Origin of the sequence: Mycolicibacterium rutilum (assembly GCF_900108565.1) — a bacterium.
Lineage (GTDB): Bacteria > Actinomycetota > Actinomycetes > Mycobacteriales > Mycobacteriaceae > Mycobacterium > Mycobacterium rutilum.
Genome location: NZ_LT629971.1, coordinates 5,507,459 through 5,621,994 on the forward strand (window position 1 = coordinate 5,507,459; position 114,536 = coordinate 5,621,994).

Annotated in this window: 106 protein-coding genes, 1 tRNA gene, 3 pseudogenes and 1 other annotated feature (2 of these 111 running past the window's edge); of the genes and pseudogenes, 35 read left to right on the forward strand and 75 right to left on the reverse strand. The window is 69.2% G+C overall.

Translation table 11 applies throughout. From position 1 onward, the window contains the following. From BLW81_RS26840 to BLW81_RS26860, 5 genes are all read right to left on the reverse strand, one after another. Window positions 1-1,108, reverse strand: the 5' portion of a protein-coding gene (locus tag BLW81_RS26840) for an FAD-binding oxidoreductase (RefSeq protein ID WP_083409835.1). It extends 269 nt beyond the left edge of the window; only the first 1,108 of its 1,377 coding nucleotides appear in the window; its start codon is at window positions 1,106-1,108; the stop codon falls past the left edge of the window. An 89-nt stretch (window positions 1,109-1,197) separates the two neighbouring features. Continuing rightward, on the reverse strand, window positions 1,198-2,718 hold the full coding sequence (gene mbtM / locus BLW81_RS26845; RefSeq protein ID WP_083409836.1) for a long-chain-fatty acid--ACP ligase MbtM: 1,521 nt from the start codon (window positions 2,716-2,718) through the stop codon (window positions 1,198-1,200). A 120-nt stretch (window positions 2,719-2,838) separates the two neighbouring features. Next, the gene (putP, locus tag BLW81_RS26850) at window positions 2,839-4,368 is read right to left on the reverse strand and encodes a sodium/proline symporter PutP (RefSeq protein WP_083409837.1); all 1,530 of its coding nucleotides are present in this window, start codon (window positions 4,366-4,368) and stop codon (window positions 2,839-2,841) included. A gap of 280 nt (window positions 4,369-4,648) precedes the next feature. Then, window positions 4,649-5,050: a nitroreductase family deazaflavin-dependent oxidoreductase gene (locus BLW81_RS26855; RefSeq protein WP_083409838.1), complete on the reverse strand. Its 402-nt coding sequence runs from the start codon at window positions 5,048-5,050 to the stop codon at window positions 4,649-4,651. A gap of 34 nt (window positions 5,051-5,084) precedes the next feature. Then, the gene (locus BLW81_RS26860; RefSeq protein WP_083409839.1) at window positions 5,085-6,677 is read right to left on the reverse strand and encodes an MFS transporter; all 1,593 of its coding nucleotides are present in this window, start codon (window positions 6,675-6,677) and stop codon (window positions 5,085-5,087) included. Between the two features lie 296 nt (window positions 6,678-6,973). Here BLW81_RS26860 and BLW81_RS26865 point away from each other — a divergent pair, with 296 nt between their 5' ends. Beyond that, a complete protein-coding gene (locus BLW81_RS26865) occupies window positions 6,974-7,654 on the forward strand; it encodes a TetR/AcrR family transcriptional regulator (RefSeq protein ID WP_083409840.1) in 681 nt (226 codons plus the stop codon). A gap of 280 nt (window positions 7,655-7,934) precedes the next feature. Here the strand turns inward: BLW81_RS26865 and BLW81_RS26870 are convergent, their stop codons facing one another. Then, complete coding sequence (locus BLW81_RS26870) at window positions 7,935-8,252, reverse strand: type II toxin-antitoxin system RelE/ParE family toxin (protein WP_083409841.1); 318 nt, start codon at window positions 8,250-8,252, stop codon at window positions 7,935-7,937. Beyond that, window positions 8,249-8,500: a ribbon-helix-helix domain-containing protein gene (locus BLW81_RS26875; RefSeq protein ID WP_235632109.1), complete on the reverse strand. Its 252-nt coding sequence runs from the start codon at window positions 8,498-8,500 to the stop codon at window positions 8,249-8,251. Before BLW81_RS26875 ends, BLW81_RS26870 begins: the two co-directional genes overlap by 4 nt. A gap of 137 nt (window positions 8,501-8,637) precedes the next feature. On the opposite strand from BLW81_RS26875, the gene BLW81_RS30100 reads away from it, so the two are divergent. Beyond that, window positions 8,638-9,165, forward strand: coding sequence for a helix-turn-helix domain-containing protein (locus BLW81_RS30100; protein WP_083409843.1), 528 nt, complete (start codon window positions 8,638-8,640; stop codon window positions 9,163-9,165). An 82-nt stretch (window positions 9,166-9,247) separates the two neighbouring features. Here the strand turns inward: BLW81_RS30100 and BLW81_RS26885 are convergent, their stop codons facing one another. The 9 genes from BLW81_RS26885 to BLW81_RS26925 form a co-directional block, all read right to left on the reverse strand. Then, the gene (locus BLW81_RS26885) at window positions 9,248-10,414 is read right to left on the reverse strand and encodes a Wadjet anti-phage system protein JetD domain-containing protein (RefSeq protein WP_083409844.1); all 1,167 of its coding nucleotides are present in this window, start codon (window positions 10,412-10,414) and stop codon (window positions 9,248-9,250) included. Next, entirely contained in the window at window positions 10,411-13,809 is a 3,399-nt protein-coding gene (locus BLW81_RS26890; protein WP_083410844.1) for an ATP-binding protein, read from the reverse strand. The genes BLW81_RS26885 and BLW81_RS26890 overlap by 4 nt, the downstream gene beginning before the upstream one ends. Then, a complete protein-coding gene (locus BLW81_RS26895; RefSeq protein ID WP_083409845.1) occupies window positions 13,802-14,380 on the reverse strand; it encodes a DUF4194 domain-containing protein in 579 nt (192 codons plus the stop codon). The genes BLW81_RS26890 and BLW81_RS26895 overlap by 8 nt, the downstream gene beginning before the upstream one ends. Further along, the gene (locus BLW81_RS26900; protein WP_083409846.1) at window positions 14,377-15,819 is read right to left on the reverse strand and encodes a DUF3375 domain-containing protein; all 1,443 of its coding nucleotides are present in this window, start codon (window positions 15,817-15,819) and stop codon (window positions 14,377-14,379) included. Before BLW81_RS26900 ends, BLW81_RS26895 begins: the two co-directional genes overlap by 4 nt. A 206-nt stretch (window positions 15,820-16,025) precedes the next feature. Continuing rightward, a tRNA-Met gene (locus BLW81_RS26905) sits at window positions 16,026-16,099 on the reverse strand. A 155-nt stretch (window positions 16,100-16,254) separates the two neighbouring features. Beyond that, window positions 16,255-17,643: an FAD-binding oxidoreductase gene (locus tag BLW81_RS26910; protein ID WP_083409847.1), complete on the reverse strand. Its 1,389-nt coding sequence runs from the start codon at window positions 17,641-17,643 to the stop codon at window positions 16,255-16,257. Window positions 17,644-17,810: 167 nt separating this feature from the next. After that, complete coding sequence (locus BLW81_RS26915; protein WP_083409848.1) at window positions 17,811-21,248, reverse strand: ATP-binding protein; 3,438 nt, start codon at window positions 21,246-21,248, stop codon at window positions 17,811-17,813. A 10-nt stretch (window positions 21,249-21,258) separates the two neighbouring features. After that, complete coding sequence (locus BLW81_RS26920) at window positions 21,259-24,270, reverse strand: UPF0182 family protein (RefSeq protein ID WP_083409849.1); 3,012 nt, start codon at window positions 24,268-24,270, stop codon at window positions 21,259-21,261. Window positions 24,271-24,358: 88 nt separating this feature from the next. After that, window positions 24,359-25,381 (reverse strand): YlbL family protein, encoded by a 1,023-nt coding sequence (locus tag BLW81_RS26925; protein WP_083410845.1) that lies wholly within the window; start codon window positions 25,379-25,381, stop codon window positions 24,359-24,361. Between the two features lie 98 nt (window positions 25,382-25,479). On the opposite strand from BLW81_RS26925, the gene BLW81_RS26930 reads away from it, so the two are divergent. The 3 genes from BLW81_RS26930 to BLW81_RS26940 all read left to right on the forward strand — a co-directional run bounded on the left by BLW81_RS26930 (window position 25,480) and on the right by BLW81_RS26940 (window position 29,196). Then, on the forward strand, window positions 25,480-26,859 hold the full coding sequence (locus BLW81_RS26930; protein ID WP_083409850.1) for a zinc-dependent metalloprotease: 1,380 nt from the start codon (window positions 25,480-25,482) through the stop codon (window positions 26,857-26,859). A gap of 123 nt (window positions 26,860-26,982) precedes the next feature. After that, window positions 26,983-27,816: a bacteriocin biosynthesis cyclodehydratase domain-containing protein gene (locus BLW81_RS26935; RefSeq protein WP_083409851.1), complete on the forward strand. Its 834-nt coding sequence runs from the start codon at window positions 26,983-26,985 to the stop codon at window positions 27,814-27,816. Between the two features lie 42 nt (window positions 27,817-27,858). Then, window positions 27,859-29,196, forward strand: a complete 1,338-nt coding sequence (locus BLW81_RS26940) for a macrolide-binding ATPase MABP-1 (protein ID WP_083410846.1) — start codon at window positions 27,859-27,861, stop codon at window positions 29,194-29,196. A 51-nt stretch (window positions 29,197-29,247) separates the two neighbouring features. Here the strand turns inward: BLW81_RS26940 and BLW81_RS26945 are convergent, their stop codons facing one another. The 3 genes from BLW81_RS26945 to BLW81_RS26955 form a co-directional block, all read right to left on the reverse strand. Beyond that, the gene (locus BLW81_RS26945; RefSeq protein ID WP_083409852.1) at window positions 29,248-29,556 is read right to left on the reverse strand and encodes a WhiB family transcriptional regulator; all 309 of its coding nucleotides are present in this window, start codon (window positions 29,554-29,556) and stop codon (window positions 29,248-29,250) included. A 156-nt stretch (window positions 29,557-29,712) separates the two neighbouring features. Beyond that, the gene (locus tag BLW81_RS26950) at window positions 29,713-30,060 is read right to left on the reverse strand and encodes a hypothetical protein (protein WP_157897852.1); all 348 of its coding nucleotides are present in this window, start codon (window positions 30,058-30,060) and stop codon (window positions 29,713-29,715) included. Further along, entirely contained in the window at window positions 30,057-32,177 is a 2,121-nt protein-coding gene (locus BLW81_RS26955; protein WP_083410847.1) for an ATP-dependent DNA helicase UvrD2, read from the reverse strand. The genes BLW81_RS26950 and BLW81_RS26955 overlap by 4 nt, the downstream gene beginning before the upstream one ends. 82 nt (window positions 32,178-32,259) lie before the next feature. On the opposite strand from BLW81_RS26955, the gene BLW81_RS26960 reads away from it, so the two are divergent. Next, window positions 32,260-32,511 carry a mycoredoxin gene (locus tag BLW81_RS26960; RefSeq protein ID WP_083409854.1) on the forward strand — a complete coding sequence of 84 codons (252 nt, stop codon included), beginning with the start codon at window positions 32,260-32,262 and terminating at the stop codon, window positions 32,509-32,511. Between the two features lie 5 nt (window positions 32,512-32,516). Here BLW81_RS26960 and nudC read toward each other — a convergent pair whose 3' ends face one another. Then, window positions 32,517-33,443, reverse strand: a complete 927-nt coding sequence (nudC, locus tag BLW81_RS26965; RefSeq protein WP_083409855.1) for an NAD(+) diphosphatase — start codon at window positions 33,441-33,443, stop codon at window positions 32,517-32,519. Then, on the reverse strand, window positions 33,440-34,534 hold the full coding sequence (locus BLW81_RS26970) for a potassium channel family protein (RefSeq protein ID WP_083409856.1): 1,095 nt from the start codon (window positions 34,532-34,534) through the stop codon (window positions 33,440-33,442). Before BLW81_RS26970 ends, nudC begins: the two co-directional genes overlap by 4 nt. A 46-nt stretch (window positions 34,535-34,580) precedes the next feature. Between BLW81_RS26970 and BLW81_RS26975 the strand changes: the two genes are divergently transcribed. Then, window positions 34,581-34,985 (forward strand): DoxX family protein, encoded by a 405-nt coding sequence (locus BLW81_RS26975; protein WP_083409857.1) that lies wholly within the window; start codon window positions 34,581-34,583, stop codon window positions 34,983-34,985. Between the two features lie 12 nt (window positions 34,986-34,997). Here the strand turns inward: BLW81_RS26975 and BLW81_RS26980 are convergent, their stop codons facing one another. Both BLW81_RS26980 and BLW81_RS26985 read right to left on the reverse strand, forming a co-directional pair. Continuing rightward, window positions 34,998-38,273 (reverse strand): ATP-dependent helicase, encoded by a 3,276-nt coding sequence (locus BLW81_RS26980; protein ID WP_083409858.1) that lies wholly within the window; start codon window positions 38,271-38,273, stop codon window positions 34,998-35,000. Then, window positions 38,273-41,398 (reverse strand): ATP-dependent helicase, encoded by a 3,126-nt coding sequence (locus BLW81_RS26985; RefSeq protein WP_083409859.1) that lies wholly within the window; start codon window positions 41,396-41,398, stop codon window positions 38,273-38,275. The genes BLW81_RS26980 and BLW81_RS26985 overlap by 1 nt, the downstream gene beginning before the upstream one ends. Window positions 41,399-41,461: 63 nt before the next feature. Between BLW81_RS26985 and BLW81_RS26990 the strand changes: the two genes are divergently transcribed. After that, the gene (locus BLW81_RS26990) at window positions 41,462-42,235 is read left to right on the forward strand and encodes an alpha/beta fold hydrolase (protein WP_083409860.1); all 774 of its coding nucleotides are present in this window, start codon (window positions 41,462-41,464) and stop codon (window positions 42,233-42,235) included. Between the two features lie 2 nt (window positions 42,236-42,237). Beyond that, window positions 42,238-42,534, forward strand: coding sequence for an MGMT family protein (locus BLW81_RS26995; protein ID WP_083409861.1), 297 nt, complete (start codon window positions 42,238-42,240; stop codon window positions 42,532-42,534). Here BLW81_RS26995 and BLW81_RS27000 read toward each other — a convergent pair. The 3 genes from BLW81_RS27000 to BLW81_RS27010 form a co-directional block, all read right to left on the reverse strand. Continuing rightward, a complete protein-coding gene (locus BLW81_RS27000) occupies window positions 42,531-43,385 on the reverse strand; it encodes a TIGR02569 family protein (protein WP_083410848.1) in 855 nt (284 codons plus the stop codon). The genes BLW81_RS26995 and BLW81_RS27000 overlap by 4 nt on opposite strands. 36 nt (window positions 43,386-43,421) lie before the next feature. Then, on the reverse strand, window positions 43,422-44,600 hold the full coding sequence (gene moeZ, locus BLW81_RS27005) for an adenylyltransferase/sulfurtransferase MoeZ (protein ID WP_083409862.1): 1,179 nt from the start codon (window positions 44,598-44,600) through the stop codon (window positions 43,422-43,424). Between the two features lie 147 nt (window positions 44,601-44,747). Continuing rightward, window positions 44,748-45,788, reverse strand: a complete 1,041-nt coding sequence (locus BLW81_RS27010; RefSeq protein ID WP_083409863.1) for a DUF3152 domain-containing protein — start codon at window positions 45,786-45,788, stop codon at window positions 44,748-44,750. Window positions 45,789-45,960: 172 nt separating this feature from the next. On the opposite strand from BLW81_RS27010, the gene BLW81_RS27015 reads away from it, so the two are divergent. Beyond that, on the forward strand, window positions 45,961-46,623 hold the full coding sequence (locus tag BLW81_RS27015) for an HTH-type transcriptional activator FasR (protein ID WP_083410849.1): 663 nt from the start codon (window positions 45,961-45,963) through the stop codon (window positions 46,621-46,623). On the opposite strand, the gene BLW81_RS27020 is transcribed toward BLW81_RS27015, so the two are convergent. Next, the gene (locus BLW81_RS27020; protein ID WP_083409864.1) at window positions 46,620-46,865 is read right to left on the reverse strand and encodes a DUF3107 domain-containing protein; all 246 of its coding nucleotides are present in this window, start codon (window positions 46,863-46,865) and stop codon (window positions 46,620-46,622) included. The genes BLW81_RS27015 and BLW81_RS27020 overlap by 4 nt on opposite strands. Before the next feature lie 248 nt (window positions 46,866-47,113). On the opposite strand from BLW81_RS27020, the gene BLW81_RS27025 reads away from it, so the two are divergent. Beyond that, the gene (locus BLW81_RS27025; protein ID WP_083409865.1) at window positions 47,114-47,875 is read left to right on the forward strand and encodes a hypothetical protein; all 762 of its coding nucleotides are present in this window, start codon (window positions 47,114-47,116) and stop codon (window positions 47,873-47,875) included. Between the two features lie 4 nt (window positions 47,876-47,879). Here BLW81_RS27025 and BLW81_RS27030 read toward each other — a convergent pair whose 3' ends face one another. Next, on the reverse strand, window positions 47,880-48,575 hold the full coding sequence (locus BLW81_RS27030; RefSeq protein WP_083409866.1) for a ferritin-like fold-containing protein: 696 nt from the start codon (window positions 48,573-48,575) through the stop codon (window positions 47,880-47,882). Window positions 48,576-48,805: 230 nt separating this feature from the next. Between BLW81_RS27030 and BLW81_RS27035 the strand changes: the two genes are divergently transcribed. Together BLW81_RS27035 and BLW81_RS27040 are read left to right on the forward strand one after the other, a co-directional pair. Beyond that, complete coding sequence (locus BLW81_RS27035) at window positions 48,806-50,266, forward strand: DEAD/DEAH box helicase (RefSeq protein WP_083409867.1); 1,461 nt, start codon at window positions 48,806-48,808, stop codon at window positions 50,264-50,266. A 19-nt stretch (window positions 50,267-50,285) separates the two neighbouring features. Next, complete coding sequence (locus tag BLW81_RS27040; RefSeq protein ID WP_083409868.1) at window positions 50,286-51,497, forward strand: Rv3212 family protein; 1,212 nt, start codon at window positions 50,286-50,288, stop codon at window positions 51,495-51,497. On the opposite strand, the gene BLW81_RS27045 is transcribed toward BLW81_RS27040, so the two are convergent. Beyond that, window positions 51,494-52,297 (reverse strand): ParA family protein, encoded by an 804-nt coding sequence (locus BLW81_RS27045; protein WP_083409869.1) that lies wholly within the window; start codon window positions 52,295-52,297, stop codon window positions 51,494-51,496. The two genes, BLW81_RS27040 and BLW81_RS27045, sit on opposite strands and share 4 nt — an antisense overlap. A gap of 51 nt (window positions 52,298-52,348) precedes the next feature. On the opposite strand from BLW81_RS27045, the gene BLW81_RS27050 reads away from it, so the two are divergent. From BLW81_RS27050 to BLW81_RS27060, 3 genes are read left to right on the forward strand one after another with little or no spacing between them, the layout of a single operon-like run. Next, window positions 52,349-52,960 carry an acid phosphatase gene (locus BLW81_RS27050; protein ID WP_083409870.1) on the forward strand — a complete coding sequence of 204 codons (612 nt, stop codon included), beginning with the start codon at window positions 52,349-52,351 and terminating at the stop codon, window positions 52,958-52,960. Beyond that, window positions 52,957-54,051, forward strand: coding sequence for an isochorismate synthase (locus BLW81_RS27055; RefSeq protein WP_083409871.1), 1,095 nt, complete (start codon window positions 52,957-52,959; stop codon window positions 54,049-54,051). The genes BLW81_RS27050 and BLW81_RS27055 overlap by 4 nt, the downstream gene beginning before the upstream one ends. Beyond that, window positions 54,048-54,533 carry a GNAT family N-acetyltransferase gene (locus BLW81_RS27060; RefSeq protein ID WP_083409872.1) on the forward strand — a complete coding sequence of 162 codons (486 nt, stop codon included), beginning with the start codon at window positions 54,048-54,050 and terminating at the stop codon, window positions 54,531-54,533. The genes BLW81_RS27055 and BLW81_RS27060 overlap by 4 nt, the downstream gene beginning before the upstream one ends. On the opposite strand, the gene BLW81_RS27065 is transcribed toward BLW81_RS27060, so the two are convergent. Beyond that, complete coding sequence (locus BLW81_RS27065) at window positions 54,482-54,910, reverse strand: hypothetical protein (RefSeq protein WP_083409873.1); 429 nt, start codon at window positions 54,908-54,910, stop codon at window positions 54,482-54,484. The two genes, BLW81_RS27060 and BLW81_RS27065, sit on opposite strands and share 52 nt — an antisense overlap. 67 nt (window positions 54,911-54,977) lie before the next feature. On the opposite strand from BLW81_RS27065, the gene BLW81_RS27070 reads away from it, so the two are divergent. Together BLW81_RS27070 and whiB1 are read left to right on the forward strand one after the other, a co-directional pair. Beyond that, window positions 54,978-55,943 carry a diacylglycerol/lipid kinase family protein gene (locus BLW81_RS27070; RefSeq protein ID WP_083409874.1) on the forward strand — a complete coding sequence of 322 codons (966 nt, stop codon included), beginning with the start codon at window positions 54,978-54,980 and terminating at the stop codon, window positions 55,941-55,943. A gap of 239 nt (window positions 55,944-56,182) precedes the next feature. Continuing rightward, window positions 56,183-56,437 (forward strand): transcriptional regulator WhiB1, encoded by a 255-nt coding sequence (gene whiB1 / locus BLW81_RS27075; RefSeq protein ID WP_014208822.1) that lies wholly within the window; start codon window positions 56,183-56,185, stop codon window positions 56,435-56,437. Window positions 56,438-56,554: 117 nt separating this feature from the next. Here whiB1 and BLW81_RS27080 read toward each other — a convergent pair whose 3' ends face one another. Then, a complete protein-coding gene (locus tag BLW81_RS27080; RefSeq protein WP_083409875.1) occupies window positions 56,555-58,042 on the reverse strand; it encodes a two-component system sensor histidine kinase PdtaS in 1,488 nt (495 codons plus the stop codon). Between the two features lie 35 nt (window positions 58,043-58,077). Further along, entirely contained in the window at window positions 58,078-58,293 is a 216-nt protein-coding gene (locus tag BLW81_RS27085) for a biotin/lipoyl-binding carrier protein (RefSeq protein WP_083410850.1), read from the reverse strand. A gap of 167 nt (window positions 58,294-58,460) precedes the next feature. Between BLW81_RS27085 and BLW81_RS30320 the strand changes: the two genes are divergently transcribed. Beyond that, window positions 58,461-58,535, forward strand: a complete 75-nt coding sequence (locus BLW81_RS30320; RefSeq protein WP_011728008.1) for a 50S ribosomal protein bL37 — start codon at window positions 58,461-58,463, stop codon at window positions 58,533-58,535. 6 nt (window positions 58,536-58,541) lie between these two features. Here the strand turns inward: BLW81_RS30320 and rsrA are convergent, their stop codons facing one another. Further along, entirely contained in the window at window positions 58,542-58,850 is a 309-nt protein-coding gene (rsrA, locus tag BLW81_RS27090) for a mycothiol system anti-sigma-R factor (protein WP_083409876.1), read from the reverse strand. Further along, entirely contained in the window at window positions 58,847-59,509 is a 663-nt protein-coding gene (locus tag BLW81_RS27095; protein ID WP_407662363.1) for a sigma-70 family RNA polymerase sigma factor, read from the reverse strand. The genes rsrA and BLW81_RS27095 overlap by 4 nt, the downstream gene beginning before the upstream one ends. Window positions 59,510-59,762: 253 nt before the next feature. Here BLW81_RS27095 and BLW81_RS27100 point away from each other — a divergent pair, with 253 nt between their 5' ends. Continuing rightward, on the forward strand, window positions 59,763-60,251 hold the full coding sequence (locus BLW81_RS27100; RefSeq protein ID WP_083410851.1) for an aminoacyl-tRNA deacylase: 489 nt from the start codon (window positions 59,763-59,765) through the stop codon (window positions 60,249-60,251). Between the two features lie 156 nt (window positions 60,252-60,407). On the opposite strand, the pseudogene BLW81_RS27105 reads toward BLW81_RS27100, so the two are convergent. Both BLW81_RS27105 and BLW81_RS30330 read right to left on the reverse strand, forming a co-directional pair. Beyond that, a pseudogene (locus tag BLW81_RS27105) lies at window positions 60,408-61,649 on the reverse strand (IS3 family transposase). Further along, window positions 61,257-61,374, reverse strand: a sequence feature (AL1L pseudoknot). (Overlaps the previous pseudogene by 118 nt.) Window positions 61,650-61,696: 47 nt before the next feature. Then, window positions 61,697-62,471 (reverse strand): annotated as a pseudogene (locus tag BLW81_RS30330) (transposase); the annotation flags it as partial. Window positions 62,472-62,804: 333 nt separating this feature from the next. Here BLW81_RS30330 and BLW81_RS27115 point away from each other — a divergent pair. Next, on the forward strand, window positions 62,805-63,653 hold the full coding sequence (locus BLW81_RS27115) for an SDR family oxidoreductase (RefSeq protein WP_083409878.1): 849 nt from the start codon (window positions 62,805-62,807) through the stop codon (window positions 63,651-63,653). Here the strand turns inward: BLW81_RS27115 and BLW81_RS27120 are convergent. From BLW81_RS27120 to BLW81_RS27155, 8 genes and pseudogenes are all read right to left on the reverse strand, one after another. Further along, on the reverse strand, window positions 63,650-64,384 hold the full coding sequence (locus BLW81_RS27120) for a YqjF family protein (RefSeq protein WP_083409879.1): 735 nt from the start codon (window positions 64,382-64,384) through the stop codon (window positions 63,650-63,652). The genes BLW81_RS27115 and BLW81_RS27120 overlap by 4 nt on opposite strands. 18 nt (window positions 64,385-64,402) lie before the next feature. Next, a complete protein-coding gene (locus BLW81_RS27125) occupies window positions 64,403-64,603 on the reverse strand; it encodes a hypothetical protein (RefSeq protein WP_083410852.1) in 201 nt (66 codons plus the stop codon). 44 nt (window positions 64,604-64,647) lie between these two features. Next, window positions 64,648-65,511 carry an oxygenase MpaB family protein gene (locus BLW81_RS27130; RefSeq protein ID WP_083409880.1) on the reverse strand — a complete coding sequence of 288 codons (864 nt, stop codon included), beginning with the start codon at window positions 65,509-65,511 and terminating at the stop codon, window positions 64,648-64,650. Further along, window positions 65,508-65,717, reverse strand: a complete 210-nt coding sequence (locus BLW81_RS27135) for a hypothetical protein (protein ID WP_083410853.1) — start codon at window positions 65,715-65,717, stop codon at window positions 65,508-65,510. The genes BLW81_RS27130 and BLW81_RS27135 overlap by 4 nt, the downstream gene beginning before the upstream one ends. Before the next feature lie 93 nt (window positions 65,718-65,810). Beyond that, complete coding sequence (locus tag BLW81_RS27140; RefSeq protein ID WP_083409881.1) at window positions 65,811-66,644, reverse strand: enoyl-CoA hydratase/isomerase family protein; 834 nt, start codon at window positions 66,642-66,644, stop codon at window positions 65,811-65,813. After that, on the reverse strand, window positions 66,644-67,228 hold the full coding sequence (locus BLW81_RS27145; protein ID WP_083410854.1) for a TetR/AcrR family transcriptional regulator: 585 nt from the start codon (window positions 67,226-67,228) through the stop codon (window positions 66,644-66,646). The genes BLW81_RS27140 and BLW81_RS27145 overlap by 1 nt, the downstream gene beginning before the upstream one ends. A 40-nt stretch (window positions 67,229-67,268) precedes the next feature. Further along, window positions 67,269-68,779: pseudogene (locus tag BLW81_RS27150) on the reverse strand (DUF7782 domain-containing protein). Next, entirely contained in the window at window positions 68,776-69,522 is a 747-nt protein-coding gene (locus BLW81_RS27155; protein ID WP_083410855.1) for an SOS response-associated peptidase, read from the reverse strand. Before BLW81_RS27155 ends, BLW81_RS27150 begins: the two are co-directional and overlap by 4 nt. 51 nt (window positions 69,523-69,573) lie before the next feature. On the opposite strand from BLW81_RS27155, the gene aroA reads away from it, so the two are divergent. Genes aroA through BLW81_RS27170 form a run of 3 tightly spaced genes read left to right on the forward strand, consistent with a single transcriptional unit; the run spans window position 69,574 to window position 72,525 of the window. Further along, window positions 69,574-70,887, forward strand: a complete 1,314-nt coding sequence (gene aroA, locus BLW81_RS27160; protein WP_235632360.1) for a 3-phosphoshikimate 1-carboxyvinyltransferase — start codon at window positions 69,574-69,576, stop codon at window positions 70,885-70,887. Then, window positions 70,884-71,873, forward strand: a complete 990-nt coding sequence (gene rsgA / locus BLW81_RS27165) for a ribosome small subunit-dependent GTPase A (RefSeq protein ID WP_083409883.1) — start codon at window positions 70,884-70,886, stop codon at window positions 71,871-71,873. Before aroA ends, rsgA begins: the two co-directional genes overlap by 4 nt. Window positions 71,874-71,877: 4 nt before the next feature. Further along, window positions 71,878-72,525, forward strand: coding sequence for a class I SAM-dependent methyltransferase (locus tag BLW81_RS27170; protein WP_083409884.1), 648 nt, complete (start codon window positions 71,878-71,880; stop codon window positions 72,523-72,525). Here the strand turns inward: BLW81_RS27170 and BLW81_RS27175 are convergent. Further along, window positions 72,489-73,742 (reverse strand): multidrug effflux MFS transporter, encoded by a 1,254-nt coding sequence (locus tag BLW81_RS27175; protein WP_083409885.1) that lies wholly within the window; start codon window positions 73,740-73,742, stop codon window positions 72,489-72,491. The two genes, BLW81_RS27170 and BLW81_RS27175, sit on opposite strands and share 37 nt — an antisense overlap. Window positions 73,743-73,814: 72 nt before the next feature. Between BLW81_RS27175 and BLW81_RS27180 the strand changes: the two genes are divergently transcribed. Further along, window positions 73,815-74,351, forward strand: coding sequence for a MarR family winged helix-turn-helix transcriptional regulator (locus BLW81_RS27180; RefSeq protein WP_083409886.1), 537 nt, complete (start codon window positions 73,815-73,817; stop codon window positions 74,349-74,351). Here BLW81_RS27180 and BLW81_RS27185 read toward each other — a convergent pair. From BLW81_RS27185 to BLW81_RS27205, 5 genes are all read right to left on the reverse strand, one after another. Continuing rightward, the gene (locus tag BLW81_RS27185) at window positions 74,293-75,519 is read right to left on the reverse strand and encodes a fatty acid desaturase family protein (protein ID WP_083409887.1); all 1,227 of its coding nucleotides are present in this window, start codon (window positions 75,517-75,519) and stop codon (window positions 74,293-74,295) included. The genes BLW81_RS27180 and BLW81_RS27185 overlap by 59 nt on opposite strands. Before the next feature lie 68 nt (window positions 75,520-75,587). Then, the gene (locus BLW81_RS27190) at window positions 75,588-76,724 is read right to left on the reverse strand and encodes a ferredoxin reductase (RefSeq protein ID WP_083409888.1); all 1,137 of its coding nucleotides are present in this window, start codon (window positions 76,722-76,724) and stop codon (window positions 75,588-75,590) included. A 45-nt stretch (window positions 76,725-76,769) separates the two neighbouring features. Then, window positions 76,770-77,270 (reverse strand): DUF6912 family protein, encoded by a 501-nt coding sequence (locus tag BLW81_RS27195; protein ID WP_157898009.1) that lies wholly within the window; start codon window positions 77,268-77,270, stop codon window positions 76,770-76,772. A 6-nt stretch (window positions 77,271-77,276) separates the two neighbouring features. Continuing rightward, a complete protein-coding gene (locus tag BLW81_RS27200; protein ID WP_083409890.1) occupies window positions 77,277-79,025 on the reverse strand; it encodes a BCCT family transporter in 1,749 nt (582 codons plus the stop codon). Window positions 79,026-79,086: 61 nt separating this feature from the next. Then, window positions 79,087-80,496: a WS/DGAT/MGAT family O-acyltransferase gene (locus tag BLW81_RS27205; protein WP_083409891.1), complete on the reverse strand. Its 1,410-nt coding sequence runs from the start codon at window positions 80,494-80,496 to the stop codon at window positions 79,087-79,089. A 189-nt stretch (window positions 80,497-80,685) separates the two neighbouring features. Between BLW81_RS27205 and BLW81_RS27210 the strand changes: the two genes are divergently transcribed. After that, window positions 80,686-81,207 carry an Rv3235 family protein gene (locus BLW81_RS27210; protein WP_083409892.1) on the forward strand — a complete coding sequence of 174 codons (522 nt, stop codon included), beginning with the start codon at window positions 80,686-80,688 and terminating at the stop codon, window positions 81,205-81,207. 15 nt (window positions 81,208-81,222) lie between these two features. Further along, window positions 81,223-81,687 carry an SRPBCC family protein gene (locus BLW81_RS27215; protein ID WP_083409893.1) on the forward strand — a complete coding sequence of 155 codons (465 nt, stop codon included), beginning with the start codon at window positions 81,223-81,225 and terminating at the stop codon, window positions 81,685-81,687. 3 nt (window positions 81,688-81,690) lie between these two features. Here the strand turns inward: BLW81_RS27215 and secA are convergent, their stop codons facing one another. The 11 genes from secA to BLW81_RS27270 form a co-directional block, all read right to left on the reverse strand. Continuing rightward, a complete protein-coding gene (gene secA / locus BLW81_RS27220) occupies window positions 81,691-84,519 on the reverse strand; it encodes a preprotein translocase subunit SecA (protein ID WP_083409894.1) in 2,829 nt (942 codons plus the stop codon). A gap of 149 nt (window positions 84,520-84,668) precedes the next feature. Next, on the reverse strand, window positions 84,669-85,331 hold the full coding sequence (hpf, locus tag BLW81_RS27225) for a ribosome hibernation-promoting factor, HPF/YfiA family (protein ID WP_083409895.1): 663 nt from the start codon (window positions 85,329-85,331) through the stop codon (window positions 84,669-84,671). Window positions 85,332-85,626: 295 nt separating this feature from the next. Further along, complete coding sequence (locus tag BLW81_RS27230; RefSeq protein ID WP_083409896.1) at window positions 85,627-86,256, reverse strand: ComF family protein; 630 nt, start codon at window positions 86,254-86,256, stop codon at window positions 85,627-85,629. A gap of 45 nt (window positions 86,257-86,301) precedes the next feature. Continuing rightward, window positions 86,302-86,709, reverse strand: coding sequence for a QcrA and Rieske domain-containing protein (locus BLW81_RS27235; protein ID WP_083409897.1), 408 nt, complete (start codon window positions 86,707-86,709; stop codon window positions 86,302-86,304). 13 nt (window positions 86,710-86,722) lie between these two features. Continuing rightward, a complete protein-coding gene (locus BLW81_RS27240) occupies window positions 86,723-87,304 on the reverse strand; it encodes a DUF6529 family protein (RefSeq protein WP_083409898.1) in 582 nt (193 codons plus the stop codon). Continuing rightward, entirely contained in the window at window positions 87,297-87,956 is a 660-nt protein-coding gene (locus BLW81_RS27245) for a hypothetical protein (protein ID WP_083409899.1), read from the reverse strand. The genes BLW81_RS27240 and BLW81_RS27245 overlap by 8 nt, the downstream gene beginning before the upstream one ends. 88 nt (window positions 87,957-88,044) lie before the next feature. Continuing rightward, a complete protein-coding gene (lpqB, locus tag BLW81_RS27250) occupies window positions 88,045-89,805 on the reverse strand; it encodes an MtrAB system accessory lipoprotein LpqB (RefSeq protein ID WP_083409900.1) in 1,761 nt (586 codons plus the stop codon). Then, window positions 89,802-91,448, reverse strand: coding sequence for an MtrAB system histidine kinase MtrB (mtrB, locus tag BLW81_RS27255; protein WP_083409901.1), 1,647 nt, complete (start codon window positions 91,446-91,448; stop codon window positions 89,802-89,804). The genes lpqB and mtrB overlap by 4 nt, the downstream gene beginning before the upstream one ends. Window positions 91,449-91,506: 58 nt before the next feature. Further along, window positions 91,507-92,193: a two-component system response regulator MtrA gene (gene mtrA / locus BLW81_RS27260; RefSeq protein ID WP_069415918.1), complete on the reverse strand. Its 687-nt coding sequence runs from the start codon at window positions 92,191-92,193 to the stop codon at window positions 91,507-91,509. An 81-nt stretch (window positions 92,194-92,274) separates the two neighbouring features. Then, a complete protein-coding gene (locus tag BLW81_RS27265) occupies window positions 92,275-93,618 on the reverse strand; it encodes a DUF2254 domain-containing protein (RefSeq protein WP_083409902.1) in 1,344 nt (447 codons plus the stop codon). A 29-nt stretch (window positions 93,619-93,647) separates the two neighbouring features. Further along, complete coding sequence (locus tag BLW81_RS27270) at window positions 93,648-94,277, reverse strand: dTMP kinase (protein WP_083410856.1); 630 nt, start codon at window positions 94,275-94,277, stop codon at window positions 93,648-93,650. A gap of 92 nt (window positions 94,278-94,369) precedes the next feature. Here BLW81_RS27270 and BLW81_RS27275 point away from each other — a divergent pair, with 92 nt between their 5' ends. After that, window positions 94,370-95,056: a DUF899 domain-containing protein gene (locus BLW81_RS27275; protein WP_083409903.1), complete on the forward strand. Its 687-nt coding sequence runs from the start codon at window positions 94,370-94,372 to the stop codon at window positions 95,054-95,056. Window positions 95,057-95,205: 149 nt separating this feature from the next. After that, a complete protein-coding gene (locus BLW81_RS27280) occupies window positions 95,206-95,520 on the forward strand; it encodes a heme-binding protein (RefSeq protein WP_235632361.1) in 315 nt (104 codons plus the stop codon). A gap of 60 nt (window positions 95,521-95,580) precedes the next feature. On the opposite strand, the gene ahcY is transcribed toward BLW81_RS27280, so the two are convergent. The 6 genes from ahcY to BLW81_RS27310 all read right to left on the reverse strand — a co-directional run bounded on the left by ahcY (window position 95,581) and on the right by BLW81_RS27310 (window position 101,069). Beyond that, window positions 95,581-97,038: an adenosylhomocysteinase gene (ahcY, locus tag BLW81_RS27285; protein ID WP_083409905.1), complete on the reverse strand. Its 1,458-nt coding sequence runs from the start codon at window positions 97,036-97,038 to the stop codon at window positions 95,581-95,583. 117 nt (window positions 97,039-97,155) lie between these two features. Next, on the reverse strand, window positions 97,156-97,803 hold the full coding sequence (gene alkX / locus BLW81_RS27290; protein ID WP_083409906.1) for a TetR family transcriptional regulator AlkX: 648 nt from the start codon (window positions 97,801-97,803) through the stop codon (window positions 97,156-97,158). Beyond that, window positions 97,800-97,979: a rubredoxin gene (locus BLW81_RS27295; RefSeq protein ID WP_083409907.1), complete on the reverse strand. Its 180-nt coding sequence runs from the start codon at window positions 97,977-97,979 to the stop codon at window positions 97,800-97,802. Before BLW81_RS27295 ends, alkX begins: the two co-directional genes overlap by 4 nt. Window positions 97,980-98,023: 44 nt before the next feature. Next, window positions 98,024-98,185 carry a rubredoxin gene (locus BLW81_RS27300; RefSeq protein ID WP_083409908.1) on the reverse strand — a complete coding sequence of 54 codons (162 nt, stop codon included), beginning with the start codon at window positions 98,183-98,185 and terminating at the stop codon, window positions 98,024-98,026. Between the two features lie 3 nt (window positions 98,186-98,188). Beyond that, entirely contained in the window at window positions 98,189-99,430 is a 1,242-nt protein-coding gene (locus BLW81_RS27305) for an alkane 1-monooxygenase (RefSeq protein WP_083409909.1), read from the reverse strand. A gap of 175 nt (window positions 99,431-99,605) precedes the next feature. Then, window positions 99,606-101,069, reverse strand: coding sequence for an amino acid permease (locus tag BLW81_RS27310; protein ID WP_083409910.1), 1,464 nt, complete (start codon window positions 101,067-101,069; stop codon window positions 99,606-99,608). A 54-nt stretch (window positions 101,070-101,123) separates the two neighbouring features. On the opposite strand from BLW81_RS27310, the gene BLW81_RS27315 reads away from it, so the two are divergent. Together BLW81_RS27315 and BLW81_RS27320 are read left to right on the forward strand one after the other, a co-directional pair. Then, a complete protein-coding gene (locus BLW81_RS27315) occupies window positions 101,124-102,494 on the forward strand; it encodes an FAD-dependent oxidoreductase (protein ID WP_083409911.1) in 1,371 nt (456 codons plus the stop codon). Window positions 102,495-102,537: 43 nt separating this feature from the next. Continuing rightward, window positions 102,538-103,506: a DUF808 domain-containing protein gene (locus BLW81_RS27320; RefSeq protein WP_083409912.1), complete on the forward strand. Its 969-nt coding sequence runs from the start codon at window positions 102,538-102,540 to the stop codon at window positions 103,504-103,506. Here the strand turns inward: BLW81_RS27320 and manA are convergent. The 4 genes from manA to BLW81_RS27340 all read right to left on the reverse strand — a co-directional run bounded on the left by manA (window position 103,503) and on the right by BLW81_RS27340 (window position 107,731). Beyond that, a complete protein-coding gene (manA, locus tag BLW81_RS27325) occupies window positions 103,503-104,729 on the reverse strand; it encodes a mannose-6-phosphate isomerase, class I (RefSeq protein ID WP_083409913.1) in 1,227 nt (408 codons plus the stop codon). The two genes, BLW81_RS27320 and manA, sit on opposite strands and share 4 nt — an antisense overlap. A 4-nt stretch (window positions 104,730-104,733) precedes the next feature. Then, window positions 104,734-105,837: a TobH protein gene (locus BLW81_RS27330; protein ID WP_083409914.1), complete on the reverse strand. Its 1,104-nt coding sequence runs from the start codon at window positions 105,835-105,837 to the stop codon at window positions 104,734-104,736. Further along, entirely contained in the window at window positions 105,837-107,234 is a 1,398-nt protein-coding gene (locus BLW81_RS27335; protein WP_083409915.1) for a phosphomannomutase/phosphoglucomutase, read from the reverse strand. Before BLW81_RS27335 ends, BLW81_RS27330 begins: the two co-directional genes overlap by 1 nt. 77 nt (window positions 107,235-107,311) lie before the next feature. After that, window positions 107,312-107,731 (reverse strand): DUF3499 domain-containing protein, encoded by a 420-nt coding sequence (locus BLW81_RS27340; RefSeq protein ID WP_083410858.1) that lies wholly within the window; start codon window positions 107,729-107,731, stop codon window positions 107,312-107,314. Window positions 107,732-107,890: 159 nt separating this feature from the next. Between BLW81_RS27340 and BLW81_RS27345 the strand changes: the two genes are divergently transcribed. Then, window positions 107,891-108,313: a metallopeptidase family protein gene (locus BLW81_RS27345; RefSeq protein WP_083410857.1), complete on the forward strand. Its 423-nt coding sequence runs from the start codon at window positions 107,891-107,893 to the stop codon at window positions 108,311-108,313. Window positions 108,314-108,326: 13 nt separating this feature from the next. On the opposite strand, the gene BLW81_RS27350 is transcribed toward BLW81_RS27345, so the two are convergent. Further along, window positions 108,327-108,590, reverse strand: a complete 264-nt coding sequence (locus BLW81_RS27350) for a WhiB family transcriptional regulator (RefSeq protein ID WP_172799572.1) — start codon at window positions 108,588-108,590, stop codon at window positions 108,327-108,329. Between the two features lie 436 nt (window positions 108,591-109,026). Here BLW81_RS27350 and cofD point away from each other — a divergent pair, with 436 nt between their 5' ends. From cofD to BLW81_RS27365, 3 genes are read left to right on the forward strand one after another with little or no spacing between them, the layout of a single operon-like run. After that, on the forward strand, window positions 109,027-110,046 hold the full coding sequence (gene cofD / locus BLW81_RS27355; protein ID WP_083409916.1) for a 2-phospho-L-lactate transferase: 1,020 nt from the start codon (window positions 109,027-109,029) through the stop codon (window positions 110,044-110,046). Next, on the forward strand, window positions 110,043-111,386 hold the full coding sequence (locus BLW81_RS27360; protein WP_083409917.1) for a coenzyme F420-0:L-glutamate ligase: 1,344 nt from the start codon (window positions 110,043-110,045) through the stop codon (window positions 111,384-111,386). Before cofD ends, BLW81_RS27360 begins: the two co-directional genes overlap by 4 nt. Then, on the forward strand, window positions 111,383-111,919 hold the full coding sequence (locus tag BLW81_RS27365; RefSeq protein ID WP_083409918.1) for an NUDIX hydrolase: 537 nt from the start codon (window positions 111,383-111,385) through the stop codon (window positions 111,917-111,919). The genes BLW81_RS27360 and BLW81_RS27365 overlap by 4 nt, the downstream gene beginning before the upstream one ends. 51 nt (window positions 111,920-111,970) lie before the next feature. Here BLW81_RS27365 and manB read toward each other — a convergent pair whose 3' ends face one another. The 3 genes in view from manB to rfbD are tightly spaced (at most 1 nt apart) and all read right to left on the reverse strand, a layout consistent with a single transcriptional unit that may run on beyond the window. Continuing rightward, a complete protein-coding gene (gene manB / locus BLW81_RS27370) occupies window positions 111,971-113,047 on the reverse strand; it encodes a mannose-1-phosphate guanylyltransferase ManB (RefSeq protein ID WP_083409919.1) in 1,077 nt (358 codons plus the stop codon). Between the two features lies 1 nt (window position 113,048). Next, the gene (locus tag BLW81_RS27375) at window positions 113,049-113,933 is read right to left on the reverse strand and encodes a glycosyltransferase family 2 protein (RefSeq protein ID WP_083409920.1); all 885 of its coding nucleotides are present in this window, start codon (window positions 113,931-113,933) and stop codon (window positions 113,049-113,051) included. Then, window positions 113,930-114,536, reverse strand: partial view of a dTDP-4-dehydrorhamnose reductase gene (gene rfbD / locus BLW81_RS27380; RefSeq protein ID WP_235632362.1) — the 3' portion only. 236 nt of this gene lie beyond the right edge of the window; only the last 607 of its 843 coding nucleotides appear in the window; its start codon lies off the right edge, out of view; it ends in the stop codon at window positions 113,930-113,932. The genes BLW81_RS27375 and rfbD overlap by 4 nt, the downstream gene beginning before the upstream one ends.

A 114,536-nucleotide genomic window follows, 5' to 3' on the forward strand; every position in this document is an offset into this window, starting at 1 on the left:
GGCAGAACGCGTCGCGGTGCACCGGCGGGCGGGCGAACGCGCCGCCGAGGTGGCGTAACTCGACGATCGCCTGCAGCGAAGCCGACTGCGGGCCCGCCGCCGCCAGCAGGGCGTCGACGGCCTCGGCGGTCAGTTCGCGGAGCACCGCGTGATCCTCGTGCACCGGTAAGGGTTCCACCGGATCGGCGTGCACGGCCCCGATCGCGGCGTACGGCAACACCGACACCGCGTCGAGGACGGGGTCGGCGACCCGCCGCATCGGCTCCAGCAGTCGCTGCGCCTCGCCGTGGTCGCCGATGGCAGCCAGCCGCACGGAGACACTGAACCGGCCGGCCAGCGGCTCCGGCACGCCGGGTAGCGGCGGGAGTTGTTGCAACGCAATCGAGGTGGTGATGCTCTCCGGCAGATCAGCGCACCAGGTGCGCCAGCCGTGCAGCACGGCAGCGACGTCGTAATACAGTGCACCGCCGTAGAACTCGCGGATCGGCAGCAGTTCGATCTCCACGGCGGTCACGATGCCGACAGTGGACTTGCCGCCGCGCAGACCCCAGAACAGGTCGGGGCTGTCCTGCGGTGTCACGTGCAGAAGGGCGCCGGTGCCCGTCACCACCTCGAAACGGCGCACATAGTTCGACGACAGTCCGATGCTGCGCGCGAGCGGGCCGACGCCGCCGCCGGTGAGCAGGCCCACCACGCCGACCCCGGGTGCCGAACCGCACGGCGGAGCCAGTCCGTAAGGTGTCGTCGCGTCGAGCACCTGCTGCCAGCTCAGCCCGGCGCCGATGCACGCGGTGCGGCCCACGGTGTCCACGTCGAGGGTGGCCAACCCGGCGGTCAGCACCAGGATCGTGTCGCCATCCACTCCGGTGGCGCCGTGGCCGGTGCACTGCACCGCGACTGTCATCCCATGCGCCCCAGCGAATTTGACGGTGTGAACAACGTCCTGCGGGGTCGCCGCCAGCACGACCGCCGCCGGGTTCACCGGCACCCCGTTCCAGGGTGTGCAGCGTTCGTATCCGGGCTCACCGGGCAGCGCGACCGGGCAGCTGACCCGAAAGCGCAACCCGCGCAGCATGTCGGTGCGCGTCCGGTCGCTGGACAGCGTCATCTGCGAACCCTTTCTCGAAACCGTGGCAGTCGAGATCAGATCCAATGACATGGAGTGCCTGCGGAACAGGCACTGGTTGTGCTACCCCGCTACTGCTGGTGCAGCAGGTCGCGCTTGACCTCGAGTCGGCGCAGCTTGCCCGACGAGGTCCTCGGCAGCGCGCCCGGTCGCACGAAGACGACCTCGGCCGGCACGACACCGCATTCGGAGGCGACGCGCGCGATCAGGTCGGCACGCGAGTTGGCCTCGTCGGGGCCGCGGAACTCGGCGACGATCGCCACGCCGGGCCGGATCGACCGCTCCCCCACACCGACAGCGACGACCGCGCCGTCCCGCACGCCGGGAGCGCCGGCGGCGGCCCGCTCCACCTCGGCGGGAAAGATGTTGCGGCCGGCGACGGTGATCAGCTCCTTGGCGCGACCGCAGACCACCAGGCCGCCGTCGACGAGGTAGCCGAGGTCACCGGTGGGGAACCACTCGTCGCGGGTCAGCGGTGCGCCGTCGCGGTAACCCGCCATCATCGAGGTGCCACGGATGGAGATCTCGCCGATCCCGTCGTCGTCGGCGCCGTCGACGCGGACCTGCATCCCGGCGATCGGCTCGCCGAGCACCGCGTGCCCGGCGTCGTCGACGACCAGTCCCCGACCGGGCGCGGGAACGGTTACCGCGCAGGTGGATTCGGCCAAACCGTAGGACGGCGCCAGGGCGCCTGGCGCGAACCCGAACCGGGCCATCTCGTCGGCGAAGCGGGCGGTCAGTGCGACGTCGACGGGCTCGCCGCCGTTGAGCGCGAACCGCACGCTACCGAGGTCGACGTCGGTGACGCGCCGCGAGTACTTGCCGATGAGGCCGTAGGCCATGTTGGGCGCCGCGGTGATGGTCGCGTTGCTCTCGGTCAGCCAGGACAGCCACCGAAACGGCGACGCCTGGAACGCCGTCGTCGGCGCCTGCCACACGTCTGTGCCGCCGAGCGCACCGGCCAGCAGGAAGCTCAGGCCCATGTCGTGGTAGAGCGGCAGCCAGGAGCACCCGGTGTCGGCGGACGTCACACCGATGCGCTCGTTGAGCCCGTTCAGGTTGGCCAACACGGCGTTTGGGGACAGTTGCACCGCGCGCGGGACGCCCGTCGACCCTGCGGTGCCCTGGAGCAGCGCAATCTCGGGCTGCTGGTCGGGCGCTTCGAAAGTGGTGGAGCGGCCAAGTGGCGCAACGGAATCGAGTTCCTTGACCAGCGGGCCGGTCTCGACGAGCGACAGCTGCTCGAGGTAGCTTCCGGCGCTGAGGACGTGGCTGACGCCCATGCCGGTGAACCGGGCCACCGTCGTGGCGGCCCACTTGTCGGTGTCCGCGCCGCGGACGGGCCCGGCTGCGATGGTCACCGGGATCCCGGCCTGGAAGGCGCCAAGGATGGCGGCGATCAGTTCGACGGTCGGCTCGTGGGCCAGGCCCAGCGCAGTGACCTGCTCGTTGAGCAGCCAGTCGGCGACGTTCTCCGAGCGCGCGTGCACCTCCGGCCACGGGTGGCGGACCCATGAGCCGTCCCCGAAGACGTACAGGCAGTTGTCGGAGCTGGCCAGTCGTCGAGCAAAGGCCTGCGCCAACGCGTTCATCGAAACCTCGCAAGAGTCAACCCGCTCGAACGAGCGATTGTCGGTCAGGTCAATTGCAGACAAAGCTAACCGATGAAGATTGGCTGCGGTGAGGTACCCTCCCGCGATGGAGCGTGGGCGTCAGGCTGACGCCGCGGCTTCGCGAGTCTCCTCGGCTCTTTCCGCCATCTCGGAGAACTCACGCTGGATCTCGTCGTCCTCGCGGGCGGTCAGCAGCGAGACGACGACAGCGACGACCAGGCATGCGAGGAACCCAGGAACGATCTCGTACATCGCGCTCGACAACGCCTCCGTCTGGCCCCAGATGCCGACCACCACGGCGCCGGCGATCATGCCGGAGATGGTCCCGGCCGTGGTGAGCCTGCGCCAGAACAGCGACAGGATGATCAGCGGACCGAACGCGGCGCCGAAGCCGGCCCACGCGAAGCCCACCAGGTCGAGGACCGTGCCGTCCGGGTTGAGCGCCAGCAGACCGGCCACCACCGCAACCGCCAGCACCCCGAGCCGCCCGTAGGTGACCAATCTGGCCGGGCTGGTCTCTTTCCCGAACGCCCGGTAGATGTCTTCGACCAATGCCGACGAGCAGACGATGAGCTGCGACGAGATCGTCGACATGATGGCCGCCAGCACTGCGGCGAGCACGATCCCCGCGATCAGGGGATGGAACATCACCTGCGCCAGCTCGAGGAACACCGTCTCGGGGTTGTCGAGCGTCACGCCCTCGCGAAAGAAGTACGCCAGGCCCGCGAAGCCGGTGATGATCGCGCCTGCCGAGGTCAGGATCATCCAGCTGATGCCGATGCGACGGCCGGCCTTGGCATCGGCCGAGGAGCGCATCGCCATGAACCGGACGATGATGTGTGGCTGGCCGAAGTAGCCGAGTCCCCAGGCAGCGGCCGACACGATGGCGAGCAAGCTTCCACCGAAGAACAATGAGGTGCGGTGGATCTCCTCACCCGGATTGGCGGCGTTGTGGGCGGCGTCGGCGGCCTGGACCAGGTTGACCATCTCGCCCGGTCCGCCGGTGGCGATGATCGTGACGACGGGAATGGTGACGAGCGCGGCGAACATCAACACCGCCTGCGCCACGTCGGTGAGCGACGCGCCCAGAAAACCGCCGAACAGCGTGTAGCACAAGGTGACTCCGGCAACGAGAAGCATGCCGACTAGATACGACGAGCCGAACGACGACTCAAAGAACACGCCACCTGCGACCATGCCGGACGACACGTAGAACGTGAAGAAGACCAGGATGATCGTGCCGGCCGATATCCGCAGAACGTGCGACTTGTCCCGCAACCGATTCTCGAAGAAGCTCGGCACCGTGATCGAGTTGTTGGCGATCTCGGTGTAGGCCCGCAGTCGCGGTGCGACGAACTTCCAGTTGAGCCAGGCGCCGATCACCAAACCGATCACGATCCACGACTCGATCAGGCCAGAGGCGTAGATGGCGCCGGGAACGCCGAGGAGCAGCCAGCCCGACATGTCCGATGCACCCGCCGACAGCGCCGCCACCGTCGGGGTGAGCCGGCGGCCGCCGAGCATGTAGTCGTCGAGGTCGCTGGTCTTACGGAAGGCGTAGAAGCCGATCGCGAGCATCAGGGCGAAGTACAACCCGATCGCCAACATCTGAAACGCGGTGTCGGACATCAATATCTCGTTTCTCCAGAGGCTTCGGCGCAGAGCTCTGCGTTTTGATCATGCAAGCAGGACGGCCAGCTGAACTTCTTTGGCCAATCCTATGGGAATCGAGCTTTCTCTTTATCCGGTTCGCCAAAGCGCCCGGGATGATGCGCCCCGGGCGGGAAGGACCGCACACGTACTCAACGGACACGGGCCCCGAAGTGTTCACCGAGGACCGTTTCGGTCAGTAGCAGGATTCGCACAAGGTGCGACTCGTGGAAGCGACTTCCTCAGGTAATGGGATTGCTCATCGAGTACCGCTATGGCCGATCTTCTTCAGGACCAATGCGGCTTCGTCGTAGGGAAAGAGGCGATAGAACAACCGGGATGCCGGTGCGATGAGCGAAGCGGCATCGGCTTTGTCCGTCAGCCGTGGATTCCCCAGCGCGACGACCGTACCCCGCTTGCGCAGTGCCGTTGGGCCACCGGCAAATACGTTCTTGAGCCAGTCCGATTCTGGCCCGTAGCCGACAAGGACGACGAATCCGTCTTCCGTGTGGAAGACGAGGAGCGGTGTCCGATAACTCTTTCCGGATTTGCGTCCGACGTGTTCGAGCGTTCCCAGATACGGGAGCCAGGGCGCAATCGACCGAGCCGCCGGATTGGTGAAACGCCGATTGAGGGTCGCCACGACACGGGGCATACGCATGGAAGTCCCTTCTGCTCGATTTCGGAGAGGCCTCTCACGTAGACCTGTGCCGCCCCTTTCGGCGCCGCGAGGCCCACCGCTTGCCGTCCCGTCCTGGACTGACGACGGCTACGAATACGGCGCCAGCGAAAAGAGTCGCGGACATTCCGTACAGCGCCTGACCCATCGCGTGCATGAAGGCTGCCTCCGCGTGGTTCGCCAGATCAGCGGCCAGCGGACCCAGCTTCACTGCCACTGCCTGCGCGGAGGCCAGGGAGTCGGTCGCCGCCGCGCGGGCGTCGGCGGGCAGAGCCCCGGTCGTCGCGGCTAGCGCGTTGCGATAACCGGCAGCGAGCACCGATCCAGCCACGGCGATGCCGATGGCAGCACCAATTTCTCTGGTGGCATCGTTGACTGCGGAAGCGACGCCCTGCTTTTCGTCAGGGGCCGCTGTCATGATCGCCGACGTGGCCGGAGACATGACGAAGCCAAGGCCGAGCGAGCTCACCACCAACGGGCCGATAAGGTCGACGAATGTCGCGTCCGGGTCGAGAAACGTCATCCACAGCAGGCCCGCTGCGAGTAGGGACAAGCCGGCGGACAACGCGAGCCGCAGGCCGATTCTCGGTAGAAACAGGTGAATGGTGCTGCTGAGAGCCAGCATGGGAATCGCCAACGGTGACAACGCAACAGCGGTTTGCAGCGGGGAGTAGTCCATGACCAAACCCATGAACTGCATGACAAGGTAGAAGAACCCGAACATCGCAAAGAACAAAAAGGTGATGGCAGCTGCGCCTCCGCCGAACCTGGCGTCTGCGAACAGTCGGACGTCGAGAAGCGGATGGGCCGTGCGCAGTTGCAGCCACGTGAACACCGCCGAGAGCAGCACGCTGACCACTAGGCAGCCGACGACGACCGTGTCCGTCCAACCTCGGGTGGGCGCCTCCACGATGCCGAGGACGAAAACCGCGATGGCGCTACCGATCAGGACCGCACCCTGCCAGTCGATCGGGACGGCGGTCTCGTCGCGTGACGAGCCGATCGTCAAGGTCAGGACCAGCATCATCAGACCGGCACCGGCGAACCCGTAGAAAATCGACTGCCAGGAGAAGAAGGCCAACAGCAGGCCGGCACCAAGGAACCCGAAGATGGCGCCTGACCCGGCGACACCTGCCCAGATGCCGACCGCCTTGTTGCGTTCCGCAGGTGGGTAGGCAGAGGTGAGCAGCGACAGCGTCGCAGGCATGATGAACGCCGCGCCCGCACCGGCGACCGCGCGCGCCGCAACAATCTCCCACGGTTCGTCCCAGATGATCGGGGCGGCAGATGCGGCCGTGAAGATCAGCAGTCCTGCGAGCAGGGCGCCGCGTCGGCCGAAGCGGTCGCCGATTGCGCCAGCAGGCAGGAGCAGACATGCCAGGGCCAGGGTGTAGCCGTCGACAATCCACGTCAACTGCGTTTGGGTGGCCGACGTCTCGACGGCCACATCGGCGAGAGCCGCGTTGAGCGCGACCATCGAAGCCATGACCAGCAGGACGTTGGTGCTGGCGACGGCCAGCAGCCACCGTCTGCGGCGGGCAGTGAGGCCGCCCGGCGCGGCGTCGACCGATCTGTCCGACAGCGGGGACTTCGTCGCAGCGTCGGCCACAGGTGTACCTCTCGATGGGAGGACTTTGGAGACCGTCGGTCTCGATTGGCGCTGACCCTACCAGGCGTTGCTCGAGCTGACGAGTCATCTAAAGTCATGCTGTCCTGTCCTGTGCGCACGCCAGCGTCGACAGGAACGGGCTGGTGAATCCACCAATGCGGCGTGATACCAGCAATGAGAGCCTGTTTCAGCACAAGCGCTTCGCACACGGAGGCTGTGGCCATTGACAGCGCACGGAACCTGACAATACATTTAGGTCGTTCCTGTCCAGCATTTGATGTATCAGGTGGTCGGACATGCGTAGGCACGGATGGGCGGGGAACATTCCGGCGTCCGATGACGAGGCGATGAGCCGAATCCTCGATGTCGTCGATTCGCTTGCCGCACAACGTGCAACGGCAATCAGCGTCACTGATGTGGCGCGCAGTCTCGGTGTGAGCCGCCAGACTGTCTACCGGTACTTCCCCGGCTCGGAGGCCATGATGGCCGCCAGCCGCATGCGGTCCGCCGACGGGTTCCTGGAACGACTGCACGAGCACATGCGCGGGCTGCACGACCCGGTCGCCGCTCTTGTGGAGGGCATGGCGTTCACGCTCGAGGCGCTTGTCGGAGACCCTCAACTCGAGCGTGTCTTCGAAGTACGGGTCGACGGCGCTGCGGTCAAGCCCTTCACCTCCGAGGTGGCAACGTCTTTCGGACGTGTCCTGCTGCGACGCTACGACGTCGACTGGGCGGGTCACGGATTTGACGACGCGGCCTTCGACGACATAGTCGAGTTGTGCGCACGCACATTCCATTCGCTGTTCATCGATCCCGGCCGGCTCCTCGGCGACAGCGCCGCGCTGCGCCGCTTCATCGCCGAGTGGTTGGGCCCGGCGATCCACTATCGCCTGATGACCAGAACGGTCGCCGGTCTCGGCGCAGGCGCAGCGACCGGCGGAGTCGACGCAGTGCGCGGGACGCACAAAACCGCATGAACGCCGTCGACGCGGTCTGATCGTGCAATGCGAAACGGCCCCCGGAGTTTCTCCGAGGGCCGTTCCGATTAGTAGCGGGGACAGGATTCGAACCTGCGACCTCTGGGTTATGAGCTAACCGGTCCCAGTCTCGAGTGGCCTCGCGCATCTCAAACGTGCACGTCACAGCCGATCGCCCGTTCAATCCATCACGCCGCGTTTCGCGCGATCTCGACCGCTGCGCCCCGTTTCGTTCACAAATTCGTTCACAACACGTGCCCAAGCCGAGGGGCGTTAGCGGCTACTCGGACGCATCCGGGTTGTTCAGAATCGCCTCGTAGTCGCGCCCGCCATAGAAGACGCCGATGACCACCACCGCGTGGTCCAACACGGCGAACGCGATGATGACCCGCCGCCTGAAGCCGACGGTCCGCAGTCCTGGCCTGATGTCGTCACGCGCTGTGCCGCGATGTGGGAAGGCGGCCAGATCCTCGCAGAACGTAACGATGGTGTCCGTGAAGCGCGCAGCGACTTCTGAGGAAGCAGCGTCGGCGATGTAGCGATACAGCTCTACGAGGTGGTCTTGCGCCTCGGGGGTGAAGACGACGCTGAGGCTCACATGCTCCCGGCCTGCTCGGCCTCCAGCCGCGCCCGCACACTCTGCGCACTCACGGCGCGCGAAGGATCGGCGGCAACAGCGTCGTACGCCGCGGCCACCTCGTCACGCAACCAGGCTTCCACTGCTTGATCGCGAGCAAACAACGCGCGCAGACCCTCTCGGATCAATTCACTCTCGCTGGCGTACTCCCCGGAGCGCACCCGCTCACGAAGCATATCGGCCATCTCGATCGGGAGCGTGATGCTCAATTGCCTCGTTCTCCGCATGACCGGCCTTTCAGGAGAAGTAGGACTAAATCCTACTCCAGCGCCGCACCCGACCAGCTCACCGCCAGCTGTTGCATAGACCCCTTGAATCCAAGGTTCGAATAGGGTGGTGAATTCGAGTGGGCGCTGCAGCGGTCGAGACCGAGACCTTCCTCTCCGAGCATCCAGAGGAACTCGCACCGGTGGTCGGGTTCCTGGCCGCTCACGAACGCCGTCATGGCTCTGCGGCCCCTCCCGCGCTGATCGGTATTGACGAGCACGACCGCATTGAGCTGCCTGGGGTGGTCCACCAGGCCTTGAGGAAGGTTGTGGCGGCACTTCATGGGGGCAGGGCAGCGACCATCGCACCGGAAACGATGACACTCACCACACAACAGGCGGCCGATCTTCTCGGCGTGAGTCGCCCGACCGTTGTGCGCCTGATCAATGACAACATGCTGCCTGCCGAACGAATCGGCAACCGGCATCGACTTCTGCTCGACGACGTGCTGTCGTATCGCACGGAGCGCCGCACGCGTCAATACGACGCGCTTGCAGCGACCGCCGAGGTCGAACGCGAAGATGATCCCGAAACGATCCGAAAGCAACTTCGCGAAGCACGCCGCGCTATAGCCGCGCGCCGAAACAAATCAGCCCAGCCGAGCTGACCCGAGAGGCGGCGATGTCCGCTGCACTCCTCGACAGTGCTATAGCCGAGCTTGCAGCGGGACTTCTTGCTTTCGCCCGCAATCAAATCCGCGCTCTGTTGACACCTGGTAGCCGTTGCTCGACCCAATGCCAGTCGATTCGCTCCTGCTCGAGGCGTACTCGATCCCCCAATCCGTCCCCGACCAGTTCCGAATAGAGGTCCCGCTCGTCAGGCGTCAGTCGCGTGAGAACCGATTTGGCCGAACGATCTTCGGTCACCCATCGGTCGCGATGGGTGAGCAGCGTCTCACGGTCCATCAGCACCGAGCGCGCTCGGGGGAGCCACGCACGTAGACGGTCGAGTATGGCGAATCCGTGGGTATCGATGTCGCCCCAGTACAGGATATCGGCTTCCGCCAGCCATCGCAGCCGACCGACGTTGTCGACTTCGAACCCCTTTCCCCAAATCACGACGCCGTCTTCGGGGACGTCGATACTCAGATAGCTGATCTCGTTCTCGACGATGACCGCGATCCGTGGATCGACCGTAAGCTGTGCCAACTCGTCGGAACGCACCGCCAGCTCAGTGAGCGTCGGGCACGGGAAGCCCAGCGAGGGCGAGGGCCGCAGCCGAACCAATCCGGGCTTCGACCGAAGACCCAGGCCCGCAAGGAATCCCGAGGCGGTCGACGAAACGCCAAGCATCGATGCCAACACCGGTCGGTGCCTCTCAGCGAACTTGGTGTCAACGCCGGGTGCACTGATCTCGCGCAGATACCGATTCGATTGACGGTGACCGTCGAGCCAAACGTAAGCAGCGACCAGCTGCGGCATCTCAGGTCCGAGGCTAAGTGCGCGATGCGGATGGTCGACGACCCACTCTCGAACCCGCGGATGTTGATGTGCGAGAGCGAGAAGCTCATCGAAACGACGGACCAAGCTCGCCACGCCCAACAGCGCCCAGGCCTGCTCGATTGAGGACACCACTGCGCGGACGGGCAGCTGGTTACGGCCGATTTGCCTACCGCCGATCGACTGCCACTGAAGTGTGTATCGGCCGTCGCCGCGACGGCCGGCGTCGAGCGCAGCCACCCAGTCGCGCGCCGCGGCGAGGTCGTCGCCGACTTGTGACGGCTTGGGGCCACGAAGTGGTACTTCAATTGGATCAAAGGGATCACCGTTGGCGTGCGCACGCAACAGCGATCCGTCATCCCACCGGCGTCTGACCCTGGCGGCAATGTCATCTGGTGTGGTCCACCCGGCAGTCATGGCCGCTGTCCCTGACGTCGCGTCCGGTACTCCTCGATCGTCATCGTATGGAGCCGCGAGAACGTTCCGGTTGGATTGTCGACGAATCCGATTGCCTTCACGTACGGCTCGATGACGTGAACCTTCTGCAACGGCGTGACGATGAGAAGTTGCAGCCCGAGCGTCGCGAACAGATCCAGTGCGTAGCGCGTCGAGACATCGGAGCCGCGGCCGAATGCTTCGTCGATGACCGCAAACCGGAAGTCGCGTGACTGCTCGGCACCCCACTCGAGTCCGAACTGGTAGGCAAGCGACGCCGCCAGGATCGTGTAGGCGAGCTTCTCCTTCTGGCCGCCGGACTTGCCGTCGGAGTCGCTGTAGTGCTCCCACTCAAGGTCCGTCTCGACATCACGCTCGGAGGCCGAGAAGACGAACCAGTTACGCACGTCGGTGACTCGTCGGGTCCAGTTCTTGTCCGATTCGGCGGAGCCGTCGCGACCGCGGAAGCGCTCGATGACCCGCTTCACGTCGAGGAAACGCTGCTCTGAGTACTGGTCGCCATCGACCGCAAGGCTGTCGTTGGTCAGGTTGCGCAAGTCCGCACGGAACTGCGCAATGTCCTGGTTCCATGTGGGCTCCTTCTCCACTCGGATGAAGCGACCCGGGTTGTAGGGAACTGCGCCGAGCGCCTCGTTGATGCGGTCCACGCGCTCATCGATCGCCGAGGCTTGCCGGTGGAGCCAGTTGTTGAACCCGGCCAACTCCTGAATGGCGTTCTTGTTGAGCTGTTCCTTGAACTCGCTCTCGAAACGCGGGAGATCGTCGGTGGCGATGCGGTCACGGAACGCCAGGAACTCTTGGCGGGCCTCGACATTGGCGTCCATGTCCGCGCGCAGCTCGGGCCACCGGATCAAGACCTTCAGCATTGACTGGATCAGGCTCTGCGCAAAGCCGCCAAGTTCCTTGTTAAGTCGGTCGATACGTTGATGAAGATCCGCGGAAAGGCCGTTCTCGGTCTCGGCGCAGTCCGCTGCCCGCGTCGGGCGGTTCGTCCCTAGGCGTTCGTTGAGAGCCGGGTAGGATTCGCGGGCGGCCGCCAGCTGCGCCTCCGGCTGATCCGCGACGAGCTCGTCGTCACGCTTCTTGTCCCGTTCTGCCTGCTTTGCCTTCGCGGCGGTAGTGGCTAGCTTGCCCGTGAGTTGCTCGATCGAATTCGCCACGACATCAGATTGTTTGGCGTTGTCCGCCAGCGCTCGGGCGATCTCCTCCAAACGGGATGAGCCAGCCTCCAACCGAACCCTTTCGGCGTCATGTTGATTCGCACGCGACTCGGCCTCGTCAACGTCAAGGTCAATCCAGGAGCGGAACCCCTCAATCCGAAGGAGTGCGTCCAACCTTCCTTGCAGGGCTTCCCGCAACGAGTTGAGCCTGACCTGCTCGGATGCGGCCGCCTCGCGCTCGGCCTCCAGCTCGGCGAGCTCGGTGCGCAGCGCGGCGATCTTTCGTTCGTTGGCCCAGCCGAGAACCCAACGACGGGGGTCGTCGACGCGATGCCGGTCGTCCTTCTCGTGGCGCTCGCCGGAGCGCACTTGGCCCTCACGGGTAACAGCCCGCCGCTCACTGCGGAACTCCTCAAGGCTTGCTGTGCAACGGAAGTCGGCCCGTTTCGTGAGTTCGTTGACGAGGTATTCGCGGAAAGGGCCGTCCTTGACGTCGACACAGTCGGCGAGTAGCAGCCCGTCATACTCCGGTGGCTGGAGCCGAACCCGTTGCCGGGCAACCCTTTCGTAGACCAGCTTAGCTCCGGTCATCTTGCCGGCGCGGCCGTGGAAAGTGAGCCGTCGACTGTTCACCCATCCAGTCACAGCGTCGTAGTGCTGCTGTGGCACCAGCAGCGAGAGGGCAAATCCGCGCAAAACCCGCTCCGCGGCTCCCCGCCACTGCGCGCGCTCGTCGAACACGTCGAGAAGCTCACCCGCGTAAGGAAGATCCTCCGGCGTCAGCCCGAGAGCCGCACAAAGCTCGGCGCGCACCTGCACCTGCTCAAGAGGCAGGTTGCTGGTACGTTGCTCCAAGCTCGCGAGTTCCTCGGTGATGTGATCGCACTTCCGTTGGAGCTCTTTCTCACGCCCGATCGCTTCGGCGCTGGCTGCGTCAAGGTTTCGTTTCTCGGCTGCCAGCCGCGGACGCTCGGCGGAAACCAGAGCGGACAGGGCGGTGAACGCCTCGCTGCCGACGACCGCCTCCAGCCCGGCTTCGGAGACGGCGGCGTTGAACAAAATTCTTGTACGACGGCGCGTTTCGGCCTGGTTCCGCGCCATACTAGCGAGGCGTTCCAACTCGCCGATGCGGTCGCCGCCGGCCTTCGCGCGCTCCTCGATGAGGGATTCGCGTTGTCGCGTCAGCGTCTGTTGGCTGGCTTTGGCGGCGTCCTGCTCCTTCCACAGGGCCGCACCTTGCGCCTCAAGCTCGGCAATCTCGCCCGCCAGCAGATTCGACCGAAACTCTGCGATAAAGAGCCGGACGGCGGATCGCTCGCGCTCCCGAGTGTCGCGCTCTGTGAACGCCGCATCGTACTTCGCCGCCGTCTGTACGACGGGCTCGAGCGCTTCGAGTTGTTCTCGCGCCCGCTTGACGGCGTCGTGCGCCCTGGTGAGGTCCTCGAAGTGGTCAATGATGTCGCGGACGCGGTCGGTCGAATCGCTCGGTTCCAGCATGTGGTCGCGCACGAAATCGTTGAGGTTGCCGACAGACTTCAGCGAGACGGTTTGGTGGAACAGCTCAAGCGCCTGCTCCGATCGGATTCCAAGGAGGCGACGCAACGATGTAGCGTACTTGGGGAATTCGTCGAAGAGGTCTGCTCCGGCGGCACGCAGCCGCCTGCGCAGATCGCGCAGATCGGAGCCGAAGTCGGCGAAGTCCGTCCCGATGGACAGTTCTTTTGTAGCGGTGACGAAGAATCGGTAAGGCTGTCCGGTGCTCTCGCGCTGCTGGAATACCTGGGCCAGTGTGACTGTCTCGTCGTAGCCGTGGTTGGTGAAGACTCCGAGGATCACCGAGTACGTTCGCCGGTTCTCACGCAGGCCCTTGGCGCGGGATTTTCCGGTGGCCTCGTTTCGCTCCGACTTGTAGTGGCCTTCAACGTAGGAGCGCAGAGTGCGTTCCCTGGCCTCGGCACCGGCAGCCTTGTTGTAGGCGACCTTGTGGGACGGCACCAACAATGTGGTGAGTGCGTCGACGATCGTCGACTTGCCCGAGCCGATGTCACCGGTGAGCAGCGCGGTATCGGCGCGAGGAGTGAACCGCCAGACCTGGGTGTCGAAGGTACCCCAGTTCAACACCTCGGCGTGCTGGAGCCGGTAGCCGGACCGTCGGCTGTCGCCGAGTTCGACCGTGGAAGAAGGTGTTTCACTCATCACTGGTCACCGCTCCGGCGTACTCGCGCAGCTTGGCCGAGAAGTCCGACAGGGTCTGGGCGTCGACGTAGGCCTTCAGGATTCGCCGTACCTCCCACTGGTCGCGTTGACCGCGCAACTGACGCAGGAAGCCGAGTTCGGCGGCCTTCTTGATGGTCGTCTCCGCCTGCTCCACAATTCGTGCGTCATTCGTGGACTCAGCCTGGAAAAGCCGCAGCATCTCAACGATCTGGTCGGTGGTGAGAACCAATCGGCCCTCACCGCCGGTCGTCTCGAACTCGACGAGCCTCTTGCGCAGCAGCACCAGGAGCAGGCTGACGTTGTAGGTCAGTGCCCGCCTGCGCACCAGGCGCGGGAGTTCCTCATCGCCCTCTTCGGATGGCTGGGAGCGAAGATAGGCGTATCCCTCGGCGTCATCGACCACGACGTCGACGCCGATAGTGGCGAAATGGTCTCGCACGCCGGCGCCCGAACGTTCTAGCGTCAGCCACGTGTCCTCATCCGATTCGCGGTAGACAACCCCTTGCATCAGCCGGATGATGGCGCTGGCGATCGCATACTCGTTGCTCATCGTCGCCGCACCGTCACTTTCGGCAGTCTCGCTCGCTTGGTGAAGTCCGGATCGGCGGGGTCGGCGTACTCCAGGAGCGTCTCGTCGGCGTCGTCCATGTCGACCGTCACGTTCTCGTCGTTGAGTGCGAGGTAGCCGACGACCTCTGCCGCACCCTGCTCGATCGGGTGTACCGCGATGACGTCGGCCAAGAGAGCCGAAGAGTTCTCAGGCAGAACATCGCGGATGGTCTCGATCAAGCGCGCCTGATCGATGAACGTCTGCGTAAACAGCAGGCCGGTGTCGACCTCCTCTGACGCCGGTGGGATGAGACTCTCGACCGCGACCGCTGCGGGCGGCTGGTAGAGCGGGCGCTCAAACGGGAGCGCGATCTCGATGCCGGGCTGGTCAAGTTCGAGCCCGAACGTCGGCGGGTTGTCGCGGAGTTCCAGAGCAACGCTCTCAACTGCGCGGACTAGGTCGAGTACACGTCGGTTCTCCAGCCAGATCTGGTCATCGAGGAAGCGGCGCAGTTGTTCGGAAATCTGCCGGACGGTGCGCTGGGCTCGATCAGCAGCTTCAGACCAGTCATGGTGAATACCGCGAATCCGATCGTCGGCCTCGATGGTCTTGAGGGCAGAAACCTTGGCCAGAAGTTCGGCGAGTTCGGCCTGGCGCGACTCGGAGAGAAGGAAGTCGTAGAACGCTTGAAAGCTCCGACCCTGATCTGAGCCTGCGATCTCGGAGCGGCTTCCGACCAGCTCCGCGAGCAGTTCGCCCTTGGACCCCTCCCAAGTCGCGATCTTCTCTCGCGCGGCCCGGTCCAGGAGCCGAAAGTTCTCTTCCACCTCGCGGAAGTCTGAGAGCAGTTCCCGTGCGGTCGTGGCGAGCTGTTGGTAGCGGTCGCGGACTGCGGTTGCGTCCAGCACCTGAACAACGCCGGCCTCGACGGCAGCGATCTCGGCGTCAAGTTCGTCGCGGCGGCGCCGTAATTCGACCAGCCGGATATCGGGTTCGACTTCGGTTCCGTGCACGATCTGTCGCAACAGCTCGACCACAGTGTGCAGCCTGGACTCGGTCCCCACAAATGATCTGCCTTTGAGGCCCATGACCCACGCGTAGGCCTTCTCGAACGCCGGTGTCACCTCGTAGTGCACTTCGTCATCGCCAGCCGGGTAGAACCGCCGCAGATACCCGGCGTCGGTGGCCGCCCAGTCCTCCAAATACGACCGAGCGTCCTTTGGAAATCGTTCCTGCCCATTCTCGGTGAGGATCTCAGTGTTCAGCGCGTACAGGTGGTCATCCAACGCGGCCGCGACCTCGCTGGCTGAGCATGCGCCTCGGTTGCCCTCGACGAAAAACATCCCAAGGAAGGACAGGATCAGCGTGGCGTTGCTAGCACGCAGCAGTCGCCAAGCGGAGTGCCGCTCCCGCAATGCGTCGATCGTTGCGTAGTCCACCAGCAAAGCCTACGGAATCCCACCGACAGATTCGGGCGTACTCGCCCGAAAGTACACGCCTGCGAAATTGCGATTGATCGCCCAACATTGCCACGGAGGTTCGAGATAGCCCAAGGACATTCAGCAAAGGCTGGTGTTCACAAAACCGCTCACAAGCGGCATGAAATGACCCCAGAGGTCGCACCTCTGGGGCCATTTCCGATTAGTAGCGGGGACAGGATTCGAACCTGCGACCTCTGGGTTATGAGCCCAGCGAGCTACCGAGCTGCTCCACCCCGCGACGGGTGAACGCTAGGTTACCCAAGTGGTCGTGCGGCCTCCAAATCGCCTGCTCATCGCACCTGCTTCGCACGCTCACTGCGGTACGCGCGTGCACAAACTGCGGGAATTTCGCGGCGTGTCGTGTGCGGACACGCACGCTCGCCGATGGGGGGGTCAGGCCGGGGTGCGGATCACCTGGCCGGTGGCCAGCACCCGGCCCGGGTCGTAGCGGTCGGCCAGCGCCGCCAGCCAGTGCAGCGTGTCGTCGTTGTAGACCCGCGACGGTCGATCCGGGTGATAGGACGGCGCGAAGTTCGGCATCTGCCCGCCGGTCGACCACTCGGCGACGGCCGTCGTCACGCCCGCGGCGTGCGCGGCCACCAGTTCCACGATCTCCGGTGCCGCGACGCCGATCACCGCCAGCGAGTACGCCGCGTCGCGATGGCAGAACGCGCTGCGGTGCTGCGGCTCCCGGGCCAGCGACCCGCCGAGCAGCCGCAGCTCCACGATCACCTGCGGTGAGCCCGAGTCCGGGCCGGCGAGTGCGAGGATCGCGTCGACCGCCTCGGCGGGCAGTTCCCGCAGCAGCGCCTGGTCCTCGGTGATCGGCATCGGGTCGACCGGATCCGCGTGCACCGCACCGAGAGCCGCGTACGGCAGCACAGCGACAGTGTCGAGCACCGGCGTGGCCACCGCCCGCATCGGCGCCAGCAGCCGTTCGGCCTCCTCGAGATCGCCGATCGCGGTGTAGCGCACCGCGACCGTCATCTTGCCCGCGAGCGGTTCGGGGACATCCGGCAGCGGCGGCAGCTGCTGGATGGCGATCGACGTGTTGGCCGTCTCCGGGAGGTCCGCCGTCCACTCGCGCCACGCGTGCAGCACCGTCGCCGCGTCGGCACCATCGAAATAGACTGCGCCGCCGTAGAACTCGACGATCGGCAGCAGGTCGATCTCCACCGACGTGACGATGCCCAGCGTCGCCTTGCCGCCGCGCAGACCCCAGAACAGGTCGGCGTTGTCGCGCGGCGACGCCCGGAACAGCCGGCCCTCGCCGGTTACCACGTCGAAGCTGCGGACGTGATCCGACGACAGCCCGACCGTGCGTACCAGTGGGCCGATCCCCCCGCCCGTCAGGTAGCCGACCACGCCGACGCCCGGCGCCGAACCCGCCAGTGGCGCAAGGCCATGCGGCGCCGCCGCCTCGATGACGTCCTGCCACCGCGCACCGGCGCCGACGCGAGCCGTGCAGGTGCGGGTGTCGATCTCGCAGTGCTTCATCGCCGAGGTCTGCACCAGGATCGTGTCCTGCCCGACCCCCACCGCGCCGTGCCCGGTGGCCTGCACCGTGACCGTGAACCCGTGCGCGGCGGCGAACCGGATCGCGCCCGCGACGTCCTGCGCAGTGGTCGCCATCACGACCGCCGCAGGCGCGACCGTCGCCGCGACGTTCCAGGGCGCGCAGCGCTCGTAGCCGGGCTCTCCCGGCAACGCCACGTGCGTGGCGACGTAGTCGCGCAGCATCGGCAGCACCTCGGCGCGATCACGCGTCAGGTCGATGGTCATCGGAGTCCTTTCGTCAAGCCCTCAGGTCGGGACGAAGCATCGCCGAACCGGCTTGGCGGCCCCTTGGCCACGGATTCAAGAAAAATCCAAGTTCGAATGTGCGGTTTCGTCCGCGACTCGCCGCCGCAGCGGACGAAACCGCACACTCGGCGGGCCCGGCCGAGCGCTCACGCCAGCGCGCGGGCGGCGTCGACCACCGACACCATCCCGATCGCCGCCGCGTCGGCCGCCAATGCCGCCACTGCGGCCGTCCGCTCGGGCCCCGGCGCGGTCAGCTCACACTCCAGCAGGCGGCAGCGCAGCAGCGTGGGCACACCGCCGCTGCGCTCGGCCAGGTCGCGAGCGCGGGCCAGGTCGGCGCGGGCGCGGGCGTCGTCCCCGCGCAGCGCGTGCAGGCGCGCAGTGGCCAGGCTCACCGGGCCCGCCGACCCGACCTGACCGAGCACCCCGATGCGGTCGGCGAACGGCGCGAGCTTGGCCAGCAGCAGGTCGGCGAATTCGGGCAGCCGGTGATCGGCGGCGAGGTGGGCCAGCAGCGTGTGATGGCCCAGCGTCGGCCAGATGTGGCCCTCGTCGGACCCCGCCCAGGTGCGCAGCGCCTCCTCGGCGTCGGCGCGTGCCTGCGGGCCGGTCGACAGCGTCAGCACCCCGGTGCGGACCACGCTGACGACGCCGGGGCCGCCGAACGCGTTGACGTCGCGCGCGGCCATCCAGTCGGCGGGCACGGGCCCGCCCTTCTCCCGCAACAGCGTCGCGGTCGCGAGCAGTGCGCTGCCCGCCTCGTACAGCTCGGTCTGCTCGTGCACGTGCGCGGCGATCGCGTGATGCCGCTCGGCCTCGGCGAAATCGCCGACCCACGCCGCGAGGACCGCCTCCATCCAGCGCAGCTGCGCGCGCAGCACCGGTAGCTTGATGTCCTCGCTGCCGGCGATCCCGGCCTGCAGGTGACGACGGGCCGCGGCGACGTCGCCGAGGTTCATCGCCGCCATCGTCGCGACCGAATGCGCGATCACCGCATCCTCGTGAGAACGGCTGTGCCGCAACGAGTTCAGGCGCTGCACCCACGCCAGCGTCTCGCGGCTGTGGGTCGCCACCCCCGAGTAGGTGACCAGCCGGCCCATCAGCACATCGGCCACCACGTCGCGATCACCTGCGGCCTCCGCGAGCCGGTCGGCGTCGTCGAGCAGCGTCGCGGCGACAGCGGGATCGCGGTGATAGCAGTGGCCCACGGCCAGCGCGGACAGCACCCGCGCGCCGGCCGCCGGGTCGTCGGCGGCGAGCGCGGCGGCCCGCTCGAGCAGCACCAGCAACTCCCCCGGCTCGCGGCCCGGTGCCAGCCACGGCCACCCGCCGCTGGCCCGCAGCAGCGCGCTGGCCACCCGGCCGGTGGTGGCGATCCGCCCGGTACGCAACGCCTCGCCGAGATAGCGCTGCACGCTGTCGAGTACCAGTTGGCCGCGGCCCGCGCGGGAATGTGCCTCGAGCAGTTCCACCGTCAGCGCGTCACGCTCACCGTCGTCCCGCGACGACGAGGGCAGCCGGTCGTAGGCGTCCAGCGCTGCCTGCCACCACTGGGCGGCGATGTCCGAACTCCATTGCGCAGTGGCCTGTTCGGCGGCCAGCCGGCACGCCTGCACGACGTCGCCGGGTTCCACCAGCGGCTGCGCGGCGACCAAATGCTGCGCGCGGCGGGTCGGCGCGTCGGGGTCGGTGCTGTCGGCGAGCACCTCGCCGACCTTGGCGTGCACCCGCTGGCGGCGCAGCGCCGGCATGCCCGCCAGCAGCTGCTCGCGCAGCAGGCCGTGTGCGAACACGTAGCCGCCGCCGCCGTGCGCGGTGACGATGATCCGTTCGTCGGCGGCGTCGTCGAGGTGGTCGGCCAGGGTGTCGAGATCGAGCCCGGTCGTTCTGGCCAGCACCGGGACCGCGGACGCGTCGATCACATCGCCGATGACCGCCGCGGTGCGCAAGATCTGTACCACAACGGGATCCAGTGCGGCCAAACGGCGTTCGAGCACCACACGCACCGCGTGCGGAATCTCGGAGCCCGCCCGTTCGGCGCGGGGCAGCCGGGCGTATTCGGAGACGAAGAACGGGTTGCCGCCGGTGCGGTCGGCGAGTTCGGCCGCCTCGGCCGCGGTGACCGGTTCCTCGGCGATCTCACCAGCCAGCGTGGCGACGTCGGCCGACGACAGCGCGGGAACTTCGATGTGCCGGTTGTTTTTTCCGCGTGCGACGGTGCTCAGCAGGCGGGCCACCTCGGGTGTGTGTTCGCCGTCGCGGACGGTGACGAGCATCAGCACCGGCCGGCCGCGCAGGGCGCCCGCGACGTAGGCCAGGCAGCTCGCCGACGTGGGATCCGACCACTGCACATCGTCGACGACCACCGCCAGCGGCCGGCCCGCTGCCTCCAGCAGCGCTTGAATCCGTTCGTAGACATGAAATCTCGCGGTGTCGGGGTCGGCCCCGGCCGGCACTTCGAGCACCGCGTCGGCGTCGGCGCCCAGCGCGCGCACCAGCTGGCGCATCGGCCACCACGGCGGCGTGGCGCGCTCGTCGGGGCACCCGACCCACACGACGTCGGCGCCGCCCGCCGACACCCGCTCCGAGATCTCCTCGGCCAGCCGCGTCTTGCCGATGCCGGGTGGCCCCGACAGCACCATCCAGCGAGTCGCCCCGGCGATCACCCCGGCCACGATGTCGTCGGCGACGGACAGTTCGCGATTGCGGCCCACCAGCGGGGCGCGATGGGCGACGGGTTCGAAGACAGCCGCCGCGACGGCGTCCGCCGCGGGGCCCGAGATCGGCGCGGCGCCGCTCCATTCCGGCGACCGCGGCCACGCCGCGAGTTCCGGGGCCTGGCGCAGCACCGCGGTCTGCAGTTCACGCAGCTCCGGTCCGGGTTCGAGGCCGAGTTCCGCGTCGAGGAGTTTGGCGTGGCGGGTGTAAACCTCCAGCGCCTCGGCGGCCCGGCCCGCCCGGTACAACGTCAACATCTGCAGCCGGCAGCCGCGATCGGCGAGCGGGTCCAGCGCACGCAGCCGCGACACCTCGGTCAGCGCCGCCGGCAGGCGGCCCAACGCCAGCAGCGAGATCACCCTGTCGGCAACGCATTCGGTGTGCATCTCGGCGATGCGGGCGGCCTCCTCGCGCGCCCAGGCGGCGTCGGCCAGGTCCTCGAGCAGCGGCCCGCGCATCAGGTTCAGGGCCGCGTCGGCCTCGGCGAGTCCCTGCTCCCAGCGTTCGGCCTCCACCGCGGCCGCGGCCCGAGCGCAGTGCGCCGCGAACGCGGTGACATCGACCGAGTCGGGATCGACCTCGAGGTAATACCCGGGCGGCTGCCGCACGATCGGGGACGCCATCTGCGACTCACCGGACGCCGCGCGCAGCGCCCGGCGCAGGTTCGAGATGTAGGCCTGCAGGCTGGCGGTCGCGCTGTCCGGCACGTCGTCGCCCCACACCGCGTCGATGAGCCGGTCCACCGAGACCACCCGGCCCCGCGCCAGCAACAGCGCGGCGAGCACCACCCGCTGCTTGTGCGGGCCGACGTCGACCGTCGAGTCGGCCCGGACCACCTGCAGTGGCCCCAGTAACCGATAGTGCACCGGCGGCGGCTCAGCCCGCCGACTGGTACTTGCTCATCGCGTCGTCGAGACGCTGCAGCGCTTCACCGTACTCAGCGAAATCGCCACCCTGCTGCGCCTCCCGCAGCGCGTCGAGCGCGGAGTTGACCTCCTGCAGCGCAGCGGCTTTCGCACCCGACAACTCCACCGGTCCGCCCGGCGGCACCGCGGCGGGGGTGGGCACCTCCGGAGCCCGGCCCTCCTGGTTGGCCGGCGGCCGTCCTGTCGGCGGTTGACCGTCGGCGGGCGGCTGCGCGGCGGGCTGGCCACCCGCGCCGGCCAACGGCGCGGGCCCGGTCGCGGTGGCGTCGGCGCCGGGACCGAACAACTCGGTGAGCGCGTCGCGCACCGTCGGCCCGTAGCCGACCTTGTCGTTGTACATCATCGCCACACGGATCAGGCGCGGATACGACGACGCCGCATCACTGGCGCCCGGCGACGCGTACACCGGTGCGACATAGAGCAATCCGCCTTGGGCCACCGGCAGTGTCAGCAGGTTGCCCCACCGGATGCGGTTCTGGTTGTCGCGGCCGATGACGCCGAGGTCCTGGCTGACCGCGGTGTCGGTGCTGATCGCGTTGAACGCCAGCTTCGGACCGTTGACCTGACCGGGAATGGTCAGCACCGTGAGCTTGCCGTAGGTGTCGGGATCCGAACTGGCGCTGATGTAAGCCGCCAGGAAGTCGCGACGGAACCGGTTCATCGCGCTGGTCAACTGGAACGACGGCGAACTGTCGTTGGCTGCAAGGTCTTTGGCGACGATGTAGTACGGCGGCTGGTAGCTGCTGGCCGTCGGGTTCGGATCCAGCGGCACGTCCCAGAAGTCCGACGTCGAGAAGAACGTGATCGGGTCATCGACGTGGTACTTGGCCAACAGCGCGCGCTGCACCTTGAACATGTCCTCGGGGTAGCGCAGATGCTGCTGCAGTTCGGGGGTGATGTCGCTCTTGGGTTTGATCGTGCCAGGGAACACGTTCATCCAGGCGTGCAGCACGGGATCCTGCTCGTCCTGCGCGTAGAGCGTCACCGTTCCGTCGTAGGCGTCGACGGTGGCCTTGACCGAGTTGCGGATGTAGGACACCTGCTTGTCCGGGGCCAGCCGGTTGATCGCCACCTCATTGGAGTCGGCGGTGGCGCTCGACAGCGTCGTCAACTCCGAGTACGGGTAGTTGTCCAACGTGGTGTAGCCGTCGACGATCCACACCATCCGCTTGTTGACGATCGCGGGGTACACGCTGGTGTCGGTGGTCAGCCACGGTGCCACCGCCTCCACCCGGTCTGCCGGGTCGCGGTTGAACAGGATCTTGCTGTTCTCGCCGATCACGTTGGAGAACAGGAAGTTCCGCTCGGCGAACTTCGCGGCGAACACCGAGCGCGCCAGCCAGTTGCCGATCGGCACGCCGCCGCGGCCGGTGTAGGTGTAGTTGCGGGTCTCGGTGTTGGTCTCGTAGTCGTATTCGCGCGGGGCGCCGTTCTCCCCGACGATCGCGTAGTCGGCCGGGGTGTTGGCGATGACCGGCCCGTAGTAGATGCGCGGCTGGTCGAGCGGGGCGGGACCCGGTGAGATCACCTGACCGTTGGGGCCGACCACGCTGGCCAGGAACTCGGGGTAGCCGCCGTTCTGGTTGGGGTCGTTGGCCACCCCGCGCACGGTGTTGGCCGGCGAGGCGATGAACCCGTTGCCGTGGGTGTAGACGGAATGGCGGTTGATCCAGTCGCGCTGGTTGTCGATCAACCGGTCCGGGTTCAACTCGCGGGCGGCGACCACGAAGTCGCGCAGGTTGCCGTCGCGGCCGACGTAGCGGTCCATCGACAGCTGGTCGGGGAAGTAGTAGAAGTTCTTGCCCTGCTGGAACTGGGTGAACGCGGGGCTGACGATCGTCGGGTCGAGCAGACGGATGTTCGAGGTCGTCGCGCGGTCGGCGGCGACCTGCTGGGCGGTCGCCTGCGCGTCGCCGCTGTAGTCGCGGTAGGTGACCACTTCGTCGGTCAGCCCGTAGGCCTGTCTGGTGGCGGCGATGCTGCGGCTGATGTATTCGCTTTCCTTCTGCGCCGCATTCGGTTTGACGCTGAACTGCTCGACGACCAGCGGCCAGCCGGCGCCGACCACCATCGACGACAGCAGCAGCAGCACCACGCCGATCGCGGGGATGCGCAGATCGCGCAGCACGATCGCCGAGAACACCGCGGCGGCGCAGATGATCGCGATCGCCATCAGGATCAGCTTGGCGGGCAGCACGGCATTGATGTCGGTGTAGCCGGCGCCGGTGAACGGCTTACCGCCGCGCGTGTGGCTGAGCAGCTCGTAGCGGTCCAGCCAGTAGGCGACGGCCTTGAGCAGCATCAGGACACCGACCAGGGTGATCAGCTGGATGCGGGCGGCGCGGCTGAGCGCGCCGGCGCGACCGGACAACCGGATGCCGCCGAACAGGTAGTGGCCCAACAGGTTCGCGATGAACGCCAGGAACGTCGCGACGAACAGGTAGTTCAGCACCAGCCGGTAGAACGGCAGGTCGAACGCGTAGAAGCCGAGATCCTTGCCGAACTGCGGGTCGTTGATCCCGAAGTTGTTGCCGTGCAGGAAGAGCTGCACCGTCTCCCACTGCCCGACCGCGAACAGCCCGACGAACAACCCGATCAGTGCGGGCACCCCGATGCCGACCAGCCGCAGCCGGGTCATCACCGCGGTCCGGTACCGGGCGACCGGGTCGTTGGGCCCGTTGGTCGGCACGAACACCGGGCGGGTGCGGTAGGCCAGGGCCATCCCGGCGAACAGGATGACGCCGATCAGCAACGCCACCACCAGGAACAGGATGATCTGGGTGACCAGCACGGTGGTGAACACCGAGCGGTAGCCGAGTTCGCCGAACCACAGCCAGTTGACGTAGGTGTCGATCAGCCGCTGCCCGAACAACACCAACACCAGGGCGAAGACCCCCACCCCGATGAGGATCCGGCTACGTCGTGTCAGCATCGGCATTCGTGCCGCGGGCCGCATACCCACTCGTCGACTCCAGTCGTTTTTCCCAGATCGTCACTCTGACGTGCCCCAACTCTACGCAACCGCGGTTCGGGTTTGGCCGGGCGTTGACCTAGCAGTGCGGTCGTTCGCCACCGGCGGACAACGTCTTCAGGGCGTCGACGGCGGTCGCCAGGGTGTCGACCTTGACCAGTTCGAGGCCTTCCTGCGGTGCGGTCTTGGCTTCCTCGCAGTTGTCGGCCGGCACCAGGAACATCGTCGCGCCGGCTTCGCGGGCGGCCAGCATCTTGTGGGTGATGCCGCCGATCGAGCCGACCTCGCCGTCGCCGGTGATGGTGCCGGTGCCTGCGACGAACTGGCCGTCGTTGAGGTCGCCGGTGGTCAGCTTGTCCACCACGGCCAGCGAGAACATCAGGCCTGCCGAGGGGCCGCCGATGTTGGCGAGGTTGAACTGGATGAAGAACGGCGCCCACGGCGCGTCGAGCACCCCGATGCCCAGGTAGCCCTGGTCGCGTTCGGGGTGCTTGCCCAGCGTGATCGTCGCGACGCCGGGCGCGGCGTCCTTGCGGCGGTAGTCCAGCACGACGGTGTCGCCGGGTTTGGTGTCGGTGAGCAGCGCCTGGAACTGCTCGAGGTTGGCGACCGGCTTGCCGTTGACGGCGTCGATCGCGTCGCCGTCCTCGAGCTTGCCCGCCGACGGCCCGTCGTCGTTGACGTTCTCCACGGTGACCGACATCGGGTACTTGAGGTAGAGCAGCGCGGCGTACTCGGCGCTGTCCTCGGACTGGCGGAAGTCGGTGGTGTTGGCCTCTTCGACCTCTTCGCGGGTCTTGTCCGGCGGATACACCAGGTCGCGCGGCACCAGCTGTTCGCGGCCCGACAGCCACAGCGCCATCGCCTGGCCCAGGGTGAGCTGGTCGCGCTGCGACACCGTGGTCATGTTGAGGTGCCCGGTCGTGGGATAGACGTCGGTGCCCTCGATGTCGACGACCTCTTTACCGTCGATCTCGCCGAGGGTGTTGAACGTCGGCCCCGGGCCCAGCGACACGTAGGGCACCGTCACCACCGACACCAGCAGCCCGAAGACGAGGATCGGGACGAGCGCGACGAGCAACGTCAGAGTCCGCCTGTTCACGTCGCCCAATGTAAAGGTTGGGGCTGCGGAGCCCCCGGTTCGCTCTCAGCGCAGCCGCCGGTCCACACCGCGCGGCGGCGATGAGTACCGTTGAGGTCATGGCTGACCTGCCTTTCGGCTTCTCCTCCGGAGACGACCCCGAGCGCGACAAGCGCAAGAAAGACCCCGACGGTGGGTCCGGGGACCCCTTCGGCATGGGTTTTGCAGGCGGCTCCGAGTTCGACATGAGCCAGCTGGGCCAGATCTTCAGCAAGCTCGGCGAGATGTTCAGCGGCGCCGGCGGCGCGATGGCCGGCGGCAAGCAGGCCGGCCCTGTCAACTACGACCTGGCCCGGCAGCTGGCGTCCAGCCAGATCGGCTTCGTCGCCCCGGTGCCGGAGTCGACCAGTTCCGCGATCGGTGACGCCGTGCGGCTGGCCGAGACCTGGCTCGACGGGGTGACCGCGCTGCCCGCCGGCACCAGCAAGGCCGTGGCGTGGACGCCGACGGACTGGATCGACAACACGCTGGAGCGCTGGAAGCGGCTGTGCGACCCGGTGGCCGAACAGATCTCGACGGTGTGGGCGTCGACGCTGCCGGAGGAGGCCAGGAGCATGGCCGGTCCGCTGCTGTCGATGATGACGCAGATGGGCGGGATGGCGTTCGGCTCCCAGCTCGGTCAGGCGCTGGGCAAGCTGTCGCGAGAAGTGTTGACCTCCACCGACGTTGGGCTTCCGCTCGGACCCAAGGGTGTGGCGGCGCTGATGCCCGAGGCGATCGAGTCGCTGTCCGAGGGCCTCGAGCAGCCGCGCAGCGAGATCCTGACGTTCCTGGCCGCCCGGGAGGCCGCGCACCACCGGCTGTTCAGCCACGTGCCGTGGCTGTCGAGCCAGCTGCTCAACGCCGTCGAGGCGTTCGCCAAGGGCATGAAGATCGACATGAGCGGCATCGAGGAGCTGGCCGCAGGGTTCAACCCGGCCGCACTGGCCGACCCGTCGCAGCTCGAGCAGCTGCTCAATCAGGGCATCTTCGAGCCGAAGGCCACCCCCGAGCAGACCGCGGCCCTCGAGCGCCTCGAGACGCTGCTGGCGCTGATCGAGGGCTGGGTGCAGACCGTCGTCGCCGAGGCGCTGGGTGACCGTATCCCCGGCACGTCGGCGCTGGCCGAGATGCTGCGCCGGCGCCGCGCCACCGGCGGACCGGCCGAGCAGACGTTCGCGACGCTGGTCGGGCTGGAGTTGCGGCCGCGCAAGATGCGCGAGGCCGCCGTGCTGTGGGAGCGGCTGACCCAGGCGGTCGGCGCCGACGCCCGCGACGCGGTGTGGCAGCACCCGGATCTGCTGCCCAGCCCGCAGGACCTCGACGAGCCCGCGGGGTTCATCGACCGGATGGTCGGCGGCGACACCAGCGGTATGGACAGCGCCATCGAGGAGGCGATCGCCGACCTCGAGAAGGATCTGCAGGATCCCGACCGCGGCAAGGACGACCCGCAGCTCTGACTTGCGCCGAGTGGCCAGTTATCGCGCGGTTTTCGAGGGATCCCGCCGCGTAAGTGGCCACTCGGGCGCATAGCCCTGTGGATAACTCGCGGCGGGGTGGCCGCGGCGTGGCACGCTCGATCGATGACGCGTTACGCGTTGAACTCCGCGACCCCGGTGCTGCTGCGCCCCGACGGCGCCGTGCAGGTGGGGTGGGATCCGCGGCGCGCCGTGCTGATCCGGCCGCCGGCCGGAATGACCGCCTCGACGCTGGCGATGCTGCTGCGCCACCTGCAATCCGGAGCGACGACCGCCGACCTGCAGCAGGCGGCGCCCGACGTCGAGCGCGCCGTGCTGGACGGCCTGATCGGCGCGCTGGTGAAGGCGCGGGTGCTGACCGCGGATGCGGCGCGCCGCGGCCGGAGTGCGGCGGTGCGCGTGCACGGCCGCGGCCCGCTGTCGGATCTGCTGCTCGGCGCGCTGCGCTGTTCGGGGGCCCGGGTCACCCACAGCAACCGCAGCGACGCCGGTGCGCCGCCGGGTTCACTCGACCTGGTGGTGCTCGCCGACTATCTGGTGGCCGACCCGCGAATGGTGCGCGATCTGCACGCCGGGCAGGTGCCGCATCTGCCGGTGCGGGTGCGAGACGGCGTCGGCCTGGTCGGACCGTTGGTCATCCCCGGCGTGACGAGCTGCCTGGGGTGCGCCGATCTGCACCGCAGCGACCGCGACCCGGCCTGGCCGGCGGTCGCCGCCCAGCTGCGCCACACGGTCGGCGCCGCTGACCGCGCGACCGTGCTGGCCACCGCGGCGCTGGCGCTCAACCAGATCGACCGGGTCGTGCGGGCCGTCGGTGGCGAGCGTTCGGGCGCCGGCGATGAGCCGCCCCCTGCGCTCGACAGCACGCTGGAGTTCGACGTCAACGTCGGCGCAGTCGCGGTGCGCCGGTGGAGCCGTCATCCCCGGTGCACATGCTGACTACGGGCGTTGGCAAGTCGTTGCGAAGTGTTCAGCGTCGTCATGGATGATGGTCTGGTGAGTGAGATCAAGCGGGGCAGCGCTGCGCGGAACGCCAAGTTGGCCGGCCTCGGCGCCGGGATGGCAGGGCGGGCCGCGCTGGGCTTCGGCAAACGGCTGACCGGCAAGTCGAAAGACGAGGTCAACGCCGAGCTGATGGACAAGGCCGCCCAGCAGTTGTTCCAGGTGCTCGGTGAGCTCAAGGGCGGCGCGATGAAGGTCGGCCAGGCGCTGTCGGTGATGGAGGCCGCCATCCCCGAGCAGTACGGCAAGCCGTACCGCGAGGCGCTGACCAAACTGCAGCGCGAGGCTCCGCCGCTGCCCGCCCCGAAGGTGCACCGGGTGCTCGACCAGCAGCTCGGCACGAAGTGGCGCGAACGGTTCACGTCGTTCGAGGACAAGCCGGTGGCCTCGGCCAGCATCGGACAGGTGCACAAGGCGGTCTGGTCCGACGGCCGCGTCGTCGCGGTGAAGATCCAGTACCCCGGCGCCGACGAGGCGCTGCGCGCCGACCTCAAGACGATGCAGCGCATGGTCGGGGTGCTCAAGCAGCTCTCCCCCGGCGCCGACGTGCAGGGCGTCGTCGACGAACTCATCGAACGCACCGAGATGGAGCTGGACTACCGGCTCGAGGCCGACAACCAGCGGGCGTTCGCCAAGGCCTACGACGGGCACCCGCGGTTCGCGGTGCCGCGCATCGTCGCCAGCGCGCCCAAGGTCGTGATCCAGGAGTGGATCGAGGGTGTGCCGATGTCGGAGATCATCCGCGACGGCACCCAGGAACAGCGAGACCTGATGGGCGCCAGGCTTTTCGAATTGACCTACGACGCGCCGCGCCGGCTGGAGATGATGCACGGCGACGCGCACCCCGGCAACTTCATGCTGCTGGCCGACGGCCGGATGGGCGTCATCGACTTCGGCGCGGTGGCGCCGCTGCCCGGCGGCATTCCGATCGAGATCGGGTTGGCGACGCGGTACGCGCTCAACGACGACTACGACAACCTGCTGACCGCGATGCAGAAGATCGGGTTCGTCCAGAAGGGCGAGCAGGTGTCCAAGCGCGAGATGGACGACATCATGCGGCAATACGTGGAGCCGCTGGAGGTCGAGGTGTTCCACTACTCGCGCAAGTGGCTGCAGCGGATCACCGCGGCGAACATGAAACCGGACCGCGCGGCCGGCCAGATCAAGGCGGCGCGGCAGATGGACGTGCCGGCCAAGCTCGCGATCCCGCTGCGGGTGATCGCCTCCAACGTGGCGATCGCATGTCAGCTCGACGCGCACATCCCGGCACGGCAGCTGGCGACGGAGCTGGTGCCGGGGTTCGCCGACGCGGCCTAGTTACGCGAACGCCGGGAAGATGACGGGTCGCGTCATCTCCCCGGCGCCTCGCTAGGCGGCTGCACCCGCAGTGTTCTTGCGGGGCCTGCCGCGCGGCCTCTTGCGGGCGATGACCTCGCCGCGCTCGAGGATCTCACCGCCCCAAACACCCCACGGCTCTTGCCTTTCCAGCGCGGCGGCCAGGCACTCGCGCCGGATCGGGCAGGTCGTGCACAACGCCTTGGCGCGTTCGAGTTCGGCGGGGCTCTCGGCGAACCACAGATCGGGATCGTTTCTGTGACACGGCACCGCCAGCTTCGTCTTCTCCCGGCATGTCCTCGATAGGCCGCTCTTGGTTGGAGCGCTCATCGCAGTTGACATGGCTCGTTCCTCTGCTTCCTGGTCGTTTCGTCGCTTCTCGGATCTGTTCTCGGGATCCGGACCAGGTTTTCGGGGGCTCGGGGAGCTCTGAAAACTCAAAGGCCACGGATCCTTGACTGCGGGTCCGTGGCCTTTTCGGCGATATCGTGGGCTTCCCTAGATGGTGCCCCGATCGACGGACGTGGCAGTCGCGGCGGCGGTGCGGCGCTTGCGCTGCGGGGTAATGGCAGCGGCGACACCGGCGGCGGCGTGCGCGGGATGCGCGGCGGCGGCCGGACGCGCCGCGACAGCGGCGGCAGCGACATGGAGGGTCCGCGACATGCCGGCAACGGCTACGCCGGTGAACGCACTGTTGCAATTCATGACGTCGGCACCCTCCTTTCGCACAAGAACATCCCCGACGGGATGTGATTTCGAGGCTAAGCGTAACAGCCAAAACCCACAAGCGATTTTCTGACCTGCGGTTTTGGCATGATCTTTACGGTTGTTGGCGGTCTCGGTCACCGGCTCTGACGGCCCTTCACCAGTTCGAGCACGTCGGCGCCGAACTGCTCGAGCTTGCGCGCGCCGATGCCCGGGATCGCGACCAGTGCGGCGTCGTCGGTGGGCAGCGTTTCGGCGATCGCGATCAGCGTGTTGTCGGTGAACACCACGTAGGCCGGCACGCTCATCTCCTTGGAGGTGCGCAACCGCCAGTCCTTGAGGTCGCTGAGCAGCTGCTCGTCGATGTCGGAGGGGCAGCTTTCGCAGCGGCGCAACATGATTGCGGGCGGCGCCCTGAGCACGGCGTTGCAGACCCGGCAGCGCGGGGGCGCGCCGCGCGGGCGGCGCGGCCTGGCGGGGGTGTCACCGGCGTTCGACGACTGCGGCGCGATGCCGTTGAGGAACCGCGACGGTTTGCGGCTCTGCCGGCCACCCGGCGTCCGGGCCAGCGCCCAGCTCAACGCCAAATGCACTCTGGCCCTTGTGATTCCGACGTACAGGAGGCGGCGTTCCTCCTCCACGGCTTCGCTGTCGGGGCCGTGGGAGAGCGCGTGCGAGATCGGCAGGGTGCCGTCGGCCAGCCCGACGAGGAACACCGCGTCCCACTCCAGCCCCTTGGCGGCGTGCAGCGACGCCAGGGTGACGCCCTGCACGGTCGGGGGGTGCCGCGCGTCGGCGCGCTGGCGCAGTTCGGTCAGCAGTGCGCGCAGGTCCAGCGCGGGCCGCAGCGCGACCTCCTCGTCGACCAGTTCGGCCAACGCGGTCAACGCTTCCCACCGCTCGCGCGCCTTGGTGCCGGTGGGCGGTTCGGCGGTCAGGCCGAGCGGTTCGAGCACGGCGCGCACCACCTCGGGCAGTGGGCCGTCGGGTTCTCTTTCAGCGGCGCGCTGCAGCGCCACCAGCGACTGGCGGATCTCCTGGCGGCTGAAGAACCCCTCGCCGCCGCGGACCTGGAACGGGACGCCCGCCTCGGTGAGCGCCTCCTCGTAGACCTCCGACTGCGCGTTGATCCGGTACAGCACCGCGATCTCCGCCGGTTCGGTACCGGACTCGATGAGCCGCTTGATGTTCTTGGCCACCGCGGCGGCCTCGGCGACCTCGTCAGGATGCTCGGCGAAAGTCGGCGCCGGCCCGGGCGGACGCTGCCCGACCAGATGCAGCCGGCTGCCCGCCATCCGGCCGCGGGCCCCGGCGATGACCCGGTTGGCCAGCGACACGACCTGCGGGGTGGACCGGTAGTCGCGTTCGAGTCGCACGACGGCGGCGTCGGGGAACCGCCGGGAGAAGTCGAGAAGATAGCGCGGGGTGGCGCCGGTGAACGAATAGATGGTCTGGTTCGCGTCGCCGACGACGGTCAGGTCGTCGCGGTCACCGAGCCAGGCGTCGAGCACCCGCTGCTGCAGCGGGGTGACGTCCTGATACTCGTCGACGACGAAACAGCGGTACCGGTCGCGGAACTCCTGGGCGACCGCGGCGTCGGTCTCGATCGCGGCGGCGGTGTGCAGCAGCAGGTCGTCGAAGTCCAGCAGCGTGGTGCCGTCGCGGCGGGCCTTGAGCGCCTCGTAGCCGGCGTAGACCGCGGCCACCTTCGCCGCGTCGAACGGGATGTCGCGGCTGGCCTGGGCCACGGCATCGGGATAGGCCTCGGGACTGATCAGCGACGCCTTGGCCCATTCGATCTCGCCGGCGAGGTCACGCACGTCGTCGGTGGCCGTCGACACCTTGACCCGGTTGGCGGCCTGCGCGACCACCGAGAACTTGGTGTCGAGCAGTTCCCAGGTGGTGTTGCCGACCACACGCGGCCAGAAGTACGCCAGTTGGCGGCGCGCGGCGGCGTGAAACGTCATCGCCTGCACCGAGGACGTGCCGACACCCCCGGCGGCGGCGTCGAGCGCACGCAACCGCGCCCGCATCTCCCCCGCCGCACGCGAGGTGAACGTCACCGCGAGCACCTGGCCGGGCGCGACGTGACCGCCGGCCACCAGGTGCGCGATGCGGCGGGTGATGGTGCGGGTCTTACCGGTGCCCGCGCCGGCCAGCACGCATACCGGCCCGCGCGGGGCCAGCACCGCCTCGCGCTGCTCCTCGTCGAGGTCCTCGACCGTGGGGGTGCGCGCCGAGACGGCATCTACGGACATGCGGTCCATCTTGGCAGTGGGCGGTGACAAAAGCCGGTACGCCGTCGGGCATGTTCGGGTCATCGACTACGTTGACTGCGGTATGAGCGCTGCACAGACCTCCGTGACCATGTACACCACCACGTGGTGTGGCTACTGCGTCCGCCTGAAGAAGGCGCTGCAGGCCGAGGGCATCACGTTCACCGAGGTCGACATCGAGAAGGATCCGGCCGCCGCGGAGTTCGTCGCCTCGGCCAACGGCGGCAACCAGACGGTGCCGACGCTGAAGTTCCCGGACGGGTCGACGCTGACGAACCCGACCCCGCGCGAAGTGAAGGCCAAGCTCGGCGCCTGATCCGGTCAGTCCAGGGCGGCCCAGGACTCGATGATCTCCCGGGCGATCGAGATCGACCCGGGCAGCAGCAGCCGCGACGGTGAGTCGCTGCTCCAGTCGCCGTCCTCGAGGGCCGCGCGGATCTCGGCGCGGGTGAACCAGGCCGCCTCGGCGATCTCGCCGTCGTTGAACGAGAACTCCTGCTCGGGATCGCCGATGGCGTGAAAGCCGACCATCAGCGACCGCGGGAACGGCCACGGCTGGCTGCCGAGATACTGCACGTCGGTGACGGTCAGGCCGATCTCCTCGGCGATCTCGCGCACGACGCACGACTCGAACGACTCGCCCGCCTCGACGAAGCCCGCCAGGATCGAGAACAGCCGTTCGGGCCACACCGTCTGGCGGGCCAGCACCGCGCGGTCGTGGCCGTCGTGCACCAGGCAGATGATCGCCGGGTCGATGCGCGGGAACTCCTCGTGGCCGTTGACCGGGTTGACCCGCGACCAGCCGCCCTTGATGGGGCGGGTCGGCGAGCCGTCGATCGCGCTGAAGCGCGCCTGGTCGTGCCAGTTCAGCAGCGCGGTGGCGGTGGCGACCAGCTGCGCGCTGACGTCGTCGAACACCTGGCCCGCGCGGCGCAGGTCGAGCACCTCGGTCTCGGTGTGCGGGTCCTCGGGCCCCTCGAGCGCGGCACGGATGCCCCACACGTGCCTGCCGTCGGTGAGCCTGCCCAGGAACACCGCGTTCTCCGGCGGTTTGTCGCCGAGCTTGGCGGCGTTTCCGAGGACCACGCTGTTGCCGGCGATCAACACCTGGTTGCGCCGGTCGACGCGCAGCACCAGCGCGTCCGGCCAGCCGGCCAGCGCCGCGTCGACGTCGGTGCGCACGGTGTCCGCGCGGTCGGCCCCGATGCGCGACAGCAGCGGGACATTGCGCAGCTGAAACGACGTCATCTCTCGGCGTCCGCGCTACGGATGTAGAGCAACCGGTCCCCCAGTTCGAGGGCGTCGACATCCGGTTCGTCGACACGCACCAGCGTTCCGCCGCGCACGACGCCCAGCACGATGTCGGACAGGTGCCGCGGTGAGCCGCCGACCTCTTTCGGGGTGACCTCGCGTTCGGCGATCGCGAAGCCGGCGTCGGGGGTGAGCAGGTCTTCCATGACCTCTACAACGCTCGGGGTCTGCACGGCGATACCGAGCAGCCGGCCCGCAGTCTCGGAGGTGACGACAGTGGAGTCCGCGCCGGACTGTTTGAGCAGGTGCTCGTTGTCGGTCTCACGGACCGCGGCGATGATCTTGGCGTTCGGCGCCAATTCCCGCGCGGTCAGCGTGACCAGCACCGCGGTGTCGTCGCGGTTGGTGGCCACGATGATCGACTTGGCGTGCTGGGCGCTGGCGAGCCGCAGCACCTCGGAGTCGGTGGCGTTGCCGCGCACGGTGACCAGGCCCGCGCTCTTGGCGCGTTCGAGCGCGGCGGCGTTCTCGTCGACCACCACGATGTCGGCGGGGGCGATCTCGTCGCCGACCATCGCAGCGGCGGCGGTGCGGCCCTTGGTGCCGTAGCCGACGATGACGATGTGGTTGCGCACTCTGTTCCTCCATCGCTGGATCTGGTAGACCTGCCGCGACTGTGTGGTCAGCGTTTCGACCGTCGTACCGATGAGCACGATCAGGAACGCCACCCGCAGCGGGGTGATCACCAGGACGTTGATGAGTCGCGCCGACGGCGTGACCGGGGTGATGTCGCCGTAGCCGGTCGTCGACAGCGAGACGGTCGCGTAGTACAGGCAGTCCAGGAACGACAGCGGGTCGTCGGGATTGGGGCTGCTCTCGATGTCGCGGTAACCGTGGCGGTCGAGGTAGACGATGATGACCGCGGCGAACAGCGCCCCGAGCGCGTAGACGACGCGGGTGGTGATCCGTCGGCCCGGGGAGACCGGGTCGCTCGGGATCTGCACCCGGTCGGTGATCGCGTGGACCGGCTGGTCCGACAGCGACTCGTCGAATCGGCGGAGCCGGCGCCGCAGTTTGCCTTTAGCCATCCAGCCTCGTCACCGCAAGGGACCGCCGCATCCGCACAATGTAATCATGACCTCATCCTTGCCCGAATCGCAGCAGCAGGCCGATCCGTCGCGCGCCTATCGCATGGCCGCAGGCCTGCTGGGCATCGGGACCCTGCATTTCCTCGCCCCCAAGCCGTTCGACTCGATCATCCCGGCGGAGTTGCCCGGTAGTCCCCGGTTCTACACCTACGCGTCCGGGGTGGCCGAACTCGGCGTGGCCGGGTTGCTGGCCGCGCCGCGGACGCGTCGCTTCGGCGCGCTGGCCGCGGTGGCGCTGTTCTTGGCGGTGTTCCCGGCCAACGTCAACATGGTCCGGCTGTGGTTTCAGGACCCGACGAAGTCGCTGCCGATGCGGCTGATCGCGATCGCGCGGCTGCCGCTGCAGGTGCCGATGATCGTGCAGGCGGTCAAGGTGTACCGCTCGGCCTGACCGCCCGCCGGGTCAGGCCACCTCGCGCGCATCGTCGGCCTCCTCGAGCAGCGCGGCGAGTTCGTCGGCGCCCGGCATCGCGTCGGGGACGACGGTGTCACCACTGCGCACGTAGTGGAAAGCGGCCCGCACGGACTCGACCGCGCACCCGTGCATGCCGGCCCACGCCAGCCGGTACACGGCGAGCTGAATCGCCGCGTGCTGCTTGGCTTCCGGTGTGGCCGGCGGCGCGCCGGTCTTCCAGTCGACGACGGTGAAGCCGCCGTCGTCGGCGGCGAACACCGCGTCGATGCGGCCCCGCACCACCCGCCCGCCGATCAGCATGTCGAACGGCACCTCGACGTCGATCGGCGTGCGGGCGGCCCACGGCGAGACCGCGAACGCGGCCTGCAGTTCGGCGAGTTCGTCGGCGACGGCGGCGTCGTGGTCGACGGCGCCGGGTAGGTCGTCGAGGTCGAACAGCCGGTCGGCGTGGTAGAACCGCTGCACCCAATCGTGAAAGGCCGTGCCCAGCAGGGCATGTGGATCGGGTCGGGTCGGCAGCCGGCGGCGCAGCCGCTGTGCGAGCGCCGCCGGGTCGCGGCCCAGTTCCACCAGCGTGCTGACCGAGACCTGGTCGGGCAGTGAGACGGTGACCGGCTGCTCGGGCCGGTTGCGTTCGGCGAGCAGCGCGTCGACGTCGGCGGCCCAGTCCTCTCCCGGGTCACCTGTGGTGGCGGTCGGGGCGGCCGGGGCGGTCATGGCGGCGGCGACCAGCGCGGCGCCGCGATCGACGGGGCCGCGTTGCGCACCGGCCGGGTCGGCCGGCCACACCGCTTCGACCACCTCGTCGCGCAGCGGGTTGGGGTCACCGTCGGCCGGCGCGGGCGCCCAGTGTTCGACGACGCCGCACGGGTCACCGGCGGCGGCGGACTCCTCGATGATCGCCTTGAGCTCGCACAGGAACTCCGACGGGCCGCGCGCCTTGCCCTCAGCGGCACCCCAGTGGTGCCCGGACAGCAGCAGGGTGTCCTCGGCGCGGGTGAGCGCCACATAGAGCAGGCGGCGTTCCTCGTCGATGCGCCGTTGTTCGAGGCTCTGCTTGTGCTCGGCGATGGTGTCGGACAACCGTTTACGGTCGTTGACGTCGGAGGTGTCGAGCACCGGGACGCCGTGCTCGGACATCGTCGCGCGGTCTCCGCGCAGCAGCGGCGGCAGGTCGCCGGCGTCGGTGAGCCAGGTGCGGGCCGACCCGGTCGACGGGAACACCCGCGCGCTCAGGTGCGGGACGGCGACCACCTGCCACTCCAGGCCCTTCGCGGCGTGGATGGTCAGGATCTGCACCCGGTCGGTGGCCACCGACGTCTCGGCGGGCGCCAACCCGTTCTCCACTTCCTCGGCGGCGTCGAGGTAGGCCAGGAACTCGGTGGGCCCGGCGGTCGAGCGGGCGGCGAAGTCGGCCACCACATCGGCGAACGCGTCGAGATGCTCGGTGCCCGACCAGCCCGCCGACACCGGGCGCCGGGCCCGCGCCTCGGTGTCCACACCCAGCGCGCGGCGCACCTCGGCGACGAGGTCGGGCAGCGGATGTGTCAGATGCGCCCGCAGCGCGGTGAGCTCGCGGCCGAGCGCCACGATCCGCGCGTACCCCGTCGGCGAATACGACTCGGGCGCACCGGGATCGGTGATCGCCTCGGCGAGCGTCGCGGCGTCGGCGTCGGGCACGGCCTCGGCGGCGATGCGGTCGGCGGTGTCGTGGTGTTCGGCTCTGCCCATGCCGTCGAGGTGCACCGCGCGCCGCCACAGCGCCGCGATGTCGTGGCCGCTGAGCCGCCAACGCGGGCCGGTGAGCACCCGCATGGCCGCGCTGCCGGCCGTCGGATCGGCGAGCAGTCGCAGCATGGCGACCACGTCGGCGACCTCGGGCACGCCCAGCAGTCCGGCCAGCCCGACGACCTCGACCGGCAACCCGCGGGCGGTCAGCGCGTCGGCCATCGGGGCCGCGTCGGCGTTGCGGCGCACCAGCACCGCGGCCGTCGGCGCGCCCGTCCCGTCGGGCCGCGGCGCGTGGTAACACTCGGCGATGGAATCGGCAATCCAGTTCCGTTCGGCGACAACATCGTTGAGCAGCGCCAGCCGGATCGTGCCGGGTTCGGCGTCGGGCCGCGGGCGAAGCGAGCGCACCGCCACCGAACGACGCCTCGCCTGCGCCGACACCGCGTTCGCCAGGTGCAGCGCCCGCGGCGGGTTGCGCCAGCTGGTGCGCAGCTCGAGCGCCGGCGCCGGTGTCCCGTCGGCGCGCGGGAAGTCGGTGGTGAACCGCGGCAGGTTGGTCGCCGATGCGCCGCGCCACCCGTAGATCGACTGGATGGGATCGCCGACGGCGGTCAGCGCGAGACCGTCGTCGGCGCCCCCGCCGAACAATGACGACAGCGCCACGCGTTGGGCGTGCCCGGTGTCCTGGTACTCGTCGAGCAGCACCACCCGGTACCGTCGCCGCAGTTCCTCGCCGACGTGCGGGAACCGTTCGGCCAGCCGTGCGGCCGAGGCCATCTGCATGCCGAAGTCCATCACCTTCTCGGCGCGCATCCGCTCGTGCAGCGCGTCGATCAGCGGCACCAGTTCGGTGCGCTCGGTCTGGGTGTTCAGCAGCCGCAGCAGCCATTGGCTGGGGCCGCGGTCGCGTTGATAGGGCCCGGCGGGCAGCGTGTGCACCAGCCGTTCGAGCTCGACGTGGGTGCCGCGCAGCTGCTCGGTGTCGACGAGGTGTTCGGCGAGCTGGCCGGCCAGCCGCAGCACCATCGACGTCACCGCCGCCGGTGTCTTGTCGGTTTCCAGCGCCGGATGCTCGCAAACCACCCGATATGCCATCTGCCACAACTCGGTTTCGCTGAGCAGCCGGGTCTCCGGCTCCACTGGCAGCAGCAACCCGTACTCGCGCAATAGGTTTCCGGCGAACGCATGGTAGGTGCTCACCGTCGGCGGTTCGTCGACGACGCCGACGCCTCGTTCGGCGGTGGGAGCGATGCCCGCGCCCGCCAGCCGGTTCAGCCGGGTGCGGACGCGACGCAGCAGCTGCCCGGCGGCCTTGCGGGTGAACGTCAGCCCGAGCACCTCGCCGGGCCGGGCGTAGCCGTTGGCGACCAGCCACACCACGCGGGCGGCCATCGTCTCGGTCTTGCCTGCGCCCGCGCCCGCGATGACGACCAGCGGGCCCGGCGGCGCGGCGATCACGGCGGCCTGCTCGTCGGTCGGGGCGAACAGGCCCAGCGCGGCGGCGAGTTCGGCCGGACTGTAGCGCGGGTTCATCACCGGTCTCCGTTCTGCGCGGGGCACATCGCCCGCACCGGGCAGTGCGAGCAGCCGTCGTTGATGCGGGCGACGAACTCCGGGCCCTTGGTCGCGGCTGCGGCGCGGTGCACGGCGTCGCGCCATTCGGCCTGCGCCTCCGGCGTCATCGGGTTCTGTTCACGCTCGGTCGCACCGTCCGCTCGGGCCTTGCCGAGGTAGACCAGCCGCCCGCCCCCCGGCGTATCTCCCTCGGAGAGCAGGCCTTCGGCGATCGCGAGCTGGTACATCGCCAGCTGGGCGTGGCGCAGGGCGTCGGCCTTGGTGACCGGGCTCTTGCCGGTCTTGAGGTCGACCACCACCAGGCGGCCGTCGCGGTCGTGTTCGAGCCGGTCGACCCGGCCGCGCACCCGCACGTCGGGCTGGCCGTCGGCGCCGGCGATGACCCCGTCGACGCTGATCTCGGTGCCGACCTCGGTGAGCTCGCCGCGGGTCTGCGCGCGCCACTGCGCGAAGGTTTCGAGCATCGCCCGGTGCCTGCCGAGTTCGTTGTCGGCGTACCACTGCGAGTCGAACGGCAGCTTGGGCCAGATCTTCTCCAGGTCGTTGATCAGCTGGCTCTCGGTCTTGCCGGGATCGGCGACCAGGGCGTGCACCAGTGAGCCGACCGCCGACCGCACGTCGCGCCCGTCGCTGCCGCCGTGGCGTTCGAGCAGCCAGCGCAGCGGGCAGTCGGTAAGCATCTGCAGGGTCGACGGTGACAGCGTGACGGTGTGGTCCTCGCCGTCCCACAGCGGTTGCTCACCGGACAGCGGGGTCATCGTCTGCCACTGCGTGGGCGCGGCGCCGGGCACCCCGGCCGCGGCCAGCCGCGCCAATTGTGTTGCCGCGCAAGCGCGTGACGCGTCGTCGACGGTACCGTCGGGGGCGCACACCACCGCGCGCAACCGGCCCACCACGGCGGCAGGCGCCAGCACGCGCGGCGCGCTGACCGGCGCGGCGACGTCGGGATCGGCGTCGGGGTCGGCGCCGCCGGCCAGCGCGGCCAGCTCGTAGCAGAACGCCGAGGGCAGCATCGACTCGTCGCCGCTGTCGCTGTCGACGGCGGTGACCAGCACGCGGCTGCGGGCCCGGCCCATCGCGGAGATCAGCAGGCGGCGCTCGTCGGCGAGCACCGGCGCGCGGGTGGACACGCCCTGCTCACCGGCGTCGGTGACACCGTCGAGCACATCGACGAGCTGCTGGGTGGCGAGCACCCCGCCGCGTGGAATCGCATTGGGCCACAGCCCTTCCTGCACACCGGCGATGACGACGAAGTCCCACTGCCTGCCGAGCGCGGCGTGCGCGCTGAGCACGGCGACCGCGTCGACGTCGGTGCGGTCGTCGCGGGCAGGCAGCCCGAGCGCGGCGACGTGGTCGATCAGCCCGCGCAGCGACGCGCCCGCGGTGCGGTTGACGTACTGCTCGGCGACGTCGAAAAGCGCTGTGACAGCGTCGAGATCGCGGTCGGCTTGCACGCCGGCCGGCCCGCCCCGCTCGCTGGCCGACAGCCAGCGTCGCTGCAGCCCCGACCGGTGCCAGGCCTGCCACAGGGTGTAGCGCGGGTCGGCGCCCTCCTCGACGCTGCGCCGCGCGGCGGCCAGCACCTTGCGCACGCGGTCCACGGGTCGCGCCAGGTTCTCGGGCAGGCCGTCGGCGCCCCGCTCGAGCGCCTCGACGAGCAGTTCGGCGAACTCGCGGCGCGGCTGCGCGGTGTCGGCGCGCCGCAGCGCCCGGCGCAGCTGGCGCAGCGACACCGGGTCGACGCGGCCGATCGGGCCGGTGACGAGCGCCGTCGCGTGCTCGGCGTCGAGCCCCTGCGCGGTGGCGGCCAGGACCGTGAGCAGCGCCTGCACGGCGGGCTGCTGGGCCAGCGGCGCCGTCGGCGTCGGCGTCTCGACCGGCACGCCCGCGGCGGCCAGGGTGCGCGCCACCGCGGCACCGAGCCGCGGAACCGATCGCACGATGACCGCCATCTGGGACCAGGCCAGGCCGTCGACGAGATGGGCCCGGCGCAGCGCGTCGGCGATCACCGCGGCCTCGGCGTGCGGCGAGGCGGCGATGCGCACCGTCAGCGACCCGTCCCGCTCCGGCGCGCCGGTCAGCACGCGGCCGTCGTCGGCACCGGGCAGCCGCTTCGCGACGTGGCTGATCGCGTCGGCGATCGCCGGTGCGCAACGGTGCGACTCGGTGAGCGTGATCGCGGGCTCGTCGCCGCGCAGCAGGGCCGGATCGGCGCCGCGGTAACCGAACACCGCCTGGTTGGGATCGCCTGCGAGCACGGTGAGTTCGGCGCCGTCGGCGAGCACCCGCACCAACCGCGCGGCCTGGGGATCCAGGTTCTGCGCATCGTCGACCAGCAGGAGCTTGACCCGTGCGCGCTCGGCGGCCAGCAGGTCGGCGTCGGTGCCGAACGCCTCCAACGCGGCGCCGACGAGTTCGGCCGCACCCAATGCGGGGATGGTGGCCTGCGGAGCGGCCATCCCGACCGCCGAGCGCAGCAGCATGATCTGCTCGTAGGCTTGCGCGAACTGGCCGGCGGCCAGCCACTCGGGCCGCCCGGAGCGGCGCCCGATGCGTTGCAGCGCAAGCGGATCCACCCCGCGCTCGGTGCAGCGCGCCAGCAGGTCGCGGAGCTCGGTGGCGAACCCGACCGTGCTCAGCGCCGGCCGCAGGTGCGCGGGCCACGCGACGGCCGAGCGGTCACCGTCCTCGAGGTCGCCGGCGAGCAGTTCACGGATGATGCCGTCCTGCTCGGCGCCGGTGATCAGCCGCGGCGGCGGGTCACCGGTGCGCTGCGCGGCCAGTCGCAGCACCGCGAACGCGTAGGAGTGCACGGTGCGCACCAGCGGTTCACGCACCACGGCGCGCTCACCGGCGGCCAGCAGCGTGGAGGTGATCCGCGCCCGCGTCTGCGCGCCGAGCCGCGCCGAGCCCGTCAGCAACAGAACCGATTCCGGGTCCATCCCCGCCGCGATGTGCGCGACGGCGGTGTCGACCAGCAGCGTGCTCTTGCCGCTGCCCGCACCGCCGATCACGCGCACCACGCCGCGGGTGCCGGGCTCGACGAGCGCCGCCGGGGTCAGGTCGGTATGCGGTGCGGACATGAAGGCATGACACCACGGGGGTCCGACAAGTAGCCGCGACGCGATGCTGGCAGCATCGTCTGCGTGACCCGACCCCTGCATGTTCACCGCTACGGCCCGGACACCGCCGCGCAAGTGCTGGCCGTGCACGGCCTCACCGGCCACGGTCAGCGATGGCAGACGCTGGCGACCCGACACCTGCCCGGGGTCGCGGTCGCCGCCCCCGACCTGATCGGTCACGGCCGGTCACCGTGGGCGGCACCGTGGACGATCGACGCCAATGTCGAGGCGTTGGCGCAGCTGCTCGACAACCCGGTTGTCGTGGTCGGTCATTCGTTCGGCGGCGCGCTGGCGCTGCAACTGGCCGCCGCCCGCCGCGAGTTGGTGTCGGCGCTGGTGCTACTGGATCCGGCGGTCGGCCTCGACGGCGACTGGATGCGCCAGATCGCCGACGACATGTTCGCCTCCCCCGATTACACCGACCGCGCCGAGGCGCGCGCGGAGAAGGCGAACGGGTCGTGGGGTGAGGTCGAACCGGCCGAGCTGGACCGCGAACTCGACGAGCACCTGATCGATCTGCCGTCCGGGCGCGTGGGGTGGCGGATCAACATCCCCGCGATGCTGTCGTACTGGAGCGAGCTGGCGCGGCCGGCCACGTTGCCGCCCAGTCACATTCCGACGACGCTGGTGCGTGCCACCCGGACTCGGCCGCCGTACGCCTCCGACGAGCTGCTCGCGTCGTTAGGGCAGCGGCTCGGGCCGAATCTTCAGGTGCTGGAGTGGGATTGCGACCACATGGTCTCGCAGGCGCTGCCCGCGCAGACCGCGGCGCTGATTCGCGAGCACCTGGGGATGTAGCGATGGCCGCGATCACCGACGAGCAGGTGGAGGCCGTCCGCGCGCTGGTCGCTGCGATCCCGCCGGGCCGGGTGGCGACCTACGGCGACATCGCCGACGCCGCAGGGCTGTCCAGCCCGCGCATCGTCGGGTGGATCATGCGCACCGACTCCTCGGACCTGCCGTGGCACCGCGTCATCCGGGCGTCCGGGCGGCCTGCGCCGCACCTGAGCACCCGCCAACTCGAACGGCTGCGCGCCGAGGGGGTGCTCGCCGACGACGGCCGGGTGTCGCTGCGCGACGTCCGGCACACCTTCTAGAGAACCAGCCGCACCAGCGCGGCGGTGCGCGCGAGACCGGGGAACGCCGCAGCCGTCGACCGTGGATGCAGTGCATGCACGGCGATGCGGAACATCAACGCCCGCAACAACATCTGCGACCACTCCGGTAGCGGGGCCCAGCGTTCGATCAGCCCGTCGTCTGCCTCACCCCACGACAGCGCGTCGACCACCACCACACCGGCGGCCCAGGAGGCGGGCCGCCAGTACGGGATGATGTCGGTGATGCCCGGCGCGGCGGTACCGGCGAAAAGCACTGTGCCGTAGAGATCGCCGTGGACCAGCTGGCTCGGGCTCTTGGTCGGCTTGCGCAACGTGGCGAGCTGGTTGAGCAGTTCGACCGAACGCTGGCCGTCGGCCGAACCGGGCGACACCCGCGCGCCCGGCGGCAGCGAGTGCAGAGGGCGTTCCTCCCAGGCGGCGCGGTCGGCGGCGATGAACACGTCGACGTCGGCCCAGGGCGCGACGGGCGGTTGGGTCAGGAACCGGGGTCGTTCGAGCTTGGCGGTCGCCTCGTGCAACCGGACCGCCGCCGAGACCACCTCGTCGTGGCGCGGTTCGGGTGTGCCCGCGACGAACGTGTCCGCGCGCCAGCCGGCCACCACATAGCGCCCGTCGGTCGAGCGCACCGGCCGCGCCAGCCGCACCCCGTCGACGAACAGGGTTTCGCGCACCTTCGCCGACCAGGCGGCGCGGGCGTGGTCGGCGACCATCGACAGCACGACTTCGCCGCAGCGCCAGCCACCTTCCCAGCTCGACCCGAGCGGAACCGGCGCGACGCCGGTCAGGCCGAACGCGGCCAGCACATGATCCGGTGGCCGTTCGACACTCACCACCTCAGCCTAAGCTGAGATCCGGCAAACCAGCCGTTAGTACATGACCATGTCGGGTTCGAGTTGTCGTCCCCAGGCCACGATTCCGCCCTGAACGTGCACGGCGTCGGAGAAGCCGGCCTTCTTCGCGATGGCCAGCACCTCGGCCGAGCGGACACCGGTCTTGCAGTAGAACACCGGCGTCTTGTCGACCGGCAGCTTGGCCAGCGCCTCACCCGACTCGAACGCGCCCTTGGGGATCAGTTCGGCACCCTGGATGCGGTTGATGTCCCACTCGACTTGTTCGCGAACGTCGATCAGCGCCAGCCGCTTACCGGAATCCATCAGCTCCTTGAGCTCGGCCGGGGTGATCGTGGAGTCGGAGGCGGCTTCGGCGGCGGCCTCGGAGACCACGCCGCAGAACTCCTCGTAGTCGATCAGCTCGGTGATCTTCGGGGTCGACGGATCCTTGCGGATCTTGATGGTGCGGTAGGTCATGTCGAGCGCGTCGTAGACCATCAGCCGGCCCAGCAGGGTTTCGCCGATGCCGGTGATCAGCTTGATGGCCTCGGTGCCCATCACCGATGCGACCGACGCGCACAGGATGCCCAGCACGCCGCCCTCGGCGCACGACGGCACCATTCCCGGTGGCGGCGGCTCGGGGTACAGGTCGCGGTAGTTCAGGCCCAGCCCGTCGGGCGCGTCCTCCCAGAACACCGAGATCTGGCCCTCGAAGCGGTAGATCGAGCCCCACACGTAGGGCTTGTGCGCGAGCACGGCGGCGTCGTTGACCAGATACCGGGTCGCGAAGTTGTCGGTGCCGTCGAGGATCAGGTCGTACTGCTCGAACAGTTCGACGGCGTTGTCGGGTTCCAGCCGGAACTCGTGCAGCCGCACGTCGACGAGCGGGTTGATCTGCTGGATCGAGTCCCTGGCGCTCTCGGCCTTGGACCGGCCGATGTCGGACTGGCCGTGGATGATCTGGCGCTGCAGGTTGGATTCGTCGACGACGTCGAACTCGACGATGCCGATCGTGCCGACGCCGGCGGCGGCCAAATACAGCAGCGTCGGCGAGCCCAGCCCGCCGGCGCCGATGACCAGCACGCGGGCGTTTTTCAGCCGTTTCTGCCCGTCCAGGCCGAGGTCCGGGATGATGAGGTGGCGGCTGTAGCGCGCGACTTCCTCGCGGGTCAGTTCGGCCGCCGGTTCTACCAGCGGCGGCAACGGTGTCGACACCGAACTCTCCTTTATTGACGTTCCCTGTCCATCTCAGCAGGCCTCGGGTTCAACAGCAACGAGACCCCGGTCCTTCCCGCACGCTCGAGCGGGCGCGAGCGTGCGCAGCACGCCGAGATTCGGCGGCGTGTCGTGTGCAGACAGACGTCAGGCGATCGGGTACGGCCAGGGGTTGGGCTTGCAGGTCTTGTTGTCCGGCTGCACCGACTGCGGGTCGAACCGGGCCGCGTCGTTGTTGCTCGTCGAGAACGTCTGCTGCATCATCACCGGCGCCAGTTGATCGTTGTCGCCGCACGGCTCATGTCGCTGGTAGCCGATCGCGTGGCCGACCTCGTGGTTGATCAGGTACTGCCGGTAGGAGCCGACGTCGCCCTGGAACGGCACCGCGCCGCGCACCCAGCGCGCCTCGTTGATGAACACCCGCGGCTGACCGTCGAGATAGGCCGGGTTGTAGCAGGACGCCTCGAGCTGGATGTCGTAGCCGCAGCCCTCGCGGACGGTCATCGGTGTGGTCAACGACACCCGGAAATCGGGCTCGACGCCGGAGGACGCGTCTACGCGGGTGAACGCGAACTGCGGGTTGTGCGTCCAGCTCTTCGGGTTGGCCAGCGTCTCGCTGACCATGCGGGCGAAACCGTCGTCGCCGCCGAACGTCGCGGTGTCGATGCCGTCCTCGACCTCGACGGTGTAGGTGAAGACCTTCGCGGTGCCCTGACCCACCTGCGGCGCGGCGCCCGGCACGACGCGCCACGTCTTGGCGCCGGCCTCGGTGAACGGGCCGCCCTGCGGCAGGATTCCGGTCGGCAGGTTCGCGTCGAACTGGGTCAGGCCCTTGGGCGGCGCGCCGATGATCGCCGTGCTGGCCACCCCGATCGTCGGCGGACCCTGCACCGGCCCTTCGGCCTCCTTGGGCGCGGGCGCGCTGGCCCCGGTGACCGTCTGATACACCACCACCGCGGTCACCACGATCAGGATCGGCAACGCGTACGCGCGCCAGCCGTAGGTCGAGACGAACCGGCCGAGCCAGGTCTGCTTGCGGAAGCCGCGGTGCTCGTCGCGATTGGATCGGACCCGCCCCGAATCCTCGGCCAGCGGGTCGCGTTGCGCGCGCAGCGGCTCACGCCACTGGTCACGCAGCGCGGGCAGTCCCCCCTGGTTCTCTCTGCTCCCACTTCGCTCCGGACCCATCTGTCCCCCTCGCATACGGGAGTCGTAGGTCACCGGAACAGGATGACACAACCTGCTGGCCTCATACTTTTGACGCGCCACCGACAGCGAACGGCACCGCAAGCCGTGCCTGACGTGCGCGCCATGCCAGCGGTAGTAGTGTCGTTGCGACACCGAGCAGATGAAGGACGTGATGAGCGATCTCGCCAACACCGCGAGGAGGGGCGCGCAACGAGGCAGCGGCGAAACAGTCGGCCGCCGCGGCAATCGGCTTCCGCGCGATGAGCGCCGCGGTCAGCTACTGATCGCCGCCAGCGAGGTTTTCGTCGACCGCGGCTACCACGCCGCCGGGATGGATGAGATCGCCGACCGCGCCGGGGTGAGCAAACCGGTTCTGTACCAACACTTCTCGTCGAAGCTCGAGCTGTACCTCGCGGTGCTGGCCAAGCATGTCGAGAACCTGGTGTCCGGGGTCCGCCAGGCGCTGCGCACCACCACCGACAACCGGCAGCGGTTGCGCGCCGCGGTGCAGGCGTTCTTCGACTTCATCGAGCACGACGGCCAGGGCTACCGGCTGATCTTCGAGAACGATTACGTGACCGAACCGCAGGTCGCCGCTCAGGTGAAGGTGGCCACCGAGGCATGCACCGACGCGGTGTTCGACCTGATCAGCCGCGATTCCGGGCTGGAGGCGCACCGCGCGCGGATGATCGCGGTGGGGCTGGTGGCGATCAGCGTCGACTCGGCGCGCTACTGGCTCAACAACGAGCGGCCGATCTCCAAGGAGGCCGCGGTGGAGGGCACGGTGCAGTTCGCCTGGGGCGGTCTGTCACACGTGCCGCTCACGCGCTCCTAACCGGTCTTGGCCCCGAGGCCGACCCCGAATCCGACCCGGCGCACATCGGCGGCGCCGATCTCGACGTAGGCGATCTTCGACGTCTGCACCAGGAACCGGCGGCCCTTCTCGTCGGTGAGCGCCAGCACGCCCGCGTCCTGGGCCAGCGCGTCGGTGAACAACTTCTCGACCTCGCTCGGTGTCTGCGCGCTGTTGAAGCTCAGCTCGCGCGGGCTGTCCGTGACCCCGATCTTGACCTCCACGCCTGGTCCCTTTCCGTCAGCACTGAAGAACTTGAGCCAAGGCTAGTGGACGGCCCCGCCGCCGCGCCGCGCCGGTGAGTTCGCGGGCAGCGAAGCGGGTTCGTACGGTCGCCGCTTCCGAACGGCGACCGAACCGAGTCCGGACCGTAATCGACACACCGGTCGCCGAACCTCACCTGTCACATCCGCCTCGATAGTCTCAGGCGCGGCAACGATCTATGCGCGCGACAAGATCCGGGAAAACCTTTATGAACAGGCCTTATACCGCACATTCACCGTATTCGCTGACGCCGACCGAGCGGATCCGCACCTACCCCGACGAACCGGGGTACGGCTACGACTTCGAGCCGCCGTACGACCCCGACCACGAGCCGCCCACCGAGGACTACGACGAGTTCGCGCCGCAGTACGACGAGGAGCGCATCGACCGCCGGTGGATGTGGATCGCCGGCATCGCGGGCGTGATCCTGTTCGTCGCGATCGGCACCACTGGCATCATCCTCGGCGGCGGCGACAGCGGCTCGGTGTCGGCCACCGCGACCTCGGAGGCAGCCACCTCCGCCGCGCCGGCCACCACGTCGGCCCCGTCGGCGGGCACCGCCGCGCCGATCGCGCCGTCCCTGCCCGCCGAAACCGTCACGACGGTGACCCCGACCGCCGAGACCACGCCCCCGCCCGTCGCCGATCCGCCTGCGACGCCGGCCCCGCAGGCCGCCGCCCCGCCGCCCGCGCCGGCGTCGCCGCGCACGGTCACCTACCGGGTGACCGGCAACCGGCAGCTGATCGATCTGGTGACCGTGATCTACACCGACGGGCGCGGCGCCCTGCAGACCGACGTCAACGTCGCGCTGCCGTGGGCCAAGACCGTGGTGCTGGAGCCGGGCGTCGAGCTCAAGTCGGTCACCGCGACAAGCGTTGCGGGACAACTGAATTGCAGCATCACCGACGCCGCGGGCACGCTGCTCACCGCGCAGAACAACAACACCATCATCGCCAACTGCACGCAGTAGCGGCTCAGGCCAGGCCCAGCTCCTGCATGCGGGCGGCGTGGGTGCGCTGCAACCGGTCGAAGAACTCGGTCATCTGGGTGAGCCCCTCGCCGCTGGACATCACCAGGTCGACGAGCTCGTCGTGGTCGGCGAGCACGAACTGCGCCTGGGTGATCGCCTCGCCGAGCAGCCGGCGCGACCACAGCGCCAACCGGTGGCGCTGCCGGTCGCTGGCGGTCACGGCGGCGCGCACCTCGGCGACGACGAACTGCGAGTGGCCGGTCTCCGAGAGCACCGCTCGGACCACGTCGGCCACCTCGTCGGGCAGCGCGTCGGCGATCTCCAGGTAGAAGTCCGCGGCCAGCGCGTCGCCGACATAGGTTTTGACGAGCGCCTCCAGCCAGGTGCTTGGGGTGGTCAGCCGGTGGTAGTTCTCCAGCGCCGACGCGTACTTCGTCATCGCGGGCACGACGTCGACGCCGCGGCGCTCGAGCGCGTCGCGCAGCACCTCGTAGTGGTTCATCTCGGCGGCCGCCATCGCGGCCATGTTGATGCGTCCTCGCAGGTTGGGCGCCATCCGGGCCTCGTCGGTGAGCCGGTAGAAGGCGGCCACCTCGCCGTAGGCCAGCAGCGCGAAAAGCTCGGTGACGCCGGGGTGCGCGGCGGTGACGCCGGCCGTCGCCGGATCGGTCTGCTCGGGTGCAGGCGGCGTCGCGTTCATGGGGCCAACAATAAACGTCGCCCGGCGCGTCGCCCGAAGGCCGAGATCGACCGGGTATGATGATTGAAGGCAGTGGCATCTGAACCGCCGTTACCTAAAGAAATGTGCGTGCACGCAGTCGGCCCGCCTACCTCAGTGCAGGGCTTCGGTCTAACAGGCCATCAATTCGTTCGAACTCGTGCGCGCGTGGAAGCCATGAGGATGACGATTGAAAGGCCTCGTTTTCGCGTATGACGCATCTCAACCCCACATTTTCTGAACTAGGAGTCCGCGACGAGATCGTGCGGGCGCTCGCCGAGGATGGCAAGGAACACCCGTTCGCCATCCAGGAGCTGACGATGCCGATGGCACTCGCCGGCGACGATCTGATCGGTCAGGCCCGCACCGGCATGGGCAAGACCCTGGCGTTCGGGGTGCCGCTGCTGCAGCGGATCACCACCGACGAGTCCCGCCCGCTGACCGGTGTGCCCCGCGCCCTGGTCGTGGTGCCCACCCGCGAGCTGTGCCTGCAGGTCTTCAACGACCTGGCGACGGCCGCGAAGTACCTGACGGTCGGCGACCGCAAGCTCTCTGTCACGTCGATCTACGGCGGCCGCCCCTACGAGGCGCAGATCGAGGCGCTCGACAAGGGCGTCGACGTGGTCGTCGGCACCCCGGGCCGGCTGCTCGACCTCGCCCAGCAGGGCCATCTCAAGCTGGGTGGCCTGTCGATGCTGGTGCTCGACGAGGCCGACGAAATGCTCGACCTGGGCTTCCTGCCCGACATCGAGCGCATCCTGCGGCAGATCCCCGACAGCCGGCAGTCGATGCTGTTCTCGGCGACCATGCCGGACCCGATCATCACGCTGGCGCGCACGTTCATGAACCAGCCGACCCACATCCGGGCCGAGGCCCCGCATTCGGCGGCCACCCACGACACGACCGAGCAGTTCGCCTACCGCGCGCACGCGCTGGACAAGGTGGAGATGGTCGCGCGCATCCTGCAGGCCGAGGGCCGCGGCGCGACGATGATCTTCACCCGCACAAAGCGGACCGCCCAGAAGGTGTCCGACGAGCTGGCCGAACGCGGCTTCAAGGTCGGCGCCGTGCACGGTGACCTCGGTCAGGGCGCCCGCGAGAAGGCGCTCAAGTCGTTCCGCACCGGCGAGATCGACGTGCTCGTCGCGACCGATGTGGCCGCGCGCGGCATCGACATCGACGACGTCACCCACGTCATCAACTACCAGATCCCCGAGGACGAGCAGGCCTACGTGCACCGCATCGGCCGCACCGGTCGCGCCGGCAAGACCGGTGTCGCGGTGACGCTCGTGGACTGGGACGAGCTGGCCCGCTGGACGATGATCGATAAGGCGCTCAACCTCGGCTGCCCCGATCCGGCCGAGACGTACTCCAGCTCGCCGCACCTGTACACCGAACTCGGCATCCCCGCCGAGGCCGGCGGCACCGTCGGCGAGCCCGTCAAGGCCCAGGGCAGCAAGCGCGCCCCTGCGGAGAAGTCCGCCGACCGGCCCGCCCGCACCCGCAACCGGACCCGTCGCCGCACCCGCGGCGGCAAGCCGGTCACCGGGCACCCCGAGTCGGGCGCCGAGCAGCCCGCCGAGACCGGTGAGAGCGCCGGCGAGGAAGCGGGCGCACCGGCCAAGCGCAGGCGGCGCCGCCGGCCGCGCAAGGCCCCGGCCAGCGCCGGCTAGCGAGGACACCGGCCGCCGGATGGTCAAACCCGAACGCCGCACCAAGACCGACGTGCTGGTGGCCGTGGCGATCGCCGTGGTGGTGGCGGTGACCGCCGGGCTGATCTGGTGGACGAGCGACGCCCGCGCGACGCAGAGCCGACCGGCCGCCGCCCCGGTGCCCGACCTGGTGTCCGCCAGGGAGGTGCCGACCGCGCTGCGGCAGCTGTGGACCGCGCCGAGCGGCAAGACCACGACGCCGATCGTCGCCGGCGGCGCGGTGGTGACCGGTGACGGACGCACGGTGGAGGGCCGCGACCCTGCCACCGGCACCCCGCTGTGGAGCTACGCGCGTGATCTCGAGCTGTGCGGCGTCACCTCCGTCTACGAGTACGCCGTCGCCGTCTATCCCGACGTGCGCGGCTGCGGACAGGTCAGCACGATCGACGCCGAGACCGGGATGCGCGGCGCCGCGCGCACGTCCTACGCCGATGACCGGGTCACGCTGACCTCCGACGGCACCACCGTGCTGTCGGCCGGCGAGAACCGGCTGGAACTGCTGCGCTCGGACATGGTGCGGATGATCAGCTACGGAGCGCTCGACGCGCCGATCAAACCCGGCACCCCGGCCACGCCGCTGTGCCGGTTCGTCTCGACGCAGGCCAGTTCCAGCGCGGTGTCGCTGCTGGAGGCGTGTCCGGGGCAGGCCGACCTGCGGCTGACGCTGCTGCGGCCCGCCGACGACGAGGACGCCCCCGAGCTGAAGTACATCCCGCAGGAGGGCGTCGCCAAGGACTCCGACGCCCGCGTCGTGGCCGTCGCCGACACCACGACCGCGGTCTACGTCCCCACCCCGACGCCGACCGTGCACATCGTCGACGACACCGGCGCCACCACCGCCAGCACCCAGGTGGGCAGGCCGGTGTCACCGCAGGCCACCGCGTCGCGGGCCGGCGACCTGATCACCTGGTGGACCGGGGACAGCGTGATGGTGTTCTCCGCCAACGGACTTCGCTATCTCTACACGATCGCCCCGGCGGGGCCCAACGTCCCGCTGGGTCCGGGCACCGTGATGGCGGGCAAGCTGATGGTGCCGGTCACGAGCGGGTACGACGTGTTCGACGCGCAGACCGGCCGCGGCGAGCGCCACATCGCGCTGGACCGCGCGGGCAGTCCGACACCGGTGGTGCCCGCGGTGGCCGGTACGACGGTGGTGGAGCAGCGCGGCGGCGAACTGGTGGCGCTCGGCTAGATCTCCGGGCTGAACGTCGGCATCGGCTTGCCGCTCTTCCAGTGCTTGAGCAGCGCCTGAGCCAGCTCGCGGTAGGCCACGGCGCCCTTGTTCTTGCGGCTGGCCAGCACCGAGGCGCCCGACGCGCTGGCCTCGGCGAAGCGCACGGTGCGCGGGATCGGTGGCGCCAGCACCGGCAGGTCGTAGCGGTCGGCGACGTCGAGCAGCACGTCGCGGCTGTGCGTGGTGCGTGAGTCGTACAGCGTCGGCAGCGCGCCGAGCAGCCGCAGGTCGGCGTTGGTGATCGCCTGAACGTCGGCGATGGTGCGCAGGAACTGTCCGACGCCGCGGTGGGCCAACGTCTCGCACTGCAACGGCACGATCACCTCGTCGGCGGCGGTCAACCCGTTGAGCGTCAACACGCCCAGCGACGGCGGGCAGTCGATGATCACCACGTCGTAGCCGCTGCTGATCTTGGCGAGCGCGCGTTTGAGCGCGTACTCCCGGCCGGCCCGCATCAACAGCATCGCCTCCGCGCCGGCCAGGTCGATGTTGGCGGGCAGCAGCGCCATCCCCTCGGGCGTCTCGAGCAGCGCCGCGTCGGGCTCGACCTCACCGAGCAGCACCTCGTGGATCGACACCGGCAGCTTGTCGGGGTCGTGGCCCAGCGAGAACGTCAACGACCCCTGCGGGTCGAGGTCCACCAGCAGGACCTGCTTGCCCTTCTCCTGAATCGCCGCACCCAACGACGCGACCGTCGTCGTTTTGGCTACCCCACCCTTTTGATTGGCGACCGCAAGTACCCGCGTCACGGTGTTCATCGTTGCACGGGCCCGCACACCGCGAGCGACCGTGCGGCAGAATCAGTCGGCGTGGGCCTTCTGCAGCACCGTCTGGTACTGCTCCGTCACGGTGAGACGGAGTGGTCCAAGAGCGGTCAGCACACCAGCCACACCGACCTCGAACTGACCGAGACCGGGCGCGACCGCGCGAAGCTGGCGGCCGAGGCGCTGGCCGAACTCGACCTCGACGACCCGCTGGTGTTCAGCAGCCCCCTGCGCCGCGCCGTCGACACCGCCGAACTGGCCGGGCTGACCATCGCCGACCGGACCCCGCTGCTCACCGAGTGGGACTACGGCCGCTACGAGGGGCTGACCACCCCGCAGATCCGCGAGACCGTGCCCGACTGGCTGATCTGGACGCACGGCGCCGACGGCGGCGAAAGCGTCGCCGACGTCACCGCGCGCGCCGACCGCGCGGTCGAGCTCGCGCTCACCCACATGGAGACCCGCGACGTGGTGTTCGTCGGGCATGCCCACTTCTCCCGATCGGTGATCGCGCGCTGGGTGGAGCTGCCCGTGCCCAACGGCATCCGGTTCGCCATGGCGCCCGCCTCGATCGCGGTGCTGGGTTTCGAGCACGGCGTCCGGCAGATCATCGCCCAGGGCCTGACCGGCCACCAGGATCCGTGTAAGCCACGGTGACCCGCGAACCGAGCTTCGTCATGGCCTCCCGCGGCGCGGTCGTCGCCGAAGGAGTGCACACGGCTTTCCCGAACATCGCCGACGCGCGGGCCGCGCTCGCGTCGCACAGCACCCCGATCATCGTGGGCGCCTTGCCTTTTGACATGACCAAGGCGGCGGCCCTGATCCGGCCGCAGAGCGTGCAGTTCCTCGACGCGCTGCCCGACTGGCCGCTGCGTGCACTGCCGGAAGTGCAAATCGCCGAGACTCTGCCGGCGCCCGACGAGCACCGGGCGCGGATCGCCGCGGCGGTGGCGCGGCTCCGCGATCCGGACAGCGGGTTGCACAAGGTGGTGCTGGCCCGCGCGCTGCGGCTGAGGGCCGACGGCCCGCTGGATGCGCGCACCGTGCTGCACCGGCTGGTCGGCGCCGACCCGGCGGCCAACGGCTACCTCGCCGACCTGACGGCGGCCGGCGGCGGCTACTCGGGCAGTGTGCTGGTCGGCGCGAGCCCCGAGCTGCTGGTGGCGCGGCGCGGGGAGCAGGTCGTCTGCGCGCCGTTCGCGGGTTCGGCTCCCCGCTCCCCCGACCCGGCGGCCGACGAGGCGAGCGGCGCGGCGCTGGCCGCGTCGGCCAAGGACCGCCACGAACACCAACTCGTCGTCGACGCGATCGGCGAGGTGCTGCAACCGCTGTGCGACGACCTCGACGTCGCTGCCGAGCCGGAGCTGCGCAAGACCGACGCGGTGTGGCATCTGGCCACCCGCATCACCGGTCGGTTACGCGACAAGTCAACGACCGCACTGGATTTGGCGATCGCACTGCACCCGACGCCCGCGGTCGGCGGTGTCCCGACGGCCGACGCGGCCGGACTGATCGCCGAACTCGAGGGCGACCGCGGCTTCTACGCGGGTGCGGTCGGCTGGTGCGATCAGCGCGGCGACGGCCGCTGGGTGGTGTCCATCCGCTGCGCCCAACTGTCGGCGGACCGGCGCACCGCCGACGCCTACTCCGGCGGCGGCATCGTCGCCGAATCCGACCCTGACGACGAAGTCGCCGAGACCACAACGAAATTCACCACGATCCTGTCCGCGCTGGGAGCCCGGCCGTGAGCGAGGTGATCCGCCGGGTGCGAGCGGGCGACGAGGTCGAGCTCACCGCGATGATCCACGAACTCGCCCAGTTCGAGCACGCCTCCGAGCAGTGCGTCGTCACCGAAGACCAGTTGCGTCAGGCGCTGTTCGGCGAAGCGCCCACCATCCACGGGCACCTCGTCGAGGTCGACGGCCGGCCGGCCGCGGGCGCGTTGTGGTTCCTCAACTTCTCCACCTGGGACGGCGTTCCCGGGATCTACCTCGAGGACCTCTACGTGCGCCCGCAGTTCCGCAGGCGCGGGTTGGCGCGCAAGATCCTGGCGACGCTGGCGCGCGAATGCGTCGAGCACGGATACAGCCGGCTGAGTTGGGCGGTGCTGGACTGGAACGTCAACGCCATCGCCCTCTACGACGCCGTGGGCGGCAAGCAGCAGAGCGACTGGATCACCTACCGGGTGTCGGGCCCGGACTTGTCGGCGCTGGCGTCAGAACTGCCCTGAGCGCCCAGCCACTCCACGGCGGCGGGGCTGAACAACAGGACCAGGGTGGCCACCGCCACCAGCGCGACGAGGACCGCGTAGAGCCACTGGTGCGAGCCCGGGCCCATGTACCAGGCCACCGGCAGCAGCAGCAGCTGCGCGAAGACGGCGATCCCGCGGCCCCAGCGCCGCCCGGTCCACAACGCCCAGGCCGCGGCCAGCACGCCGGCGCCCATCAGCGCGAACCACAGCGCGGTGCCGTATTTGTTCAGCCCGTCCTCCTCGGCGGCCCCGAACCCGCTGATGACGTACACCAGCGCCGCGATCAGCGCCGCGACACCTTCCAGCGCCACGAGAACGGCGGCCTGCCGCACGGTCGTCGGTGAGGGAACGATCACGACCTGAGCGTAGAGGGTGCGCTCAGGCCGTTCGGTGCGCTGAGGCGCTTCAGTAGGCTCGGACCCCGTGCGCGCCGTGCTGATCGTCAACCCGAATGCGACCTCGACAACCCCGGCCGGGCGCGACCTACTGGCGCATGCGCTGGAGAGCCGGGTCAAGCTGACCGTCACCCACACCGACCATCGCGGGCACGCCATCGAGATCGCCCGCGAGGCCGCCCGCGACGGCATCGACGTGCTGATCGTGCACGGCGGCGACGGCACGGTCAACGAGGTGGTCAACGGCGTGATCGAGGTCAACGGACCCGGCGCCGCGGCACCCGCGGTCGGGGTGGTGCCGGGCGGGTCGGCCAACGTGTTCGCCCGCGCGCTCGGAATCAGCCCGGACCCGATCGAGGCGACGAACCAGCTCGTCGACCTGCTCTCGGAGTACCGACGCCGCAAGATCTGGAGGCGCATCGGGTTGATGGACTGCGGTGAGCGCTGGGGGGTGTTCACGGCCGGCATGGGCGTCGACGGCGACGTGGTGGCCGCCGTCGAGGCGCAGCGCGCGAAGGGCCGCAAGGTCACCGCAGGCCGCTACGTGCGGGTCGCGATCCGCGAGGTGCTGGCCAGCGCCCGCGAGGAACCGGCGCTGACGTTGCACCTGCCCGACCGCGAACCGGTCACCGGCGTGCACTTCGCGTTCGTCTCCAACGCCAGCCCGTGGACGTATGCCAACGCCAGGCCGGTGTGGACGAACCCGTCGACGACGTTCGAGACCGGGCTCGGGGTGTTCGCCACCACCAGCATGAGCGTGTGGGCCAATCTGGGGCTGGTGCGACGGATGCTGTCGAAGAAGTCCCGCATCGTGGCCAAGCATCTGATCCGCGACGACGACCTGCCGTGGCTGCGTGTGACGAGCGACGCACCGGTCGCCTGTCAGATCGACGGAGATTTCCTGGGACCGCGGGACTCGATGACGTTCCGGGCCGTTCCGGACGCGTTGGGAGTGCTGGCGCCTGCGCCGGAAAACATCTCTCACCAGCGGTGACACCGTTACGGCGTAGAGTTGAAGGCGCAGTTGGATCGAGTCTAGTACAGCCGAGTGAGTGGTCCGCCAACCGACCGTGCTAGTGAGATTGCGCACTTGTTAACTCGCGAGTATTGACATCTGTCGAGGCTGTGAAAACATCGATAGCAACAGTGCTGAAACATTTCATGTGCACGCGTTAACAGCCGAAGAAAAGCTCGTGCGCCGTGCTGTGCCAACGATTAAGGAGAGTTAGATCTATGGATTGGCGCCATAAGGCCGTCTGTCGCGACGAGGATCCGGAACTGTTCTTCCCGGTGGGAAACAGCGGCCCGGCGCTCGCGCAGATCGCCGACGCGAAGCTCGTGTGTAACCGCTGCCCGGTGACCACCGAGTGCCTCACCTGGGCATTGGAGTCCGGACAGGACGCAGGCGTGTGGGGCGGCATGAGCGAGGACGAGCGGCGTGCACTCAAGCGCCGGAACGCCCGCACCAAGGCTCGCAGCGGAGTCTGATCGCCGCATCCGCGCAATTATCAATACGGCCCCGACATATGTCGGGGCCGTATCTTTCTGCAAATTCAATGAGCGCCGATTCGCGATTTATTGGTCAAATTGCGAATCGTGATCTGGCTACTGTGCGGCCCGGCGCGGGCGCCCCAGCGGCACCCGCAGCACCACGTCGGTGCCCCCGGTCGGCACCTCGTGCATCCCCAGTGACCCGTCGAGTTCGGCCGACACCAGGGTCCGCACAATCTGCAGGCCGAGCCGGTCGGACTTCTCCAGGCTGAACCCCTCGGGCAGCCCGCGGCCGTCGTCGTGGACCACGACGTCGAGCCAGCGCGCCGAGCGCTCCGACCGGATCGTGACGCAACCCTGCCGGGTGGCCGGGTCGAAGGCGTGCTCGATCGCGTTCTGCACCAGTTCGGTGATCACCATGATCAGCGCGGTCGCGCGGTCGGCGTCGAGCACACCGAGGTCGCCGACGCGGGTGATGCGGATCGGACTGTCAACGGCGGCAACGTCGTTCATCATCGGCAGGATGCGGTCGACGACCTCGTCGAGGTTGACCTCCTCGTCGACCGACATCGACAGCGCGTCGTGGACCAACGCGATCGACGACACCCGGCGCACCGACTCGATCAACGCCTCGCGGCCCTCGGCGTTGTTGGTGCGGCGGGCCTGCAGCCGCAGCAGCGCCGCGACGGTCTGCAGGTTGTTCTTCACGCGGTGGTGGATCTCGCGGATGGTGGCGTCCTTGGACAGCAGCGCGCGGTCGCGGCGCTTGACCTCGGTGACGTCGCGGATCAGCACGGCGGCGCCGACCGCCTCGCCGTGCACCACCAGCGGCAGGGTGCGCAGCAGCACCGCGGCGCCGCCGGCATCGACCTCCATGCGCATGCTCGATCCGCCGGCCAGCGAGTCGCGGATGTGGTTGGCCAGCTCCTGGGCCTCGAACGGATCGCCGATCAGCGGCCGGGTCACGCTGACCAAGTTGTGGCCCTCCAGTTCGGCGGCCAGCCCCATGCGGTGGTACGCCGAGATCGCGTTCGGGCTGGCGAAGGTGACGACCCCCGCGCCGTCGAGCCGGATGAAGCCGTCGCCCACCCGCGGGCTCGACCGGGACATCGCGAGGTCCCCGACGTTGGGGAAGGTGCCCTCGGACAGCATGAGCAGAAGATCGCCCGCGCAGTCGAGGTAGGCGCCTTCGAGCGGGCTGGCCTTGCGCGACGGCAGCGCGGTCTGGTGCGTCAGCACCGCGACCACCTCGTCCTTGTAGCGCACCGGGACGGCCTCGACGTTGAGGCCGGGCGAAACCTGTTGTCCCGTACCGGCTCCCACCACGATCTCGCCGGAGGTGAAGGCGGCGGTCACGACCGGCAGCGCGTCGGCGTCGGCCAGCGTGCTGACGGCGTCGGCCAGCAGCACGGTGGAGGCGGTGTTGGGGCGCACCTGCGCCACGCAGACCAGCGCACCGTCGTCGCGGCGCACCCACATCAGGTAGTCGGCGAAGGACAGGTCGGCGAGCAGTTGCCACTCGCCCACCACCGCGTGCAGGTGGTCGACGGCGTTGCCGGGCAGCATGGTGTGCTCGGCGAGCAGATCACCGAGGGTGGACATCGCGAATTACTTCCGGCAGCGCGGCACGCGGACGATCAGCTGATCACCGCGATGAGATCGCCGGCCTGGATGACGTCGCCGGCGGAGACGCTGACCTTGCTGACGGTGCCCGCCACCTCGGCCAACACTGGGATCTCCATCTTCATCGACTCCAGCAGCACCAGGGTGTCGCCCTCGCCGATCTGATCGCCCTCGCTCACCACGACCTCCAGCACACTGGCCACGATCTCAGCGCGAACGTCCTCGGCCATCTTCACCCCTTCGGAGCTTCCAGTTCACCGGCGCACCGGCTGCCAACAGGGTCCTATCGAACCACAACCCCGCGGCGTCAGTGCTGTCGCCGGGCCATGACACAATGGTGTCATCGCGTCCGCCCGACGGCGGAGCTCATCACACCCCGACTGTATGGAGGACCATCATGGCCAAGCGTGGCCGCAAGAAGCGTGACCGCAAGCACTCCAAGGCCAACCACGGCAAGCGGCCCAACGCCTGATACCAGCTAGCCGCGGCGGATGATCGTGGTGCGGCTGATCTCGATGCGCAGCCGCTCACGCAGGCTGTCCGGCGCCCTCTCGCCTCCGCACTTCTGCGCGATCAAGTTCTTGACCCGCTCCTCGACGCCGTAGTGGCGCAGGCAGGTGGGGCATTCCTCGAGGTGATGGCGCAGCTTGTCACGCGTTTCGGGGGTGCATTCGCCGTCGAGCAGCGTCCACACCTCGGCGATCACCGCGGCACATTCGGGGTGCTCCGGATCGACCGGCCCGATCGGCGGGCTCCAGCGCTCTTCGGCGTCTGAGCGATCGCTCACGACGTAACCTCCTCGGGCGTGTCCATCTGTCCCCGGATGAAGCCCCGGTCGCGGGCCACCCCGGCGAGCAGTTCGCGCAGCTGACGCCTGCCCCGGTGCAACCGGGACATCACCGTGCCTATCGGCGTGTCCATGATCTCGGCGATCTCCTTGTAGGGGAAACCTTCGACGTCGGCGTAGTACACCGCCATCCGGAAGTCCTCGGGCAGCGCCTGCAGCGCCTCTTTGATCTCGCTGTCGGGCAGCGCCTCGAGCGCCTCGACCTCGGCCGAGCGCAGCCCGGTCGACGAGTGCTCGGCGTTGGCGGCGAGCTGCCAGTCGGTGATCTCCTCGGTCGGATACTCCGCCGGCTGCCGCTGCTTCTTGCGGTAGCTGTTGATGTAGGTGTTGGTCAGGATCCGGTACAGCCACGCCTTGAGGTTGGTGCCTTCGCGGAACGAGCGGAAACCCGCGTAGGCCTTGACCATGGTTTCCTGCAGCAGATCCTCGGCGTCGGCCGGGTTGCGCGTCATCCGCAGCGCGCCGCCGTACAGCTGGTCGAGCAGCGGAATCGCGTCGCGCTCGAACCGCGCCGTCAGCTCGGCATCGGTTTCCTGCGGCTGCTCCTGCGCAGACGTCTCCGGCGTCGTGTCACCTGTCGACCCGTCGGAGTCGGTCATTGTGGGCAACACCGTCCCTTCTGTCGCGGCGCCACCGATCATGCCCGGTAGATCCACCAAGCGCACGGGAATGTCCACGGCAAGCGCTGGCACCTGACCCCCTTCAAGCAATCGTAGAGGTAATGACCGACAGGGTTGCCGGCCGCTGCTGACGTCGTCGCCGCATGTGGCTGCAACCACCGTCAATAACACCGCGATCGGCCCCGGTTGTTCCCCGATCACGGATGCGTCCGGTGCGCACTATTCTGGCGCGGTGCCACGCGCAGCCACCCCGGCCATCGCGGCCCTGTTGTCCGCGGGCGTCCCTCATGAGGTCCTGCAGTACCACCACGACCCGCGCGCCGAGTCGTTCGGCGAGGAGGCCGTCGAGGCCCTCGCCCGCGACACCGGCATCGAGCCCGCGCAGGTGTTCAAGACGCTGGTGGTGGCGCTGCCGCGCGGGTTGGGTGTCGCGGTGTTGCCGGTGCCCGCGCGGTTGTCGCTGAAGGCGGCCGCGGCGGCGCTGGGCGTTCCCAAGGTCACCATGACCGAGAAGGCCGCCGCCGAACGGTCCACCGGCTACGTGCTGGGCGGGATCTCGCCGCTGGGCCAGCGCAAGCCGCTGCCGACCGTCGTCGACGAGTCCGCGCTGCAGTGGGACCGGGTGTTGTGCAGCGCGGGGAAACGCGGATGGGATGTGGCGGTGGCGCCGCAGGACCTGGTTCGGCTGACCGGCGCGGCGACGGCGGACATCTGCGCCTGACCTTTTCTCGCCTTTTCGCGCCGAACGTGGTGCCTCTCTATTTGTCAAGACGCCTTCTGGATGGTTGTTGGAGGTCGGCCGGTGATGCGTAGTTCATCGGCGTGCATGACTCGCCAGAGGTGGGCGGCGAGGTGTGAACTACCCCAGGTTTTCTTCCTATGCGGTTGCGAGGGCCGGGGCTGGCTGGCTCGCATGGTGTGAGTCCGCGGTGAGGGCGGTCTCGTACTCGGCTGGGGTGAGGTAGCCGAGGGCTTCGTGCAGGCGTTCCTGGTTGTACCAGGCCACCCATTGAGCGGTTGCCAGTTCGACGTCGTCGACGCCGCGCCAGCGCCGGCCGCGGTAGATCAGTTCTGTTTTGTAGGCGGCGTTGACTGCTTCGGCCAGGGCGTTGTCATAGCTATCTCCGCGAGATCCCACCGATGGCGCGATGTCGAGCTCAAGTAGCCGCTCGGTATAGGTCAGCGATAGGTATTGCGATCCGCGGTCGGAATGATGGGATCAACTCAGAAAGATCTGAGTTCTGTTGCCAAACAGCATGATTGAACGCCTGAAGAGGTAAGTCTTCGGTGCTCATCGTGGGCGACACCGCCCACCCGACGATCCGTTTAGTGCAGGCATCGGTGACGAACGCGGTGTAGCAGAACCCCTGCCAGGTCCGCACGTAGGTGATGTCGGCGACCCAGAGCCGATTGGGTGCGCTGGTGGCGAACTGCCGGTTGACCAGATCGGCCGGTCGGGCCGCGGCGGGGTCGGTGATTGTGGTGAATACCGGTTTGCCGCGCCGCACACCGCGCAGGCCAGCCAAGTGCATTAACCTGCGGGTTTGTTCGCGTCCGATCGACCAGCCACGCCGGATCATGGCGTGCTGCATTTTCTTGACGCCGTAGACCGAGTAGTTCGCCCGGTGCACGGTGGCCAGCTCGGCGATCAGCAGCTCATCGCGCAGAGCGCGGTCGCAGCGGGGGCGGGTCTTGGCGTCGCGGTAACCGCGGGAGGTGAAAAACCCAGGGATAGCTGCCCGCAGAACACGGCAGATGAACTCGACCCCGAACTGATCGCGATGCGCATCGATGTAGGCGATCATTTCGTTCCTGGGCGGTCGAGTTCCGCTGCGAAAAACGCTGACGCAGACTTCAAAATCTCGTTCGCTCTTCGTAATTCGGCGACCTCGCGCTTGAGGCGGCGAATCTCAGCGTGCTCGGAGGTCGTCACGCCAGGGCGTTCGCCGGCATCGATCTGCGACTTACGCCGCCACCGACGCACCGACTCCTCGGCAACCCCGAGTTTGCTCGCAACAGACTTGATCGCCTCGAACTCAGACACTTCCGCAGACTCCATTGTGGTGTCCACCAAACGCAACGCACGCACCCGAAACTCGGGCGAATACTGACGGGGCATAACTTCCAATCCTCCTATAGAGATCGGAAGAAAACCTGGGGTAGTTCAATGCGGATCTGGACCATCGCGATGGTGTGGATCGCGCAGTTGAGTTGTCGGTCTCCGTAGCGGGACAGCCGATGCTGGGAGGAGTCGGCGCTGGCGACTTGCACGGGTGCGGTGCCGGTGTAGTTCGTGTACGCCGCGGCCGAGGCGAACCGGACGGCCGATCCGGTGCGGCCCAGGATGCGGGCCGCGAGGATGGGTCCGACGCCGTCGATCTGTTGCAACCTGGTGCCGTGCTCCTCGAGCAGGGCGCTCTCCTTGGCGGCGTTGGCGGCGAGTTGGTCGTCGAGACGACGCACGTCGGCGATGAGGTCTTTGGCCAGCTCCAGCCGAACCCGGTCGGTGCCAGTGCGGGGACGAAGTCCACGCAGCGCGGCGCTCGTCTAGCAGCGCCAGGGAGTCGGTGGTGGTCTCGGAATGAACGGGGCGGGCATCGCCCTGCAGCGCGGCGACACTGGCCGCGGCGGCGGCATCGATGCGGTCGTTCTTGCGCCGGCCGCCGCGGGAGAGTTCCCGTACGCGCGCGGTCGCGGTGGCCGAAACGTCCAAGACGACCTCACCGCGTGCCAGCAGCCACAACGCCAAGTGGTGTCCGAGCCCGTCGGCGTTCTCAATCGCCCAGGTCCGTTCGGGCCAAACCTTCGCCCAGCCGATCAGGCGCTCGTAGTCGGCAACTGATGCCTCGATGCGCAGCGACCCCAGATCGGAGTTGGTGCTCGGGTCCAAGGCGGTGGCGGTGTGTGTCGACTTGTGCGGATCAACACCGATGACGATCATGGAGTGCGGGTTCCCTTCGCTGATGTGGGTGGGGAATCCGCGGCGGACAATCCGACTTCAAGTACCTCGCAAAGCAGCTTGTGGTCATGCATCTCTCGAGTCACGCCGCGAACGCAGACCGGAGGGGTGACACACCACGTTGGAGTCAACCCAAACCTCGGGTGACAGGGTTACCGCGAGTCATTCCCTCCGGTCTGCTACGGCACGCTAGGGGCTGCAATCCCGCTCACCACGCCGTGACACACATATAAGTCGGGTTACCCGCACGCTTTCGCGCGCGACGGCGTGACACAATCCCACACTCGGGCTCGGGGCACCAATAGAGTGGCGGCCATGTCGCTCAACGGGAAGACCATGTTCATCTCCGGCGCCAGCCGCGGTATCGGCCTGGCGATCGCCAAGAAGGCCGCCGCCGACGGGGCCAACATCGCGCTGATCGCCAAGACCGCCGAACCGCATCCCAAGCTGCCCGGCACGGTGTACACCGCGGCCGAGGAGATCGAGGAGGTCGGCGGGCAGGCGCTGCCGATCGTCGGCGACGTACGCGACGGCGAGTCGGTGGCCGCCGCGGTGGCACAGACGGTCGAGAAGTTCGGCGGCATCGACATCTGCGTCAACAACGCCTCGGCGATCAATCTCGGCTCGGTCGAAGAGGTCCCGCTCAAGCGGTTCGACCTGATGAACGGCATCCAGGTGCGCGGCACCTACACCGTGACGCAGGCGTGCCTGCCGCACATGAAGGGCCGGGAGAACCCGCACGTGCTCACACTGTCGCCGCCGATCCGGCTCGAGTCCGAGTGGCTCAAGCCGACCGCATACATGATGGCGAAGTTCGGGATGACGTTGTGCGCGTTGGGAATCGCCGAGGAGATGCGCGACGCTGGGATCGCGTCCAACACGCTGTGGCCCCGCACGCTGGTGGCCACCGCGGCGGTGCAGAACCTGCTCGGCGGCGACGAGGCGATGGGCCGCGCCCGCACTCCCGACGTCTACGCCGACGCCGCGTACGTGATCCTCAACAAGTCGGCCCGCGAGTTCACCGGCAACTCGCTGCTGTGTGAGGACGTCCTGCTCGAATCGGGCGTGACCGACCTGTCGGTGTACAACTGCGTGCCCGGCGCCGAACTGGGCGTGGATCTGTGGGTGGACTCCCCCAACCCGCCCGGATACACCGGCCCCTAGGCGACGACGCAGGGCCGGCCGAACCGGGCGTGCACCCCGGTGGTGAACAGCGCCCGCGGCCTCGGCCCGGCCGGTGTGACACCGGCGGCGGCGACGAGATCGTCGCGCAGATCCAGGATTTCGGCTTCGCACAGCGGCCAGGTGTCGTGTTCGTTGGGCACCCACCACGTGCGGCCGGCCTTGCGGGTGTGCGCACCCCAGCGGGCGGTCAGCCACACCTCCACCGGGGTCGGGCTGATCGGGGCACCGATGCGCACCGTCACCGTGCTGGACAGTCCACGTCGCGGCCATCGCCGCTCGCTGCGGTAGGTGATGGTGTCCGCGGTCCTGTCGATGCGCATCTTCGCCCACGTGTAGGGGACGCCGAGGGCGAGGCGCACGGTGGGCACGACCGCCAGCCGCGCGGTCTCCAGCGACCGGAACAGCACGCCGTGGCGGCCGTCGGCGTCGATCGAGTACAACCGGACATTGGTCTCGGCGAACGTGCCGAAGTAGGGCAGCGGGACGCGACGCCCGATCCGGGTCGCGCGCATGTGGAACGGCACCAGGCCGACGTAGGTCAGCCCGTCGGCGAAGACGTCCGGACGGGTGCCCGGCGGGTAGAGCGGTGCGACGCTGTCCGGGCGCACCGGCCAGTGCACGAATGTGACGTCGCACCAACGGTGTTCGGAGATGACAGGGCGCGGCACCGCGGTGGCGGTGTCGGGGAACCCGGACGGCTGGTCGTCCACGATCTCATCGTGGCACGTTCAGGCGACGCACAACTCGATACCGAGCAGGCGGGCCGGCCAGAACGCCGCGGTCAGCAGGAACGCCCCGATGTCCGAGCCCGCGGGGATGCGGGTGCGCAGCGCGGTGTCGATCAGCTGCACCTGTTCGGCGTCGAAGAACGCCCACACCAGCCCGATGAGCAGGTACGGGATCGCCAGCCACATCACCGTTTCGATCATCGCCTCGACGCTGACCCGGCGGCTCAGCAGGCGACGCAGCGCCGTCACACCAGCGCCTTGTGTGAGCGGACCCGGCGCCGCACGTCGGCGAGCAGCACGTAGCTGCCGCCCTGACGGATGAACACCGGCATGAAGCGGTTGACGAATGCCACCAGCAGGAACAACGCCTCGAAGAGGAACTGCTCAAAGCGGCTCCAGCGCAAGCCCATTGCGTCGCGGAACACCGGGGCCAGGAAACCGGTGGTGAGGAATTTCAGCAGCGGCCGAAACGGCAGGCCGAGCAGCGGGTTGATCATCTTGAGGTTGATCAGGTCGCGCAGGTAGCCGCGAACCAGATCGTCCATCGCCACGCGGTCACAGGCGGTGCGCCAATACTCGTCCAACTCGGCGCGCGTCGGCGGCCACTGGTCCTCGCTCACCTGCAGCGTGGTGCCCAGCGGCCAGGCGGAGCGGTAGAACTGCTCGGCCTGCTGCGGTGTCATCTCGCCGCGCAGCAGCTGGTAGGTGTCCTCGAGCCCGACGAAAAGGCATGCGGCGACCCACATCTGCAGATCACGGTCGAACGCGTTGTAGCGGACCGGGCTGTCCGGTCCGGACTTGACGTGCCGGTGCGCGGAGTTGACCGCCTCGCGGAACGCGGCGCGGTCCTCGGCGGTGCCCAGCACCGCGACCGCCAGGTACTGGAACGTCGTGCGCGCACGCTTCCACGGATGCTTGAGCAGATTGCCCGAGTCCACCTTGCTCTCGGCCACGCCGTAGCCGACCCCGGGCCGAGACAACTGCATGATCACGTTGGCCGCGCCGGCCGCGAACGCCCAGAAGTCCATCGCGTCGGCGGCCGACACGTCGGCCTCGGGGTCCCACCGCGCGGTGCGCCGCCGAACGGAGATGCGGTAGCGGTCGGTCATGCGACGCACACCGCCGAGAACACCATCGCCGGCCAGAACGCGACCGAGCCGAGCAGTTGGACGAGCCAGGCCACGCCGGTCGCGGAGACCTGGTCGGTGTTGAACGCCGTCCACACCATCCCGACCACCACATACGGCGCGGCCAGCATGAGTGCGGTGCCGATCCACTCGGCGATGGTCATCTCGAAACTCAGGACCCGCTTCACCGCGCTGAGCATGCCGTCCTCTCACTCGCCTGACCGCCACTATGTTAATGCCCATTCAGGGACTGTCAGGCGATTCGAGCAATCGGCAGAGCCTCAGGACAGCATGGAGCGCACGCTGTCGGCGAACGCCGCGGTGGTGAAGCAGACCGGTTCGGCGAACTCCTCGAGCGTGAGCGCACCGGCCCAGTCGGCGTCGGCAGCGGCACGCAGCAACGGTTTGGTCATCGCGACCGCATGCGGCGGCAGGGCGGCGATGCGTGTGCACCACTCGTCGGCAGCCTCGGCCAGCCGATCGTGTGCGACGACCTCCTGCACGAGGCCCAGGCGCTGGGCGGCGCGAGCGTCGAGGTGCTCGCCGCGCAGGTAATACGCCAGCGCCCCCTGATACCCCAGCCGCTGCGTCAGTGCCCAGCTGGTGCCGACCTCCGGCAGCAGCCCCAGCCGGCCGAAGGCGGGCACGATCACCGCGTGCTCGCTGGCGATGACGAGGTCGCACGTCAGCGCCCAGGCCAACCCGACACCCGCGGCCGCCCCGTTGAGCGCGGCGACGAAGATGGTGTCCGATCCGGCGATCAGCCGTGCGATGCCGCCGAATTCGCGGCGGATCCAGCGCCAAATGTCGGCGGCCCCCTCCGCAGCGCCGAGTTGCTCGATCGCGGCGTCCATCATCTGCAGATCGCCACCGGCGCTGAAACCGGGGTCGGCGCCGGTGAGCACGACGCTGCGCACGTCGGGGTCGGCCTCCAGATCGGTCAGTGCCCGCCGCAGTTGGCGCACCAGCGGCGCAGAGAGCACGTTGAGCCGCCGCGGTTCGTCGAGGATGACGACGGCGCGGTCCCCGCGGTGCTCGACACGCACCCGCTGCGGCGCGTCGGGGTCGTCACCGGCCGCCACCATTGCCCGGTACAGCCAATCCTTCTCGGCCATCATGCGTCCTCCTCGGTGTCCTTGGCGCGCAACGCCGCCCATGCGGCGTCGGCGAAAACCTCGATCGTGCCCTGCGGTAGGCGTCGGGCGCCGGAGGCGACGAAGTGCCTGCTGTACTCCTGCGCGGGACCCAGCCAGAGCGCCGCGGTGATCGCGACGCTCATCGGCTGCAGAACCCCGTACCGCTGGTGCGGTCGCCACCAGTCGCCGATCGCGGCGAAGAACTGCTCGTTGGACTCCCGCAGCTCGGTGCTGTCGAGGCGCGGGCCGAGCAGCAGGCCCGCCTCGGCGCGGTGGGCGGCCACCCAGCGCAGGTGATAGGCGACGCCGCCGCGGATGCCACCCTCGGCGGTGTCGTGTTTACGCAACATCGCGACGAACCCGGTCTGATACTCGCCGAGCAGTTGCGCAAACACCGCGGTGGCCAGCGAGACCTTGTCCGGGAAATGGTGATACAGCGCGCCGACACTGACCTCCGCTTCTCGGCGCACCTCGTCCAGCGTGGCCGACAGCGCACCGTCGGCGGCGAACCGGCGCCGCGCGACAGCCAGCAATCGGGCCCGGGCGTCGCTCCTGGCAGGCACGAGGATCACTCTACTGTTACCGAGGAATCCTCTGTCAAGGTCACTGTGCCCGGTAGAGGATGCCGCGGCCGATTGCCTCGCGCACCAGCGGCAGCGCAGCCTGCGCGAGCGCGTCGGCGTCCACCCCGTGCACCGACGCCAGCAGATCGAGCAGCGTGCCCAGCGGCACCTCGCCGCGGCAACCCGCCAGCAGCGCGCGGCTCACCTCGTCGACGCCGAGCACGGCGCCGGGCCCGCCGGGCCGACGGACGGCCGCCCCGACCGACTGCCAGCCATCAGGTCCGGGGAGTGAGTGCTCCTCGAGGAACACCGGTGCGGTCGACAACCGGGCCGCGAGCAGTTGCCCGTCGGTGGTGTCGTTCAGGTAGTCGCGGCGCGCGAAGAATGCCTCGATCTCGTCTCCGGTCGGGGCCTCGTCGGCGCCGGTGATCTCCTCGAGGATGTGCTCAGGGGTCCGCGTCTCCCCCGGCCGCGGGGCGCGCAGCGCGATGACGCCCATGCCGACGCCGGCGATGCCCTCGGCGGCGAACCAGTCGAGCCACTGCCCGCCGCGGTGCGCGGCCTGCTCGGGGGTGTCTCGCCGGCATCCGACGTCCACAGCGACACATAGCTGACCGGATCGGCGAGTTCCCGCTGCACCACCCATGCGTGCAGGCCGGTGTCGGCGAGCCAGCCGCGCACCCGGTCCCGCCAGTCGGCGTCGCGGCGCACGATCCAGTTGGCCATGATCTGCGCGGTGCCACCCGGCTGAAGATGGCCGCCGACCTGCTGAATCAGGTTGTGGCACAGCGTATCTCCGACCAGACCGGAGTCGCGATAGATGTAGTCCCGCGCGCCGGCGCCGACCACGAACGGCGGATTGGACACGATGAGGTCGAACCGCTCACCTGCCACCGGCTCGAACAGGCTGCCTGCGCGCAGGTCCCAGGACATGCCGTTGAGCCGCGCGGTGGCCCCCGCCAGGGCAAGCGCGCGCTCGTTGGTGTCGGTGGCGACGATCTGCTCGCAGTGCGCGTCGAGGTGCAGCGCCTGGATGCCGCATCCGGTGCCCAGGTCCAGCGCGCGTTCGACGGGCTGCCGAATCACCGCGCGCGCCAACGACACCGACGCGCCGCCGATGCCGAGGACGTGGTCGCTGCGGACCGGGCCTGCTCGCAGCGCGGCGTCCAGATCCGAGACGACGAAAAAGTCGTGCCGGCCGTCGCTGTGCGGACGGATGTCGAGCGCGGCGCGGACCGTTCCGGATGAGACCGACTCGATGACGCCGTTGGCGCGCAGGGCGTCGACGCCGGCGGTCGGCAGCGCCTCGGAGACGAGGTCGGCGGGTTCGTCGGACCCGAGCAGCAACAGCCGCACCACCGCCGCCAGTCGGCGCCCGTCGCCGCTCAGGGCCCGCTCGGTCGCGCGCGCCGCCGGCCACCACACGCCCTTGGCGAATGCCGCGTAGGCGTCCTCGCCGAGCAGGTCGGCCACCCCGTCGGTGGTGTATCCCGCCGCGCGCAGGTCGGCGGCCAGTGCGTCGACCACGGCCGCATCGACCGGGACCGTCAAAGCAGCGTGCCTTGTTGCGGCTCCGGTTCGGCAGGCTCGATCAGCTCCGGCCCGTTGTTGCGCACGCTGTTGACCAGCCGCGAGACCTCGCGGATCTGCACCCGGTCCAGGTCGCCGTGGCCGCGCAGCAGCCCCTCGTCGATCGGCGCGTCGGGGTCCAGCCAGCGGTCCCAGTCGCGCTGGCTGATGGTCAACGGCATCCGGTCGTGGATCTCCGACAGCGGCCCGGCGGCGTCGGTGGTGATGATCGTGCAGCTGAGCAGCGGCGCTGCGTCCTTGGGACTGTCCTTGGGCCGCCACGTCGACCACAGCCCCGCCATGAACAGCGGCTCACCGTCGCCGGCGTACATGAAGAAGGGCGTCTTGGAGCCCTTCTCGCCCCGCCATTCGTACCAGCCGTCCATCGGCACCAGGCAGCGCTTGTTCTTGGCCGACGTGCGGAACACCGGCGAGGTGGTGAGCTTGTCGGAGCGGGCGTTGATCAGCAGCGGTCCCTTCGTCTCCGGGGTGCCGTCGCCGGTGGCCTTGGCCCACGGCGGCACCAGGCCCCAGCGCATCGACCGCACGCGGCGGGTGGCCTCGTCGTCGGGCTCGCTGTGCCGCTTGACCACGGCGCTGATGGTCGTGGTGGGCGCGACGTTGTAGTTGGGGCCGGTCTCCGTGCCGCCGGTGGTCTCGTCGATCGCCTTGATCTTCTCGGCCAGCAGCGCCGGGTCGGTGGTGACCGCGAAACGTCCACACATGAATCCCATGGTGGCACGCATCGCCGACAGGGGAAGATGGGAGCCGTGAACATCGACGAACCCGCACCGCGGGAGGCCTGGCCTGCACCGACGAGTTCGAGTCCGGTGCACGCGACGGTCACCGTCCCGGGTTCGAAGTCGCAGACCAACCGGGCGCTGGTGCTGGCGGCCCTGGCCACCGCGCAGGGCCCGTCGACGATCGGCGGGGCGCTGCGCAGCCGCGACACCGATCTGATGATCGGCGCGCTGCAGACACTCGGGGTGACCGTGGAGGGCGCCGCCGACGAACTGACCATCGGCGGTGCGATCGACCCGCGCGACGGCGCCCGCATCGACTGCGGGCTGGCGGGCACCGTGCTGCGGTTCGTCCCGCCGGTCGCGGCGCTGGGCACCGCCACGATCACGTTCGACGGCGACGAGCAGGCCCGGGCTCGCCCGATCGCCCCCCTGCTCGACGCCCTGCGTGGGCTCGGCGTGGACATCGACGGCGACGGGTTGCCGTTCGCCGTGCGCGGCGGCGGGGCGGTCGCCGGGGGCACCGTGCGGATCGACGCGTCGGCGTCCTCGCAGTTCGTGTCGGGGCTGCTGTTGTCCGGCGCGGGTTTCCGTGACGGGCTGACCGTCGAGCACACCGGCGATGCGGTGCCGTCGGCGCCGCACGTGGCGATGACGGTGGCGATGCTGCGCGACGCGGGCGTCGACGTCGACGACACGCAGGACAACCGGTGGCGGGTGGCGCCGGGGTCGATCGCCGCCCGGCACTGGGTCATCGAGCCGGACCTGTCGAACGCGGTGCCGTTTCTGGCCGCGGCGGTGGTCAGCGGCGGCACCGTGCGTCTGACCGGGTGGCCGCGGGTCAGCACCCAACCCGCCGACACCATCGTCGCGATCCTCAAGAAGCTGGGTTCGACTGTGCGCCACGGCGATAGCTATCTCGAGGTGTGCGGCGCCCAGGTGTACGACGGCATCGATGTCGACCTGCACGACGTCGGCGAGCTGGCGCCCGCAGTGGCGGCACTGGCCGCGCTGGCCTCCCCCGGTGCGGTGTCACATCTGACGGGCATCGCGCATCTGCGCGGTCACGAGACCGACCGGCTGGCCGCGCTGTCGGCGGAGATCAACGCCCTGGGCGGGCAGTGCGAGGAGACCGCCGACGGGCTGGTCATCACCGCCCGGCCGCTGCACGGCGGGCTGTGGCACTCCTACGCCGACCACCGGATGGCCACCGCGGGCGCCATTGTGGGACTGCGGGTTTCGGACGTCGCGGTGCAGGACATCGAGACGACCGGCAAGACGATCCCCGACTTCCCGCACCTGTGGGCCGACATGCTCGCGGGCCAGACGACGGAGGTCGGCCCGGCTTGAGCCCGCGCGAGTACGACGAGTCCGACGTCCGGGTGCGACCGGGTCGGGGCTCGCGGCCGCGGACCAAGAATCGGCCCGACCACGCCGACGCGCAGGAGGCGATGGTCGTCACCGTCGACCGGGGCCGGTGGGGCTGCGCGCTCGGCGGTGACCCCGACCGGCGCGTCACCGCGATGCGCGCGCGGGAGTTGGGCCGCACGCCGATCGTCGTGGGCGACGAAGTCGGGATCGTCGGCGACCTGTCCGGGCGTCCGGACACGTTGGCCCGCATCGTGCGCCGCGGTGACCGGCGAACGGTGTTGCGCCGCACCGCCGATGACACCGATCCCAGCGAGCGCGTCGTCGTCGCCAACGCCGATCAGCTGTTGATCGTCGTCGCGCTGGCCGACCCGCCGCCGCGCACCGGGCTGGTGGAACGGGCGCTGATCGCGGCCTATGCCGGCGGCCTGGACCCCATCCTGTGCCTGACCAAGACCGACCTGGCCGCGCCGGAACCGTTCGCGGCGCAGTTCGCCGACCTCGACCTGACCGTCACCACCGCGGGCCGCGACGATCCGCTCGACGCGGTCGCCCCGCTGCTGGCCGACCGGGTGACGGTGCTGCTCGGCCACTCCGGCGTCGGAAAGTCGACGCTGGTGAATCGGCTTGTGCCGGAGGCGGATCGGGCGACCGGCGCGGTCACCGACATCGGCAGGGGGCGGCACACGTCGACGCAGTCGGTGGCCCTGCCGCTGGCGTCGGGCGGATGGGTGATCGACACGCCGGGCATCCGGTCGTTCGGCTTGGCCCACATCGAACCCGACGACGTGCTGCTGGCGTTCTCGGACCTGGCCGAGGCGATCAAGGACTGCCCCCGCGGTTGTGGGCACATGGGCGCGCCCGCCGACCCCGAGTGCGCGCTGGACACCTTGACCGGACCGGCCGTCGACCGCGTCGCCGCCGCCCGGCGACTATTGGCCGCACTGCACGAGTCAACCGCCTGGTAGCCCGGTGAACTTCCTGCGCCGTACCCGAGACGGCTACGACGCGACCGCCGCCGCCTATGCCGAACGGTTCCACGACCACCTCCGCGACAAGCCGCTCGACCTCGCGATGCTGTCGGGGTTCGCTGGGCTGATCCGTCCCGGCGGACTCGTCGCCGATGTCGGCTGCGGCACCGGGGCGACCTCGCGCATCCTCGCCGACTGCGGGGTCGACGTCGTCGGGATCGACCTGTCTCCCAACATGATCGATCAGGCGCGGCGGCTCAACCCCGGCCTGCGTTTCGAGGTCGGATCGATGCTGAACCTCGACTTCCCCGACGACCATCTCGACGGTCTCTGCGCATGGTACTCGGTGATCCACATCCCGGATGAGCAACTGCCGCAGGTGTTCTCGGAATTTCGCCGCGTCCTTCGGCCCGGCGGCCGCGCCTTGTTGGCCTTCCAGGTGGGCGACGAGCCGCGGGTGCTGGCCGAGGCGTTCGGCGAGCCGGTCGACCTGACCTTCCACCGGCGCCGGCCCGAGGCGGTCGAGCGGCTGTTGGCCGACGCGGGGCTGCACCCCTACGCGCGGATGGTGCGGTCCGCCGACGACGACGGCCTCGAATCCACGCCGCAGGCCTACCTCGTCGCCTCGACGACGTCCGCGAACTGCTGATCTTCCGCGTCGTCCTCGGCGACCACGTGGCCGCGGGTCAGCGCGAACAACGCCACCGCCGCGGCCGCCGCCGCGCCGAACATCACGACGCCCATCGGCACCGCGCTGCTGCTGCCGGCCAGCCCCACCAGCGGCGGCGTCACCGCGCCCGTGCCGTACTGCAGGAAGCCGAGCACCGCCGAGCCGGACCCGGCGGCATGACGGACCTCGGTGACCGCCAGGCTGGTCGCGTTGGCGTAGACGAAGCCGACCGCGGCCATGAAGCCGGCCATCAGCGCGACGGTCGCCCAGGGCGTCACCCCGCCGACGGTCACGTCGACCAGCATCAGCGTCGCGTCCACCACCATGGCCGCCACGCCGAACACCAGTACGCGCCGCGGGCCGAAGCGCCCGACCACGCGCGCCGAGATCGCGCTGCTGACCCCGACGGCGATCGCGCACCCGCCGAAGGTGAATGCGTAGGCCTGCGGTGAGAGCCCGATGATGTTCTGGAGGACGAACGGCGACGCCGAGATGTAGGCGAACATCCCCGCCGCGGCGAACGCCATGGTCAGCGTGTAGCCGAGGTAGTACCGGTTGCCCAGGACGCTGCGGGCACTGCTCGCCAGGTTGCCCAGTCCACCCGGTCGGCGCAGCTCCGGCGGCAGTGACTCGTCGACCAGGAACACCACGCCCGCCACCATCAGCAGGTTGATCGCCGCCAGCGCGACAAACACGGCACGCCAACCGAATCCGGTGACGATCGTGCCGCCCAGCACCGGGGCGATGATGGGTGCCAGCACCCCGATCAGCATCATCACCGCGAACAGCCGCGCCGCCTCCGCGCCGCGGGACCGGTCGGCGATGATCGCACGGGAGATCACCACCCCGGCCGCACCGGTGAGGCCCTGCACGAACCGCAGCGCGATGAGGACGCCGATCGACGGCGCGACGATGCACAGCGCGGTGGCGATCAGGCACGCGACGCTGCCGATGATCAGCGGACGCCGGCGCCCGAACTGGTCCGAAAGTGTCCCGATCACCAGCTGACCCGAGGCCAGGCCGACGAGGAAGGCGGTCAGGGTGAGTTGCACCGACGACGCCGCCGTGCCGAATTCCGTTGCCATGCGCGGGAACGCCGACAGGTACATGTCGATGGACAACGGGGTGACGGCGTTGAGCAACGCGAGCACGATGATCAGCAGCGCCGAGATTTTCGGCCGCGTTCGGAGTGTCATGGGATCCTTGCAGATAGCTATACAGACATATCTATCGTGCAATAGATATGTCCTCATATGTAAGCTGATGTGATGGATGACACCTCGGTCCGCGAACTCGCGGGTGTGCTGCACGAGCTGGCGTGGCGCATCGCCCGGCTAGGACCGGCCAAGGCGGGTGTCGAACCGCTGCCCTCGTCGGAGTTGGCGGTGCTGCGGGCGATCATGGATCGGCCCGGCAGCAGCGTGTCCGAGGTCGCAGCACAGATCGCGATGCAGTCGAGCAATGTCAGCGCGGCGGTGCGCTCACTCGCCGAACGTGGGCTGGTCGACAAACGCCAGCACCAGCACGACCGCCGAATCTCAGTGCTACAACCCAGCTCTCGGGCCCTCGCCGAGCGCGAGGCCATCGACGACGCGGTGCTCGGCACCGTCACCGCCGCGTTGACACCGCTGGCGCCCGACAGCGTCGCCGCACTGTTGAACGCGATCCCCGCGATGCGGGAACTGACCCGCGAGGTCGTGGCGTCCGGGCGGGCTGCTCAGGTCACCCACCCGGAGCCTCGAAACGTCAGGCAGCCAGGCGCTTCTCGCGCCTCCGCGCCCGCGCGGCCGCGATCGCCGACTTGAGCCCGCGGCGCTGGCCCGGCTCCAGTTCGGCGAACATCCGCTCGCTGCGGGTTTCGGGTGCGTCGTCGGCGGTGTCGCGAAGGAACTTGTCCGGCAACGACAGCTTGGCGATCGTGCGCCAGGTCTTGCCGTACTGCACCAGGAACGAACCCGTCGTATAGGGCAGGTCGTACTTGTCGCACACCTGCCGCACGCGGGTCGAGATCTCATGCAACCGGTTGCTGGGCAGGTCCGGATACAGGTGATGCTCGATCTGGTGGCACAGGTTGCCGCTCATGAAGCGCAGCACGGGGCCGTTCTCGAAATTGGCGCTGCCCAGCATCTGGCGCAGGTACCACTGCCCCTTGGACTCGCCGACCATGTCGGTCTTGGTGAACTTCTCGGCGCCGTCAGGGAAGTGACCGCAGAAGATCACCGCGTTGGACCAGACGTTGCGGATCACGTTCGCCACGGCGTTGGCCGTCAGCGTCGACCGGTACGTCGCACCCGGCGACAGCGAGGTCAACGCGGGGTAGGCGACGTAGTCCTTCACCACCTGCGCGCCCGCCTTGGCGGCGAACTCGCGGGCCCGCATCTTGCTGTCGTCGCGGTTGTCCCGGCCCTTGAAGATCTTGCCGAGCTCGACGTGCTGCAGGCCGACGCCCCACTCGAAACCGAGCGCGAGAATCGCGTTGTACAGCACGTTTCCGAGGTTGAACGGCTTCCACTTCGCATCGCGGGTGACGCGCAGCAAGCCGTAGCCCACATCGTCGTCCATGCCCAGGATGTTGGTGTACTTGTGATGCATGAAGTTGTGGGTGAAGCGCCAGTGCTTGGACGACCCGCTCATGTCCCACTCCCACGTCGAGGAGTGAATCTCGGGATCGTTCATCCAGTCCCACTGGCCGTGCATGACGTTGTGGCCGATCTCCATGTTCTCGATGATCTTGGCCACGCCCAAGGTGACGGTGCCCGCCCACCAGGCCGAACGGCGCGAACTCGCGGCCAGCATCAGGCGGCCCGCGACCTCCAACGCACGCTGGCCGGCGATCGTGCGGCGGATGTACCGCGCATCGCGCTCACCGCGGGAGTCCTCGATGTCCTGTCGGATCGCGTCCAACTCCACGGCCAGACTCTCGATGTCCGCGTCGGTCAGATGTGCGAACTCCGGAACGTCAGTAATTGCCACAGTCGAGCCTCCTCTCGCGTCCTACGCTACCGTAACCTACGTACCCGTAGGTTACTAGCCAGTAAACCTCAGACATCGAGCACACAATCGCCCGACGCGGCCGATACACAGGTCTGTACCCGGCTGCCGGGCTCGTGCTCCACCCCGGTCCGCAGGTCGCGTACGTGGCCGTCGAGCAGGCCGACGACGCACGACTGGCAGATGCCCATGCGGCAGCCGAACGGCATCCGCACACCCGCCTGCTCCCCCGCGTCCATCAACGGCGTCGCGGCGTCGACGTCCACGGTCTTGCCGCTGCGCGCGAACTCCACGGTGCCGCCCGCACCGTGCACGGCGGTCTTGGCCACCGCGAACCGCTCGAGGTGCAGGTTCTCGGCCAGGCCCTGATCGGACCAGGCCCGCTGGGCGGAGTCGAGCATGCCTTCGGGACCGCACGCCCACGTCTGACGCTCGCGCCAGTCGGGCACGTCGTCGGCCAGCCGCGCCAGGTCCAACCGGCCCTCGGTGCGGGTGGCCCGGACCTGCAGCCGGTAGCCGGCGTGCGCGGCGGCCAGCTCGCCGAGCTCGGCGGCGAACATCACATCGGATTCGGTTGGGGCGGAATGCAAGTGGACGATGTCGGTGATCTGGTCACGACGGGCCAGCGTGCGCAGCATCGACATCACCGGCGTGATGCCGGAACCGCCGGTGAGGAACAGCACCTTGGCCGGCGCCGGGTCCGGCATCGTGAAATTGCCCTGCGGCGCGGCCAACCGCACCACCGTGCCGGGGGCCAGCCCGTCGACCAGGTGCGTCGACAGGAACCCCTCGGGCATGGCCTTGACCGTGATCGTGATCGTGCGACTGGTCCGCGACGGCGCCGAGGTCAGCGAGTAGGACCGCCACCGGAAGCGGCCGTCGATCTGCACGCCGATGCCGATGTACTGGCCCGGCTCGTAGTCGAAGGTGAACCCCCACCCCGGCTTGATGACCAACGTCGCCGAGTCCTCGGTCTCACGCCGGACGTCGAGCACCCGGCCGCGCAGTTCGCGCGCCGACCACAGCGGGTTGGCCAGCTTGAGGTAGTCGTCGGGCAGCAGCGGCGTGGTGATCCGCTGCGCCAGCGTGCGCAGGGCGTGCCAGCCCGGATGCTTGTCCGCCCCGACGACCGTCGGCCGGAGAGTGTCGGCGACATTGGCCGAGACTTTGATGTGATTCTTGGCCATGGAAACCTACGGTACCGTAACCTACGCTCCCGTATCCACCCCAGATCAGAGCAGTTCCAGCAGGAACGCCAGCTCCTGCGGTGCGTACCAGGCCAGGTCGTGGTCCTGCGCGTCACCAACGACGAACTCGGCGTCCTCGTCGCCCAGGTCGGCGTCGTCGACCGCGTCGACGGCGGCCAGCACCGCCGACTCGGCCTCGGCGTTGTCGACGTAGGCCGCGATCACATCGTCGAACGCGACCGCGCCTGCCAGCCGCACCACGGCGGCGTCGAGATCGGGTCGCAGCGTCACGTCGTCGGCCTCGGCCTCGAGCACCGCGCGCCGCGGCGGCAGCTCACCGGCGCCCTCCCCACCCAACAGTCGAAGCGACGCCAGCGCCGCCTCGCGCCGCGCCACCTCCGCGAGCTCCTCGTCGTCGCCTTCGGCGTAGGACTCGCGCAGCGCCGGTGTCACGGCGAACGCAGTGCCGCTGCGGGCGTGCAGCGCCCGGTCGGCGACGAGCTGTTGCAGCATGGCCAGGGTCGCCGGGATGTAGACGCGCACCAGGCGAGGTTAGCCGTCCGCGCCGCTTCCGCTCGCCGGGTCCTTCTCGACCGAGATGATGAAGTCGTCGCCGTGTTCGATGACGCCGTGGATGACCGCGCTGTCGACGGCCTCCTCCGCGTACTTCTTGCGCACCACCAGCGGGTCGCGGCGCAGATCCCGCACCAGCGCCACCGCCAGGCCCACCATCACCAGGACGAACGGCAGCGCCGCGATGATCGTGATGGTCTGCAGGCCGGTCAGCGCGTCCTCCCCGCCGACCAGCAGCATCACCGCCGCGACGGCACCGGTCGCCACGCCCCAGAAGATCACCGTGCTGCGGCTGGGTTTGATGGTGCCGCGCTCGGACAGCGAGCCCATCACCACCGACGCGGCGTCGGCACCCGACACGAAGAAGATCGCGACCAGCACCATCACCAGCACGCTGGCGATGGTCGCGATCGGGTAGTTCTCGAGCAGCCCGAACAGCTGGGCCTCGATGCTGCCCTCGCCGGCGAGGTCGATACCGTCCTGCTGCTGGCGGATCGCCGACCCGCCGAACACCGCGAACCAGACCAGCGACACCAGGCTGGGCACCAGCAGCACACCGGCGACGAACTGACGGATGGTGCGGCCCCGCGAGATTCGCGCGATGAACATCCCGACGAACGGGGTCCACGACACCCACCACGCCCAGTAGAAGATCGTCCACGACTGCAGCCACTCGTTGACGTCGGCACCTTCGGCGCCGGTGCGCGCGGACATCATCGCGATGTCGGCCAGGTAGCTACCCAGCGAGGTCGGCAGCAGGTTGAGGATGAAAACCGTTGGGCCGACGACGAATACGAACAGCGCGAGCAGCACGGCCAGCACCATGTTGATGTTGGACAGCCACTGGATGCCGCGCGCGACACCCGACACCGCCGACAGCACGAACGCGACGGTCAGCACCGTGATGATCACGACCAGGATGGTGTTGCCGGTCTCGCCGATGCCGCCGACGATCTGCAGCCCACTGCGAATCTGCAAGGCGCCCAGACCAAGTGAGGCAGCGGATCCGAACAGTGTGGCGAAGATCGCCAGCATGTCGATGACCTTGCCCCACGGGCCGTTCGCCCGCGACCCGATCAGCGGTTCGAACGCCGCGCTGATCAGCTGCAGCCGGCCCTTGCGGTACACGCCGTAGCTGATTGCCAGGCCCACCACCGCGTAGATCGCCCACGGATGCAGCGTCCAGTGGAACAGCGTGGTGGCCATCGCGTTCTGCACGGCGTCGGGATTGTCGGCCGGGCCCGTGCCGGGCGGCGGCGTCGCGAAGTGCGAGAGCGGTTCGGCCACCCCGAAGAACATCAGGCCGATCCCCATGCCCGCGCTGAACATCATCGCGACCCAGGACACGCCGTTGAACTCGGGTTCCTCGTCGTCGCGGCCCAGCGGGATGGACCCGTACCGGCCGATCGCCAGCCACAGGGTGAACACGACGAACCCCGAGGCGGTCAGCACGAACAGCCAGCCGGTGTTGTCCATCACCCAGGTCAGCGCGTTGCCGGAGGCGGTGGCCAGCGACGCGGTGCTGACGAACCCCCACACCAGGAACGCGATCGCGATGACGGCGGTGACGCCGAAGACGATCCAGTCGATCCCCCGCGACCGGAAGGCCTCGGATTCGACCGGCTGGTCGAGGACCGGATGGGGTACCACGTCGCTCGATGGTGACTTGAATGCCCGTTCGGCTGCGCGGGCTGTCGGACTCTTCTCGTTCTCAGGGCGCACAGTCATGGTGGACCAATTCGACCCCCTAAGCGGTTCGCCCGTCAATCCGGCAAACGCACGGACCGCTCTACTTCGCGGCTTCGAGCAGCTCCTCCAGCGATTCGCGCAGCAGATCGGGCAAAACGTCGACATCGCTCATCGCGTCGCGGTCGGCGTTGATGCCGTAGTAGACCGTGCCGTTGTACGACGTCACCCCGATCGCCAGCACCTGGTTGTGCAGCAGCGGCGGCACCGCGTACGTCTCGAGAAGTTTGGTGCCCGCGATGTACATCTGGTGCTGCGCGCCGGGCACGTTGGTGAGCAACAGGTTGAACTGGCGCGCCGAAAACGTCGTCGCGACACGGATTCCCATCGCGTGCAGGGTCGGTGGGGCGAAACCCGACAGCGTCACGATCGTTCTGGCGTCGACCAGGCTGGCCGCGGTGGACGCCGACTCGGTGGCGTGGGCGATCTGCGACAGCCGCACCACCGCGTTGCCCTCGCCGACCGGCAGGTCGACCAAGAACGGGGACACCTCGCTGATGGCCTGGCCGGGTCCGGTCGCGTCGAGTTCGGCGTCGGGGTACACCGACATCGGCGCCATCGCCCGCACCTTCGTCGACGACGTGACCGGCTCGCCGCGCGACATCAGCCAGTTGCGCAGCGCACCGGCCACCACGGCCAGCACGACGTCGTTGACGTCGCAGTCGTAGCGCGCCCGCACCTTCCGGTAGTCCTCCAGCCGCCCGCCGGACACGGTGAACCGCCGGTTGCGCGAGACCGTGGTGTTCAGCGGGCTGTTGGGGGCGGTGCCGCGCGCGACGGTGCGTGCCACGTCGACGACCCGGCGGCCCACGTCGACGAGCTGGCCGGCGTTGGTGGCGATGTCGACGACGGCCGAGCGCACCGCGCCGAACTGTTCGGCCGGGCGCATGATCCACTCGCCCACCGCGCCGAGCAGCAGCTGGCGGTCGCTGGGCTCGCGCAGCGGGATCCAGATGTCCTCACCGAACTCCGGCGGCTTCTGCGTCCGGTCGGCGATGACGTGGCCGATCTCCAGCGCCGTCATCCCGTTGACCAGCGCCTGATGCGACTTGGTGTAGATCGCCAGGCGGTTCTTGGCCAGGCCCTCGATCAGGTACATCTCCCACAGCGGCCGCGACTTGTCCAGTGGCCGGGAACCGAGCCGCGCGATCAGCTCGTGCAGCTGGGCGTCGCTGCCCGGCGACGGCAGCGCCGAGCGCCGGATGTGGTAGGTGATGTCGAAGTCGGGGTCGTCGACCCACACCGGCCGCGCCAGCCCCAGCGTCACCTCGCGCACCTTCTGCCGGTAGCGCGGGATCTGCGGGAGCCGCTGCTCGACGGTGGCGAGCAGCGTCTCGTAGCTCAGCCCGCTGCGGGGCTTGCGCAGGATCGACAGCGTCCCGACGTACATCGGGGTCGCGCTGTTCTCCAGGTGGTAGAACGCCGCGTCAGCCGCCGACAACCTGGTGACCATCGCGGTGCCAGCCCTCCCCCTGATCATCGCGGTTCCGCCGCGAGTGTCGCAGACCCCGCCACGCTAGCCGCCGACCCTGGGTCCCCGCATTGCGGGTGCAATGAACCCCCTGCCAATCATGCGATCATGAAGGGGTCTGTGACTCTCCGGCAGACGCGTCCCGTCACGCCGATCAGCTGGAGAACACCCGTGAGCGCTTCCCGGACCGATCCGTCCGCCGCCGAACACCCGCCCACCGCGGTCGTCGCCCCGGTCATCGACTTCGAGCCGCCGCCGCTCGGGATGGCCGCCTGCTCCCCGCCGACCCCGACGGCACTGCGGCGCCGCAGCCCCGCAAGCGGTCGGGCGCCGCGTCAGGAGCATTTGCAGCGCGCCGCCCCGGCACCGGTGTCCGTCGCGCGGTCCGCGACCGTGTTCGCCGACGCGGCGCTGCGCCGGGTCCTCGAGGTGATCGACCGACGGCGCCCGGCCGCGCAGTTGCGCCCGCTGCTGGTGCCGGCGCTGACCGAGCACGTGCTCGCCCTGACCCGCTGTCCGCAGTCGGCGGCGGCCACGCTGCGCCGGGTCCGGTTGCGCATGGTCGACGCTGACGACAGCCCCGCCGCCGAGGTGTTCGGCACCTACAGCCGCGGGCCGCGGGTGCGCGCGATCGCGGCGCGCATCGCCTACGACGGGCACCGCTGGCGCGTCACCGCTCTGCAGATCGGCTGACCTAGCCTTGACCGCATGGCAGACACGGTCAGCGTGCAGCGGGTCATCGCGGCGCCCGCCCCGGCGATCTTCGCGTTACTCGCCGACGCCGCACAGCATTCCGCGTTCGACGGTTCGGGGACCGTCGACCATGCGCCCGGTGGCGCGCAGCCGCTGGCGCTGGGCGCCCGGTTCGGCATGTCGATGCGGGGGCGGCCGGAATCGCTGTTCCTGCCGTACCGCACGACCAACACCGTCGTCGAGTTCGAACCCGACCGGCGCATCGCGTGGAAGACCACGATCGGCCCGCTGGGTCTGATCGGCGGGCGGATCTGGCGCTACGAACTCGAACCCGCGCCCGACGGCACGCTGGTCCGCGAGACGTGGGACATCTCCGAGGACCGGCAGCGCCTGCTGCTCAGCAGGGGGTCGATGGCCACGCAGGCGCAGGACGGCATGCGCGCGACGCTGGAACGCCTCGCGGCACTCCTCGAGCCCTAGGGCTCAGCGCCTGCGCATCGCCTTCGCGTCGCGGGCCTGCTGGCGCGCGGCCTCACGGCGCTCCTTGCGCGTGGTGCCCGGCGCTGCCGCATGACGCGGACCGCCGCCGCCGTTGGAGCGCTGCACCTGCGTCGAACCGTCCTCGGACGGGCCGGAGTACGTCAGCGGCCGCGACTCGTCGTCGTCGATTCCCTTGGCGCGCAACGGTGCCGGACGCTCCTTGGTGGCCACCGCGCCCTGTCCGCCGTCCTGCGCCTGTGCGGCAGCGGATTTGGCGAACTCGGCCAGCCCCGACGGTGTCGCGACCGGAGCGACCGCCGGTGCCGGTGCCGGCTCGACCGTCACGTTGAACAGGAAGCCGACCGACTCCTCCTTGAGGCCCTCGAGCATGCCGATGAACATGTCGTAGCCCTCGCGCTGGTACTCGACGAGCGGATCGCGCTGCGCCATCGCGCGCAGGCCGATGCCCTCCTTGAGGTAGTCCATCTCGTAGAGATGCTCACGCCACTTGCGGTCCAGCACGTTGAGCAGCACGTTGCGCTCGAGTTGGCGCATCGCGCCCTCACCGGCGATCGCCTCGATCTCCTTCTCCCGCTCGGCGTACGCCCGCTCGGCGTCGGCGATCAGCGCCTCGAGCAGTTCGTCGCGGGTCAGCTCGCCGGGCTCACCGACCGCGTCGGAGTCGATCAGGTCGTGGTGGTCGATGCCGACCGGATAGAGCTGCTTGAGCGCGGTCCACAGCTGCTCGAGGTCCCAGTCCTCGGAGTAGCCCTCGGCGGTCGCGCCGTCGACGTAGGCGGTGATCACGTCGACGAGCATCTTGCGGGCCTGCTCGGCGAGGTTCTCGCCCTCGAGGATGCGGCGGCGCTCGTCGTAGATGACCATGCGCTGCTTGTTCATCACTTCGTCGTACTTGAGGACGTTCTTGCGGACCTCGAAGTTCTGCTGCTCGACCTGGGTCTGCGCGCTCTTGATCGCGCGGGTCACCATCTTGGCCTCGATCGGCACGTCGTCGGGCAGGTTCAACCGGGTCAGCAGCGCCTCGAGCGTCGCGCCGTTGAACCGTCGCATCAACTCGTCGCCGAGCGACAGGTAGAACCGCGACTCGCCGGGGTCGCCCTGGCGGCCGGAGCGGCCACGCAGCTGGTTGTCGATGCGGCGCGACTCGTGGCGCTCGGTGCCCAGCACGTACAGCCCGCCGACCGCGATCACGTCCTCGGCCTCGCCCGCCGCTTCGGCCTTGACCTGCGGCAGCACCTCGTGCCAGGCCTTCTCGTACTCCTCGGGCGTCTCCACCGGGTCGAGGCCCTGCGCCCGCAGGCGCTTGTCGACCAGGAAGTCGACGTTGCCGCCGAGCACGATGTCGGTGCCGCGGCCGGCCATGTTGGTGGCGACGGTGATCGCGCCGAGCCGGCCGGCCTCGGCGATGATGTTCGCCTCCTGCTCGTGGTACTTGGCGTTGAGCACGTTGTGCGGGATGCGCCGCTTCTGGAACTGGCGGGACAGATACTCCGAGCGCTCCACGCTGGTGGTGCCGATCAGCACCGGCTGACCCTTCTCATAGCGCTCGGAGACGTCGTCGACCACGGCCATGTACTTGGCCTCTTCGGTCTTGTAGATCAGGTCGGACTGGTCGGCGCGGATCATCGGCATGTTGGTCGGGATGCTGACCACGCCGAGCTTGTAGATCTCGTGCAGCTCGGCGGCCTCGGTCTGGGCAGTACCGGTCATGCCGGCGAGCTTGTCGTAGAGCCGGAAGTAGTTCTGCAGCGTGATCGTGGCCAGCGTCTGGTTCTCGGCCTTGATCTCGACGTGTTCCTTGGCCTCGATGGCCTGGTGCATGCCCTCGTTGTAGCGCCGGCCGACCAGCACACGGCCGGTGAACTCGTCGACGATGAGCACCTCGCCGTCGCGGACGATGTAATCCTTGTCGCGCTGGAACAGCTCCTTGGCCTTGATCGCGTTGTTCAGGTAGCTGACCAGCGGCGAGTTGGCGGCCTCGTAGAGGTTGTCGATGCCGAGCTGGTCCTCGACGAACTCGACGCCCACCTCGTGCACGCCGATGGTGCGCTTGCGCAGGTCGACCTCGTAGTGGACGTCCTTCTCCATCAGCGGCGCGAGCCGGGCGAACTCGGTGTACCAGTTCGAGGCGCCGTCGGCGGGTCCGGAAATGATGAGCGGGGTGCGGGCCTCGTCGATGAGGATCGAGTCGACCTCGTCGACGATCGCGTAGTTGTGGCCGCGCTGCACCAGGTCGGCCAGCGAATGCGCCATGTTGTCGCGCAGGTAGTCGAAGCCGAACTCGTTGTTGGTGCCGTAGGTGATGTCGGCGGCGTAGGCGGCGCGCCGCTCGTCGGGGGTCAGGCCGGACAGGATGACGCCGACCGACAAGCCGAGGAAGCGGTGCACGCGACCCATCTGCTCGGCGTCGCGCTTGGCCAGGTAGTCGTTGACGGTGATGATGTGCACGCCGTTGCCGCTAAGGGCGTTCAGGTAGGCGGGCAGCACGGCGGTCAGGGTCTTACCCTCACCGGTCTTCATCTCGGCGACGTTGCCGAAGTGCAGCGCCGCGCCGCCCATCACCTGGACGTGGAAGTGCTTCTGGTTGCGCACCCGCCAGGACGCTTCACGCGCGACGGCGAACGCCTCCGGCAGCAGGTCGTCGAGGCTTTCGCCGCCGTCGACCCGCTTTTTGAACTCGTCGGTCTTGGCCCGCAGCTCGGCGTCGGTGAGCTTCTCGATGTCGCCGGCCAGTGAGTCGACGTAGTCGGCCACCCCGTGCAGGCGCTTGACCATGCGGCCTTCACCGAGACGCAGCAACTTTTGCAGCACGCTATATCCCCTATGGGTTGGAAGTCTTCAGCTGCACCCATGGTAGGTGACGTGCCTGAAAGCACGGTCCCGCTCCGGCGTGCGCGGCGGAAAGCGAAACCGGCCCGGCTCGGATGAGCCGGACCGGTCTCGGAATCAGGTTCTGCGGGTCAGGCCAGCCGGATGAGGCCGTAGTCGTAGGCATGCCTGCGGTACACCACGCACGGCCGGTCGGTCTCCTTGTCGTGGAACAGGAAGAAGTCGTGGCCGACCAGTTCCATCTGCGACAGCGCGTCGTCGACGGTCATCGGGGTGGCCGGGTGTTCTTTGACGCGCACGATCCGGCCCGGCGCGTGCTCGTCGAGCGGGGCGCTGTCGTGTTCCTCGACGGCCGTCGTCTCCACCGGCGGGGTGGTGATGGCGGTGGCTTTGGCGACCGACACCGGGGTCTTGTCCCCGTAGTGGATCTTGCGGCGGTCCTTGCTGCGGCGCAGCCGGTTCTCCAATTTGCTGACCGCGGACTCGAATGCGGCGTAGAAGCTGTCGGCGCAGGCCTCTCCGCGAACCACGGGGCCGCGACCGCGCGCGGTGATCTCCACGTGCTGACAGTTCTTGCGTTGACGTCGGTTGCGTTCGTGGTCGAGCTCGACGTCGAAAAGGTAGATGGTGCGGTCGAATCGTTCCAGGCGTGACAGTTTCTCTGCGACGTAGGTGCGGAAGTGGTCGGGGATCTCGACGTTGCGGCCGGTGACCGCGACCTCGGCGCGCGGCCGGGTTTCGGGTGCTTCGTCCTCGATCACCATGGTGCGGGAGTCCAGGGATTGGCTTGACATGCTTGGCAACTCGTTTCTTTGGCGTCCGCACGCTTCAGCGTGCCCGGGTTGTCGTGGGAGTCGCACCGACGTGGCATGCATGTCTCGCCGCTCGCCGCTCGCCGGTGCAAGGTGTCGACTACTCACCTCCTACCGCTCGCGGGCGATGTTGGCGCTTCGATCCTGAGCGCCGCCGTGAGTCATTCACGGGTGTTGGTGCCGACGGTAGTCCGAGTTCACCCCGTCGTGCCACTAATTCGACGACCCGTTTTCTGTTCTTCACACAGGTTTGATAGTGGGGTGACCGCGGTGCAGGTCAGGCGTTCGCCACAACCAGCACGGCCGCCACGCGTGTCCCACGGGTTTGCAGGACGCGGACCGATTCGGCGGCGGTCGCGCCGGTGGTGACGATGTCGTCGACGACGAGCACCTCGCCGCCGACCGCGCGCAGCGCCTTGATGCGCCCGGCGATGTTGCGCTGCCGGTCCGCGGTCGACAAGCCGACGGAGTCGGCGACGAACGCGCGGGTCCGCAGCGCGGCCGCGACGGTGACACCCGGCAGGCCCGCGGTCGCGGCGCGGGCGGTCCTTGCCACCGGGTCTCCCCCGCGCCGGCGCGCCGCCCACGCTCGCGTCGGTGCGGGCACCACCGTCAGCGGTGTGTCGAGCAGTCCCCAGGTCAGCAGGTGCAGCAGGCCGGTGCGCAGCGCGCCGGCCAGCACGGGGATCAGGTCGGCGCGGCCGTGCTCCTTGACCGCAACGACGGCCCGCCGCCGCGGCCCGGCGTAGCGGCCCAGCGAGAAGACCGGCACGCCGGGGTCGAGCCGCGGCGTGACCAGGTGCGGTTCGTCGGCGCGCACCGTCAGCGCGGCGGCACAGTCACCGCACCACCGCGTCGAGGGGGCGCCGCAGCCGCCGCACTGCAGCGGCAGGATCAGATCGAGCATGCCCGCAGTGTCGCGCCACGGTCCGACATCCGCGGCCTGTGCGTGTCAGCCGCGGACGATCGAATCGCCCTGCACCGAAACGGTTTCGGTCTGCAGCGGTCGGCTGGCCGGGCCCTTGGCCACCGACCCGTCGAGGTTGAACCTGCTGCCGTGGCAGGGGCACTGGATGAGACCGTCGGCGACCTTGTTGACCGCACAGCCCGCGTGGGTGCACGTCGTCGAGAACGCCAGGAACTCACCCGCCGTCGGCTGCGTGACCACGACCTCGTCGACGATCACCCCGGCGCCGACGGGCACGTCGGAGGTCTTGGTGAGCACGTTCGCCGCGGCGGTCGAGCCGGTCGGCGTGTCCGCCGGTGGCGCCTCGGGCTTCTTGCCGTAGGTGCTGCATGCGGCGAGCGTGGTCGCCGCGGCGCCGAGTCCGGCGCCGATGAGGAAGTGTTTGCGGTCCATGGCGTTCCTGTTCTCAGAGCGTGATGCCGGACGTCTGGAAGAACCACAGGGCTGAGGTCAGCCAGACGTACACCAGGCCGAAGAACAGCAGTCCCCCGGCGATCGGGATGACCCATCCTCGCAGTCCCCGCCGGGTCAGCAGGATCATTTTGGTGACGAAGACGCCGTAGAAGAAGCATCCGAACAGCGAGTGGAAGAACACCCGGCCGTCGGTGTCGCCGAACCCGAGCGCGTAGAGGCAGTGCACCGCGACGGGCACGCTCGCCAGCACGGCCAGCCGTCCCGACCACACGTGCGCGGGGCCGATCCACGCCGGGACGCGCCCGGGCGTCAGCCGGTACATGACGAACGCCGACACCAGCTGGAACAGCGCCAGCGCCAGCGCCAACGTCGCCAGCCACGACTTGACCGCGGTACCGCTGGAGAATCCGGCGATGTTAATCGAGAAGAACTGCGGCTCATGGAGTTTGGCGAAGACGCCGAGCCCGACGGCGACCAGCGCGCCGATCGCCACGGCGATGAGCATCGCGGTGTCCGCCGGCGCGCCCGCCCTCAGCCGTTCGGTGGCGGTGTCAGTCAAGCCGGAGTCAGTCATTGCCGTCGCCGTTCACCCGCACGGCGCTGACGGTGCGCCCGCCGATCACCGACGTGCCGTCGGCGGACAGCTCGGGTGCGGGCTTGGTCGAGCCGTCGATGCTCTTGAGCACGCCGGTCACCGCGCCGGCCGAGTCGACGATCCAGCTGCTGCGCAACCCGACCTCGTCGTAGACGTACAGCCCCGCCGGCGACTGGGCGGCGGGGGCGGTGAAGTCCCATCGCTTCTGCCCGATCCACAGGGTGCCGACGACGGTGTCGTCGCGCAGGCGGCCCTCGAGGCGGCTGGTCTTGTCCTGGCTGGCCAGGCTGACGGCGCCGTTCACGGCGTTGCCGCGCATCCAGGACTCGACGGCGTTGCCGTCGCAGGCGTACGCGACGGCCTTCTGCCCGTCGACGGAGACGTCGAGCGTGATGACACCGGCGGCGGTCGGGATCTTGCCGATGTAGTCGGCCTTGGCGGGGAACACCGGCGCGGGTTTCTGAGCGGGTTTCTCGGCGGGCTTCGGGGCGGGCGCCTGCGCGGACGACGGCGCCGGGCTCGCGACGCGCGCGGCCGGTGCCGGCTCCTCGTTGGCGACGTTGACGAACCACATACCGGTCCCGACGGCGGCGGCCGCGCACAACGTGACGAGTGGACCGCGGATCTTCATGTTCGACTCCTGGCTGCTTCAGCGGCGCCCGGTGGCGTCCGTTGACCAGCACGACGAGTCACCGTCGAAGAAGGTTCAACCAGTCGGCTCAGCCGGGCAGCACCGGTTCGGCGCGCGGCACCATCAGCGGCCGCACCTCGGCCCACGCCGGATCGTCCTCGGCCGCCGACCCGGACAGCTGCAGCACGCCGCGGGCGTCGGCGACGTACACCGTCGACGGGTTGGCCGCGACGGTGGTGACCGGCATCGCCAGGTTGCGGCTCGGGCCGTCGGAGTTGACGCCGTCGAGGTTGACGTAGGAGACCGGGTGCTGCGGGTCGGTGCGGCTGACCACGATGTCGTCGCCGGTGCGCCAGGACAGCGACACCACGGTGTTGCCGAGGCCGTAGCCCAACCGGCGCGGGTAGGTCAACGCGAACCCGCCGCCCGCGGTCTGCTCGACGCCGGCCAGGATCACCTGCCCGTCGATCACCATCGCGGCGCGGGTGCCGTCGCGCGACAACTGCAACTCGGTGATGACACCGGGGAACCGACTCGACACCGGCGTCAGGTCGACGGGGATGCGCGCGGGCTGCCCCGAGGCGTCCTGGATGACGCGCACCACGTTGTTGCCGTCGACCACCACCCACACCGCGTGGTCCAGCGACCAGCTGGGCCGCGACAGGCTGCGGGCGTCGAGCGCCTGCGACGCGTCGCCGCCGAGCGGACCGACCCACAGCGACGACGCCATGTCGGGCGCTCCCGGCCGCAGCGTGACGATCGAAGCGACCTCCTGACCGGTGCGCGACACCGCCGCCGCGGTCTGGTCGGGCATCTGGCCGAACGGCCCCGGCACCCGCGGGGTGCGCTGCCCGTCGAGCGCGACCAGCGAGCCGGCCACCAGCGCGTGCAGCCCGGCGGCCGCGCCCGAGGCCGCGCCCGGGTCGGTGGCCGCGACGTTGGTGGTCTCCCACCCCTCGGCGAACCGGTCGTCGAGGGCGGCGCCGTCGGCGTTGATCACATAGGGGCCGTTGATCCCCGCCCGGTTCAGCGTCCAGATGAGTTGCGCCGCGAGCAGTTGCCTGCTGTGCGGATCGGTGGTCGACAGGTTGTCCAGGTCGATCCTGGCGCCGCCGTAGCCGCGGCCCACACCCATCTTGCCGCCGTCGGCCCGCGTCACCGGGCCGCGCAGCTTCAGCGGCGGGCCCAGCAGGTTGCGCACCGTGTTGGCCATCTCCGGGCGCGGCCCGGCGATCAGCTTGCTGACCAGTTCGGTGGCCAGCTGGTCGGGGTCGGACACCGCGACGTACCGCGGGTCGGGCACCACGGTGCTGCCGGTCGGGTCGACGAAGTACAGGGTGTTGCGCTTGTAGGTCGCCTGGAACTGCTGCCAGTCCAGGAACACGCCGTTGGGCAGTTTGTCGATGCGCCAGCCGCCGGGGGTCTTCACCAGTTCGATCGGCCCGGGATCGGGCAGCGCGCCCTCCCCGGTCTCGAACACGCCCATGTCCGACAGCGAGCCGAGGATGTCGGCTCGCATGGTCACCGAAACCCGTTCGGGCGTGCGGGTCTCGACGAACACCACGTTGTCGATCAGCAGCGCGCTGCCCGCGTCGTCCCAACCGCTGGAGGCCGATTCGGTCAAGAACTGGCGGGCGGCCAGGTGCCGGTTCGCGGGATCGGCGGTGGCTTTGAGAAATTCGCGCAGCAACACGTCGGGGTCCATGCCGGGCGTCGGCTTGGGCAGGCTGGGCGGCGCGGGGCGGTCGACGGTGCCGATCGCCTGCGGCGCCGACGAACTGGGCACGCCAGCGCACCCGGTGAGCGCGAACATCAGCAGCGCCGCGACCGCCGACACCAGGCGTTTCACACGCTCTCCTGCGCGTGCTCGCGGTCGCGGCTGGAGCGCGGAACATCCTCGGGCTCAACGGGTTTCATCGGCAGCGGGCTGGTGGTGACCTTGTGGCCGCGCACCAGCGGCAGCGTCAGCCGGAAGCAGGCGCCCTTACCGGGCTCTCCCCACGCCTCCAGCCGGCCCTGGTGCAGCCGGGCGTCCTCGATGCTGATCGCCAGGCCCAGGCCGGTGCCGCCGGAGCGCCGCACCCGCGACGGATCCGATCGCCAGAACCGGCTGAACACCAGCTTCTCCTCACCCGGGCGCAGCCCCACCCCGTAGTCGCGGACCGTGACCGCGACGGTGTCCTCGTCGGCGGCCATCCGGATGCGGACCGGCTTGTGTTCGGCGTGGTCGATGGCGTTGGCGATCAGGTTGCGCAGGATCCGCTCGACCCGCCGCGGGTCCACCTCGGCGATCACCTCGGTGGCCGGCATCTCCTCGATCAGCTCGATGTCGGCGTCGGCGGCGAGGTGGCCGACGTTCTCCAGCGCGCTCTTGACCGTCGACCGCAGATCGACCGACTCCACCGACAGTTCGGCGACACCGGCGTCGTGCCGCGAGATCTCCAGCAGGTCGTTGAGCAGCGTCTCGAACCGGTCGAGTTCGCTGACCATCAGCTCGGTCGACCGGCGCAGCGCGGGGTCGAGGTCGTCGCTGTGGTCGTGGATCAGGTCGGCGGCCATCCGCACCGTCGTCAGCGGGGTGCGCAGCTCGTGGCTGACGTCGGAGGTGAACCGGCGCTGCAGGTTGCCGAACTCCTCGAGCTGGGTGATCTGGCGGTGCAGGCTCTCGGCCATGTCGTTGAACGAGACGGCCAGCCGCGCCATGTCGTCCTCGCCGCGCACCGGCATCCGCTCGGTCAGGTGGCCTTCGGCGAACCGTTCGGCGATGCGCGACGCCGACCGCACCGGCAGCACGATCTGGCGGGCCACCAGCAGCGCGATCGCGGCGAGCAGCCCGAGCAGCACCACCCCGCCGGTGGCCATGGTGCCGCGCACCAACGCGATCGTGGACTCCTCGTTGTTGAGCGGGAAGATCAGGTACAGCTCGAGGTTGGTCACCGACGACGACGTCGGGCTGCCGACGATCAGCGCGGGCCCGGAGAAGCTGTCGGTGTGCACGGTCGCGTACTGGTAGCTGACCTGCCCGGCCTTGACGAATTCGCGCAGCGCCTCGGGCACCTGCTGCACCGGGCCCGCCGCGGTGGCCGCGCGGGGCCCGTCGCCGGGCACCACCAACACCGCGTCGAACGTCCCGGCCAGCCCGGGCCCGGCATCGGCGGTGCGGTCGATGAGCGTGTTACGCGCCAGCTGCAGGCTGCTGTCCAGCGAGCGGGTCTCCTCGCCGCCGACGATCCCGCTGACCGTGGTGCGGGCGCGGTCGATCTCCTCGGTGGCCGCGCGCACCTTCACCTCGAGGATGCGGTCGGTGATCTGGCTGGTCAGCACGAAGCCCAGGACCAGGATGACGGCCAGCGACAGGCCCAGCGTCAGCGAGACGACACGCAGTTGCAGGGACCGCCGCCAGGCGAGGCTCAATGCCCGGCCGAGTGCGCCCAGACCGCGCACCAGCGGCGCCGAACGCCGGTGGATGCGCCGCCTCGAACTGAAGATCACGGCGACCGCCGAGCGCCAGAACCATACTCGGTCACCAGGACGGTGAGACCGTCAGGGGTCACGGAGGTCCGGCCTTGTATCCCACTCCTCGAACGGTCAACACCACCTGCGGGTTCTCCGGGTCCTTCTCGACCTTGGCCCGCAACCGTTGAACATGCACGTTCACCAAACGGGTGTCCGCGGGGTGACGGTACCCCCACACCTGTTCGAGCAGCACATCACGAGTAAACACCTGACGCGGTTTGCGCGCCAACGCCACCAACAGGTCGAACTCAAGCGGTGTCAGCGAAATCTGCTCGCCCTGCCGGGTGACCTTGTGGGCGGGCACGTCGATGTCGACGTCGCCGATGGACAGCAGCTCGGCAGGCTCGTCCTCGTTGCGCCGCAGCCGGGCCCGCACGCGCGCGACGAGTTCCTTCGGCTTGAACGGCTTCATCACGTAGTCGTCGGCGCCGGATTCCAGGCCGAGCACCACGTCGACGGTGTCGGTCTTGGCGGTGAGCATCACGATCGGCACACCGGAGTCGGCGCGCAGCACGCGGCACACGTCGATGCCGTTCATGCCGGGCAGCATCAGGTCGAGCAGCACCAGGTCGGGCCGCAGCTCGCGCACCGCGGTGAGCGCCTGTGTGCCGTCACCGATCACGGCGGTGTCGAAACCCTCTCCGCGCAGCACGATGGTGAGCATCTCGGCCAGCGAGGGGTCATCGTCGACAACCAGAATCCTTTGCCTCATGGTGTCCATGGTGTCACCGAAATGCGATAAACCCCGGCTACCACGCAGGGCGTTTCGCGTGTTGACCGGCAAGCCCGCCGGATCCCGCCGTCACAGGTCGTGTTCGGCGGGGTCGGCGCCGCCCGATATCTGCTGCAGCCGCTGCAGGTCGACCGGGTGGATGTCGCCGCGGCTGGCCACGCTCTCGGTCAGCAGCCGGACCTGGGTGCGCAGCGCGGGCACGTACTCGTCGCGGCCGACCGCGCGGGCGTGCTCGATCAGCATGTGCAGCACCCGCAGCAGCGTGGCGACCACGTGCGGCTGACTGAGCGACGTCTGCCGGATCTGGTCGAACGCGTGCCGGACGTACTCCTCGTGCGACAGGTCCCACGGCCGCAGCAGCACCCGCCCGTCGGCTCCGGCCACCGACTGCGGCGGCATGTCGCGGGCCAGCAGCCGACGCATCAGGCTGCCCAGTCGCAGCACCACGTCGGCGGCCGTCGTCGGATCGTTGACCGCCGGGCTCAGCGCGCGCAGTGCGATGTCGACGAGCTGGCGGATCCCGAAGTCGATGTCCTGTTGCATGGTCCGGATGTCGGCGACCTCGACGGTCGCCAGCAGTCGGCGTTCGACGCGGGCCGGATCGGGCGGCTTGGGCCACAGCGTCATCAGCACCTCGCCGCGATGGATGTAGGCCCCGGTGCGCGTCTCGAGCCGCACCACCGTCGCCGGCGGCACCGCCGCGAGGATGTGCCTGCTGCCCGACTGGGTCACCCACCCGTCGGCGGCGGCGTGCACGGCGAGGTGGTCCTCGGCGATGGGGTCCTTGCCAGTGTGGTCCGGCGGGTTTGGCGCCGGTGTCTCCGCGCGGGTCTCGCGCGCCTGTTCGTCGATGACCTCGTCGGCCTCGGCGGCGATCGTGCGGACCACCTCACCGACCTGCAGTCCGTAGGCCAACCGGTTGAGGTAGGCGATGATCAGCAGCACCGTCGCGACCGCCAGCACGATCGCCGTCGTCATCGACACCCGCGGCGCGTTGGAGGTCGGGTCGCCGCTGATGTGGCGCAGCGTCAGCACGCAGAACACGAACGTCGCCACCAGCGATCCGATGACAAGTTGGCTGACCCGGTCCCGGATGAACGACCGCATCACCCGCGGTGAGAACTGGCTGCTGGCCAGCTGCAGGCTCACCACCGTCAGCGAGAACACGACGCCCGCGGTGGTGATCGTGGCGCCCGCGACGGTGCTCAGCAGCCAGGTGGCGGCGTTGCTGTTCATCTCCACGGTCAACGGCAGCGAGGTGTCGACGCCCACCACGTCGTCGAGGAACGCGGTCACCTCGGCCAGCACCACCCCGGCCACCAGGACGAGGGCGGGCAGCGCGAACAGGCGCTCGCGGAACCGGTACAGCGCCGTGGAGGTCCACAGCGCCGATGACGGGACGCGGCGCACCATGCCGCCCGGTTACCCGGGCCTGCCGGGAACTATCCGGCCAGTTCGGCGGCCAGCGCCGCGGGGTCGACGTCGGGGCCTGCGACCTTCCACTCCCCGCACCAGCCGGCGGCGGCCAGAGCGGCGTAGACGTCCGAGGTGCGCTGCTGCAGGCCACCGTCGCGCTCGTAGGCGTCCTTGGCGCGGTCGGCCTCGGTGTTGGCGCGGTGTTCGGCACGCGCGGCCGCCAGTTCGGTCGGCACCGCGAGCAGCACCTGCCAATCGGGTGTCGGCAGTGCCAGCCGGTCGTACTCCAGGGTGCGGACCCATTCGACGACCGGCCCGTCGACGCCCTGGTGCAGCCGGGCCGCACTGTAGGCGGCGTTGGACGCCACATAGCGGTCGAGGATGACGACGTCGTATTCGCTTGCCAGAGAATTGATTTCGGCTTTGGCGCCGGATCGGTCGAGGGCGAACAGCACGGCCATCGCGTAGACGGACTCGGCGAGGTCGCCGTGGGCGCCGTGCAGCGCCTCGGCGGCCAGGTCCGCTTCGAGGGAGCGGTGATACCGCGGGAACGCCAGGCTGGTCACCGATTGACCGGCGGCCTCGAACGCGGTGCGCAGCCCGTCGGTCAAGGTTCGTTTGCCCGCGCCGTCGACGCCCTCGATCACCATCAGCACGCCGGAAGCGTAACGGCCCGCCGCGATGAGTTCCGGCACCGGCGACAGTCTCTTTTCCGACGGACCCCGTTCCCCGATCACCAGGAGACACGATGACCACGCACGCGGTCGGCACGCGCGACCAGTGGCGAGCCGCCTACGAGCGCCAGCTCGCCGAGGAGAAGGAGTTGACCCGGCGGGCCACGGAGCTGGCCCGGACACGCCAGGAACTGCCGTGGGTGCCGGTCGACAAGCGGTACCTGTTCGACACCACGGCGGGTCCGCGCACGCTGGCCGATCTGTTCGACGGCCGTTCGCAGCTGATCGTGCGGCACTTCATGCACGGGCCCAAGACCCCGGAGGGCTGCCCGGGCTGCACGTTCGAGACGGACAATCTGGTCGGCGCGGTGCCGCACCTCGCGCACCGCGACGTGACGTTCGTGCTCGCGTCGCGTTCGCCGTTACCGGTGCTGACCGCCTACAAGGAACGGATGGGCTGGGACGTCGAGTGGGTGTCGTCGGGCGAAAGCGACTTCGACGCCGACTTCTTCGGATACATGCACGTGCCAACGCCGCGAAGGGATTTCGGGTCGGGCACCGGCAGCATGCTCGACGTGATGGAGCTGATGGCGCTCAGCTGCTTCGCGCTCGAGGACGGCGTCGTCTACCACACGTACTCGACCTACGACCGCGGCACCGAAGCGCTGAACGCGACGTGGCAGCTGCTGGACCGCGCACCCAAGGGACGTGGCGAGGACTTCTCGGACTGGCCGCGCAAGCGCGACGAGTACCCGGCATAGGCCGGCTGGAGGATCGCTGCGGGCATGCTGTGAAAGTCCTTGCGAGCGGGCGCATCAGCGCACGGCGGGACGCACACTGGCAAACGACCGTAGCCCTCTCGACCAGGAGATCCGTGATGCCAAGTACCCGTGCCGTACGCCGAGTGTCGATGTTCGTGTCGTCATCGCTCGCCGCCACAGCGGCGGTGATCGCCCTGTCGCCGTTGGCCAATGCCGAACCCCCGAACTGCACGAGCGCCGACCTCGAGGGGGTGCGGGCGGGGGTGGACGCGTCGACGTCGGCCTACCTGTTCACCCACCCCGACCTCAACGGCTTCATGAGCACGCTGCAAGGCCTGTCGCGCGAGCAGGTGGCCGACCGGACGACGGCCTGGCTCAGCGACCATCCGCAGGAGAAGGCGGAGATGGCGGGCATCCGGCAGCCGCTGCTGGATCTGAAGAACCGGTGCGGCGCCATCTCCTGAACACCGAAACTGCGGACAGATGGCGATGATTCGCGATCTGCCCGCAGTCTCGGATGGAACTCAGTAGCGGTAGTGCTCGGGCTTGTATGGGCCCTCGACGTCGACGCCGATGTACTCCGCCTGCTCCTTGGTGAGCTTGGTCAGCGTGCCGCCGAGCGCCTCGACGTGGATGCGCGCAACCTTCTCGTCGAGGTGCTTGGCCAACCGGTACACCGCGTTGTCGTACTCGTCGTTCTTGGTCCACAGCTCGATCTGCGCGATCACCTGGTTGGAGAAGCTGTTGCTCATCACGAATGACGGGTGACCCGTCGCGTTGCCCAGGTTGAGCAGCCGGCCCTCGGACAGCACGATGATCGACTTGCCGTCGTCGAAGATCCACTGGTCGACCTGCGGCTTGATGTTGAGCTTCTTGGCGCCCGACCGCTCGAGGGCGGCCATGTCGATCTCGTTGTCGAAGTGGCCGATGTTGCCCAGGATGGCCTGGTCCTTCATCGCCCGCATGTGCTCGAGGGTGATGATGTCTTTGTTGCCGGTCGAGGTGATCACGATGTCGGCCTGGCCGATGCCCTGCTCGACGGTGACGACGTCGAAACCGTCCATCAGCGCCTGCAACGCGTTGATCGGGTCGATCTCGGTGACCGCGACGCGCGCGCCCTGACCGGCCAGCGACTCCGCGCAGCCCTTGCCCACGTCGCCGTAGCCGCAGATCAGCACCTTCTTGCCGCCGATCAGCACGTCGGTGCCGCGGTTGATGCCGTCGATCAGCGAGTGCCGGGTGCCGTACTTGTTGTCGAACTTGCTCTTGGTGACCGAGTCGTTGACGTTGATCGCCGGGAACGGCAGCTCACCGGCGGCCTCGAACTGGTACAGCCGCAGCACGCCGGTCGTCGTCTCCTCGGTGACGCCCTTGACCGATTCGGCGATCTTCGTCCACTTGGTCTTGTCGGTCTCGAAGCGCTCCCGCAGCACGCCCAGGAACACCTTCCACTCCGCCGGGTCGTCGTCCTCGGCGGGCGGCACCACGCCCTGCTTCTCGTACTGCGCGCCGCGCAGCACCATCATCGTCGCGTCCCCGCCGTCGTCGAGGATCATGTTCGCCGGCTCGCCCTCCCAGGTGAGCATCTGCTCGGCGGCCCACCAGTACTCCTCGAGCGTCTCGCCCTTCCAGGCGAACACCGGGACACCCTTGGGCTCCTCGACGGTGCCGTGGTGGCCGACGACGACGGCCGCGGCCGCGTGGTCCTGGGTGGAGAAGATGTTGCAGCTGGCCCATCGAACTTCAGCACCGAGGGCCGTCAGCGTCTCGATCAGCACCGCGGTCTGCACGGTCATGTGCAGCGAGCCCGAGACGCGGGCCCCCTTCAGCGGCTGCACGTCGTGGTACTCGTGGCGCAGCGCCATCAAGCCCGGCATCTCGTGCTCGGCCAGCCGGATCTCCTTGCGGCCGAAGTCTGCCAGCGACAGGTCGGCCACCTTGAAGTCGATCCCGTTGCGGGAGTCGGCCTTCAACTCGGTCATGTAGAGCCCCTATTCGTTCGTCATTGCTTTTGGGCGCACGAACGCACGCATCGGCGACGTTCATGCGAAACCCCCAGCCTGCGGGCTCGCGGGACAGGCGCTCGTGCGCTCTGACAGCTACGGGGTATCGATAACACCGTAGCGTTCGGCGAACGGCGTCATCAATCTGGCCAGGTCACGGGCCACGTCATGATCGGCTTCCGGCGGCATCGACACGTAGCTCATCGCCAGCCGGACGATCGCCCTGGCCAGCACGCCGGCGTCCTCCTCGCTGGCCTTGACCCAGCTGTCGATGAACGTCGCGGTCAGCCGCTGGCTGCAGTGCGTGATGATCGGTCCGCTGTCGGTGGTGATGAGCTGCAGCAGATCGGGTTTGGCCTCGCCGGTCAGCAGGGAGATCACCAGCGGGTCGGCGGCCGATTCGGTGAAGAAGTCGCGGAAGCCCTGCAGGAACGCCGCCTCGACGTCGCCGACGTTGCCGTCGATTGCGACGTCGATCTGGTCGACGAGCCGGTCGGCCAGCCGCATCGCGTAGGCCTGCGCCAGGCCCTGTCTAGAGCCGAACTCGTTGTAGATGGTCTGCCTGCTGATCCCGGCGGCCTTGGCCACGTGCGACAGTGTGATCGCCGACCAGTCCCTGCTCAGCAGGAGCTCGCGCATGCCGTCCAGGATGGAGTCGCGCAGCAACACTCTCGACGCCTCGGCGTACGGGATGCGCGGCGCGGTCCGTCGCGGACTGTTCACAGCGGCGAGACTAGTCGTCACGGACGGGCGATCTCGACCATCTCGAAGTCCGACTTCGCCGCGCCGCAGTCCGGGCAGCTCCAGTCGTCGGGGATGTCGTCCCAGCGGGTGCCCGGCGCGATGCCGTCCTCGGGCCAGCCCTTCTCCTCGTCGTACTCGAATCCGCACTGCACGCAGATGAACAGCTTGTAGTCCATCGCTCTTCCTTTCTCTGTCTCATGTCGACCCTGCGTCAACGAATTCAGGCGGGTTCGAAGTCGACCTTCTCGCGCACCGCGCAGTCCGGGCAGGACCAGTCGTCGGGGACCTGGTCCCACGGCGTGCCGGGCGGGAAACCTTCGCGCGGAGCGCCTTTGGCTTCGTCGTAGACGTAGTCGCAGCCGGGGCAGCGGTAGGCGGCCAATGCTCAGGCACCCCGCTCTTCGCGCAAGCGCTCATCGCCCGCTCCGTAGCGAGCCACCACCTTGTCCCGCACCCGGGGGTGGATGTTGACCCGGCTGAGGTCGCCGTCGTAATGCTCGAGCACGCGGTGGTCCATCACCTTGCGCCACAGCGGCGGGAAATAGGTCAGCGCGATCATCGACGCATAGCCGCTGGGCAGGTTCGGCGCGCCGTCCATGCTGCGCAGGGTCTGGTAGCGCCGCGTCGGGTTGGCGTGGTGATCGCTGTGCCGCTGCAGGTGATACAGGAACAGGTTGGTCACGATGTGGTCGGAGTTCCAGCTGTGCACCGGGGCGCAGCGCTCGTAGCGGCCGCTGTCGAGCTTCTGCCGCAGCAGGCCGTAGTGCTCGAGGTAATTGACCGTCTCGAGCAGCGTGAAGCCGAAGATCGCCGAGATGACGATGTAGGGCAGCAGCGCCCAGCCGAACACCGCGATCAGCACGCCGTAGAACACCGCCGACATCGCCCACGCGTTGAGCACGTCGTTGGACCAGTGCCACTTGCTCTTGCCCGCGCGGTCCAGCCGCTTCGCCTCCAGCTCCCACGCCGACTTCAGCGACCCGAACACGCTGCGGGGCAGGAACTCCCAGAACGTCTCGCCGAACCGCGCCGACGCCGGGTCCTCCGGGGTGGCGACGCGCACGTGGTGGCCGCGGTTGTGCTCGATGTAGAAGTGGCCGTAGCAGGTCTGCGCCAGCGTGATCTTGGCCAGCCAGCGCTCCAGCGAGTCCTTCTTGTGCCCCATCTCGTGCGCGGTGTTGATGCCGACCCCGCCGAGCAGGCCGACCGACAGCGCCAGGCCGATCTTGGCCGGCCAGCCCAGCCCGCCGTCGAACCCGAGCCAGCTCAGGTCCGACGCGGTGAACAGGTAGGCGCCGACGACCACGCTGGCGTACTGGAACGGGATGTAGAGGTAGGTGCAATAGCGGTAGTACTTGTCGTTTTCGAGGCGCTCCATCACTTCGTCGGGCGGGTTCTGTCCGTCCGGGCCGAACTTCAGGTCCAGCGCGGGCAGCAGGATGTAGAGCAGGATCGGGCCGATCCAGAACGGCACCTGCGCCGCGACGTGCCAGCCCCACTCGTTGAACGCCCAGACCAGCGGCAGCATCACGAACAGTGCGGTCGGGGCGATCAGGCCCATCAGCCACAGATAGCGCTTCCGGTCGCGCCACTGTGCGATCTCCATCTCGGACATCTGCATGGTCATCGCCAGCCTCCTGTTGTGAGTGCCGTCACGTCGTCGACTTGACTATAGCGGCTCATATGTCGGCTGTCTAGACACGAACCTATGTTTTGTAAACCACCGCAGGGTGGCGAGCGCTCACCCTTGTACGGTTTCGAGCTTGAGCTCTGTACCAGGATGAGCGCTCGCCGATCGGGGATCAGCTGATGCCGGCGGACTCCCTGCGGCCCAGCACCGAGTTGCGGCGGCTGTACACGAAGTAGATGACGACGCCGATCGCCATCCAGATCAGGAACCGGATCCACGTCAGCGCGGTGAGGTTGAGCATCAGCCACACGCACGCCACGATCGAGGCGACCGGCAGCAGGGGCACGCCCGGCACGCGGAAACCGCGTTCGAGGTCGGGCCGCGTGCGGCGCAGCACGATCACGCCCGCCGACACCAGCACGAACGCGAACAGCGTGCCGATGTTGACCATCTCCTCGAGCTTGCCGATCGGGAAGACCGACGCGGTGATCGCCACCAGCACACCGACGATCAGCGTGATGCGCACCGGCGTCCCGTGAGTCCCCGTCTTGGCCAGCGACCGCGGCAGCAGGCCGTCGCGCGACATCGCGAACAACACCCGGGTCTGCCCGAGCACCAGCACGATCACCACCGTCGTCAACCCGGCCAGCGCGCCGATCGAGATGACCTTGGCCGCCCAGTCCACGCCGTTGAGCGCGAACGCCGTCGCGAGATTGGCCTCGGCGCCGGCGTCGCGCAGTTCGGTGTAGCGCACCATGCCGGTCAGCACCACCGACACCGCGATGTAGAGCACCGTCACGATCGCCAGCGAGGCGATGATGCCGCGCGCCACGTCGCGCTGCGGGTTCTTGGTCTCCTCGGCGGTGGTGGCGACGATGTCGAAGCCGATGAACGCGAAGAACACGATCGACGCGCCGGCGAGCAGGCCGTACCAGCCGTAGCTGCTGCCCTCGGCGCCGGTGATCAGCGAGAACAGCGACTGCTCGGTGCCGCTGCCGCCCTCCCCCGGCTGGGCCGGCGGGATGAACGGCGTGTAGTTGGCGGCCTTGATGTAGAACGCGCCGACGGCGACCACGAGCAGCACCACCGCGAGCTTGATCACCGTGATCACCAGGCTGACGCCCGCCGAGAGCTTGGTCCCCAGCGCCAGGATCGTGGTGACGAACGCGATGATCAGCAGCGCGCCCCAATCCAGTTGCACCGCACCGAAATCCGCGACACCGCCGCCGAAGTTGAACACGGTGCCTAGGTAACTCGACCAGCCCTTGGCCACGACCGCCGCCGCGACGGCGAACTCGAGGATGAGGTCCCAGCCGATGATCCAGGCGACGAATTCGCCGAATGTCGCGTACGAGAACGTGTATGCGCTGCCCGCCACGGGCACCGTCGAGGCGAACTCGGCGTAGCACAGCGCCGCCAGCCCACACGCGATCGCCGCGAGTACGAACGAAATCGAGATCGCCGGGCCGGTGAGGTTGCCCGCGGTCGACGCGGTGATCGTGAAGATGCCCGCGCCGATCACCACGGAGACGCCGAACACGGTGAGGTCCCACCAGTTCAGGTCCTTGCGCAACCGGGTGTCCGGTTCGTCGGTGTCGGCGATGGACTGCTCTACCGATTTGGTGCGCCGAGCCATCGCACGTCCTTTCGTGGGGTCCGTTCGGGCAATCTACCGAGTACTGTGCACCCGATGGGGCGGAGTTATAAACACGCGATCGTGATCGGCGCCAGCCTCGCGGGACTGTGCGCGGCGCGGGTGCTCTCCGACGTCAGTGACCGGGTGACGGTCTACGAGCGCGACGATCTGCCCGACGGCCCGGCCAACCGCGCGGCGGTTCCGCAGGACCGCCACGTCCACCTGCTGATGGCCCGCGGCGCCGCGGAGTTCGAGAGCCACTTCCCTGGCCTGCTCGAGGGCATGGTCGCCGACGGCGTCCCGATCCTGGAGAACCGTCCGGACTGCATCCACTTCGGGGCCGCCGGACATGTGCTGGGTACCGCGCACCGGTTGCAGAGCGAGTTCACCGCGTACGTGCCGAGCCGGCCGCAGCTGGAATGGCAGATCCGCAAGCGGGTGCAAGACCTCGCCAACGTCGAGGTGATCCGCGCCGGGGTCGACGAACCCAGCTACGACGCGGGCCGCGGCCGGGTCACCGGCGTCGTGCTCGACTCGGGCGAGCAGGTGCCCGCCGATCTGGTGGTCGACGCCACCGGGCGCGGCACCCGGCTGCCCGCCTGGCTGGAGAAGTGGGGTTATGGGCGGCCCCGCGAGGACGTCATCTTCGTCGGCATCGGCTACGCCAGCCAGCGGGTGCAGGTGCCCGACGGTCTGCTCGCCGAGAAGGTGGTGGTGGCGGGCGCGTCGCGGGAGCAGCCGCTGGGCATCGGGATGCTGTTCTACGAGGACGGCGTGTGGAACGTGACGACGTTCGGCGTCGGAAAGGTCGAGCCGCCACACGATTTCGCGGGGCTCTGCGACCTGGCCGACACCATCCTGCCCGCGCACGTGTCGGCCGCGCTGCGCCAGGGCACCCCGCTCGGCGAGATGGCGTTCCACAAGTATCCGGCGAGCCGCTGGCGCCGTTACGACAAGCTCGACCGACTGCCCGAGGGCATCCTGCCGTTCGGCGACGCCGTGGTCAGTTTCAACCCCACGTTCGGACAGGGCATGACGATGACGTCGCTGCAGGCCGGGCACCTGCGGCGGGCCGTGGCGACGCCGGGCGCCGACGTGGTCGGCGCCTGCATCCGCGACACCGCCAAGACCACGTTCCCGGTGTGGATGATGAACGCGATCGGCGATCTGACGCTGCACCGCGCGACCGGGCCGACGCCGTGGTGGTACAAGCCGGTCGGCGGGCTGTTCGACCAGTTCCTCGGGGCCGCCGAGTCCGATCCCGTTCTCGCGGAATGGTTCCTGCGCCGGTTCAGCCTGCTCGACAGCCTCTACATGGTCCCGTCGGCGCGCCTCGTCGGGCGGGCGATGCGGCACAACATGCGGATGTGGCTGGCCGAGCGCCGGGTTGCCCGGCGGCCGGACGCCGTGCCACAGTCGGCATGAGAACCGGCTCACCGGGTAACTTCATCCCCATGAAGGGCACGCGATGAGCGCCGGGTTGTTCGGGTTACTCGACGACGTCGCCGCGCTCGCCCGGTTGGCGGCGGCGTCGGTCGACGACATCGGCGCCGCGGCGGGGCGCGCGACCGCCAAGGCGGCGGGCGTCGTCGTCGACGACACCGCGGTGACCCCGCAGTACGTCCAGGGCATCACCGCCGACCGCGAACTGCCGATCATCAAGCGCATCGCGATCGGCTCGTTGCGCAACAAGCTGCTGTTCATCCTGCCCGCCGCGCTGCTGCTCAGTCAGTTCCTGCCGTGGCTGCTGACACCGCTGCTGATGCTCGGCGCGACCTATCTGTGCTTCGAGGGCGCGGAGAAGGTGTGGGGCCGCATCCGCGGTCACGACTCGCACGCCGCGCCGACGGCCACCGTCGGTGAGGACGCCGAGAACCAGATGGCCGCCGGCGCGATCCGCACCGACTTCATCCTGTCCGCCGAGATCATGGTCATCGCGCTCAACGAGGTTGCCGACCAAGCGTTCTGGCCGCGGCTGATCATCCTGGTCGTGGTCGCGATCGTGATCACGCTGGCGGTGTACGGCGTGGTCGGGTTGATCGTGAAGATGGACGACATCGGGCTGAACCTGGCCCAGCGGTCGTCGGGCGCGGTGCGCAAGATCGGCCGGGGCCTTGTCGCCGGGATGCCCAAGCTGCTGGCCGCGCTCTCCGCGATCGGCACTGTGGCGATGCTGTGGGTCGGCGGCCACATCCTGCTCGTCGGCACCGACGAACTCGGCTGGCACTTCCCCTACAGCGTCGTGCACCATCTCGAGGAGGCCGTGCACCACGCGGTGCCCGGTGTCGGCGGCGTGCTGACGTGGCTGGTCAACACCGCCGCCTCAGCGGTGATCGGCCTGGCGGTCGGCGCGGTGGTGGTCGCCATCGTGCACGTGCTGCCGTTCGGCAAGGCGCACAAGGACAGCAAGGACGCCAAGGACGGCGCCGCGCACTAGATGCCGACGGTGCTGCGGAACAGCGTCGTGGGCTCGGTCGCCGCGAGCCTGATCGGTCCGTCGTCGGCCGACACCCAGGCCGCCGAACCCTTCTGCAATGTGACCGTCCCGCCCTTGGCGTGCACGACCGTCGACCCCTCGGTGCACAGCAGGATCTGCGGACCGTCGTGCCGGGTCGGCGCGTCGATCTCGTGGCCGATCCGGTCGCCGTCGATCCGCAACACCGAGACCGCGAACTCGGGCGCCGGTGTCGGGTAGAGCGACTCGATACCGTCCTCGACGACCTCCGACCGGACCACCACGTCGGCCGCGGGGGTGAAGTCCAGCACCCGCAGCAACTCCGGCACGTCGACGTGCTTGGGCGTCAGCCCGCCGCGTAACACGTTGTCGGAGTTGGCCATCACCTCGACCCCGACGCCGTTGATGTAGGCGTGCAGATTCCCGGCCGGCAGGTAGATGCCCTCGCCGGGCTCGAGGGTGATCCGGTTCAACAGCAGCGACGCCAACACACCGGCGTCGCCGGGATAGCGTTCGCCGAGTTCGAGCACCGTCTTGGCCTCGTTGGCGAATTCGCTTTTGCCGGAACGCATGTAGTTGATCGCGCCGTCGATCACCGCGGGCACCAGCACGTCGAGATCGGGTTGCGGCGCGGTGATCCAGGTGGTGAACACCGCGCGCAGGCCACCCGCGTCGGGTTGGCCCGAGAGCAGGTGCACGAACGGGTCGAGGTCGGTGACCGCCAGCGCGCGCATCAACTCGATGGTGCGCGGCACCGGGCGGAAACCGGCGAGCGCCTCGAATTGGTCCAGCGCGACGATCAATTCGGGTTTGTGGCTGGGGTCGCGGTAGTTGCGGTTGGGCGCCGACACCGGGATCTGCAGCTTGTTCTCCCGCTCGAACCCCTCCGCGGCCTGCTCGGCGCTGGGATGGGCCTGCAGCGACAACGGTTCGTCGGCGGCGAGCACCTTGACCAGGAAGGGCAGCGTCTCACCGAACCGCGCGCACACCGCGGCGCCCAACTGCCCCTCGGGGTCGTCGCGCAGCGCGTCGATCAGCGACCGCTCACCGTCGTCCGTCTTGAGCATCGCCGGATCACCCGGATGGGCGCCGAACCACAGCTCAGCCTCCGGATGCGCTGTAGGACTTGGCCTTCCGGTGAACTCGGCGATCGCAGTCCGCGAACCCCACGCGTAGGTCCGCACCGCTCCTCGTAGCAGGTGCACTCGGCTAACCTCGCACTAGTCTCAGGTACACGGCCGTCATTTCCAACCGAACGGCCAGCAGCGCCAGCTGCTGTTCCAGCCGGCCCGCGGCGGTCGACTCCCCCTCCGGGCGGGCGGCCCCGTCGGCCAGTTCGGGCACGTCTTGGGCGCTGAGCACGTCGACGCCGTCCATGTCGGCGACGCGCGCCGCGACCACCGGACGGTCGCCCTCGGTGGTCAACACGAACGTCCGGACCCGCGCGGGCAACGGGCCGTCGATCTGTTCGTCGTGGAAGATCGAGCGTTCCCGGTCGTCGGCGGCGCCCATCCCGGTGCGCAGCGCCACCAGCGCGTCGGCCAGACCGACCGCGGCGACCGATCGGTGCGCGATCCGCAGCAGCACCGCCGCGCAGTGCCGCGCCAGCGCCAGCGTGGCGGCGGTGTCGCCGGCCAGCACGACGTCGCGGTCGGACATCTGCCCGGCCAGCGCCTTGGCGGGATTGGTGAACAGTTCCCGGGCCGCGCTGTTGCGCAGCGCCTCGGCATCGAGTTCGTCGGCCAGCGCGGCCAGGTCGACGCGCATGCCCGGGTCGACGACGTGCAGTGTCGCGAGCCCGGCCGCCAGGTAGCGCACCAGCCCGAAGTCGTCGCGCACCCACACCCGCGGGGGCAGCGGCACGGCGCGGCCGGCCGCGACGTCGCGCAGCGGCCCCTCGTACGGCGCGGCCACCACTACGCGGGCGCCGCGTCGCACGCCGGTCGCGGCGGCGTTCACCAGGGCGGGATCGGCCGGGTCGTCGCCGGCGACCACCAGCACGTCGAGCGGTCCGATCCACGGCGGCGCCTCGGCGGCCACGACGATCGGCGCGGCCAGCGATCCGCCCAGCGCGGCGGCCAGCAGCAGGCCCGCGGTCTCGGCGGTGCCGCGGCCGGCGACCCAGATCAGTGTCCGCGGCGGCCCGTCGGCGCGCAGCGGTTCGAGCTCACCCTCGTCGAGTGCGGCGGCCGTGGCCCGCACCTGTGCCCCCGCCGTCGCCGCCGCCCGCAGCAGACCCTCGCGGTCGGCGTCGAGCAGACCCGCCGTGTCGTCGAGGTCGATCACGGCGGTCGAAGACGAGGGGCCCACCATCAGGGCGCCGCCTCGGAAGGCGCCGGAGTGCGCGCCTGCACCGTCGCCGACACCTGCCCGACGATCGCGTCCACCTCGTCGGCGGTGCGGGCCTCGACGTTGAGCCGCAGCAGCGGTTCGGTGTTGGACATGCGCAGGTTGAACCAGGCGCCGTCGCCGAGGTCGACGGTCACGCCGTCGAGGTGATCGAGCGCGTGGATCCGCGCGCCGAACGCCTTGAGCACGTCGTCGACACAGGCCTGGGCGTCGGCGACGGTGAAGTTGATCTCGCCGGACGCCTCGTAACGCTGGTAGTCGGCCATCAGCTCGGACAGCGGCCGGTCCTGCTCACCGAGCGCGGCCAGCACGTGCAGCGCGGCCAGCATGCCGGAGTCGGCGCCCCAGAAGTCGCGGAAGTAGTAGTGAGCGGAGTGCTCGCCGCCGAAGATGGCGCCGGAGTCGGCCATCAGCGCCTTGATGTAGGAGTGGCCGACACGGCTGCGCACGGGAGTACCGCCCCGCTCGGTCACCAACTCCGGCACCGCGCGTGAGGTGATCAAGTTGTGAATCACGGTCGCGCCGATCTCCCTGCCCAGTTCGCGCGCGGCGACCAGTGCGGTCACCGCCGAGGGCGAGACCGGATGCCCCTTCTCGTCGACGACGAAACACCGGTCGGCGTCGCCGTCGAAGGCCAGCCCGATGTCGGCGCCGGTCTGCACGACGTAGGCCTGCAGATCGGCCAGGTTGGCCGGCTCCAGGGGGTTGGCCTCGTGGTTGGGGAAGGTGCCGTCGAGCTCGAAGTACAGCGGCTCCAACGTGATCGACTCGACCGGGCCGAGCACCGCGGGCGTCGTGTGACCGGCCATCCCATTGCCCGCGTCGACGGCGACCTTCATCGGCCGCAGACCGGGCAGGCTGACCAGCGACCGCAGGAACTCGCCGTAGTCGGCGAGCACGTCGCGGTCACTGACCGAGCCGCGCGGGCCGTCGTGACCGGGCACGCCGGCGATGACCTCCTCGGCGATGACCGAGAGCCCGGTGTCCTTGCCGACCGGCTTGGCGCCGGCCCGGCACAGCTTGATGCCGTTGTAGGCGGCCGGATTGTGGCTTGCGGTGAACATCGCGCCCGGGCAGTCGAGCAGTCCGGAGGCGAAGTAGAGCTGATCGGTCGACGCCAAACCGATCCGCACCACGTCGAGCCCCTGCGCGTTCACCCCGTTGGCGAACGCCGCAGCAAGCGCCGGCGAACTCTCCCGCATGTCGTAGCCGACGACGATCTGGGAGGCGTGATCGCGGACCAGCCGGGCGAAGGCGCCGCCGACGTCGGCGACGAACGCTTCGTCGAGTTCCTCGCCGACCAGGCCGCGCACGTCATAGGCCTTGATGACGCGATGAACACCCGCGGCGGGCCGAGACATAGATCTCCTTGTGATGTGGACAACTGCTGGCGCCAGCCTAACCGGCCGGGCAGACGTCTACGGGTTCGAGTGGAGGGCTAGTCGGTGGGATCGGGCAACACCCGCAAATGCCCGCGGCGTCGGCCGGTGGACTCGGGTCGCCGCGCCGGCGCGGCCATCAGTGAGCCGCCGGACGCGCCGGTGGCCGGATCGGAGAAACCGGCCACCACGCCGTTCACCGGCGGCGCCACGTCGCGTCCTTCGCGGACCGCGTCGGCGAGCGCGACGAGGTCGTCCTCGTCGGGGTGTGCGGGCAGCGGGCCGGCGTGGCGCACGAGTTCCCAACCGCGCGGGGCGGTGACGCGGCCGGCGTGCACCACGCACAGGTCCCACGAGTGGGGTTCGGCCACCGTGGCCAGGGGGCCGACGACTGCCGTCGAGTCCGCGTAGACGAAGGTCAGCGTCGCGACCGCATAGTGCGGACACCCGGGCCGGCAGCAGCGACGGGGAACGTTCACAGCCGAGAATCTATCGTGGTCGCACGCCACACGCCGCCGGACACGCGCAGCCACCGGACGGCCGATCTCCAACCGTTACGATCGGCGGTGATCGCCCACGAGAGGAGCACGGACCCGGTGGCCAAGCGGGGATACCTGCGCTCGCGCCGCGGCCGCGAGATGCGCGGGCCGCTGCTGCCGCCCACGGTTCCGGGATGGCGCAGCCGCGCCGAACGCTTCGACATGGCGGTGCTGGAGGCCTACGAGCCGATCGAGCGGCGGTGGCAGGACCGGCTGACGGGCCTTGATGTGGCGGTCGACGAGATTCCGCGGCTCGCACCGAAAGATCCCGACAGTGTGCAGTGGCCGCCGGAGGTGATCGCCGACGGACCGATCGCCCTGGCCCGGCTGATCCCGGCCGGCGTCGACGTCCGCGGCAACGCCACTCGGGCGCGAATCGTGTTGTTCCGCAAACCAATCGAGCGACGGGCCAAAGACACCGTCGAACTCGAAGACCTGCTGCATGAGGTTCTGGTGGCCCAGGTGGCCACGTATCTGGGGGTGGAGCCCTCGGTCATCGACCCGACGATCGACGACGAGTAGCCCGCGCGGCCCGTTAGATGATGCCGCGCTTGAGCCGACGACGCTCGCGCTCGGACAGCCCGCCCCAGATGCCGAAGCGTTCGTCGTGCGCCAGTGCGTACTCGAGGCAGGCGTCGCGCACCTCGCAGCCTTGGCAGATCCGCTTGGCTTCGCGCGTCGAGCCCCCCTTCTCCGGGAAGAAGGCCTCGGGGTCGGTCTGCGCGCACAACGCGCGCTCCTGCCACAAGTCGTCTTCCGGTGTCAGTGCCGGCGCAACATCAATCGGATCTGGCACCAGACTTAACTGGGGACGCCGCGGCGTCTCAACCGGTGCCGGTCCGGAATTGGTGTGCGGCGCGCTGTCTACTGAGCCGAAAAATCGGTTGTCGAACGGGACAACGCGATCGAAATCGCCTTGCTCAAAAGACATCTTCCGCCTCCTCACCTGGTCTCGTTGATCCCCTATACAGCCACACACCGAGGCGTGCGACCCCTCCAATTCGAACAAGTGATCGAATCTCGGTCTGCGGCACCGGAACCGGTTGGCCTACCGGGAAATGACACTGGTGTGATTACACACGCGTTAGCTGCCCCGGTCAAGCGCTGGAACAGGAATTCATACCATTCCGTGATCCAAATACGGCGAGTCGTGACTCGGCGTGTCCGTCACAGCGGCCGGCCTGCGGCGCTCCTGCCCGAACCAATTCCCGTCCAACGGCCTACGCTCGGTCGCTGTGAAGGTCACAGTTCTGGTCGGCGGCGTCGGTGGCGCCAGGTTCCTGCTCGGTGTCCAACATCTGCTGGGACTGGGGCAATTCGGTGTCACTGGTGGTGCTGCTGATACTGATGATACTGATGCGCATGAACTTACCGCAGTGGTGAATGTCGGTGACGACGCCTGGATGTTCGGAGTGCGGATCTGCCCCGACCTCGACACGTGCATGTACACCCTCGGCGGCGGCATCGATCCCGAGCGCGGGTGGGGGCACCGCAACGAAACCTGGCACGCCAAGGAGGAACTCGCGGCCTACGGCGTGCAGCCGGACTGGTTCGGCCTCGGCGACCGCGATCTGGCCACCCACCTCGTACGCAGCCAGATGCTGCGCGCCGGCTATCCGCTGTCCCAAGTCACCGAGGCGCTGTGCAAGCGGTGGTCGCCCGGCGCGCGGCTGCTGCCCGTCACCGACGACCGCAGCGAAACCCACGTCGTCATCACCGATCCCGGCCCCGGCGAGCAGACCGGCGAGAAGCACGCGATCCACTTCCAGGAGTGGTGGGTGCGCCATCGCGCGAAGGTGCCGACACACAGCTTCGCGTTCGTCGGCGCCGAGAAGGCCACCGCGGGACCCGGTGTGACCGAGGCGATCGAGACCGCCGACGTGGTGCTGCTGGCACCGTCGAACCCGGTGGTCAGCATCGGCGCCATCCTCGCCGTGCCCGGCATCCGCGGCGCGCTGCGCTCGACGGATGCGCCGGTGATCGGCTACTCCCCGATCATCGGCGGAAAGCCGTTGCGCGGCATGGCCGATGAATGTCTGTCGGTGATCGGTGTGGAGAGCACCTCGGAGGCGGTCGGCAGGCACTTCGGTGCGCGGTCGGGCGTCGGGATCCTCGACGGCTGGCTCGTGCACGAGGGCGACCACGCCGACATCGACGGCGTCGAGGTGCGCTCGGCGCCGCTGTTGATGACCGATCCCGCGACGACGGCCGAGATGGTCCGCGCGGGAATCGATCTCGCCGGGGTCAAACCGTGACCGAGCACGGCTCGGCTGCCGCCGTCGAACTGCTGCCCGTACCCGGCCTGCCCGAGTTCCGGCCCGGTGACCACCTCGCCGCGGCGATCGCGGCGGCCGCACCGTGGCTGCGCGACAACGACGTTCTGGTCGTCACCAGCAAGGTGCTGTCCAAGTGCGAGGGCCGCATCGTCGACGCCCCGGCCGACCCCGAGGAACGCGACGTGCTGCGCCGCAAGCTCATCGACGCCGAGGCGGTGCGGGTGCTGGCCCGCAAGGGCCGCACCTTGATCACCGAGAACGCGATCGGGCTCGTCCAGGCCGCCGCCGGGGTCGACGGGTCCAACGTCGACTCCGCCGAACTCGCGCTGCTACCAGTCGATCCCGACGGCAGCGCAGCGGCGCTGCGGACCGGGCTGCGGGAGCGGCTCGGGGTGTCGGTCGGCGTCGTCGTCACCGACACGATGGGGCGCGCGTGGCGCAACGGGCAGACCGACGTCGCGATCGGCGCCGCCGGGCTGACCGTGCTGCACGGCTACGGCGGTTCGGTGGACCGGCACGGCAACGAGTTGATCGTCACCGAGATCGCCGTCGCCGACGAGATCGCCGCGGCCGCCGACCTGGTGAAGGGCAAGCTGACCGACATCCCGGTCGCGGTGGTGCGCGGACTTCACTTGCCCGACGACGGATCCACCGCGCGCAGGCTCGTGCGCGCGGGTGAAGAGGACCTGTTCTGGCTGGGCACCGAGGAGGCGATCGCGCTCGGCCGGTCGCAGGCCCAGCTGCTGCGCCGCTCGGTGCGCCGGTTCTCCGCCGAGCCCGTCGCACCCGAACTCGTGGAAGCCGCTGTGGCCGAGGCGCTCACCGCACCGGCGCCGCACCACACCCGGCCGGTGCGGTTCGTGTGGCTGCGCGACCGGGACCGGCGCATCGCGCTGCTGGACCGGATGAAGGACAAGTGGCGCGCCGACCTCACCGGCGACGGCAGGCCCGCCGACTCCGTCGAACGCCGTGTGCAGCGGGGCCAGATCCTCTACGACGCGCCCGAAGTCGTGATCCCGTTCCTGGTGCCCGACGGTGCGCACGCCTACCCCGACGCCGAGCGCACCGCCGCCGAACGCACCATGTTCACGGTCGCGGTCGGCGCCGCCGTGCAGGGCCTGCTGGTGGCGCTGGCGGTGCGCGAGGTGGGCAGCTGCTGGATCGGCTCGACGATCTTCGCCGCCGACGAGGTACGCGCGGAGCTGGACCTGCCCGCCGACTGGGAACCGTTGGGCGCCATCGCGATCGGCTATCCCGAGGACGGTCCGACGCCGCCGCGCGACCCGGTGCCCGTCGACGGCCTGTTGGTGGTCAAGTGAGCCTGCACGCCTCGGCCGTTGCGACGCTGACGAATTGGCGTGCGCCCGATCCCGCGCAGGACTCGTTGCGGCACGCGGTGCTGGCGTTCCTGGCGGCCCGCGAGGACGGCTGTCTGCGATCCTGCGCACCCGGGCACGTCACCGGTTCGGCGCTGGTGCTCGATAACACCGGGAGCCACGCGCTGCTGACGCTGCATCCGCGGTTCGGCCGGTGGCTGCAGCTCGGCGGCCACTGCGAGCCCGATGATCCCGACATCGTCGCGGCCGCGCTGCGGGAGGCGACCGAGGAGTCCGGCGTCGAGGGTCTGACAATCGATCCGGAACCCGCGGCGCTGCACGTACATCCGGTGACGTGTTCGCTGGGCGTGCCGACGCGCCACCTCGACGTGCAGTTCGTCGTGCGCGCGCCCGCCGGCGCCGAGATCGCGGTCAGCGACGAGTCGCTGGACCTGCGGTGGTGGCCGCTGGACGCGTTGCCCGAGGACTCCGATTTCGGCCTCACCCAACTGGCGGCGGCGGCCCGCAACCGATGATTTCGGTGCACTCCTGATCGCTCAGCGACCGGTAGCGCACCGAAATCGCAACTAGACGTCGGTCGAGAAGCGGATGCCGCCGTCCGGGATCGTCACACCCGGCCACACCCGCGCGCCACGCAACAACTCGCAGCGGGCGCCGACGTCCGCGCCGTCGCCGATCACCCCGTCGCGGATCAACGCCCGCGGCCCGATCCGCGCGCCGAAACCGATGATCGAGCGTTCGATCACCGCGCCGGCGCCGACCTTCGCGCCGTCAAAGATCACCGCGCCGTCAAGCCTTGCGCCACCGGCGATCTCGGCGCCGCGGCCGACCACGGTGCCGCCGATCAACAACGCGCCGGGGGCGACGCTGGCGCCGTCGTGCACCAGCTCCTCGCCGCGGTGCCCGCCGAGCGCGGGCGAGGGCGCGATGCCGCGGACCAGGTCTGCCGAGCCCCGGACGAAGTCCTCGGGGGTGCCCATGTCGCGCCAGTAGGTCGAGTCGACGTAGCCGCACACCCGCAAACCGTCGGACAGCAGGCCCGGGAACACCTCCCGCTCCACCGACAGCGCCCGGTCGCTGGGGATGCGGTCGATGACCTCGCGCTTGAATACGTAGCAGCCGGCGTTGATCTGGTCGGTCGGCGGGTCCTGCGTCTTCTCCAGGAACGCGGTCACCATGCCGTCGCCGTCGGTCGGCACGCAGCCGAACGCGCGCGGGTCCCCGACCCGCACCAGGTGCAGCGTGACGTCGGCGCCGTTGTCCTCGTGGCAGTTCAGCAGCGCACGCAGGTCCGCGCCCGAGAGCACGTCGCCGTTGAACACCAGCGCGGTGTCGTGGCGCAGCTTGGGCGCCACGTTGGCGATGCCGCCGCCGGTGCCCAGCGGTTCGTTCTCCACGACGTACTCGATCTGCAGGCCGAGCTTGGAGCCGTCGCCGAACTCGGACTCGAACACGCCCGCCTTGTAGGACGTGCCGAGGATGACGTGCTCGATACCGGCGTCGGCGATCCGCGACAGCAGATGCGTCAGGAACGGCAGCCCGGCCGTCGGCAGCATCGGCTTGGGCGCCGAGAGAGTGAGCGGCCGCAGCCGCGTGCCAAGACCACCGACCAGAATGACGGCGTCGACCTCCGCGGGATTCACGCTAGCGCCGTCCTTTCGCTCGGTTGCGCTTCGAGTTCCGGACCACCAGGCTCGCGCGCGCGGCGAGCGAGGCCCGGATCGTCCAGCGCAGCGGCCCCTGCCACCACTTCGGATACCGATCCGCGAGGAAAGTGTAGGTGCTCCGATGATGGGCAGCCAAGTTGCGCGCCGGGTCGCGGCCAGTCGAGTGACCCTTGTCGTGCAAAACCTCCGCCGCGGGCACGTAGACGTTCTGCCAACCGGCCTGCGACAGGCGATCACCCAGGTCGACGTCCTCCATGTACATGAAATAGCGCTCGTCGAAGCCCGAGATCTCCTCGAACGCCGAGCGCCGCAGCAACAGACACGATCCCGAGAGCCAGCCGACGGGGCGTTCGCTGGGCTGCTGTCGCTCCTGACGGTACTCGGCGGTCCACGGGTTCGATTTCCACACCGGGCCGACGACCGCGTGCATGCCGCCGCGCACCAGGCTCGGCTGGTGGCGCGCCGACGGGTACACCGAGCCGTCGGGGTCACGGATCAGCGGCCCCAGCGCACCGGCGCGCGGCCAGCGCGCCGCGGCCTCCAGCATCAGGTCGATGCTGCGCGGGCCCCACTGCACGTCGGGGTTGGCGACGACGAAGAAGTCCGAGTAGTCCGCCTTCGACAGGTACTCCGCGGCGGCCCGGTTCACCGCGGTGCCGTAGCCCACGTTGGCGCCGGTGCGCAGCAGCCGGGCGTTGGGATAGCGCTCGAGCGCTTCCTCGGGTGTCCCGTCAATCGAGCCGTTGTCGGCCATGATCACTGTCACCGACCGGTCGGTGGCGTGCGCAAGCGACGCGAGGAACCGGTCCAGGTGTGGTCCCGGTGAATACGTCACCGTGATCACGACCAGTTCGTCACTCACGGCGTAGAGGGTATCGGGCGGTGCGGGCCCGCCGCCGCGAGCGCGGCATGCAGCGCCTCGCGCCACGGCCGCAGCGGAGTCAGCCCGGCCTCGGTCGAGCGCCGCCCCGACAGCGCCGAGTACGGCGGCCGCGGGGCCGGCCGCGGATGCCGGTCGCTGCCCACCGGCCGCACCCGCTCCGGGTCGGCGCCGACGGCCTCGAACACCGCCCGCGCCTGATCGAAGCGGCTGGCCTCCCCCGCGTTGGCGGCGTGCAGCAGCGGCGCGGAGACTCCGCCGCCGGCGATCTGCAGCAGCGCCGCCACCAGGTCACCCACGTAGGTGGGCGAGCCGATCTGGTCGGCCACCACGTCGACCGTCCCGTCGCCGGCCGCCGCCCGCCGCATGGCCGCCGCGAAGTCGGTGCCGTCGGCGCCCTCGTACACCCACGCCGTGCGCACCACGCACGCGCCGGGCAGCGCCGCGTGCACGGCCGCCTCACCGGCCAGCTTGGTCCGGCCGTAGACGTTGACCGGGCCGGTCGGGTCGTCGATGTCATAGGGCCGCCGCTGTGTGCCCGAGAACACGTAATCGGTGGAGATGTGAATCAGCCCCGCACCGGCT

Bases quoted from the DNA above. Each gene is read 5' to 3' on its own strand.
- BLW81_RS27030 (WP_083409866.1), bottom strand. From the start codon at position 48,575: ATGAACGCGACGCCGCCTGCACCCGAGCAGACCGATCCGGCGACGGCC.
- BLW81_RS27235 (WP_083409897.1), bottom strand. From the start codon at position 86,709: ATGGACCGCAAACACTTCCTCATCGGCGCCGGACTCGGCGCCGCGGCG.
- BLW81_RS26940 (WP_083410846.1), top strand. From the start codon at position 27,859: ATGGATGATGGTCTGGTGAGTGAGATCAAGCGGGGCAGCGCTGCGCGG.
- BLW81_RS27045 (WP_083409869.1), bottom strand. From the start codon at position 52,297: ATGAACACCGTGACGCGGGTACTTGCGGTCGCCAATCAAAAGGGTGGG.
- BLW81_RS27295 (WP_083409907.1), bottom strand. From the start codon at position 97,979: ATGGACTACAAGCTGTTCATCTGCGTGCAGTGCGGATTCGAGTACGAC.
- BLW81_RS27240 (WP_083409898.1), bottom strand. From the start codon at position 87,304: ATGACTGACTCCGGCTTGACTGACACCGCCACCGAACGGCTGAGGGCG.
- BLW81_RS26910 (WP_083409847.1), bottom strand. From the start codon at position 17,643: ATGACCATCGACCTGACGCGTGATCGCGCCGAGGTGCTGCCGATGCTG.
- mbtM (WP_083409836.1), bottom strand. From the start codon at position 2,718: ATGAACGCGTTGGCGCAGGCCTTTGCTCGACGACTGGCCAGCTCCGAC.
- BLW81_RS27215 (WP_083409893.1), top strand. From the start codon at position 81,223: ATGGCAGACACGGTCAGCGTGCAGCGGGTCATCGCGGCGCCCGCCCCG.
- BLW81_RS26995 (WP_083409861.1), top strand. From the start codon at position 42,238: ATGGCCGCGATCACCGACGAGCAGGTGGAGGCCGTCCGCGCGCTGGTC.
- BLW81_RS26890 (WP_083410844.1), bottom strand. From the start codon at position 13,809: ATGAGTGAAACACCTTCTTCCACGGTCGAACTCGGCGACAGCCGACGG.
- BLW81_RS27345 (WP_083410857.1), top strand. From the start codon at position 107,891: ATGCGCGGGCCGCTGCTGCCGCCCACGGTTCCGGGATGGCGCAGCCGC.
- BLW81_RS27180 (WP_083409886.1), top strand. From the start codon at position 73,815: ATGGATGACACCTCGGTCCGCGAACTCGCGGGTGTGCTGCACGAGCTG.
- BLW81_RS26975 (WP_083409857.1), top strand. From the start codon at position 34,581: ATGACCTCATCCTTGCCCGAATCGCAGCAGCAGGCCGATCCGTCGCGC.
- BLW81_RS27025 (WP_083409865.1), top strand. From the start codon at position 47,114: ATGAACAGGCCTTATACCGCACATTCACCGTATTCGCTGACGCCGACC.
- BLW81_RS27155 (WP_083410855.1), bottom strand. From the start codon at position 69,522: ATGTGTGGACGTTTCGCGGTCACCACCGACCCGGCGCTGCTGGCCGAG.
- BLW81_RS27095 (WP_407662363.1), bottom strand. From the start codon at position 59,509: ATGACCGACTCCGACGGGTCGACAGGTGACACGACGCCGGAGACGTCT.
- BLW81_RS27230 (WP_083409896.1), bottom strand. From the start codon at position 86,256: ATGCTCGATCTGATCCTGCCGCTGCAGTGCGGCGGCTGCGGCGCCCCC.
- BLW81_RS27035 (WP_083409867.1), top strand. From the start codon at position 48,806: ATGACGCATCTCAACCCCACATTTTCTGAACTAGGAGTCCGCGACGAG.
- BLW81_RS27040 (WP_083409868.1), top strand. From the start codon at position 50,286: ATGGTCAAACCCGAACGCCGCACCAAGACCGACGTGCTGGTGGCCGTG.
- BLW81_RS27265 (WP_083409902.1), bottom strand. From the start codon at position 93,618: ATGGTGCGCCGCGTCCCGTCATCGGCGCTGTGGACCTCCACGGCGCTG.
- BLW81_RS27115 (WP_083409878.1), top strand. From the start codon at position 62,805: ATGTCGCTCAACGGGAAGACCATGTTCATCTCCGGCGCCAGCCGCGGT.
- BLW81_RS27015 (WP_083410849.1), top strand. From the start codon at position 45,961: ATGAGCGATCTCGCCAACACCGCGAGGAGGGGCGCGCAACGAGGCAGC.
- BLW81_RS27140 (WP_083409881.1), bottom strand. From the start codon at position 66,644: ATGGCCGAGAAGGATTGGCTGTACCGGGCAATGGTGGCGGCCGGTGAC.
- BLW81_RS26885 (WP_083409844.1), bottom strand. From the start codon at position 10,414: ATGACTGCCGGGTGGACCACACCAGATGACATTGCCGCCAGGGTCAGA.
- hpf (WP_083409895.1), bottom strand. From the start codon at position 85,331: ATGTCAAGCCAATCCCTGGACTCCCGCACCATGGTGATCGAGGACGAA.
- BLW81_RS26895 (WP_083409845.1), bottom strand. From the start codon at position 14,380: ATGAGCAACGAGTATGCGATCGCCAGCGCCATCATCCGGCTGATGCAA.
- BLW81_RS26935 (WP_083409851.1), top strand. From the start codon at position 26,983: ATGACGCGTTACGCGTTGAACTCCGCGACCCCGGTGCTGCTGCGCCCC.
- ahcY (WP_083409905.1), bottom strand. From the start codon at position 97,038: ATGACCGAGTTGAAGGCCGACTCCCGCAACGGGATCGACTTCAAGGTG.
- BLW81_RS26970 (WP_083409856.1), bottom strand. From the start codon at position 34,534: ATGGCTAAAGGCAAACTGCGGCGCCGGCTCCGCCGATTCGACGAGTCG.
- BLW81_RS27305 (WP_083409909.1), bottom strand. From the start codon at position 99,430: ATGACCATGCAGATGTCCGAGATGGAGATCGCACAGTGGCGCGACCGG.
- nudC (WP_083409855.1), bottom strand. From the start codon at position 33,443: ATGACGTCGTTTCAGCTGCGCAATGTCCCGCTGCTGTCGCGCATCGGG.
- BLW81_RS27335 (WP_083409915.1), bottom strand. From the start codon at position 107,234: ATGTCTCGGCCCGCCGCGGGTGTTCATCGCGTCATCAAGGCCTATGAC.
- BLW81_RS27010 (WP_083409863.1), bottom strand. From the start codon at position 45,788: ATGGGTCCGGAGCGAAGTGGGAGCAGAGAGAACCAGGGGGGACTGCCC.
- BLW81_RS26955 (WP_083410847.1), bottom strand. From the start codon at position 32,177: ATGTCCGTAGATGCCGTCTCGGCGCGCACCCCCACGGTCGAGGACCTC.
- BLW81_RS27275 (WP_083409903.1), top strand. From the start codon at position 94,370: ATGACCACGCACGCGGTCGGCACGCGCGACCAGTGGCGAGCCGCCTAC.
- BLW81_RS27130 (WP_083409880.1), bottom strand. From the start codon at position 65,511: ATGACCGACCGCTACCGCATCTCCGTTCGGCGGCGCACCGCGCGGTGG.
- putP (WP_083409837.1), bottom strand. From the start codon at position 4,368: ATGTCCGACACCGCGTTTCAGATGTTGGCGATCGGGTTGTACTTCGCC.
- BLW81_RS27175 (WP_083409885.1), bottom strand. From the start codon at position 73,742: ATGACACTCCGAACGCGGCCGAAAATCTCGGCGCTGCTGATCATCGTG.
- BLW81_RS26960 (WP_083409854.1), top strand. From the start codon at position 32,260: ATGAGCGCTGCACAGACCTCCGTGACCATGTACACCACCACGTGGTGT.
- BLW81_RS27310 (WP_083409910.1), bottom strand. From the start codon at position 101,069: ATGGCTCGGCGCACCAAATCGGTAGAGCAGTCCATCGCCGACACCGAC.
- BLW81_RS27330 (WP_083409914.1), bottom strand. From the start codon at position 105,837: ATGGTGGGCCCCTCGTCTTCGACCGCCGTGATCGACCTCGACGACACG.
- BLW81_RS26855 (WP_083409838.1), bottom strand. From the start codon at position 5,050: ATGCGTATGCCCCGTGTCGTGGCGACCCTCAATCGGCGTTTCACCAAT.
- BLW81_RS27320 (WP_083409912.1), top strand. From the start codon at position 102,538: ATGAGCGCCGGGTTGTTCGGGTTACTCGACGACGTCGCCGCGCTCGCC.
- BLW81_RS27315 (WP_083409911.1), top strand. From the start codon at position 101,124: ATGGGGCGGAGTTATAAACACGCGATCGTGATCGGCGCCAGCCTCGCG.
- BLW81_RS27190 (WP_083409888.1), bottom strand. From the start codon at position 76,724: ATGGCCAAGAATCACATCAAAGTCTCGGCCAATGTCGCCGACACTCTC.
- BLW81_RS27280 (WP_235632361.1), top strand. From the start codon at position 95,206: ATGTTCGTGTCGTCATCGCTCGCCGCCACAGCGGCGGTGATCGCCCTG.
- mtrA (WP_069415918.1), bottom strand. From the start codon at position 92,193: ATGGACACCATGAGGCAAAGGATTCTGGTTGTCGACGATGACCCCTCG.
- BLW81_RS26865 (WP_083409840.1), top strand. From the start codon at position 6,974: ATGCGTAGGCACGGATGGGCGGGGAACATTCCGGCGTCCGATGACGAG.
- BLW81_RS27085 (WP_083410850.1), bottom strand. From the start codon at position 58,293: ATGGCCGAGGACGTTCGCGCTGAGATCGTGGCCAGTGTGCTGGAGGTC.
- BLW81_RS27125 (WP_083410852.1), bottom strand. From the start codon at position 64,603: ATGATCGAAACGGTGATGTGGCTGGCGATCCCGTACCTGCTCATCGGG.
- BLW81_RS27245 (WP_083409899.1), bottom strand. From the start codon at position 87,956: ATGAAGATCCGCGGTCCACTCGTCACGTTGTGCGCGGCCGCCGCCGTC.
- BLW81_RS26985 (WP_083409859.1), bottom strand. From the start codon at position 41,398: ATGTCCGCACCGCATACCGACCTGACCCCGGCGGCGCTCGTCGAGCCC.
- BLW81_RS26980 (WP_083409858.1), bottom strand. From the start codon at position 38,273: ATGAACCCGCGCTACAGTCCGGCCGAACTCGCCGCCGCGCTGGGCCTG.
- BLW81_RS27080 (WP_083409875.1), bottom strand. From the start codon at position 58,042: ATGTCCACCCTCGGTGATCTGCTCGCCGAGCACACCATGCTGCCCGGC.
- BLW81_RS26930 (WP_083409850.1), top strand. From the start codon at position 25,480: ATGGCTGACCTGCCTTTCGGCTTCTCCTCCGGAGACGACCCCGAGCGC.
- whiB1 (WP_014208822.1), top strand. From the start codon at position 56,183: ATGGATTGGCGCCATAAGGCCGTCTGTCGCGACGAGGATCCGGAACTG.
- BLW81_RS27200 (WP_083409890.1), bottom strand. From the start codon at position 79,025: ATGACTGTGCGCCCTGAGAACGAGAAGAGTCCGACAGCCCGCGCAGCC.
- BLW81_RS27205 (WP_083409891.1), bottom strand. From the start codon at position 80,496: ATGGTCACCAGGTTGTCGGCGGCTGACGCGGCGTTCTACCACCTGGAG.
- BLW81_RS26945 (WP_083409852.1), bottom strand. From the start codon at position 29,556: ATGTCAACTGCGATGAGCGCTCCAACCAAGAGCGGCCTATCGAGGACA.